Origin of the sequence: Lentzea sp. NPDC042327 (assembly GCF_040647275.1) — a bacterium.
In the GTDB taxonomy this organism is placed as follows: Bacteria; Actinomycetota; Actinomycetes; order Mycobacteriales; family Pseudonocardiaceae; genus Lentzea.
Genome location: NZ_JBEZBX010000001.1, coordinates 857,061 through 940,507, shown reverse-complemented (window position 1 = coordinate 940,507; position 83,447 = coordinate 857,061). Strand labels below are relative to the sequence as shown.

The following is an 83,447-nucleotide window of genomic DNA, read 5'->3' as shown; positions in this document are numbered from 1 at the left end:
AAGATCGACGCCGCGACGATCGAGAAGCTCAAGACCGACGACGCCCTGCTGACCAAGATCCTGACCTACCACGTGGTGCCCGGCCAGATCGCGCCGGACAAGATCGCCGGCGACCAGAAGACGGTCGAGGGTGGCGTGGTGAAGGTGTCCGGTTCCGGTAACGCGATCAAGGCCAACGACGCCAACGTGATCTGCGGCGGCGTGAAGACCGCGAACGCGACCGTGTACCTCATCGACACGGTCCTGCTGCCTGCCTGACATCTCCAGAGCAGCAGTACCGCGACTCCGGGAACCGCGCTGTCACAGGCGGTTCCCGGAGTTCCCCCATGTCCGCTCGTCGAACGGTCCGATGTGGACCGTCGTCGCGTCGGAGAGCCGGAACAGCGGCCGGTTCGCCGGTTCGCCGGTTCGCGCAGGTGCACCACGATCACGGCGCCGTGGTTCAGCAGCCGCACCGACCTCGTGATGACGCAGGCGTCGAGGTCGTCGAAGACGGCGAGGACGCGATCGGTCACGCCCCGGGATTCGGTGCGCCGTGCGCACCGGATTGGCGGGTCAGGCCAGGTTGACGGTGAGAACGGCGGCGCTGGTCGGGCTCGGTGACCCGCCGGCCGGCTCGACGGTGAGCAGGGCCTCGCGGGCTCCCGCGATCCCGGTGACGAGCATCGACGCCGACCGAGCCGGTGCGCGCAGCACGCCCGCCGATCGGGGCCCGTGGCGGTCGACCAGCCACAGCTGGTACGCCCGATCGCGGGGCAGGGTGCGCAGGTCATCGGCCATGAACAGCATCGCGTCACGGCTCTGCGAGATCGCCGCGGTGCACGCCGGTGCGGTGACGAGCCGCAGGTCCGGTGCCGCCAGCAGGTCGCCCGTCGCGGAGTGCGGCGACACGGCGACGGCGGTGGTGGTCTCCGGGGTCAGCGCACCGTGCACACCGCCCACGACGGCGGCGGCCGCGCACGCGACCGAGATGATCGCCGCGGCCCGCCGCAGGCCTTGGCGCCGGGAGAGCTCGGACCTGACCTCGGAGAACGGCGGCACCTGCCGGACCTGGCCGACCGCGTCCAGCACCCGTGGCCGCAGGGCGACGGGGACGGTCTGGCTTGCGGCGAGGCCGAGTCGTGCGGCAGTGCCCCGCAGGCCGGTCACCTCGTCCGTGCAGGCCGGGCACCGGTCCAGGTGCGCCTCGAACGAGGCCCGCTCGGCGTCGGGCAGCGCGCCGAGTGCGTGAGCACCGGTCAGCAGGTGCGGGTTGATCGCACGTGGTCGTCCCGGTTTCACGACCGTTCTTCGAAGCCGTCCGGTGATCGGATTGCTGCCGCCGCACCGGAGTCCGAAGTGGAGTGAGCACGAAGGCGGTGCACCCCGGGAGGTGCACCGCCCTGTGGTCAGCCCTGGAGAACGTGGACGGTCACGGCCTGCGGTTCCTTCAGGCCGGACCAGACCTCGAATTTCACGGGCTGGTCAGCGCGGACGCCTCCGAGGAGACGCCCGGGAACGCCTGGACGCGGTCCTGGCGAGCGGAACGGGAGCCGGCGGCGGCCGCCAGGCCCAGCATCAGCAGCAGGTCGCGGCAGTCGTCCACGTCACGGGAGTGCTCCGCCACCCGGCGCGCGGCCTGGCGCTGCTGAGCGGCCTCCGCGTGTTCCGCGGCGACGCGGGCCTCGGCGAAGCAGACGGCTGCTCCCTTGGTGCTGTCGGGTCGGGTCATGAGCGCACCTGCCCGACCGACGAGGTACCCGGGAGGAGCGGTGCGAGCAGGTCGTGCGGGCGATCCGGCGACAAGCCGGTGCTCCAATCTCCGGCCGGAGGTACAGCGCCGGACCGGGCAGGAGGGGTCCGCGGCGGCTGGATGCCGGCAACTGGAACCCCAACGATCCCGACCCTACCCCACGCGCCGCGGACTTCCGCGCAACCGCGTGCGATCGGCCGGACGACCGTACGGGGGCTAGGGTGGGGTCGTCTGGCTTTGCCGCTGGTCGCAGGTAGCGCGACGGAGTCCTCCGGTGGTTCCGAGCGTGGTCATCTGGAGGCTTCCGTGGCGCCCGCCGACGAAGATCCGCTGTTGCTCGTCCTGGACCTGCCCGTCACGCCCGAGACCGCCACCCCGGAGCTGCGGGAGAGCGTCGCCGAGGTCTTGGCCGACCTCGGCGAACGGCACCGCTTCGACGTCCTGCTGGTCGTGACGGAGCTGGTCTGCAACGTCCTGGACCACACGTCCGGCACCGGCCGGCTGCGGGTCTTCCTCGACAAGACGTCCGGCGAGGTCGTCGTCGAGGTCGACGACGACTCCGCGCTGCCGCCCGTGCACGGGTCCTCACGACTGGGCGGCGACCGGGGCCGGGGCATCGTGATGATCGACGGGCTCGCCGGCGAGTGGGGCACCAGGCCGCTGGCCGCCGGGGGCAAGACGGTGTTCGCCACCGTTCCCGCCGGCCGGGACACCGCCCAGGACCCCCGGCCCGGCCAGGCGCCGTAGTCGCCGCGCACCCGGTCGGCGAGCGGGCTCCGCACGCCGTTGGTGCCGACCGCGAACGTCGGCGCGAAACCTTTGTCGTTGTGCGCCTCGACTTCCGCCCAGCGAGCCGCAAGCCCGCTCCCAGCGCGAGGGCGCACACGCCCTTTCGAGTCGACATGCGCAAGACCGCGACACCGGACGGGGAGCGCGCAAGCGTCGAAATATTCCCGATCACGCGATCCTTCTCACCTGGTGGCCGTCACAGCGCGGCCCCCTCCCGCGCGGCCAGACTGCGAGGACCCGACGAGAGGGGGACCGGTGGTCGCACCACTGCACCTGGCCGTCGCACTGCCCGTGACCGGCGAGCTCACCGCGCGGTACTGGGCGGGGCTCGTGCGCGAGGCGGAGGACGCCAAGCTGGACTTCGTGACGTTCGACGACGCGCTCGGTGGCGCACCGGGGCTCGACGCGGTGCTGATCGCCGCTCGGGTCGCACCGCTGACCAGCCGGATCGGGCTGCTGCCCACCGCGGTCGTCACGCACACCGAGCCGTTCCACGTGTCGAAGGCGGTTGCGACGCTGGACCACGTGAGCGGCGGACGCGGCGGCGTGTTGCTCGACGTCGCGCCCGATCCGGTGCACGCCGGGCACTTCGGGCGGCGAGACGTCGGCACGGCTGACGAGCTGTGGGAGGAGGCCGCCGACTACGCAGAGGTGCTGCGGCGGTTGTGGGACAGCTGGGAGGACGACGCGGAGATCCGCGACGTCGCCACCGGGCGGTTCATCGACCGGGAGAAGCTGCACCACATCGACTTCGAGGGCAGGTGGTTCAGCGTCCGCGGCCCGTCGATCACGCCGCGGCCGCCGCAGGGCCACCCGCCGGTGGCCGCGACCGAGCCGGGGTTCGCGGACATCGTGTTCTCCGACAACGCCTCCGCGTCCGACCGGCTCGTGTACCGGGACGTCGACGCCACGGTGACGCCCGACGAGCTGCTGCACTGGCAGGAGGAGGGCTTCGCCGGGTTCCGGCTGCACGGCGACCTGCACACGGTCACCCGCGAGCTGGTCCCGCGGCTGCGGGAGCGCGGGGTGTTCCGCACCGAGTACGAGCACACGACACTGCGCGGGCACCTCGGCCTGGCCCGTCCGGAGAACCGCTACGCCGCAGGGAGCGCGCAATGACCAAGCAGATCCACCTCGCCGCGCACTTTCCCGGCGTGAACAACACCACGGTCTGGAGCGACCCGCAGGCCGGCAGCCACATCGAGTTCTCGTCGTTCGTCCACCTGGCGCAGACGGCGGAACGGGCGAAGTTCGACTTCTTCTTCCTGGCGGAGGGACTGCGGCTGCGCGAGCAGGGCGGGCAGATCTACGACCTGGACGTGGTCGGCCGGCCGGACACGTTCACCGTGCTGGCGGCGCTCGCGGCCGTCACCGACCGGCTCGGGCTCGCCGGCACGATCAACTCGACGTTCAACGAACCCTACGAGGTGGCGCGGCAGTTCGCCTCGCTCGACCACCTGTCGAACGGGCGGGCGGCGTGGAACGTCGTCACGTCGTGGGACGCGTTCACCGGCGAGAACTTCCGCCGCGGCGGTTTCCTGGCCCAGGAGGACCGCTACAGCAGGGCCGAGTCGTTCCTGCGCACGGCCTGGAAGCTCTTCGACACCGGTGTCGGCACGTTCGAGCACCGGGACCGGCACTTCGACATCAGCGGCACGTTCGGCGTGCCCCGCTCGCCCCAGGGCCGTCCGGTGATCCTGCAGGCCGGTGACTCGGAGGAGGGCCGCGAGTTCGCCGCCGCCACCGCGGACGCCATCTTCTCCCGCTACGCCACCCTGGAGGAGGGGCAGCGGTTCTACCGCGACGTCAAGGGGCGGCTCGCGCGGTACGGGCGGTCACCGGAGCAGCTGAAGATCCTGCCCGCGGCCACGTTCGTGCTCGGCGACACCGACGCCGACGCGCAGGAGAAGGCAGCCGTGGTGCGGCGTCAGCAGGTCAGCGGCGCGACCGCGATCCGGTTCCTCGAACAGGTCTGGAACCGCGACCTGAGCTCCTACGACCCGGACGGGCCGCTGCCCGAGGTCGAGCCGCTCGTCGGCGAGAACACCATCGCGCGCGGCCGGGCCAGCGTGCGGATGTTCAAGGACCCCGCCGCCACCGTGCGCGAGTGGCGGGAGAAGGCCGCGGCGAAGAACCTGTCGATCCGCGACCTGGTGATCGACGTGAGCGCGCGGCAGACGTTCACCGGGTCGGCGGCGAGCGTCGCCGCGCAGATCGACGACCTGGTGCAGCAGGACGCGGCGGACGGCTTCATCCTGGTGCCGCACGTGACCCCCGGCGGGCTCGACGAGTTCGCCGACACGGTGGTGCCGCTGCTGCAGGAGCGCGGTGTCTTCCGCACCGACTACACCGGCCCGACACTGCGCGATCACCTCGGTGTCCGATAGTTGTTCACCACGTGGACGCCCTTGCTCCCCTGATCGGCCGGTACCTACGGTGAGTTCCGCGCCACGCGCCCCGTTCTGACCCGCCCGGCCGACAAGGACCCGCCATGTCCTCTGCTCTCGCTCCACCGTCCACAAAGGACAGATCGGACGATCTGGCTGCCCTGTCGGTCGTGCCGGCCCGCCACCCGTGGCGGTGGGTGGGCGTCGCGGTCGTGCTGGTCCTCGTCGCCCAGTTCGTGCACGGCCTGGTCACCAACCCGGGCTGGGACTGGCCGACGTTCGCCCGCTACTTCACCGCCGAGTCCGTCCTGCGCGCGGTGGGCACCACGATCGTGCTCACCGTGCTCGGGACGGTGCTCGGCTTCGCGCTGGGCATCGCGGTGGCGCTGCTGCGGTTGTCCCGCAGCCCGTTCCTGCAGGGCGTCGGCTGGACGTACGTGTGGGCGTTCCGGTCGATCCCGCTGATCGTGCAGTTGTTGTTCTGGTTCAACATCTCCTACCTCTACCAGCGGTTGTCGGTCGGCATCCCGTTCGGCCCGGAGCTGTACTCCTTCGAGACCGTGCAGCTGATCAGCCCGATGGGCGCCGCCGTCCTCGGGCTCGCGCTGCACCAGGCCGCCTACGCCGCCGAGATCGTGCGCTCCGGCGTGATCTCGGTCGAGCCGGGCCAGCTGGAGGCCGCGGCCGCACTGGGCATCCCCAGGTCCCGGCAGCTGCGCAGGATCGTTCTGCCGCAGGCGATGCGCGCCATCCTGCCCAACGCGGCCAACGAGGTGATCAGCCTGTTCAAGGGCACCTCGGTCGTCTCGGTGATGGCGATCGGCGAGCTGTTCTACCAGGTGCAGGTGATCTACGGCCGCAACGCGCGGGTCGTGGCCCTGCTGATGGTCGCGACCGTCTGGTACATCGTCCTGACCACGCTGCTCTCGATCGGTCAGCACCACGTCGAGCGGTACTTCGCGCGAGGAGCCCGCCGGTGATCGAGGTGCTGGGCGTGCACAAGAGCTTCGGCGCCACCGAGGTGCTGCGCGGGGTGTCGCTGGAGGTCGCGGCCGGCGAGGTCGTGGTGGTGCTGGGCCCGTCGGGTTCCGGCAAGTCGACGCTGCTGCGGACGATCAACCACCTGGAGAAGGTCGACCGCGGGTTCATCAGCATTGATGGCGCGCTGGTCGGCTACCGGCGCTCCGGGCGCAGGCTGTACGAGCTCAAGGAGCGCGAGGTGCTCCGGCAACGCGCGCAGATCGGGTTCGTGTTCCAGAACTTCAACCTCTTCCCGCACCTGACCGCGCTGCAGAACGTCGTCGAGGCGCCGCTCGCCCACGGCCGGGCGCGCGACGAGATCCACGCGGAGGGACGCGCCCTGCTCGCGCGGGTCGGCCTGGCGGACAAGGAGGACGCGTACCCGCGGCAGCTCTCGGGCGGCCAGCAGCAACGGGTCGCGATCGCCCGCGCGCTGGCCACCCGGCCGAAGGTCGTGCTGTTCGACGAACCCACCTCCGCGCTCGACCCCGAGCTGGTCGGCGAGGTCCTCGACGTGCTGCGCGACCTGGCCCGCTCCGGCACCACGATGGTCGTCGTCACCCACGAGGTCGGTTTCGCCCGCGAGGTGGCCGACCGCGTCGTCTTCCTCGACGGGGGAGTGGTCGTCGAGGAGGGCCCGCCGGCGCAGGTGCTCGACCACCCGGTCCACGAGCGCACCCGCGCTTTCCTGTCCAAGGTGCTGTGAAGGGAGTCTGTTGTGCGCAAGTCACTTCTCGCCGGTCTGGTGCTGGTGCTGGCGGCCTGTGGAACGGCGGAGAGCGAGCCCGCCACCGTGTCGGGCCTGAGCGTCAGCCTGGGTCCCGACCAGAACCGGGTCACGGCGGCGAAGGACGACAAGATCGCCGCCAAGGTGCCGGAGGAGTTCCGCTCCCGGGGTGAGCTGGTGGTCGGCGGATCGACGGGCACAGCGCCGCCACTGCGGTTCTACGCCACCGACGACCGGACGGTGATCGGGGTGGAGACCGACATCGCCCACCTCGTCGCGGACGTGCTGGGGCTCAGACCGCGGCTGGAGACCTCGTCGTGGGAGAACCTGTTCGTCGGCATCGACAGCGGTGCCGTGGACGTGGGCCTGTCGAACATCACGGTGACCGAGGCTCGCAAGGAGAAGTACGACTTCGCCACCTACCGGCTCGACACGCTCGCGTTCGAGGCGAAGAAGGGCGGCACCTGGAAGGTGCGGGAGCCGAAGGACGTCGCGGGCAAGGTGATCGCGGTGACCTCCGGCACGAACCAGGAGAAGATCCTCGTCGACTGGAGCACCAGGAACGTGGCGGACGGCCTGAAGGCCACCGACGTCAAGTACTTCCAGAACTCCTCCGACTACTACCTGGCGCTGCAGTCCGGCCGCATCGACGCCTACCTCGGCCCGAACCCCACCGCCGCCTACCACGCGGCGGTGTCCGGGCAGACCGAGGTGATCGGCACCTTCTCCGGCGGCGCCGCGGTGCAGGGCAAGATCGCGGTGACCACGCTGAAGGGCAACGGGTTGGTCGTCCCCGTGCAGGAGGCGCTCAACCAGCTGATCGCGAACGGCAAGTACGCGGAGGTGCTGAAGCGCTGGGGACTGGCCGACGAGGCGGTGCCGACCTCGGAGGTCAACCCTCCCGGCCTGCCGAAGACGTCGTGAGAGGGCTGTCGTGCGACTTGTGCTGACCATCGAGACCGACGACGACCAGGCCGCGGCGCGGCTGCTCGGGGCGTTGAAGGACGTGGGCCTGGTGACCGCGGAACCCGACCCCGACGTGCGGATCCTGCCGCACGCCCGGCAGGTCGTCTTCCAGGGCAGGACGATCGAGCTGACCCGGCTGGAGTTCGACCTGCTGCTGCACCTGTGCGAGCACCCCGACCGGGTGCACCGCCGCCGCGAGCTGATGTCCGCGGTGTGGGGCGTCGACGACGACCACAGCGGTGGCCGCACGGTCGACGTCCACGTGCGCCGCGTGCGGCAGAAGCTCGGTGCCGCCGGTGAGGTGGTCCAGACCGTGCGCGGCGTCGGCTACCTGGTGGCCGCGGGGCGGGTGCGGGTCGAACGCGCCGCGGACGTCGTGCGGCTGGCCGACCGCCGCGCGGGATGAGACCCGGTGGCCTCCCGGTGCCGCTGCGGGAGGCCACCGCTTCGCCGTTCACCCGGCCACCACGAATCGCCGGTTCCAGAGGGGGCGCGCTCTGGTTCCGGTGCTAAATCGGTTGCTCTCCCCGGCGGCCCCGGTGTTGCATCGGCACACCGGGTCGCTGGGGGAGTTGGTCGATGCTCGACGGCGTGATCGCCACGGACGTGTCCCTCGTGGACGAACTGGTCCGCGCGCAGTTCCCGCACTGGCACGGGTTGCCGATCCGCGCGGTCGGGGACGGCGGCACCGGCAACGCGATGTACCGGCTCGGCGACGAGCTGGCCGTGCGGCTGCCGCGGCGCGAGTGGTCCAGGGACGACGCGGACAAGGAGGCCGCCACCGTTCCCGTGGTCGCACCGCACCTCCCGGTCGCCGTGCCGGAACCGCTCGCACTCGGGGAACCCACCGAGCGCTACCCGGCGCAGTGGTCGGTGGTGCGCTGGCTCGGCGGCACCACCGCACCGGTCGAGGCCGTCGCCCGCGACACCCCGTTCCGCCTGGCCGAACTGGTCCACGCGCTGCACGACGTCGAAGCCACCGGGCGGCCGTGGACCGACTACCGCGGACGAACGGACGCCGCGCGTGACGACGAACCGGTGCGCCGGTGCATCGCGGAGCTGGGCGGTGACCCGCGGCTGGTCGCCCTGTGGGAGGAGGCGCTCGCCGCGCCGCGCTGGGACCGGCCGGCCCGCTGGCTGCACGCCGACCTGCACGAGGGCAACCTGCTGTTCACCGGCGGGGTGCTGACCGGCGTGATCGACTGGGGCGCCGCCGGTGTCGGTGACCCCGCGGCGGACCTCATGACGGCCTGGCTCTACCTCGACGACCGCGGCCGCAGGGCGTTCCGGCGCGAGCTGGCCGAGTTCGACGACGCCACCTGGGCCCGCGCACGCGGCTGGGCGCTGCACCTGGCCGTGCTCGCGCTGCCGTACTACCGCGACACCAACCCGTTCCTCGCCGGGATCGCGAGCAGGACGATCGAGCAGCTACTGGCGGAACGCGCCGGGTGACACGCCCGCCTCGCGGGTGAAGAACTTCGCGAAGTTCGTGGCCTCGCTGAACCCCAGCCGGTGCCCGATCGCCGCCGCCGACAGGTCGGTGTGCACCAGCAGGCGCTTGGCCTCCAACGCCACCCGCGCGTCGATCAGCGCCTTGGCCGAACGGCCGGTCGCCGCGACGCAGATCCGGTTCAGGCCGCGCAGCGAGTAGCCGACCCGCGCCGCGTAGTCGGCGGCGTTGCGGCTGCGGGCGAACGACCGCTCCAGCTCCTGCTGGAACCGCTCGAACCGCGGGTCGCCGGGTCCGCCGGTGTCCGCGGGCAGCCAGGCGACCCGCAGCAGGAGCACGCCCGCGAGCTGGCGCAGCAGGTCGACCGGCTCACCGGACCCGACCACCCGCCGGTACTCGGCACGCAGGTCGCGGGCCGACCGGTCCAGCGCGGCCCGGTCACCGGCCGGCACCTGCCACCGCACCGGGCCGAACGGGCTGAGCAACGGCCGGGCGCCGTCCAGCGGCGGCGGGAACGCGGGCGTGAACAGCACGGCGTGCGCCTTCAACGCCCCGGCGGGCAGCCGCAGCACCCGCCCGGGGCTGACGTGCAGCACGGTGCCCGGCGCGCACGGGTGGTCCACGAAATCGACCATGCACGAACCCCGCCCGGCGGTGATCGCGAAGAGCTGGTGGAAGTCGGTCCTGTGCACCTGGAGCAGGGTGTTCTCGCTGAGCCTGCCGCGAAGCTGCGCGAGGTCCAGCACCTCCAACCCCAGCCTCGGCCGGTCGGGGTTGCTGAAGCCGAACTCGGCAAGCTGTCCACTTCTGACCATGGTGAAGCCGGATCCTACCTCGTCCGGCGGCTGCCGGAGCGGCAGAGTTCTCCGCATGGACACTAAGGAACTCGTGCTCAAGGCCACCGGCGAGCTGTTCGGCGACAGGGATCCGTCCGCTGTGGACCGCTGGGTCGCACCGGACTACCGCCAGCACAGCGCGCTCATCGGCGACGGACCCGAGGCGTTGCGCGGGCTCGTCGCGAGCCTGCCGGACGGCTTCCGCTACGAACCGGCCCGTGTGGTCGCCGACGGCGATCTCGTTGCGCTGCACGGCGTCTACCACGGCTTCGGGCCGCAGCCGCTGGTCGCGTTCGACCTGTTCCGGGTCGAGGACGGCAAGCTCGCCGAGCACTGGGACGCGCTCACGCCGGTCGTCGATCCGACGGTGAGCGGACGGTCCCAGACGGACGGTCCGGCGGGGCCCGCCGGCACCGGCACCGAGCACAACCGCGCGTTGGTCGCCGAGTTCGCGCAGCGCGTGCTGCAGGACGCCGACTACTCCGTGCTCACCGACTACATCTCCACCGAGACCTACCTGCAGCACAACCCCGAGGCCGCCGACGGGCTCGACGGGTTCGGCGCCGCCGCCGCGCGGTGGGCCGAGCAGGGCCGCCACCTCGTCTACAAGACCGTGCACCGGGTCGTGGCCGAGGGCGACCTGGTGCTGCTGCAGTCCGAGGGCGAGTTCGGCGAGCCGGTCGCGTACTGGGACCTGTTCCGGGTCGCGGACGGCCGGATCGTCGAGCACTGGGACGTGATCACCCCGGTGCCCGCGGAGCTCCCGCACGGCAACGGCCTGTTCTGAGCCGTGATCACCGCACTGCCGTTGCGCGACTACCGGGACGCGGTCGCGCTCGACGAACCGTTCCACCCGCTCCGCCCGCCCGCACCGGCCCGTCACCTCGACGGGCTGACCGGGCTCGCGCTGCGGCTGCTCGGCGAGGACCCGCGGGTGGGTCGCCCCACCCTCCCGCGCGGTCCCGCCGAACGCCGCCTGCTGCTGCGGTCGCTGCTGACCGTGCGCGAACCCGCCCCGGTCGCTCCCGACCTGCAGGCGGTGCTCGACGCGGTCCTCGGCGGTGAACGCGAGCAGAGCGCGTCGTCCGACGTGGGCGGGCTGGCCGCACCGATCGCCGTGTGGCGCGGCGACATCACGTTGCTCAGGGCCGACGCGATCGTCAACGCCGCGAACGACGCCCTGCTGGGCTGCTTCCAGCCGATGCACCAGTGCGTCGACAACGCGATCCACGCCGCAGCCGGCCCGCGGCTGCGCGAGGACTGCCACCGCATCATGGCCGCGCAGGCCGCACCGGAACCCACGGGCGTCGCGAAGATCACCCGCGGTTACCACCTGCCGGCGCGGTTCGTGCTGCACACCGTCGGGCCGATCGTGCGCGGCACCGTCAAGCCCGCGCACGAACAGGCCCTGGCCGACGCGTACCGGTCGTGCCTCGACCTGGCCGCCGAGGTCGGCACGATCCGCACGCTCGCGTTCTGCGCGATCAGCACCGGGATCTTCGGCTTCCCCAAGCAGCCGGCGGCGCACATCGCCGTCGAGGTCGTCCGCGACTGGCTCGCCGCCCACCCCGGGCGACTCGACCGCGTCGTCTTCACGACCTTCAGCGGCGACGACGACACGGCCTACCGGAAGGCGTTGCGATGACCTGGGAACGCTGGCTCGACGACGCGGACCGGGTGCTGGTCGCGGCGGGTGCGGGGCTGTCGGCGGCGGCCGGGTACGACTACTCCGACACCGAGCGGTTCGCCGAGCTGTTCCCCGTGCTGCACCGCACTGGGCTGCGGGCCCGCTACCAGCTCATCGGGCTGCCGCTGCCGCCACGGCTGCTGTGGGGCTACTGGGCGGTGCACGTCGACGACATCCGCTTCGCCCCGGCACCGAACCCGGTCTACACCCGGCTGCGCGAGGTCGTCGGCGGGAAGGACAACTTCGTCCTCACCTCCAACGTGGACGGTTTGTTCGCGCGCAACGGTTTCGCCGACGTCTGGTCACCGCAGGGCGACTACGGGCGCTACCAGTGCGAAACGCCGTGCACCCGTGAAACCTGGGAGAGCCGGCCGGTCGTGGAGGCGGCACTGGCGGCGTACGACCCGGACACCGGGGAGACCTCGGCGGTCCCGGCGTGCCCGCGATGTGGCGGTGCGGTGTTCCTCAACGTGCACAAGGGACCCGAGTACGTGCCCGACCACTACGAGCCGGACGGCATCCGTCTGCGCGAGTGGCTGGCGGCGGCGGGGAAGCTGGTCGTCGTCGAGATCGGGGCCGGGTTCAGCACGCCCACCGTGATCCGCCGGCCGGTGGAGTCGCTGGTGCGCGGTCTTCCGCACGCACGGCTGGTGCGGATCAACCGCGACCACGCGGAGGTGCCCGGCGACCTGGCCGGGCGGTCGGCGTCGATCCGGGCCGACGTCGCGGAGGTGCTGGCCTGAGGAGCTCGGCTCCCGTTCGACGAACTGGCGGCATCGACCGGGATCACGCGGGTGTTTCGCGCGGACGAGCGGTCGGACCGGTACCCCGGAGGCCATAGCACGTCGCACCATCACCGATCCGGAGTACCAGACCCGGCCGTTCGGCTTCATTCGCCAGGTTACGTACGTGAGAAAGTTTCAGCACCCCCCTCGACGGCACCTGTGGTTTGTGCGTACGGTGATCACGAAGTAACCGTACCGGCCAGTAGGAACGCAAGCTGAATTCCTTTCTCCCCACCCTGCAGGGTGAGGAAGTGAGCGCAGTGGACATGCTGTCGGATCCTGAACGGGTGCTGTGCCTGAGTCCGTTCGGCACCCCCAACCCGGCCCTCGTGGTCGCCGCCGAGCGGGCGGGTGGCCTCGGCGTGCTCGACCTCGGGCCGCACGCGGTCAGAGACCTCTCCCGGGTCCGCGCACGGCACTCCGGCACGTTCGGGGTGCGAGTGCGCGGGCCGCTGACCGCCGCGTTGCCCGAGGCCGCCGACACGGTCGTGGTGGACCTGGCCGACCCCGTTCCCGACCGCTCTGAACTGGGCGAACGCCGTGTCCTGGTGGTCGTCACCTCGGTGGCGGAGGCGGTTGCGGCGATCGGGTGGGGTGCGACCGGCCTGGTCGCGAAGGGTGCCGAGGCGGGCGGCCGAGTGGGTGGTTCGCCCGCGTTCGTGCTGCTCCAGCAGGTGATCGCGCTGACCGATCTGCCGGTCTGGCTGTGGGGGAGCATCGGTGCGGACACGGCTGCCGCGGCCGTCGCCGGCGGTGCGCGCGGGGTGGTGCTGGAAGGCCAGCTGGCACTCGTGCGCGAAGCGCGAAAACATATTTCCGGCGAATTTGTCAACGCGATCAGCGTGATGGACGGCGCCGACACCGTTGTCCGTGAAGGCGTGCGTGTTCATGTTCGGCAGAACGCTCTCGAAATAGGCCAGGAAGGTGCGTTCGCGGAATTCAACCGCACCTCGTTCGGCACCGTCGGAGGCGTCGTCGGGGCCATTGACCGGGCGATCGGCGACAATCTCGCACACGCGGGCGAACACCGCTCGATCCGCGTCGGCGGGCCGTTCTGCGACCGCGTTCCCGGCCTGCGCTACCCGATCGCCCAGGGGCCGATGACCCGCGTCAGCGACCAGCCCGCGTTCGCCGCGGCGGTGGCGGAAGGCGGTGCGCTGCCGTTCCTCGCGCTCGCCCTGATGGAGGGCGAGCAGGTCCACGAGCTGCTCGTGGCGACCGCCGGGAAGCTCGGCGACCGGCCGTGGGGCGTGGGTCTGCTCGGCTTCGCGCCTGCGGAGCTGCGGGCCCGGCAGCTGGCGGCGGTGCTGAGGACCAGGCCGAGGTACGCGATCGTCGCCGGCGGCACCCCGGCCCAGGCGCGGGAGCTGGAGGACGCCGGGATCGAGGCGTTCCTGCACGTCCCGTCACCCGCTCTGCTGCGCCGGTTCCTCGACGAGGGTGCGCGCAAGTTCGTCTTCGAGGGCTCCGAGTGCGGAGGGCACACCGGGCCGCGGACCAGCTTCACGTTGTGGCAGCAGCAGATCGACGTGCTGCGCGGGCGGGAGGAGGGCGTCGTCGCGCTGTTCGCGGGCGGTGTCCACGACGCCCGGTCGGCCGCGATGGTCGACGCGCTGACGGCCCCGCTCGCCGCTCGCGGTGCCGCGATCGGCGTGCTCGTCGGCACGGCCTACCTGTTCACCGAGGAGGCCGTCGAGCACGGCGCGATCCAGCCGGTGTTCCAGCAGGTCGCGCTGGAGTGCGCGGACACGGCGCTGCTGGAGACCTCGCCCGGCCACGCCGTCCGGTGCGCGCAGACGTCCTATGTGGACACGTTCGAGCAGGCGCGGGCCGAGCTGGCGGACCTGCCCCGGCAGGAGAGCTGGGAACGGCTCGAACAGCTCAACCTGGGCCGGTTGCGGCTGGCCAGCCGAGGGCTCGTGCGCTCCGGCGACGGGCTCGTCGAGGTCGGCGAGGACGAGCAGCGCCGCGAGGGCATGTTCATGATCGGCCAGGTCGCGACCCTGCGATCCGAGCGGACCACGATCGCCGCGCTGCACGAGGAGATCGTCTCCGGCGTCCTGCCGGAGCACACCCGCGCCGACGGGACGGCTCAGCCGCTGGACGTCGCCATCGTCGGCATGGCCGCGATCATGCCGGGTGCGCGGGACGTGGCCGAGTTCTGGGCCAACGTGCTCGCGGGCACCGACTCCATCACCGAGGTCCCGCCGGACCGGTGGTCGCCGGAGCGGTACGGCAGCCCGTTCCGCTGGGGCGGGTTCCTCCCGCGCACGGCGTTCGACCCGCTGGCCTACGGCATCCCGCCCGCGTCGCTGACCTCGATCGAACCCGCTCAGCTGCTGGCACTGGAGGTCAGCGCGCGGGCGTTGGAGGACGCCGGGTACGCCACGCGGGTGTTCGACCGCGAACGCACCTCGGTGATCTTCGGCGCCGAGGCCGGTGCGGACCTCGCGAACGCCTACACGGTCCGCACGGCGTTGCCCGCGCTGGGCGTCAAGGGCCTGGACGACCACCTGCCCGCGCTGACCGAGGACTCGTTCCCCGGCGTGCTCGGCAACGTGATCGCCGGCCGGGTCGCGAACCGGCTCGACCTGGGCGGCGCCAACTACACGGTCGACGCGGCCTGCGCGTCCAGCCTCGCCGCGCTCGACGTGGCGTGCAAGGAGCTCGTCGGCGGCACCAGCGACATGGTCCTGTGCGGTGCCGTCGACCTGCACAACAGCGCCCACGACTACCAGATGTTCGCCTCGGTCAAGGCGTTGTCGGCCCAGGGCCGCTGCGCCACGTTCGACTCGGCGGCGGACGGCATCGCGCTCGGCGAGGGCGTGGCGTGCGTGGTGCTCAAGCGGCTTGAGGACGCCGAACGCGACGGCGACCGGATCTACGCGGTCGTCAAGGGCATCGGCGCGTCCAGCGACGGCCGCTCGCTCGGGCTCACCGCGCCACGACCGGAAGGCCAGCAACGGGCACTGCGCCGGGCGTACGCGTCGGCGGGTGTGTCCGTGCGGGACGTGGGCCTGGTCGAAGCGCACGGCACCGGGACCGTCGTCGGCGACCGGACCGAGCTCGCCGCGCTCACCGAGATGTTCGCCGGCGTCGAACCGGGCAGCTGCACGATCGGCTCGGTGAAGTCGCAGATCGGGCACACCAAGTGCGCGGCAGGGCTCGCCGGGGTGATCAAGGCGGCACTGGCCGTCCACACCGGAATCCGGCCGGGGACGTTGCACGTCAAGCGGCCCAACGCTTTCTGGGATGCGCGGACCAGCCCGTTCGCGTTCGGCCACCGCACCTGGGCCGCGCGGGACCGGGTCGCGGGCGTCAGCGCGTTCGGCTTCGGCGGCACCAACTTCCACACCGTGCTCACCGGGTACACCGGCGCGGACGAGCCGCGGCACGGGCTGACCGCGTGGCCGGCCGAGCTGTTCCTCGTGCGCGGCGAGAACCCCGAGGCAGCACAACGGGAAGCCGCACGGCTCAAGGCACTGGTCGACGACCGCACGCCGCTGCGGAACCTGGCGGCCGCCTGCGGCAGCGGCACGGTGCAGGCGGCGTTCGTGGTGAGCGACCACGACGGCCTGAGCCGGGCGTTGGCGGACGTCGAGGCGTGGCGCGCGTCCGACGTCGTGCTGCTGCGGGACGGGGAACGGCCGAAGGTCGCGTTCCTCTACCCCGGCCAGGGCAGCCAACGACCGGGCATGCTGCTGGACCTGGTCACGGCGTTCCCGTGGCTGCAGGAGCTGGTGGACCCGCGCTACGAACGCGTGATGTTCCCGCCGGCCGCACTGACCGCAGACGACGTGGCACGCCAGCGCGCGGAGCTCACCGACACCCGCAACGCCCAACCGGCGCTCGGGATCGCCGGGCTGGCCGTGACCGCGTTGCTCGACTCCGTCGGCGTGCGGCCGGACCTGGCCGGCGGTCACAGCTACGGCGAGCTGGTCGCGCTGACCGCCGCCGGGGCGGTCGAGGACGCCGACCTGCTCGACCTCAGCGCGGCCAGGGCGCGGGCGATGCTCGACGCGGCCGGCGACGACCCCGGCACCATGGCTGCGGTGACCGCCCCGGTGGCCGAGGTCGAGGCACTGCTCCCGCCGGACGTGGTGGTGGCCAACCACAACGCGCCCGACCAGGTCGTGGTTTCCGGGCCGACGGCCGCGGTGGAGAACGCCGTCGCCCTGCTGCGGGACGCCGGCCTGACCGTCAAACCCATCCCGGTCGCTGCCGCGTTCCACAGCCCGCTGGTGGCAGGGGCGCGGGACCGGTTCGCCGAGGAGCTCGCGGCCGTGCCGGTCGGCGAGCCGCGGTTCCCGGTGTGGTCGAACGTGACCGCCGCACCGCACACCGACGTCCGCACCGGGCTGGCCGACCAGCTCGCCGGCCGGGTCAGGTTCGCCGAGCAGGTCGAGTCGATGTACGCGGCGGGCGCGCGGATCTTCGTCGAGGCCGGGCCGGGCGGGGTGCTGACCGCGCTGGTCGGCCGGACGCTCGGCGACCGGCCGCACCGGGCGCTGCGCTGCGACGACCACGTGACGTTCCTGCGCACGCTCGCCGCACTCGCGGTCGCCGGTGTCGAGGTGGACGCCGCGCCGTTGTTCGAGGACAGGGCCGAACCCGCCACGGCCGTGCCGCCGCGGCCGAAGTGGTACGTGGACGGAGGTCTCGTGCGGGACGCGAACGGAGACGCACTGCCCGGTGGGTTGCGGCCCGCGACCGAGCTCCCCACCCTGCGGCTCGGGCCGGGCCTGGGCCGGGACGAGATCGTGGAGAAGTTCCTCGACGGCATGCGCGACGCCGTCAGCGCGCAGCGCGACGTGCTGCTGAGCTACCTCGGCACCGCGCCCGCGGCCGTCCCGCCGCCGATGCCGGTGGTCGACGCCGTGGTCAAGGCACCGGAACCCGTGGTGCCGCAGCAGGAAGACGTGGCCGCGGTGGTGCTGCGGACGATCAGCACCCGCACCGGCTACCCCGTCGAGATGCTGCAACCGGGACTGGACCTGGAAGCGGACCTGTCGATCGACTCGATCAAGCGCACCGAGATCGTCGGTGAGCTGGTGCAGGCACTGGGCGCGTCCGGTTCGGTGGACGAGCTGGCGCAGCTCAAGACGGTCGACGGGATCGTCGGCTGGTTCGGTGCCGTCGCCCCGGTGGCCGTGCCGGGCAAGGACGTGCGGGCCGTGGTGCTGCGGACGATCAGCACGCGGACCGGCTACCCCGTCGAGATGCTGCAACCGGGCCTCGACCTGGAGGCGGACCTGTCGATCGACTCGATCAAACGGGCCGAGATCGTCGGTGAGCTGGTGCAGGCACTGGGCGCATCGGGTTCGGTGGACGAGCTGGCGCAGCTCAAGACGATCGACGGGATCGTCGGCTGGTTCGGCGAGGCCACCCCGCAGCCCGTGCCGGGCCGGCCCGCGCGCACGGTGACCGGCGGGAAGCTCGTCCGGCGCGTCCCGCAGGTCGTCCCCGCCGGACCGGCCGAACCGGTCGACCTCACCGGCAGGACCGTCCTGGTCGTCGACGACAACGGCATCGGCCTGGAGCTCGCCGACCTGCTGGAGAAGCACACCGCCCGCCCGCGCGTCGAGCCGTCGTTCCCCGCCGACCTGACCGGCGTCGACGTCGTCGTGCGGCTGGGCGCCCGGCTGCCGGAGGCGTTCAGCGAGGTCAAGGCCTGCGTCACCACCGGTGTGCACCTGGTCGTGGTCACCACCGGCGGCGGCACGTTCGGCTTCGACCACACCGCCGACGAGCTGCCCGCGGACATCGGCCTGCACGGGCTCGTCCGCACCGCCGCGCTGGAGCACCCGGAGCTGGTGGTGCGCGCGGTCGACGTGAACCCCAAGGAGAGCCACCGCGACATCGCCACCGCGCTGCTCGCCGAGCTCGGTCCCGGCCCGGCGGTCGTCGGCCACCAGGCCGGTCGCCGGCAGGTGCTCGACGCCGTGGCGACCGAGCTGCCCAGCGGGACCCTGTCGCTGGACGCCGACAGCGTGGTGCTGTTCACCGGTGGCGCCCGCGGCATCACCGCACTGGCCGCGGTCGCGCTCGCCGAACGCACCGGCTGCCACGTCGAGCTGATCGGCCGCACCCCGATCGCACCCGAGGACCACCGGCTCGCGCACGCCACGACCGAACCCGAGGTCGTCAAGGCGCTGTTCGAGCTCGGCGTCACCGACGACGTGCCCGCCAAGGCGCGCGGGGTGCTCGCCGAACGCGAGGTGCGCGCGACGCTGGAACGGTTGCGCGCCACGGCGTCGAGCGTGCGCTACCACGAATGCGACGTCACCGACGTCGAGGCGGTGGGCCGGGTGCTCGACGACGTCCGCGCCCGGTTCGGCCGGCTCGACGGCGTGGTCCACGGCGCCGGTGTGCTCGACGACAGGCTGATCGCGGACAAGACCCAGGAGTCGTTCGACCGGGTCTGGGCGACGAAGGTCAACGGTGTCAAGGCGTTCGACGAGGGCTTCCTCGTGCTGTTCGGCAGCGTCAGCGGCGTGTTCGGCAACCGCGGCCAAGCCGACTACAGCGCCGCGAACGACGCGCTCGACCGGATGGCCCGGTTCTGGGGCACCCAGCGCAGGGTGGTCGCCGTCGACTGGGGGCCCTGGGCCGGCGCGGGCATGGCGGTCGGGCTCACCGCGGAGTACGAGCGCCGCGGCATCCCGCTGATCCAGCCCGACGAAGGCGTTGCCGCTCTGCTGAACGAGATCGCCGCCGGGAACGACGTGCAGGTGGTCTACCGATGGGAGGCGTAGCGATCGTCGGCATCGGCGCGGTCTTCCCGGGAGCGCCCGACGCCACGACGTTCTGGCGCAACATCGCGTCCGGGGTGGACGCCGTCGGCCAGGTCCCGCCCGGCCGGTGGGACCCGGCGACCTACTACGACCAGAACAGCACCAGCGGCGACCGGTTCTACTGCCGCAGGGGCGGGTTCGTCGACGACCTGGCCGAGTTCGACCCGACCAGGTTCGGCATCATGCCGTCCACGGTGGACGGTGCGGAACCCGATCAGCTGCTGGCGCTCGCCACGGCCGCGGAGGCGATCGCGGACGCCGGCGGCGAGACCGCCCTGCCGGACCGGGAGCGGATCGGTGTCGTCGTCGGTCGCGGCGGGTACCTCACGCCCGGTTGCGCCCGGCTCGACCAGCGCGTGCGGCTCGCCGACGAGGTGCTGTCGGTGGTCCGCGACCTGTTCCCCGGACTGGGCGGCGCGGACCTCGGCACGGTGCGGCAGGCGGTCCGCGACCGGTTCGGCCCCGAGCAGCCAGAGGCGTCGATCGGCCTGGTGCCGAACCTCGCCGCCTCCCGCATCGCCAACCGGTTCGACCTGCGCGGCACCGCGTACACGGTGGACGCGGCCTGCGCGTCCGGTCTGGTCGCCGTCGAGCACGCCGTCCGCGAGCTCCAGGAGGGCCGCGCGGACGCCATGCTGGCCGGGGCGGTGCACGTCTGCCACCACCCGACGCTGTGGAGCGTGTTCACGCAGCTCCGCGCGTTGAGCCCGAGCGAGCGCATCCGGCCGTTCGACGCGGACGCCGACGGCACGCTGCTGTCCGAGGGTGTCGGCATGGTGCTGCTGAAGCGCCTGGAGGACGTCGGCGACGAACGCGTCTACGCCGTGATCCGCGGCATCGGCACCGCGAGCGACGGCCGCGCGACGAGCATGATGACGCCCAACCCCGAGGGCCAGCTCCTGGCCGTGCACCGGGCCTGGGCCAACGCCGGGCTCGACCCGCGCACCGACGCACCCGGCCTGGTGGAGGCGCACGGCACCGCGACGCCCGCCGGTGACGCCGCCGAGCTCGCCACGATGATCAACGCCTTCGGTGCCGAGGGCGACGAGATCGGCATCGGCACGGTGAAGTCGATGATCGGCCACGCCATGCCGGCCGCCGGGATGGCCGGGCTGATCAAGGCCGCTCTCGCGCTGCACCACCGCACGCTGCCGCCGACCCTGCACGTCGAGCGGCCGCACCCGGCGCTGACCGGCACCCGCTTCGCGCCGGTGACCGAGGCCCGCGACTGGGAGGGCCCGCACCGCGCGGTCGTGAACGCCTTCGGGTTCGGCGGGATCAACGCCCACGCCGTGCTCGACGGCCACACGGTCGCCCGGCCGCGCAAGCCCGTCATGACCTTCGCCGCCGACACCGCTGCGGAGCTGGCCGAGGCCGTGCGGGAACGCAGGCCCTCCACCGCAGACCGCGCGTTCCGGCTCGCCGTCGGCAACCCCGACGACCGCAGGCTCAAGCTCGCCGAACGCGTCATCGCCCAGGGCAAGGCCTGGCCGGGCAGGCACGACATCTGGTTCTCCCCGCAGCCGCTGCTGAGCAGCACCGACCAGGTCGCGTTCGTGTTCCCCGGCTTCGAACGCGAGTTCACCGGCGAGGTCGTCGACCACGCCGTGCAGCTGCTGCAGGACGGCCGCCGTGCGGCGCGCGAGCTGATGGCGCAGGGCATCACGCCCGGAGCGCTCGCCGGGCACAGCATGGGCGAGTGGACCGCGATGGTCGTCGGCGGCATCTACCCGACGATCGACCGGTTCGTCGACGCGCTCGGTCCCGGCGCCGTCGCGGTGGTCGACATCGCCTACGCCGCACTGGGCTGCTCCGCGGACACCGCGGAGCAGTACCTGGTCGAGGGTGTGACGATCAGCCACGACAACTGCCCGCACCAGTCGGTGGTCTGCGGTCCGATCGAGCTGCTCGAACCCGTGTTGGAGACGTTGAAGGCCAACGGCGTGATGGCGCAGCTGATGCCGTTCCGCACCGGCTTCCACACGCCCGCGCTCGCGCCCTACCTGGGCCGGGCGAAGGAGATGCTCGACCAGCTGCCGGTCCGCACCTCGGACGTTCCGGTGTGGTCGGCCAACTCACTGGAACCGATGCGCGCGGAGGACGTCCGCGACCTGGTGCTGCGGCACCTGGTCGAACCGGTCCGGTTCCGGCCGCTGCTGCACCGCCTGCACTCCGCCGGGTTCCGCGCGTTCGTCCAGGTCGGCCGGGGCAGCCTGCCGGGGTTCGTCGCCGACACCCTGTCCGACCGGCCGCACCTCGCCGTGAACGCCGACATCGCCCCGGAAGCGCTGTGGGCGTTCGGGCTCAAGCGCGGCACCTCCCACCGGGTGCGGTTGCGGCTGGGCACCCCGAAGATCACCGTCGACCCGCTCGGCACCGATCCGGTCGTGGTCGCCGGCGACAGCCCGGTGTCGGCCGCGGTCACCAAGCTCCTGGCCCACACCAACGCCGTCGCCCGCGAGGTGGCCGGTGCGCTGCGGCCCAGCGAGGCTGGGTTCACCCGCGAGTTCTCGCTGCGCACCATGCCGGAGCTGGTGGACCACTCGGTGTTCCCGCAGGCACCGGGGTGGCCCGACCTCGCGGACGGGTTCCCGATCGTGCCGGCGACCGGCCTGCTGGAGGTCTTCGCCGACGCCGCCCGCAGGCTCACCGGCGGGACCGTGCACGGGTTCGCCGACGTGAAGGCCAAGCGCTGGCTCACGGCGCTGCCCGCGACGACCGTGAAGATCAGCGCACGCTCCGAAGGGCCCGACCGGGTCGCGGTGAAGGTCGGCGACTACGCCGAGGGCGTGGTGCTGATGGCACCCGTGGCACCGCAGCCGGTGGAGATCGCGTTGCACGGCACCCGCGTGCCACCGGTCAGCGCCGAGGAGCTGTACCGGGACAACTGGATGTTCCACGGTCCGGCGTACGCGGGTGTCACGCGGATCGACTCGCTGGCGGACAACGGGATCGCGGGCGTGCTGACGCCGTTGCCCGCACCGGGGGCGTTGCTCGACAGCGCCGGGCAGCTGATCGGCCACTGGATGCAGGTGGTGCACACCGTCGACCAGACCGTGCTGCCCACCGGGATCGAGCGGGTGTCGTTCCACGGCCCGGCGCCGACCGGCGACGTCCGCTGCACGGCCCGCATCCGCGAGGTGACCGCGCAGACGATGGTCGCCGACGCCGAGCTGACCGCGGCCGGGGCGCTGTGGTGCCGCATCACCGGCTGGACCACCCGCCGGTTCACCACCGACGACCGGATCTGGCGGGTCAAGCTGCGCCCCGGCACCGAGATCCTGTCCACTCCGGACGGTGAGTGGCTGCGCGTCACCGAGAACTGGTCCGACAGCGCCACCCGCGACCTGATCATGCGCCGCTACCTGAACTCCGCGGAACGGGCGCACTACGCCGGGCTCGACGTGCCCGCGCAACGCGACTGGCTGCTGCGGGTGATCGCGGTGAAGGACGCCGTGCGCTCGTGGCTGTGGAGCCGCGGTGCCGGACCGGTCCACCCCGCGGAGCTGACCGTGTCCGCCGACGCGCGGGTGCGCGGGGCGTTCGCGGTGCCGCAGCTCGAAGTCGTTGCCGAACAGGGAAAAGCCGCCGCACGCGTGAAGACGGAGAAGTGATGGACGAGGTGCTGCAGCAGGTAGCGGAACTCATCACCGAGGTGGTCGGCCCGGACTTCCTGCTGGGCGTGGAGATCACCAGGGACACCACGTTCAGCGACGACCTCGGCCTGGAGTCGATCGAGTTCGTGGCGCTGGCCGACAAGCTCAACGCCCACTACGGCGTCGACCTCGTGGCGTTCCTCGCGGACATGGACATCGACGAGATCATGGCGATGTCCGTGGGCCGGCTCGTCGACCACATCACGGCCCGTGTCTGAGGTCCACGCCCGCGGGCTGCGGTTCCACGTGCAGCGGCTCGGGCCCACGGGGAACGTGCCGACCATCGTGTTCGTGCACGGCCTGGTCATGGACAACCTGTCCAGCTTCTACTACACGCTGGCGGCTCCGCTGGCGGCCAGGGGTTTCGGCACCGTGCTGTTCGACCTGCGCGGCCACGGCCTGTCCGAACGCCCGCCGTCGGGGTACACGCCCGAGGAGAGCGCGCTGGACCTCGTGGCCGTGCTGGACGAGATCGGCGTGACCGAGCCGGTGTTCCTGCTGGGCAACAGCTACGGCGGTGTGGTCGCCATGCACGCCGCGGTCCGGTCGCCGGACCGCGTGGCCGGTGTGGTGCTGGTCGAGTCGGCGGTCGGGGGAGTGGTCGGCGACGCGTGGTTCGAGGACATCACGAACACGCTGACCGTGGCCGCGCTGGGCCTGGAGTTCGACCGCACCCAGGACCAGCTCATGGCCCTCGGGCAGCGCAAGATCGCCAAGCTCGCCGTCAACGCCAACGCGTTGCTCAACGGCACCACGCTGATCGATGACCTCGGTTCCGGTGCCAAGCTCGACCTCACCGAGGTGCGCTGCCCGGTGCTCGGCGTGTTCGGCGCGGAGTCCGAGCTGGTCGGCGCCGCGGCCGAGCTGGCGGAGCGGATTCCGTCCTGCCGGTTGCACGTCGTGACCGGCCTCGGCCACACCGTGCTGCGTGAGGCCACGGCCGAACTGCTCGACGTCCTCTGCGACTGGTTGCCGTCATGAGCCGGTTCCTGTTCGTCGTGCCGCCGCTGACCGGTCACGTCAACCCGACCGCGTCCGTGGGCGGTGAGCTGCTCGCCCGCGGCCACGCCGTCGCGTGGGTCGGGCACCCCGGCACGCTGGCACCGCTGCTGCCCGACGGCGCGGTGGTGTACCCGGCGATCGACGACGTGCTGGAGACCGGCATCCGGGCCAAGCGGGAGCGGTGGCTCGCGTTGCGCGGCATGGCGGTGCTGAAGTTCTTCTGGGAGGAGTTCCTCATCCCGCTCGGCCACGCGATGGTGCCCGGCGTCGCCGCGGCGGTGCGGGACTTCGCGCCGGACGTGGTGGTCGCGGACCAGCAGGCGCTGGCCGGGCCGTGCGTGGCGAAGAACGCCGGGGTGCCGTGGGCGACGTCCGCGGCGACCTCGGCCGAGCTGGTCAACCCGCTGCGGACGATGCCGAAGGTCGACGCCTGGGTGCGGGGTCTGCTGCACGACTTCGCGGGCGGCGACGTCCGGTTCTCCGACCGGCTGGTGCTGGTCTACAGCTCGAAGGCGCTGGTGCGCGGTGACTTCGGTGACGAGGTGGCGTTCGTCGGGCCGGCGCTCGCCCACCGCGTGGAACGGGCGCGGTTCCCGTGGGACCGGCTCGGCGACCGCGCCGTGCTGATCTCGCTGGGCACGCTGAACGGCCCCGCGGGGGAGCGGTTCTTCACCCAAGCCGTGGAGGCGGTGGCCGACCTCGACGTCCAGGTCGTCATGGTGGCGCCCGAACGACCGGCGCCGGCCAACGTCCTGGTGCAGCCCTCGGTGCCGCAGCTCGCGCTGATGCCGCACCTGAGCGCGGTGGTCACGCACGGCGGCCACAACACGGTCTGCGAGGCGCTGGCACACGGGTTGCCGCTGGTCGTGGCGCCGATCCGGGACGACCAGCCGACCGTCGCCGCCCAGGTCGTCGCGGCCGGAGCGGGCGTCCGGCTGACCTACTCGCGGGCCCGCGCGACGGATATTCGCAGCGCACTGGAATCCGTGCTGGGCGAGCCGGAGTACGCGGCCGCCGCGGAGCTCGTGCGGAAGTCGTTCACAGCGGCTGGCGGCGCCGCAGCCGCCGCCGATCGACTGGAGAAGGTGGTGGCGGGGTGATCCTCACCGTGCTCGTGGTGCTGGTCGTCTTGGTCGACGTCGTGCGCCTGCGTTCCCGTGCGGCGAAACTGCGCGTGCTGGCGCCGGGCGTGAGCGGGCACGCCCTGGTCACTGCCACCGGTGTCCACCCGGAGGGCTCCTGGGACGCCGGTGACGCCGACCTGGTCGACCTGGTGCCACGCGACCTGCCGACCGCGGCGGCGCTGGACCTGCTCGGCGCGGTCGACCCCGCGCGGTACCGGGCCGACCGGTGGGTGCGCGGGGCGAGCGCGGCACAGGCCGTGCTGGTGCGCGAGAGGTACGCCGAGGAGGTCGACCCGGACGACCCGACCGAGCTCGTCGCGTTCGTGCGCCGCGTCAAGGACCACGTGCCCGCCGAGGTCGACCTCGCGGTCGCGCCGGGGCTGAAGGCCGGGCCTTACGACCTCGGGTACCGCGCGGCGACGTTGCGGCAGATCGGCAAGCGGCCGTCGCTGTGGATCGCGGGTTCGATGATCGGCTACGCGGTGGTGGCCGCCGCCGTGGTCGTCGACTGGCCGTGGGGCCTGGCCGCGCTGGCCGCCTACTGGGCGCACCCGCTCCTCGTGTTCGCGGGAACCCCGTTGCGGCCCAGGGACCTGTGGGTGCCGCGGTTCCTGCGCACGCCCTACCTGTGGCTCAAGACGGCCGGTGGCAAGAAGTCCACCGCCGAGCTCCGGCAGGCCGAGACGCTGGAGCAGGCCGCGCCCTGGTACACCGAGCGACTCGGGCGCGACTTCCACGAGACCCGGCGCGACACCTGCCCGTCCTGCGGCAGCAGCGACCTGCGGCGGTGGGTGACCGCGCACGACCTGGTGCAGCGCAAGCCCGGCACGTTCACCATGGACCGCTGCGTCCGGTGCGCGCACGTCTGGCAGAACCCGCGGCTGACCGAGGAAGGCCTCGGCTTCTACTACCGCGACTTCTACGACGGCCTGGGCGAGTCGTCGGCCGACGCGGTGTTCTCCGGCAAGACCTCGCCGTACTACGGCCGGGCGCGCATGGTGGAGCCGTTCGTGAAACCCGAGCGGTGGCTGGACGTCGGCTCCGGGCACGCGCACTTCTGCCTGGGCGCCAAGGAGGTCCTGCCGGACACCGCGTTCGACGGGCTCGACCAGGGTGCCGCGATCGAGGACGCCGCCCGGCTCGGCCGGATCGAGCACGCCTACCGGGGCAGCTTCAAGGACTTCGCGGGCGAGCTCAAGGGCCGCTACGACGTGATCAGCATGCACCACTACCTGGAGCACGTGCGGGACCCGTGGGAGGAGCTGGACATCGCGGCGGACGTGCTGCCGCAGGGCGGTTACCTGCTGATCGAGCTGCCGGACCCGGAGTGGCGGCTCGGGCGGTTGTTCGGGCAGTACTGGATGCCGTGGTTCCAGCCGCAGCACCAGCACATGATGCCGATCGGCAACCTGGAGCACGCACTGGCCGACCGCGGTCTCGTGACCGTGGCGCGGGAACGGTCGAAAGCCCACCTGTGCAACGACTTCACGCTGGCGCTGCTGTTGTGGCTGGGCGCCAAGGCCCCGCGGACGCCCGCGCCGTGGCGGCCGGAACGGGTGCGGCTGCGCCGGTTGCGCAGCTTCGGCGTGTGGGCGCTGGGCATCCCGGCGTTCTTCGTGGCGATGGCGCTGGACCAGACCGTGAACCGGTTCCTGGCCGCGCGCAGCGACGGCGGCAACGCCTACCGGCTGCTGGCGCTCAAGGCATGAATGCCCCGGTCGACCTCGCGGACCGGCCGGACGTCGCACCGGAGCTGAGGCTCGTGCCGCACGCGTTCCGGCGCACCTTCGGCCGGTCCGCGGCCGGTGTCTGGTACGCGCCCGGCGTGCTGCGGCTGCTGGGTGGCCTGGTGCGGGTGCCGGGCAGGTGGGGTGCGATCGTCGCGGGTGACCGGCGCGACGACGGACTGCTGGAGCTGGTGTCGGTGAACCGACCGGCCGAACGGGCGCTGCTGCCGTCGGACGAGGTGCCCGCGTGGGCTTCGCCGGTGCAGGGCGTCGGTGGTGGGGCGACGCTGATGTGCAGCGTGGACCTGCCGCAGGGGAGCGGGCTGTCGGCGGGGCCGGCGTTGCGGACGGCCGTGGGGCTGGCGTTGCGCGAGCTGGCCGGCGTGGCGTTCGAGGACGAGCCCGTCGTGCCGCTCGACCTGCCGGGGCAGCGGTTGCTGGTCGTCGACACGCGGGTGCGCCGGGTCGAACCGCAGCGCGAACGGCCCTTCGTGCGCGACACCGACGACCTCGGGGCCGCGTTGACCGCCTACCACCACGCCCAGGACCCCGATCCGGAGCAGGACGTGGTGGTGCGTGCGGCGGTGCGGGCGGGTGCCCGTGGAGCGAGCCTGCTGGTGGACCCGCCCGGCCGGCCCGCGGTCGCGCTGGTGGACGCGGACCTCGTGCCGGCCGTGAAGCGGGCCGTCACCGCTGCGGCGGCGCTCCCGCCCCGCTACCTGACGATCAGCACGGCGCCTTGACGGTGAACTCGGCCCTGCGCAGGGCCGAGTCCTTCGACGACGGACCGACGAGCAGCACGAAGTCGCCGGGCTCGACGACCCGGTTGCCCAGCGCGTCGACGATCGAGCACGCCGACACCGGTACCTCCAGCCGCACCGTCACGCTCTCGCCCGGCGCCACGTCGACCTGCCGGAACGCCTTGAGCTCCTTGTCGGCCCAGCTGACCGACGTCACGGCGTCGCTCACGTAGACCTGCACGGTCTCGCGCGCGGGCCGCGACCCGGTGTTGCGCAGCGTGATCGAGGCCTGGACCGTCTCGTCCGGGCCCAGCACCGACGTGTCGACGTGCAGGTCGGTGTACTCGACGGTGGTGAAGGACAGGCCCTCGCCGAACGCGAACGCCGGCTCCTGGGTCAGGTCGGCGTAGCGGGTGCCGTGCTGGCCGCGGATCTGGTTGTAGTAGGTCGGCTGCTGGCCCGCGTGCGCCGCGAACGAGATCGGCAGCCGGCCGCTCGGCTCGATCAGGCCGTGCACCAGCTCGGCGATCGCCCGGCCGCCCTGCATGCCGGGGTTCGCCGCCCAGATCACCGCGGCGGCGTTGCGGGCGCTGTCGGGCAGCACCAGCGGCTTCGAGGCCAGCAGCACCACGATCAGCGGCTTGCCGGTCGCGGCGAGCGCGTCGAGCAGCGCGATCTGACCGCCGATCAGGTCGAGCGTGGCGGTGGACCGGCCCTCGCCGACCAGCTCGATGCGGTCACCGACGACGGCCACGACGTGGTCCGCGTCCTGGGCGGTGGCGACGGCTTCGGCGATGAGCTCCGGGTTCGGCGGGCACGGCGCGACGACCTGCGGGCGCGGCTGGCCGTCCGGGAACGTGTCGCCCTCGGGGTCGGCTTCGAGCGTGAGGATGTCCGCCCCGCGCGCGTAGGTGACCTCGGAGAACTCCCTGAGGCCGTCCAGCACCGTGGTGATCATGTCGCGCGGCTGGCCGTCGGGCAGCCAGTCGGCCTGACCGGACGAGCCGGCCCAGTCGCCGAGCTGGGTCTGGGCGTCGTCGGCGAGCGGGCCGACGAGCGCGATCCTGCCCTTGCGGACGGGCAGCACGCCGTCGTTGCGCAGCAGCACGAGAGACCGGCGGGCCACGTCGAGGTTCAGGGCGGCGTGGTCGGCGTGGTTGATCATCGTGCGCTGGCGCTCGGTGTCGGGCCGGCGCGGGTTCTCGAACAGGCCGAGCTCGAACTTGAGCGTGAGGATGCGGGTGACCGCGCTGTCGAGGTCGGACTCGGCCAGCAACCCGGACTCGACGGCCTGCAGCGCGCCCTCGAAGAACTGCGGGGTGGTCATGATCATGTCGTTGCCGGCCTTCACGGCGGCAGCGGCGGCGTGCGCGTGGTCGGGCTGGACCTTCTGCTCCCAGACCATCCGGCCGACGTTGTCCCAGTCGGTGATGAGCGTGCCCCGGTAGCCCCACTCGCCGCGCAGGACCTCGTCGAGCAGCCACGAGTTGACGGTGATCGGCACGCCGTCGGTGGTCTGGTAGCCGAGCATGAACGTCGCACAACCCTCGCGCGCGACCTTCTCGAACGGCGGCAGGAACCACGACCGCAGCTTGCGCCTGCTGAGGTCGGCCTCGCTCGCGTCCCGGCCGCCCTGGGTCTCCGAGTACCCGGCGAAGTGCTTGGCGGTCGCGAGGATCGCGGTCTCGTCGGTCAGCCCGTCGCCCTGGTAGCCGCGGACCATCGCCGCCGCGAGCTCGCCGATCAGCACCGGGTCCTCGCCGAACGTCTCGTCGACCCGGCCCCAGCGCAGGTCGCGGGCGATGCACAGCACCGGCGAGAACGTCCAGTGCACACCGGTCGCCGCGGCCTCGACCGCGGTGACCCGCGCGACCCGTTCGACCAGCTCGGGGTCCCAGCTCGCGGCCATGCCGAGCTGGGTCGGGAAGATCGTGGCGCCCTCGTGGAACGAGTGGCCGTGGATGCAGTCCTCGGCGATGAGCAGCGGGATGCGCAGCCTGGTCTGCGAGGTGAGGTCGTGCGCGCGCAGCACCCGTTCGGGAGAGGTGTGCAGGATCGAGCCCACGTGCTTGCGCAGCACGTGGTCGTCCAGGTCCTCCCTCGAGTCCAGCTGCATCATCTGCCCGACCTTCTCGGGCAGTGTCATGCGCTGGAGCAGATCGGCGACGCGCGCGGCGATCGGCAGGGTGGCGTCGAGGTAGGACTCGTCCTGATCCATGTGGTCTCCGGAAGGGCTCGTGCTGCAGCGGCGTGGGAGCGCTCTCATACAAGTATATGGAACCGGTTCCGCGTGGAAGCGGTTTTCGGGATTCCGGTACAAACGGATCGGTCCAGGAGCAGCCGAACTGGACAAACCGACCGCTCAGGCGCCCGTTTGGTCCTGACCAAAGTGGCGCCTTCGGCGTGTCGCGCTCCCGCGGGCCGGCGAGCGGCCCTCGTGCCGCCGGTCGGCGACCACGGAGGCAGCTCACCAGAGGAAGACCATGCGCAGGAAGCTCACTATCAGCACCAGTCCCGGCACCAGCAGCAGGACCTTGCCGTAGATCTTGAGCAGGTGCGCGTTGGTCCGCATGTGCAGTCCGTGCCGGTACGACCCGATCGCCTTCAGCGCCTCCTGCAACGCGCGGGCGACGAAGAACGCCGGCTGGTTGGTGCGCCGCTTCTCCCCGGCGAACGGCCCCACCCGCTGCACGTGCGGCTCCCAGTCCGGCCCGAACGCGACGACGGCCGAGGTCCACCGGTTCTCGTCCACCGGCACACCCAGCGGTGTCGGCAGGTGCGTCTCCAGCCGCTGCGCCAGGTCGGGCCGCCCACCGGGGACGAGCAGCACGAGCTTGCCCGGCGGCTGCGTGCGGCACGCCTGGTCGACCTCCCACCACACCCCGTCGCCATCACCCAGTCGCAGCACGATGAGCTGCGCCTGGTCCATCAGCCGCAGCACGCCGCTCTGCCAGTCGTCACCGGGCAGGTAGAACCGTGCCGCGCCCAGCCGTGGCACGTCCTCGCCGGGAATCCCGACGGCCACCACCGGCCCGTACGCCCCCAACGCCCCGATGAGCTGCTCCTCGCGCGAGAGGATGCTGACCATCCCCGTCCACGCCATCTCCTCCTGCCCGTCAACCACGGACGCGGCCTGGTCGTCCCCGAAGTCGCGCAGGTACAGCACCGGCCGCCGCCAGTCGGCCCGCAACGCCTGCGCCGCACCCCGCACCGCCCGCGGCCGTGAGTACCGCAGCACGAAGTAGGCGATCGGCAACCCGATGACACCGCCGGCGAGGAAGATCCCCCGCACCCCCCACGGCAGCTCGTTGGCCCTGGTCGCGGCCACCACGGCGATGAACCCGGCCGTCAGCAGGACGTACCCGGCACCGGTGACGACGAGGAACACCGGCCGCCGCCACACCGGCCGCTTCGGCATGAACCGGGTGACCACCTCGACGACATCGGCGTTGGCCTTGTGCCGCTGATACCGGAACGCCAACGCCCCCACGGCCGCTATCGCCGCCACGACCAGCCACGGCACGGCGCGCGCACTCGTCCGGTCGAACTCCGCGTCGAGCTTGGCCCGGTCCTCCGGGATCTCCTCGGGCAGGTCGTTGGCGTAGCTCCTGGCCCGCTCGAACCGGCCCTCCGCGGCGACGTCGGCCCCGAGTTCGGCTGAGATGTAGGAGTGGCCGCCGCTGGGGTGGTGGACGTCGAACCAGCTCGCGATCGACCGCGCCTCGACGACGTCCTTGCGGTCGATCGCGGCCCGGAACGCCGCCGCCTTGGCGGGCGCGTCCTCGAACGCGACGCTCTTGCGCAGGTCGATGCCCGCGCTGATCGCGAGCATCAGGGCGACGTAGCCGAGGACGACGGCCACGGCGGTGACGATCTTGTTCCAGGTGCGCACGGCCCGATCCGATCACGTGGGCGGGCCTGGTCGTTCGGGAATGAACGCGGATAGCCCGAACCGCCCAGCGCCGGGGTGGGGCGCTGTTCAGGAGCGACGCCGACGACGGCGTAGGTGCGAGCCGTGCGGTGCTCTGATCCGGTAACGGGCGTTGTCGGATTGCGGTGACGCAACCTCACGCGCGCACCAGGCGTCTAGACCTTTACCGGGGAGTCAGCTGCCCGTCGCGCTCGGAACCAGAGCGGGGCAGCCGCCGGTGGGGTAGGCGGCGTTGTACTCGAAATGCCACTGCTCGTTTTCGTAACGGCGGCACCAGCCGAAGGTGCTGCCGTTCTTCTCGATCCATTTTGCGGATTCGATCGGCTGGATGTCGATCGCGTATCCGAGCACGTGCATCGACTTGTCCGGCGGCAGCACGTACCGGCCGGCGAGCTCCGCGTTGCCGAACTTCCCGACCGCGTCGTCGAACTCCTTCTGCTGCTGGCTTCGGCTGCGCTTGCCGTCGTTCAGGCAGAGCGTCACGCCCTGCTCGGTTGCCTTGGTGCGCAACGACTTCCACGCCTGCAGCACGTCACCGCGCAGGCCGTCGGGTGCTTCGTCGAGGTAGCGGGCGTCGATCGGGCACGGCGGCCCGGAAGGCGGGCCCGGCACCTCCTCGTAAATCGCCAGCGGCTTTCCGGCGTGCCGGTCGAAGACGAGCGTCAATCTGCCCAGGTGACCCAGCGCGCCGCCGGCGGAAACCACGAGTGTGACGATCAGCAACACGCCGAACACGACGCGTCTGGAGGTCTTGGACATGATTTCGATAATACGGTGTGCCCGTCATCGTCCGGTGACAACCGGTCGACAGGCGCGTCCCGGACGGCGTGGCGCAGAACACAGCCGTTCGGCCCAACCACGCTTTCGGCGCAACGTCGAAATGTGATCGGTGAACGCATCCTGGCCCCTTTCACCACGCTGATTCCGGGTGGCAACATCTGCGGCGGCCGAGAACCGGCCCGGTTTTTGCAGAAGGTCTCAGGAGGACCCGTTTCGATGTCCGCGCGCATTCTCGCGTTCGCCGCACTGCTCGTCTCGCTCTTCATCACCGCCGGTACCGCACAGGCGGCACCGCAGGTCGGTGGCACCGCTCTCGTGCTTGAGGTCCAGCACTCCGACGTGGCGGACAACGCCCACCGGGCGACCGTCCTGACCTGCGGGAGGACCGATGAGCACCCGCGCGGTGCGCAGGCCTGCGCAGCACTGGCCGCCGCTCGTGCCGACCTCGGTGCGATGGCGGCGGACGACCGGGCGTGCACGTTCGAGCACGCACCCGTCGAGGTGTCGATGTTCGGATTCTGGCGCGGTGCGCCCGTTCACCAGGTCCGCACGTTCCCGAACTCGTGCGTCATGCTGGCGCACACCGGTGCCTTGTTCGATTTCTAGGCACCACTGAGAATGTGGGGTGGGACGCGGCAGGGGCGTCCCACCTCACATTTTCGGCCATCGGAATGGGGGTCGCTTCGGATGGCGTGGGGTCGCGCCCGTGTGCGAGGGTGTGATCATGGCCGCCACCACCTCGCGCTTCCCCCTGCTCTCCTGGACGACCATCGCCCCCGCTCTCGGCGTGCTGCTCCTCGCTGTGACGTGGGGGCGCGACCTCGGGCCCGTGTTCGTGGTCCTGATCGCCGTCGTGCTCGCCGTGACCGTCCTCGCGGCCGTGCACCACGCCGAGGTCGTGGCGCTGAGAGTGGGGGAGCCGTTCGGATCTCTGGTTCTCGCGGTCGCGGTGACGGTCATCGAGGTGGCCCTGATCGTCACGCTGATGGTGTCCGGCGGCCCGGAGGCGGCATCACTCGCCCGTGACACGGTGTTCGCGGCGGTCATGATCACCACGAACGGCATCGTCGGCATCGCGTTGCTGCTCGGTGCGCTCAAGCACGGCACCACCCTCTTCAACGCCGAGGGCAGCGGCGGCGCGCTCGCCACCGTGATCGCCCTCGCCGCGCTCACGCTCGTGCTGCCGACGTTCACCACCACCACGCCCGGCCCCGAGTTCTCCAGCCCGCAGCTCGCGTTCGCCGCACTCGCCTCGCTCGCGCTGTGGGGGATGTTCGTCTTCACCCAGACCGTCCGGCACCGCGACTTCTTCCTGCCCGTCGACGCCGACGGCGTGATCGAGGCCGACGAGCACGCCGAGGCGCCGTCCGGCAAAGCCGCCCTGATGTCGCTGTTCCTGCTGCTCGTCGCGCTGGTCGCCGTCGTCGGCCTCGCGAAGATCGAGTCACCCGCGATCGAGGCCGGCGTGCGCGCGGTCGGCTTCCCGCAGTCGTTCGTCGGTGTCGTCATCGCACTGCTGGTGCTGCTGCCCGAGACCATCGCCGCCGCACGCGCCGCATTGCGCGACCGCATCCAGACCAGCCTCAACCTCGGCTACGGCTCGGCCATCGCGAGCATCGGCCTCACCATCCCGACCATCGCGCTCGCGACCGTGTGGCTCGACGGCCCGCTGCTGCTCGGTCTCGGCTCGACGCAGATGATCCTGCTGCTGCTCACCGTCCTGGTCAGCGTCCTGACCGTGGTGCCAGGACGCGCGACCCGGCTGCAGGGCGGCGTGCACCTGGTGCTGCTGGCGGCGTTCCTGTTCCTCGCCGTGAACCCGTAGTCAGGACCGGGAGCGGTTCGAACGCCTGCTTTCGTCTTCCACCAACGACTGCAGGTCAGCGACGAACGTCTCGAGTGGCGGCAGGGCCAGCATGTCGCGCTGGATCCGCCTGGCGTTGCCCCGGTACCGCGGGTCCTCCAGAACTGCCCGGCAGGCGGCCAAGATGTCGTCGGCACTCATGGCGTCCGTGCGCAGTTGCTCGCCGACGCCGGCCTCCGCGCACCTGCCTGCGTTGTACGGCTGCTCCGAGAACATGGGCATGCAGACGAGCGGGACGCCACATCGCATCGCTTCACGGACGCTGTTGTGACCGGCGTGCGTGACGAAGAGATCGCAGCACTCCAGCAGGAGCGGCTGGGGAACTGACTCCACGAGGACCACAGTGGACGGCAGGGAGCCGAACGCCTCGGGCGCGACGCCGCGTCCTGTGCTGACCACCGCGACGCAGTCCAGCTGCGCCAGGGCCGTGACGACGGATTTGAGCAGCGAGAGGCCGTCGGACGCGAACGCGGACAGCGTGCCCAGGCTCGCGAACACCCACGGCTTGTCGGTGGGCAGACCCGTCAGAACAGGCGGCAACGCCTCGCCCCGCCTTCCGGGGTGCTCGTGCCGGTAGGACTTGGAGCGGGGCACGGCGGCCTCTGCCGGGTCGTAGGTCTCGGGCATCAGGCAGGCGTGCAGGTGCCGGAAGCCGGCCTCCCCGGTGGGATCGGGCGGCAGGCCGAACGAGGCCCGGAGCGGGGCCATCAGCGGCGCGAGCGTGGAGGGCGGCGAGATCACGTTGATCGCGCCACCGATCGCGACGGAGGCGTGCGGCACGCCCAGCACCTCCGCGGCGAGCACACCGCCGAACTCGAGCGTGCTGCGGACGATGACGTCGGGGTTCCACCCCGAGGCGATGACGTCCTTCGCCATCGCCTCGGCCGGAGGGCCGATGAAGAAGTCGACCGTCCTCTCCATCGCCGAGAGCTCCGCGAACGTTCCACCGGACTCCGCCAGCGTCCGCTCGACGAGGTCCAGGATGTCGACCCCCGCCGGCAGGTGGTCGAACCCGTAGGCGGTGATGTCCTGGGCGGAGGTCGCGGCGGTGGCGATCCCGACCGTGTGCCCTGAAGCCTGAGCGGCTCTCATGACCGGTACCAGCGCCCGGATGTGGGACGGTGAGTTCGCGACGGTGAAGAGGATCCGCAAGGTCGTGCTCCGATCGTGGTGACCGCCCGCAGTGGCGGAACCCGGTGGCTGATGAGGGGTCACTGGTGGCAGTGGTCACGTCAACACAAGGCTGTGGGTGGACTGCCGGTGGAGGCAGCGCCGTCGCTCGGTGGAAGCGTGCTCATACTACGTTCCAGAGCACTCTCCTCAAGAGCCGAGTGAGCCGAAGGACTCGTGCCAGCACGAGATCCGGTCGAACGGGTAGGCGGACAGCGGAACTCGGCGCGGGCGCTGCTCTTCCGGCCACAGGACGTCCCACTCGACGCGCTCGCCGGTGAGCCAGCGAGCGGCGACCCGCAGCTCCGGCTCCGGCACGTCGTGGTCAGCGGTCGTCAGCTCCGCGGGGTCGACTGTGTCGTGCAGCACCAACGGATGCGGCTCGCCGCTTACGAATGCACGAGCCGCGACCGCGAACTCACCCGCGTCCTCGGCGAGGATGACGACCCGCTGGGCCAACTGGGCACGTCCCGTTTGGAGGGTCCACACGGCGGCGGTGAAGTCCGGTGGCGCGAGCCCCGGTCCGCCCGACGGGTCCTGCCTGCCGTGGGGGAGCAGGTCGGCCAGCTCGGTGAGCAACCGGTGCAGGCTGCGCTCGGTGCGTGCGCTCACCGGCACGGGCAGGCGGCCGGACCGGTGCCGGCCGCAGCTGTCGAGCTCCGGCGCTTCTTCCAGCACGATGTGGGCATTGGCCCCACCGACTCCCAGTGCGGTGATGCCGACCCTGCGGGGTGGGCCGTCAGGCCAGGGAACCGCTCGTGCCGCGATGTCCACCGGATCGCGGTTCGCGGGGATGTCGGGGTGCGGCGTGGTGAAACCGGCGGTGAGCGGGATCGTGCGATAACGCAGGACCTGCACCGCCTTGGCCAGGCTCGCCGCCCCCGCCGCGCCTTCGAGGTGACCGATGTTGCCCTTCACCGACCCCATCCACAGCTTGCCGCCGGGTCCGGCTGCGGTCGTCCGTCCCTCTTCCGACCGCAGCAGATCGACCACGGCCTGCACTTCGACGGGGTCGCCCTTGCCGGTGCCTGCCGCGTGCGACTCCATGTACCCCAGTGCGGAAGGAGGCAGACCTGCCTGCGCCAGCGCGCGGCTCATCAGCTCCACCTGGGACTCGGCGTCGGAACGCGTCAGCGTGCCACGCCGGCCGTCGTGGTTCAGCGCACTCCCCCTGATGACCGCGAGCACCGGGTCACCGTCGGCCACCGCGTCCTCCAGGCGTTTGAGGACGAAGCAGAACACCCCTTCACCGCGGACGTAGCCGTCGGCGTCCGCGCTGAAGCACCGGGCTTGCCCTGTCGGCGACAGAGCGCCGAACCGGTGCATCACGGCCTGCATGTGGCCGTGCAGGTAGATGTTCGGGCTCCCGGCGACCGCCAGGTCGAACTCACCCGCACGAAGCCCCGACACCGCTTGGGCCACCGCCGTCAGACCGCCCGCGCAGGCGGTGTCCAGCGTGATGCTGGGGCCCCGCAGGTCGAACTGGTGCGAAATCCGTGCCGAGGCGAAGGTCAGCAGAAGCCCGATCGCGCTGTACCGGTCGACGAGGTGCAGGTCCGCGGCGCGGTCGCGCATGTCGGAGCTCGTGGTGGAGACGAACACCCCGGCGTCGCGGCCGGCGAGCGAGTCGGGTGCCAGGCCGGCGCTCTCCAAGGCGTGCCAGGTGGCTTCGAGCATCAGGCGCTGCTGGGGGTCCATCCAGACGGCCATCCGCGGCGTGATCTGGAACAGTCCCGGCTCGAAGTCACCCACGTCCGGCAGCAGGGACACCACCGGGTCCGGTGTGCCGCCCAGGTCGGCGCGGTAGTCGTGCAACCGGCCGGGAGTCGCGGGGGCCGAGGTGCACCTGCCCTCGGCGAGCAGGCGCCAGAACGCGTCGGCGTCCTCCGCACCGGGCACCCGCGCGGCCATGCCGATGATGGCGACCGGCGCTGCTCCGCCGGCGCTCACCGCGCACCTCCCGTGGTGATGGAGAGCAGGTTCGCCGCGGCGGGGATCTGCCGCAACATCCTCACCAGCACCTGGCTGACGCCCGGTTGGTGGAAGGACACGTCCTGGAAGTTCTCGGCCACCCACGTCACGGACTGGTGCCAGCGCACCGGGCTGTGCACGTGCCGGACCAGGGAATCGGCGACGTCCGCCGCGCTGTGCGGACGCGCGGTCACGTTGGACACGACCGGAATGGCGGGCTCCTCGAAGGAGAACCGCTCCAGCTGCGCCCCGAAGTCAGCCGCGGCGTCCCGCATGTGACCGCTGTGGAACGCCCCGGTGATCGCCAGTCGCCGCACGTCCGCGGCACCGAGGTCGCGCATCACCTGTTCCGCCGAGGCGAGAGCGCTCTCGGGACCTGCCAGGACCGTCTGCGTCGGCGAGTTGAAGTTGACGGCCTCGACGCCCCGCAACCGCGGCTCGCCCAGTGCTCCGCAGACGGTCTCCTCCGCCAGCCCCTGCACGGCCGTCATCGCGCCGGCAGCCGCCTTGGAAGTGATCTCGGCGCGCAGCCGGACCAGCTCGAGCCCTTCGAGGAAGCCGAACACCCCCGCTGCCTCCAGGGCGTTGTACTCACCGAGGCTGTGCCCCAGCACGACATCGGGGCTCAGCCCGTCCTCGCGGGCGGCGCGCAGTGCCAGGGCGCTGACCACGTAGGTTGCGGGCTGGGTGTAGCGGGTCTGGGCGAGCCGCTCCTCATCGGCGCAGAGCTCACGCAGGTCGTAGCCGAGCGTCGCCGAGGCGGCTCCGGTCAGGGCGGGGAACCGCGCGAAGAGCTCGACCCCCATGTTCTGACGCTGCACGCCCTGTCCTGGGAACAGGAAAACGACGGTCATCGGGTTTCCCCCGTCTGGATGGTCTCGGTGGTGAGTGCGATGGAGGTGTTGATGCCGCTGAAACCGAAGCTGTTGGTGAGCGCCACCCGCCGGTCGAGCTGGCTGGAGGTGCGCCCCGCCAGACGTCCGCCCACACCGGGCATGGGACTGCTGGTGTTCGGGTTGCCGTGCACCCGGCCGCTCCGCAGCTGCACCACGGTGGCGATGAGCTCGACCAAGCCCGCCGCGGTGAGTGCGTGGCCGAGGAAAGCCTTGGTGGAGTTGACGAGCGGCCCCGCACCGACGCCGAAGACCTGGGCGATGGCGCTGGCCTCGCACTCGTCTCCGACCCGTGAACCGGTGGCGTGCGCGCTGAGATAACCGACATCGGCGGGTTCGATCCCGGCGGCGAGCATCGCGGCGCGCATGGCCTCGACCTGCCCGGCCGGGTCGGGTGCAGCGCCACGCCGGGCGTCAAGCCGTTGCCCGGCGCCCAGCAGAACCGCCAGCGGTTCCCGTGCCGTCCGGCCGGCTGGTTCCAGGACGACCGCCGCCGCGGCCGTTCCCGGCACGAAACCCTCCCGGTGCTCGTCGAACGGCCGGCACACCGGTTCCGGGCCGGGGTGGAGTGCGCCGCTGGTGCTCAGCGCGCGTGTTTCGGTCGGCGACAGCTCGCCTGCGGGAGCGACCACCAGGCACCGCTGCGCGTCGCCGGCGCGCAGCAGGCGCATCGCCTGGATGACCGCGACCGCTCCGCTGGCCGACGCGGCGCCCACGGTCCACCCCTCGGCACGCAGGCCGAGCAGCTCGCTCACCACACCCACGGTGTCGGTGTCCTGGTAGGCCACGGCATGGGTGGGACGCACCCGACGGACACCGCGCACCTCGTCCAGCACCGTGCGCGCCTGGTAGTCCATGGCCAGGTTGTTGCCTGCCACGATCAGCGCGCACCCGGCGAGCTCGGACGCCGTCAGCCCGGCCTCGCGGGCACACCGCACAGCGGCCACCGCCGCCGTCCTGGCCGGATCGGCGCTGCACCTCGTGGCGCGGCGCACCCGCGCGGCGTCCCCTGCATCCAGGTGGTGGACCTCCGGATCGTCGAGAAGACCCACCCAACCCCGGTGCACCGGAGGTGGTTCGCCGTCGGACAGCAGCACGTCCGCGAGCTGGTCGAGGCCGCTGAGCGAAGGGGTGAGCACGGTGGCGGCCCGCACCGCGACCGCGGCCCGGGCCGCCGGCGCGGTCATGACGTCGTGGTCATGACGTCGTGGTCCGCAGCAAGCCGTAACCCTCTTCGGTCAGCGAGACGACATCGGGCAGTTCGCGGGAGGTCATGTGCGGCTCCAGCTCCCTGTCCATCGCCGCGTCCGATCCCGCGAGGCACTTGCCCATCAGCTCGCGTTTGAGCAGTTCGAGACTGGCACGCGGCGAACGGGCGATCATCAGGGCCAGTTTCCGGGCCGTGGCCGGCACCTCGTCGTGCGCGACCACCTGCACACCGCAGCCGCGTTGCCTGAGCTCGATGCCGCGGTAACCGCGTGCGGTCAGCAACATCTCGGTGCCCAGCGCCTCCCCGATCTTGGCGGGGACGACGTAGGTCGCTCCGACGTACGGTGCGACGCCGTATTGCATGAAGTTGGCCGCGTAGTAGGACCGTTCGCTCAGCACGGCGACATCGGCGTAGAGCCCGAGCACGAGTCCGCCGCCCAGCGCGTGGCCCTGCATCTCGGCGACCACCGGCAGCGGACACGTCGCGAAGACCCTGGCGAAACGCCGGTACTCCGGCAGCGGCAGACCGTCGGCGATCCCGACCAGCGTTTCCCTGGTCGCTCCCGCGCAGAACACGGAAGACATGCCGGCCGCGATGACCACACGGGTGTCCGGGTGGCCGGTCGCCGCTTCCACCGCCTGGAAGAGGTGGTCCAGCCACTCCCTGCGGAACGTGTTGCCGTTCTCGGCATCGGCGAAGCGCACCGTGGCGATCGGCGCTTCGAACTCCACGGAGATCGGTCCGAACACCTGCTCGGGAACCGCGCTGTCGTCGCTCACAACAACCCCTCCGCCACCAGCGCCGTGATCCGCTGGGAGACCTTCGGATCGTTCAGACGCGCGCCGAACATCCGTTCGGCCATCAACCCGTACCGGTTGTCGGCCGGGAACAGGACCTGGTGCGCCTGCTTGAGGTCCGCGAGGGTGTCGCGGTCCGAGCGGCGCAACGAGAGCAGCACCTTGCGCATCGCCGCCCGCGGGTCGTCGCTCACGACGTCGACGAGCCCGATCCGCTCGGACTCGGCGGCGGTGAGCTGATCCGCGAGCATCGCCAGCCGGAGCGACCTGTGCTGTCCCACGCGGCGGGCGATCCACGGCATGATGATGGTGGGCAGCATGCCGAAGAACACCTCCGTGAGCTGAAAGGTCACCTCGGGCGAGGCGATCACGACGTCGCAGGCCGCGGCCAGACCGACCCCACCGCCACTGGCCCAGCCCTGCACGACGGCGATGGTGGGCACCGGTCCCGAGCTCATCCGGGTGAGCAGGTGCCACAGACCGGTGGTCAACCCCGTGAACTCGGCCTCGCCGAGCTCGGTGATGTGCGCGCCGGCGCAGAAGACCGGGCCGTCGGAGAGGAGTACGACGGCGCGGCAGCCCGGGTCGGCCTCTGCCTGGTCGAACGCGGCGTGCAGCCGGGCGATCAACGCCGGCGTGAGCGCGTTGCGGGACTCGGCGTCGTTGAGCTCCAGCACGAGGTGACCCGGTTTGGGGACCACTCGAAGACCGTCGGATGTCATGTCATGTCCTTGTCGCACCACAGGTACTCCCGGTGGTGATCCTTGATCGAACCGAGCATCAGCAACGGCCCTGTGGTGCGTGCGGCCGCGGTGACGAGGTCGCTGACGCCGCGGAGGCAGTCATCGGCGTCCGGTGTGCCCGGCAGGGTGCGGCGAGCAACGTCGAGCACGGCGTCATAGCGTTCGACGCTGATCTTCGTTCGCGCGGACAGCGCGGTGTCGAGCTGTGCTGCCGCCGGAGTGCCGTCGGTGTCCGCGGAAGCGGTGAGACCGATGAACTCGGACGAACACCCGCCTCCGTAGGAGTAGACGCCGAGCTCGTGACCGGTCGTCGTCGAATGGTGGCGCAACGAGCTCGCCAGGGCCATCAGGGTGCAGCCGGAGTAGATGTTGCCGACCTCGGCCGGGACCTCCAGCGAGGCGCTGACCCGCTTCTTGAAGTCCAGGTCGATCTCGGCGGCGTCCATCCCGGACAGTCGCCGTGCTGCGGTGCGGTGCGCTCCGCGCACCATTCCCGGGAACGGGGTGTGCATCGCCAGCGCGTCGAACGACGTGCCGAAATCGGACTCGGTGTGCTCGGAGTAGTTCTTGTACGAGCCGATGAGGCAGTCGATGTACGACATGATGGACAGGTCGACGTTGATCACGTCGACGTCGACCGCCGGCCGGCGGAAGTCGGTGTTGTCGAAGCTCCACAGGCCATAGCGGTCCGCGTGCCACCGCGCGAGGCGTGGCTCGCCGAGCAGGACCGCGATCGCTCCGGCGCCCTGGCTGGGTTCCGCGTAACTGCCCTGGACGGGAATCGGCGCGTCACCGGCGATGACCAGCGCCCTGCCGCGCCTCGACGAGGCGGCGAGCGAAGCGGCCGCCATCTGGAGAGCGGCGGCTCCGCCGTGACAGGCCTGCTTGACCTCGAACACCCGGCACGTCTTCGGCAGGTCGAGAAAGGCGTGAGCGAACGCCGCGGCGGACTTCGCGAGGTCGACACCGCTCTCGGTCGCCACGACCACCGTCTCGATGGTCGCCCTGCCCTCCGCGCCGAGGCGGTCGAGCACCGGTCGAGCGGCGTTGACCGCCATCGTGACTATGTCCTCGCACGGCAGCGCAACGCTCTTGCGCCGCATCAACAGGTTCGCGAGCCTCGCCGGTTCCAGGCCGCGGGCCTGGAACAGCTCGTCGACCTCGACCCGGGCCGTGCCGAAGTAGGCGCCGATGTCCTCGACGCCGACCGCGGTCATGACGGCACCTCTTCGAGGAGCAGCTCGGTCAGCTCGCCGAGGTTCGCGGCGTCACCGAACCGGTGCAACGCCGCGTCGATGCCCAGTGCCTCGACGGTACCGACCACGACGTCCATCCGGTCCATCGAATCGGCACCGAGCGAGCTCATGCTGGCGCTGGGCACGACCGCGGCGGGGTCGAGGTCCGGCAGCACCTCGAGCAGCTGCTCCTTCAGCACGGCGAAGACCTCCTCGCGACCGGTTCGGCTTCCCACCCCGTCACCCCGTGACGACGGGCTTGAGAGCAGCCGCCAGCAGGCGCACGCTGTCGTTGTCGTAGACGGTGTCGACCGTGATGACACCGTCGAACCTGGTGCGCAGCATGCTGACGAACTCGACGGCGAGGATCGAGTCCACGCCGACGTCGGCGAACGACCGGTCCAGCGGGACGTCCTCGGGCGCGAGCATCAGCAGCTCGGCGAGCACGTCGATGATCACGTTCTCCGCTTCGGTGTTCGTTCCGGCGAGGCGGTCGCTCATGTCGATCTCCGTTGTTCGGTGGTGGTGGCGGTCAGCGGGAGACCGGGTTCGGTCCGTCCTGCAGCAGCCGCACAGGTGCGGTCCGGTAGCCGGTGAAGGTGTTGGACCTGGTCGTGGTCGGTGGTCCGGTCAGGACGACGCGAAGCCGGTTCTCCACGAAGAACTCCAGCAGCGCGGTCAGCTGCGACCGGGCGATGACGGCGCCCAGGCAGTGGTGCGGCCCGAAACCGAAGGCCATGCCCGTGCCTTGCCCGCGCAGCGGGTCGAACACGTCCGGACTCCGGTAGCAGCGCGGATCCCGCAGAACCGCGCCGAGCACCACCCGCACGGTGTCGCCGCGGCGGATGTGCCGTCCGCCCAGCTCCACGTCACGACCCGCCGTCCTGCCGATCGTGGTGGTCGGTGCGGTCCAGCGCAGCGCCTCGTCGACGAAACCGGGCACCAGCTCCGGCGCGGCGGCGAGGCGGGGGTGCCAGTGCGGCTCCCTGGCGAGCAGCACGGCCAGCCCCGTGAAGGCCAGACGAGGTGCGACGGTGCCTCCGACGACGACACCGATCAGGTTGGAGAGCACGTCCTTGCGCGAGATCCGGCCGGCGCGTTCTGCCTCGTGCAGGTGGCCGATCAGGTTGTTCTGCCCGGCGTTGCGGTGTCCCACCAGCAGATCGCTGAAGATGCCCGCCGCCTTGGCGAGGGCCTGGCGCGCCGTCTCCCGGTCGGTACCGGTGAAGGCCTCCGGGCCCGTGTCACCGAGGATGCCCGCGACCTGGTCGCCGACCTCGGACATCCGCATCTCGTCCAGCCCCAGGAGATCGGCCATGGACGCCAGCGCGAGCGGCCATGCGATGTCGGCGTTGAAGTCGAACGCCGCGGTGTCGATGCGGGGCCGCACCAGGCGTTCGAGCGCTTCGGTCAAAGCCGCGGTACGCGTCTCGACGCGCCGTTTGGTGAACAGGTCCTTCATGGCGGAGCGCACGACGGCTCGATGTTCGCCATCCGTGGCGATCAGGATGCTGCCGCGCAACGGGTCCGGGTTGGCGGGCCCGTTCCACGGGAAGACACCCTGACCGGAGAGGAAGACGTCGTCGTCTCCCAGGACGACCTTCGACTCCTCGGCGCGGAAGACGCCCCAGAACTCGTCGCCGACAGCGGCGGACGCGAGCCTGTGCACAGCCGCGGCTTCGCGGAACCGGCTCAGCACGGCGTGCGGCTGTCCGTGGGAGAAGAGCTCGGCGGAACCGAAGTCAGGTGCTCCGGCAGCACATTCGGTGCAGCATGAAATCGCTTTCGCGGAAAGGGCAGCATCCTGCTGCGAAAGCACGTTGCCTCCAGATGGGCTCGTGGTCGCCGAGGCTTCGGGTGTCGTCACTGCGGCATGTTGTCGTGACTGTGACCAGGTTTCCGGGCGCGCATCAGCGGACGGATGACCTTGATGATCGCGTCGCGGGTCTCCGCAGGAGTGATCATGGCGTCGACCGCCTGGCGGGAAGTCGCCAGAGCCGGTGAGAGTGCCTCCGCGCGGTAGTTGTCGAGCAGCTCCTGGCGCCTGTCCGGATTCGCCGCGAGCTCGCGGCGGAACACGATCTCCACCGCACCTTCCGCGCCCATCACTCCGATTTCCGCCGTCGGCCAAGCGAAAACGCGGTCGGCACCGAGCTGTTTGGAGTTCATCACGATGTACGCCCCGCCGTACGCCTTGCGCAGGATCACGGTGACCCGCGGCACCGTGGCTTCCGCGAAGGCGTACAACAACTTGGCTCCGCGGCGGATGACGCCGTCGGTTTCTTGCGCCTTCCCCGGCATGAACCCCGGTGTGTCGACCAGGGTGACCAGGGGGAGGCCGAACGCGTCGCACATCCGCACGAACCGCGCGCCCTTCTCGGCCGCACGGGTGTTGAGCGTGCCGGCCAACGTGTTCGGCTGGTTGGCCACCACGCCCACCGGCATCCCGTCGAGGCGCGCGAAGCCGATGACGATGTTCGGGGCGTAGTGCGGTTGGAGCTCGAGGAAGCTGTCCGCGTCGACCAGCCCGCGGACGACCTGCCGCACGTCGTAGGTCTTGCGCTGCTCCGCGGGGACCTCGGGAACCAGTTCCGGGTCTCGTGCCAGGTGCAGCGGCAGTTCGTCCCAGCAGGAGCTGGGCAGGTAGGACAGCACCCTGCGGACCAACGGGAACGCGTCCTCTGGACGTTCGGTCACGAGGTGCGCGAGACCTGACATCGCCGAGTGGACGTGGGCGCCGCCGAGGTCCTCGGCGGTGACCTCTTCGCTCGTCACGCTGCGCACCACCTTCGGGCCGGTGAGGAACATGTGGGCCCGGCGGTCCATCACGATCAGGTCGGTCAGCGCGGGGGAGTAGGCCGCACCACCGGCACATGCGCCGAGGATCACGCTGATCTGCGGGACGCGGCCGGACAGGGCCACGTTGCGGCGGAAGATCGACGCGTATCCGTCCAGGGCGGAGACGCCCTCCTGGATGCGCGCGCCGCCGGAGTCCAGCACGCCCACCACGGGGCACCGGGCCCGGTGCGCCTGGTCGAGCACTTGGACGATCTTCTGCGCGTGAGTGGCGCCCAGGGTGCCGCCGAGCACGGAGACGTCCTGCGCGAACACCGCCGCCGGCCGCGCGTCGATCTCGGCGGTGCCGGTGACCACGGCGTCACCGGCGGGTCGCTTCTCCTGCATGCCGAAAGCGGTGCACTGGTGCGTCGCCTCGGCACCGAACTCCAGCAGACTGCCAGGATCCACGAGTGCGCCCAGTGCGTTGCGGGCACCGAGCTTGACCGGCGTCAGCGCGGCGGTCGTGTGCGTCGTTGTCACGGAATTCCTGTTCCTGTCGACTTCGGGGAGAGCGACGTTCCTCGATCTTGTGACAAGGCAGGCGAGCCTTGTGCAGCACCGCCACGGGTGCGCTGAGCGGCCGGAGCAAGGACGACAGTGCGGCGGGGCGGGAGATCTCGCACTGCGGAGTACCGCAGTGCTCTGCCCCGCAGGTCCGAGCGGCAGGGTTTTCGTCCAAATGCAAGGTTGCGGCATTGTTTTCATCCTTTCGGTCCAAGGTGAGCGGCTCGCGCTGAGGTCCATTCGGGACTTGCCCACGTCATTTGATTTCCAATGAGCTCCGATTCAGCAGGTGAGGGCGTCGAGGATTGGATTCGCGAACGAGGTTGCGGATTTCCGCAGGCCGGGTCGGCTCGGCTCCGACCTAGCCTCACCCCGTGGACCAACGGGAGAACGCATGACAGCGGATCACCGCCGTGCCGCAGTTCTGTGCGGGATCGGGACGTGGTTGCCGCCGAGGGTGGTGACGAACGACGACCTCGCTCGGCAACTCGACACGTCGGACGCGTGGATCCGGTCCCGGACGGGAATCCGCGAGCGCCGTGTGATCGAGCCGGGCACGTCGACCTCGGACCTCGCGGTCGAGGCGGGGGCTCGCGCGCTGAAGTCCGCGGGTGGTGCGAACGCGGATCTGGTGGTCGTGGCCACCACGACACCGGACCACCCGTGCCCGTCGACCGCCCCAGAAGTTGCAAGCCGTCTCGGGATGGCCGGGGTGCCCGCCTTCGACCTGAACGCGGTGTGCGCGGGGTTCGTGTACTCACTCGCAACGGCCGCCGGGCACATCGCCGCGGGGACCGCCGAGCGCGTGCTGGTGATCGGCGCGGACACCTTCACCACCGTGCTGGACCCGCACGACCGCACGACCGCCGCCATCTTCGGAGACGGCGCGGGCGCGGTGGTCCTCCGTGCGGGGACGGCTGACGAGCCGGGCGCGCTCGGCCCGTTCGACCTCGGCTCGGACGGGACGAACGCGGACCTGCTCATCGTGCCTGCCGGTGGATCCAGGCAGCGCGGTTCCGGGCGGCCTCCCGACCCCGCGGACGCCTACTTCCGGATGGACGGTCCGCCGGTGTTCCGCAACGCCGTCACGAGGATGAGCGAGTCCGCCACCAAGGTGCTCGCCCACGCCGGCTGGCGGATCGAGGAAGTGGACCGGTTCGCCTGCCACCAGGCGAACGCGCGGATCCTCTCGGCGGTGGCACGCAACCTCGAGGTGCCGGAAGACCGTGTCGTCAGGAACGTCGACCGGGTCGGCAACACCGTCGCCGCCTCCATCCCGCTCGTCCTCGCCGACGCGGCCGCGGCAGGTGACGTCGTCCCCGGCCACCGCGTCCTCATCACCTCCTTCGGCGCGGGCCTCAGCTGGGGCTCCACCGTGATCACCTGGCCCGACGTCGACCTCGGCTGACCCGGACGCCACCCCACCACCGAGTTCCACTCACATCCTGGAGAACCGCATCATGAGCAACAACGACACGCTGGACCGGCTGACCAAGCTGCTCGTCCTGCACTTCGGCGCGTCCGAACAGCGGGTCAACGGCGAGATCACCTTCGAGGAGCTGGACTTCGACTCGCTCGCACTGGTGGAGCTGGCGATGGTCGCCCAGAAGGAGTTCGGCGTCGAGGTGGACGAGCAGGAGATCACCCCCGACCAGTCCGTCCAGAGCGTCGCGGAGCTGATCGACGCGAGGGCGGTCACCGCCTGATGTCGTGGCCGGGTGCGGGTTTCCCAGCGGCTGTGACAGGGCTCGGTCTGGTGACGCCGGCGGGCATCGGTGTCGAGCCCTCCTGGCGACGCGTTCTCGCGGCGGAGGCGGCAGGAAGCCACGACCCGCTTCTCGCGGGCCTGCCCGTCGACTTCTCGTGCCGGGTGCCGGGATTCGACCCGGATGCCGTGCTGGGCAGGAGCGCGGCCTGGAGGCTGGACCGGTCGGCACAGCTCGCGGTCGTGGCCTTGCGGGAGGCGTTGCACGACTCAGGTCTCGACCAGTCCACCTGGGACGGAGCACGGGTCGCCGTGGTGCTCGGCAACGCACTGGGCGGTGTGCACACCTACGAACTGCAGCAGCGCCAGCTCGACTCCGCCGGCCCGAGTGCGGTCTCCCCGCTGCTCGTGCCGATGTGCGCACCCAACATGGTGGCGGGCCACCTCGCCATGGAGTGCGGTGCCGGCGGTCCGAACCTCGTCACGGCAACGGCCTGCGCGTCAGGTGCCACGGCGATCGGGACAGCACGCGACCTGTTGCGCAGCGGACGCTGCGACGTGGTGATCACCGGAGGCGCAGAGGCCGCGCTCGGTCGAACGATGATCACCGGGTTCACCAGGATGGGCGCGTTGTCCCGCCGCACCTCGGACCCGAACGCCGCGTCGCGGCCCTTCGACGCCGATCGCGACGGTTTCGTGGCGGCGGAGGGGGCTGCGATCCTCGTGCTGGAGCGCATCGCCGACGCAAGGGCCAGAGGTGCTCGCGTGCACGGGGTGATCAGGGGATACGGCGCGTCGGCGGATGCCCATCACGCGACGACTCCCGACCCGTCCGGTGCCGCGGTGGAGCGGGCGGTTCGCTCAGCACTGGACGACGCGGGTCTGGTGGCGGCGGATGTCGGCCACGTCAACGCGCACGGCACCTCGACGAAGATCAACGATGCCACGGAGGCCGGGCTGATCCAGCGCGTGTTCGGCGACCGCGTGGCGGTGACCTCCACCAAGGGCGTCATGGGACACGCTTTGGGCGCTGCGGGGGCGATCGAGGCCGTGTGCACGATTCTGGCGCTTCGCGACGGCGTCGTCCCGCCGACGGCGAACCTCGACACGCTCGACCCGAAGATCGAGCTCGACGTCGTGGCGAAGGCACCTCGGCTTGTGCCGCACGGGGTGGCGGTCAGCAACTCGTTCGGGTTCGGCGGCCAGAACGCCGTTCTCGTCGTGACCGCACCATGACGAGGCGGATCTTCACCGGGCCCGCGGCGCTGCACCGAGGCCGTGCTGTCAGTCAGGTGCCCATCTGGCGGAAGCGCGGCCTACAGGCCGGTCACGAGCGAGATCAACAGCAGGCAGCCCAGTGCGACGAACGAGAGCCCCGCTGAGACCGCGAGGCCGAGCCGGCGGTTGCGCGAGATCAGCAACGGCAACACCACCGCGAGCGCGCAGGCGGTGATCCCGGTGTCGCGGTAACCCAGCACGAACAGGTGCCACAGGCCCTCCATCCCGAACACCGCGCCCAGGGCTCCCGCGCCTGTCCAGTGCCGCCAACTCCGGCCGTGCCGCCACCAACCGCCGGCTGTCCCGAAGAGCGGGCCCGCGACGAGAGCCAGTGCCAGCCACACCGACGGCGCGTAGAGGTCGCCCATGCCGTCGCGGAAGAGTTCGGCGTACCCGTAGTAGCCGACGACCGCGCCGACCTGCGTCAGCGTGCCGGCGAGGATCGGGCGCCGGGACAGAGCGCCGGCGATGAACGCCGCGACGACCCAGATGGCGCCGGAGTTGGCCAGCGAGTTGACACTGCCGGGAAGAACGCCTTGTCCGAGGTTGGTCAGCACGCCGAGCAGCAGCCCGGCGGGAAAGCTGTAGATCATGCGGCTCAGAGTGCCGGTGGCCGTCCACTGGCGACATCGGCATTTCGGCCGATGCCCGGAGTTCGCCGCGCCAGGGGAAGCCGTTGTCGATGTCGTGGACGACCGCACCGCTTTGTTCGCCGATCTGCGATCTGTGTCACGCTCCGGCGGCTGAAGCGAGGTCTTCCGTTCGGCTTCCGGTGACGATTTCCCGACGTCACCACCGCTTGTGGGTGAACATGTCGTCACGGTCGTGGTCCGCGGCGTCCAGGTTCGCCGCCAGTACTGCGGAGTTCCGCAGTAGGGCGGATGCGCCGCTGGTTAGCCTGGGTGCGCATCAGCCGAAGGGCGGCACCCGCACAGATGAGGGTCGGCGGATCTTCTCGCCGTTGCGGCTTTCCGTGATGTGCGGGCGGTCGGACCGCTTCAGGATCGAGGCGTCGGCGCCGCGACGATTCACCGCATTCGGGTGAGGAGTTCTTTCTGCGCGAAATACCTCCCGAGCAGAGTCGGCTTCACCGGGAGAACACCGCGCAACGGCGGCGTGCGGGCGTCCGAGTTGACGAGAAGAGATTGGCAACGGTGCGCAATGACAGCTGAGCCGGATGTGGTGCGGGAATCGGCGTTGGCGGGCAAGGTCGTGCTCTGGGAGGAGTCGGCGCGGGACGGGGCGCAGGGCAAGACGCTGATGAGCCCTGACTTCCGGGTGTGGCTGGCGCGCGAGCAGGGGGCGGTGTTCGGTGAGGACGGTCCTCGGCACGTCGTGTTCGCCGCCGGTTTCCCCGCGGTGTGCAAGGAGGAGTTCGAGGCCGTGCGCCGGGTCGCGGTGGAGGCCGAGGGAACGGTGAGTCCCGCGGCGGTGTGCCGGGGCACGGCTGCGGACGTGCGGCAAGCGATCTCTTCCGTGCACGGCGTCGCGCACGCACGGGTGATGCTCGTGGTCCCGGCATCGGAGGCCATGTCGGAAGTGATGACGCACCGGCGGGCCGCTGAGGCCGTGCGCGCGGGTGCCGCCCTCGTGAGCGACTCGCTGGGTGCCGGGGTCGCGGTGGACGTGTGCCTGGCCGACGCGTCCCGTGCCGATCACGGTCTGCTCGCGGACGCCGCGCGTGAGCTGACGGCAGCGGGAGCGGGTGTGGTGTTCCTCGCGGACACCGTGGGAGACCAGTTGCCCGCCGAGGCGGGGGCCATGTTCGCGGCTGCGCGCTCCGAAGGTGTGGTGCTCGCTTCGCACGCGCACAACGACCTCGGCTTGGGCCTGGCCAACACGCTGGAAGCCCTGGGCAGTGGCGCGCGGGTGGTGTCCTCCTCCTGGTTGGGCGTTGCCGAGCGCTCCGGTCTGGTGGCGACCGAGCAGGTGCTGTTCCTGCTGGCCTACCGCGCCGACCGGGCGAAGGTGCTGCTCGGCGAGGACGCGGACCCGTGGTGCACGCCTCCGGACCTGACCCGGCTGCCCGGCCTGGCCCAGGCCGTCGCCGAGGAGATCGGTGTTCCGCTGGGGGTGACGACCCCGGTGGTGGGCACCGGTGTCGGCACGATCTCCACCGGCACTCCGTTCGTGCACCCCGAGCTGTTCCAGCCCTTCGCCCCGGAACAGCTGGGCATCACCCCGAGCGTCGTGCTCACCCACCTGGCCAGCGCCCGTGTCGTCACCGCCGTCGCCGGCCGCCTCGGGCACGAGCTCGACGTCACCGGCGCTCGCGCGGCGATGGCCTGGGTCAAGTCGCGCGCCTACCAGCAGGGCCACGCGGTCGTGGACGACCAGGCCTTCGCCCACTACCTCGACGGCGTGCGCGCGGGAGCGTTGCAGCGGTGATCGCCGACATCGAAGGTGTGCGAGCCGCACTGGCCAGGAACGCGGCGGTGGTCCTGCCGAACCCGGTCCCGCTGACGCACGTCGTCACCGCCACGACCCCGGCCGCGGTCAACGCCGCCAAGGGCCGACCGGCCGACCAGGCCGTCGCGGTGTGGGCGCACAGCCCCGACGTCCTCACCGAGATCATCTCGGCGACGACGCTCGCGCCCGCCGCTGTCGCCCTGGCGCACCGGCTGCTCGGCGACGAGCACGTCACCCTGCTCGTACCGACGTCGCCCGGTGTTCCCGCCTGGCTGGCGCCCGCCACCAGGGACGCCTGGACGTTGCTGTTCGGCGCTCGCTGGGCGCCGGTGCGCCCGGTGCTGGACTCGTTCCCCCTGCTGTACGTGAGCAGCGCGAACCGCACCGGCCACCCGCCGGTGGCCTCGACCGCCGACGCCCTCGCGATGTTCCCGCCCGGCACACCCGTGCTGGACCTCGCGGACAGCAGACCGGCGGAGCCGGTCCGGCGAGCCACCACGACGCTGCGCCTGCACCCCGACGGAGGCCTCGACCTGCACCGCCGCGGTGCCCAGGACCACCCGCACCGCGACACCACCGCCTACCTGGAGCACCTGCGTTCCCGTTACCCCGAGTCCTGATCCGATCCATGTGGCGTTCAACGGTGAACCCCTTGGTACCGCGAGAAAGCACCACCTCCGCGCGCCGTCGTCACCAATCGAAGGAACTCAGTCGCACATGACCACGCCCGACCACGCTGCTGCCACCGCGCGGGATGGAATCGCCGTCATCGGCCTGTCCTGCCGCCTTCCCGGGGCGGCGAACCCGGACGCCTTCTGGGAACTGCTCGTCACGGGTTCGAGCGCCGTCACCGAGACGCCGGCCACGCGGTGGGACGCGAACGCCCTGTACGACGCCGACCTGTCGAAGCCCGGCAGGGCGAACTCGCGCTGGGGCGGCTACCTCGACGAGGTCGACCGCTTCGACGCGGCGTTCTTCGGCATCTCCCCGCGTGAAGCCACGGACATGGACCCGCAGCAACGGCTCGCGCTGGAGCTGGCCTGGGAAGCGCTGGAGAACTCCGGCGTGGTCCCGGCTGCCCTGCGCGAGCACGCCGTCGGCGTGTTCATGGGTGCGTTCGGATCCGACTACGCCACGCTCGCGCAGCGCGAGGGGATCGAAGGGGTCGGGCACCACACGGTCACCGGTCTCAGCCGTGGTCTCATCGCCAACCGCATCTCCTACACCCTCGGGGTGCGGGGCCCCAGCTTCACCGTCGACTCCGCCCAGTCGTCCGCGCTCGTCGCGGTGCACCTCGCCGCGCAGAGCATCCGCACCGGTGAGTGCGAGGTCGCGCTGGCCGGTGGCGTGCACCTCAACCTCGCACCGGAGAGCACCGTCGGTGCGGCCAAGTTCGGTGGTCTTTCCCCGGACGGGCGCTGCCACACCTTCGACGCCAGGGCGAACGGGTACGTGCGCGGCGAGGGCGGCGGCGTGGTCGTCCTCAAGCCGCTCGCGAAGGCGTTGGCCGACCAGGACGACGTCCTCTGCGTGATCCGCGGCAGCGCGGTCAACAACGACGGCGCGAGCGACGGCCTCACCACCCCGGACGCCACCGCGCAGGCGGAGGTCCTCCGCGCGGCCTACCGCGCGGCGGACGTCGACCCGCACCGGGTGCAGTACGTGGAGCTGCACGGCACCGGCACCAGGGTGGGCGACCCGGTCGAGGCGTCGGCGCTGGGCCGGGTGCTCGGTGCCGGACGCGCTCCGGCCGACGCGCTGCGCGTGGGCTCGGTCAAGACCAACATCGGCCACCTCGAAGGAGCGGCCGGCATCGCGGGGCTGCTCAAGACGGTGCTCTCGATCAGCAGGGGACAGGTTCCGCCCAGCCTCAACTTCACCGAGCCGAACCCGGACATCGCGTTCGGCGAGCTGGGCATCAGGGTGCAGACCGAGACCGCGGACTGGAGCGCCGAGCCCCGGCTGGCCGGCGTCAGCTCCTTCGGCATGGGCGGGGCGAACTGCCACGTCGTCCTTTCCGGACCGCCTGAGTCCGAAGAGGACGAGGGCACCCCGGAGCACGTCGAGGCGACCCTGCCGTTCGTGCTCAGCGCGAAGACGCCCGAGGCGCTGCGCGCTCAGGCCCGGAACCTGCGGGGCCGCGACCTCGACCGCGCCGGCCTCGCCCGTGCGCTGCTCACCCAGCGCACGCTCTTCGACCACCGTGCCGTCGTGCTCGCCGCCACCGCCGATGAGCTCGACTCCGGTCTCGCCGGGATCGAGCAGGGCGTCCCCGGCGCGGGCGTCGTCCTGGGCCACAGCGAGAAGGCGGACGCCGGTCCCGTCCTCGTCTTCCCGGGACAGGGCGCGCAGTGGGTGGGGATGGGACGTGACCTCCTCGACGTCTCCGCGGTGTTCGCGGACTCCGTCGCCGCCTGCGAGGAGGCGCTGGCACCGCACGTGAGCTGGTCCCTGACCGAGGTCCTGCGCACCGGCGACGGCCTCGACCGCGTCGACGTGGTGCAGCCCGCGTCCTGGGCCGTGATGGTGTCGCTGGCCCGGTTGTGGGCATCGGTCGGCGTCCGGCCCGCCGCCGTGCTGGGGCACTCCCAGGGCGAGATCGCCGCCGCGGTGGTCTCCGGGAAGCTCGGCCTCGACGACGCCGCGACCGTCGTCGCCCTGCGCAGCAAGATCATCGCCGCCGAGCTGGCCGGGCACGGCGCGATGGCGTCGGTCGACCTGCCCGCAGACGAGGTCCGCTCGCGCCTGGCCGGCCATCCCGGCGTCGAGGTCGCGGTGGTCAACAGCGTGCGCTCGACCGTCGTCTCCGGAGACCAAGACACGGTCGACGCCCTGGTGGCGCAGTGGAAGGAGGAGGGCCTGCGGGCGCGGCGGGTCGCCGTGGACTACGCCTCGCACAGCCCGCACGTCGACTCCGTGCGCCGGCAGATCGTCGAGGCCCTCGCCGAGATCCGGCCGCAGCAGGGCAGCACGCCGTTCTTCTCCACCGCGGACTGCGCCTGGGCTGACCGGCTGGACGCCGCGTACTGGGCGCACAACCTGCGAGCGCCCGTCCGCTTCGGTGAGGCCACCGAAGCGCTGCTGGCACAGGGCTTCCGCCACTTCGTCGAAGTCAGCTCGCACCCCGTTCTCGTCGCCGCCGTCGAGGACACGGTGACCGCCGCGGACATCGACGACGCGGTCGTCGTCGGCTCGCTCCGCCGCGACGAGGGCGACCTGCGCCGCTTCCTCACCTCGGTCGCGGAAGCCTTCACCGGCGGGATCGACGTCGACTGGTCCGCCGTGGTGCCGCCGGTGCGCACGCGCGTCCGTGCCGCCGACCTGCCGACCTACCCCTTCCAGCGGCAGCGGTTCTGGATCGGTGACAAGAACGAGGTAACCGTCGAGACGGGACCGGTGCTGCACGGGATCGACCTCGTCCGAGCCCACGCCGCCGCCGTGCTGCGCACGACCCCGAACGCGGTCAGCGTGCGGGAACCGTTCAAGCGGCTGGGTTTCGACTCCATCATGGCCGTCGAGCTGCGCAACCGGATCAACGCGGCCGCGTCGCTGCGGCTGCCCGCCGGCGTCGCGTTCGACTTCCCGACGCCCGCGGCGCTCGCGGCCGAGGTCGACCGGCTCCTCCCCGGCGGCACCCGGCAGGCTCCCGCCGCGCTGGAACGGGTCACCGCGGCCGAGGAGAAGCCGGAGGACGACCCGATCGTCATCGTGGGCATGGGCTGCCGGTTCCCCGGTGACATCCGCTCACCGGAGGACCTCTGGCGGTTCGTCACCGCGGAGGCCGACGCCATCGGGCCGTACCCGTCCGACCGCGGCTGGGACGTCCGCGACCTGTTCGCGGGAAGCGCCGAAGTCGCCCGCACGGGTGGGTTCCTGCACGACGCCCCGGACTTCGACGCCGAGTTCTTCGGTGTGTCGCCCCGTGAAGCGCTCGCCATGGACCCGCAGCAACGGCTCCTGCTCGAAGTCTCCTGGGAGGCGCTCGAACAGGCCGCGATCGACCCCGAACTGCTGCGCGGCACCGACACCGGCGTCTTCGTCGGGGCCATGGCCGGTGACTACGGCACCAGGCTGCACGAAAGCCCGGACGCCGTGGCCGGGCACCTCCTCACCGGTCTCGCCGGAAGCGTCGTCTCCGGCCGGATCGCCTACGTGCTCGGCCTCGAAGGCCCCGCGCTGTCGGTCGACACGGCCTGCTCCTCGTCCCTGGTCGCGCTGGACCTCGCCGTCGAGGCGCTGCGGCGCGGGGAGTGCTCGCTCGCCCTCGCCGGTGGCGTGACGGTGATGAGCACGCCCGGCATGTTCGCCGAGTTCAGCCGCCAGCGCGGTCTCGCACGGGACGGCCGGTGCAAGGCGTTCTCCGCGGCCGCCGACGGCACCGGCTGGTCGGAGGGCGTCGGCGTGCTGGTGGTGGAGCGGCTGTCCGACGCGCTGCGCCACGGCCACACCGTCCACGCCGTCGTCCGGGGCACCGCGGTGAACCAGGACGGTGCGTCCAACGGCCTGACCGCGCCGAACGGGCCCTCGCAACAGCGGGTGATCCGCAAGGCGCTGGCCGACGCCGGGCTCTCGGCGTCCGATGTGGACGTCGTGGAGGCGCACGGCACGGGCACGTCGCTGGGCGACCCGATCGAGGCCCAGGCGATCATCGCCACCTACGGCCAGGACCGCGACCGCCCGCTGTGGCTCGGCTCGCTCAAGTCCAACCTCGGCCACACCCAGGCCGCGGCCGGCGTCGCGGGCGTGATCAAGATGGTCATGGCCATGCGGCACGGCGTCCTGCCGAAGACCCTGCACGTCGACGAGCCCTCGCCGCACGTCGACTGGGCGTCCGGGGCGGTCGAGCTGCTGACCGAAGCACGGCCGTGGCCGGAAGGCACCCGGCGGGCGGCGGTGTCGTCGTTCGGCATCAGCGGCACCAACGCGCACGTCGTCCTCGAACACCGGCCGCAGCCGCAGCAGCGGGCGCGGGAGGAGCGGCAGGTCCCGTTCCTGCTGAGCGCCAAGACGCCGCAGGCGTTGAGCGCACAGGCGCGAAGGCTGCGCGACCACCTCGCCGAGCACCCCGGGCTCGACCCGGCCGACATCGCGTTCACCCTGGCCACCGGTCGCAGCGACTTCGACCACCGTGCCGCGGTGCTCGCCACGGACACGGCGGGGCTGCGCGAGCTGTGCGAGGGCCGCGGAGCCCGCGACCACGCCCGGCTCGACGAGCCCGTCGCCTTCCTGTTCACCGGCCAGGGTGCCCAACGCCTGGGCATGGGCCGGGAGCTGTACACCACCTACCCGGTCTTCGCCGCGGCACTGGACGAGGTCGCCGACGAGCTCGACCGGCACCTGACCAAGCCGGTGCGCGAAGTCATGTGGGGCGACGACGCCGCCGTGCTGGACCGGACCGAGTACACCCAGCCCGCGCTGTTCGCCGTCGAGGTCGCGCTGTACCGCCTCGTGCGCTCGTGGGGTGTCGAGCCGGACTTCGTGACCGGCCACTCGATCGGTGAGATCGCGGCGGCGCACGTCTCCGGTGTGCTGACCCTGGCGGGAGCGGCGGAACTGGTCGCCGCGCGCGGCCGGTTGATGCAGGCGCTGCCCCCTGGCGGCGCGATGGTCTCCGTGCAGGCCACCGCGGACGAGGTGCGCCCGCAGCTGACCTCCCGCGTGGGCCTGGCCGCGGTCAACGGACCCGACGCGGTCGTGGTGTCCGGTGCGGAGGACGACGTCCTCGCGCTGGCCGCGCGGTGGGCGGAACGCGGACGCAAGACCAAGCGGCTCACCGTGAGCCACGCGTTCCACTCGCCGCTGGTGGAACCGGTGCTGGAGGAGTTCCGCCGCGTCGCCGCGCGGATCACCTACGCGGCGCCGGTGATCCCGCTGGTGTCGAACCTGACCGGCACCCTCGCGACGGCCGAGCAGCTCCGCTCGCCCGAGCACTGGGTGCGGCACGTCCGCGACGCGGTGCTCTTCCACGACGGCGTCCGCCACCTGCGCGAGCAGGGCGTGACGCGGCTGGTCGAGATCGGCCCGGACGGCGTGCTCGCGGCGATGGCGCAGAACTGCCTGTCCGACACCGACCAGCTCGTCCTGCCCGCCCTGCGCAAGGGCAGGCCGGAAGCCGGCACGCTGGTGTCCGCACTGGCACGGCTGCACACCGCCGGTGTCACCGTCGACTGGACGGCGTTCTTCGCCGGCACCGGCGCCCGCCGCACGGAGCTGCCGACCTACGCGTTCCAGCACGAGCGCTTCTGGCTCGACCCGGTCGCCAAGGCCGCGGACCTCGCCTCCGCCGGGCTCGACGCCGTCGCACACCCGGTGCTCAGGGCGGCGCTGTCCGTCGACGGCACCACGGTGCTGACCGGCAGGCTCGACCCGGCCGAGCTGCCGTGGCTCGCCGAGCACCGGGTCGGCGGAGCGGTGGTCGTTCCCGGAACGGCGCTGCTCGAACTCGCCGCCCGCGCCGGTGCGCACGTCGGCCGGCCCGCCGTCACCGAACTGCTGCTGATCGCGCCGATGGTCGTTCCCGCCGGTGACGCGCTGGACGTCCAGGTCCGCGTGTCGGCGGACGGTGCCCTGCGGACGGTGTCACGCCTCGCGGGGCAGGGGGAGTGGACCCTCCACGTCACCGGCCAGGTCGACGCCGCCACCGGCACCGGGCCCGCCCCGGTGCAGTGGCCGCCGGTCGGCTGCGAGCCGGTCGACCTGGCCGGGTTCTACGCCGCACTGGCCGAGCGGAACCTGCACTACGGGCCCGTCTTCCAGGGCGTGCGGCACCTGTGGCGCGGCGACGGCGAGCTCTTCGCCGAGGTCCGGCTGCCCGAGACGAAGAACGACCACCTGCTGCACCCGGCACTGCTGGACGCCGTCCTGCAACCACTGGCGGCCGGTGAGCTGTTGCCCGACGGGGGAACGGCGCGACTGCCGTTCTCCTGGACGGGCACCCGCCTCCACGCGGCCGGGGCGTCGCTGCTGAGGACCCGGCTGACCGGGCTCGGTCCCGACACCGTCCGGCTGGCCGCCTGGGACGGTGAGGGCAACCCCGTCCTCGACGCCGACTCGGTCGTGCTGCGGCCGGTGTCCGACGCCCAGCTGCGCGACGCCGTGGCAGCCGATTCGCTGTACCGCGTGGAATGGCGGCCCACCACCGTCGTGGCTCCCACCCCGGGCACCACGCGGCGGCTGCCGGTCGGGTCCGGAGGCCCGCTGCCGCACCGGGTGCGTGCGGGACTGGCCTGGGCGCTGACCACCGTGCAGGACTGGTTGTCCGGCGAGCAGGGCGGATGCCTCAGCATCGTCACCGGTTCCGACCCGGTCGGCGCTGCCGTGCAAGGGCTCGTGCGTTCGGCGCAGACCGAGCACCCCGGCCGCTTCCAGCTGATCGAGGTCGACGGCAGTGCCGCCTCCGACGCGCTGGTGCCGTCACTGGCCGGTGCGCCCGACCCGCAGGTCTCCGTGAGGGAAGGCACCGCGCTGGTGCCGCGCCTCGTGCGCCACACCGCCGCGCCCGCCGCCCCGGACATCAGGTGGGACAGGGGAACGCTGCTCGTCACCGGTGCGGGCGGAGTCGTCGGTTCGGCACTGACGCTGCACGCCGTGACCACCCGCGGGATCAGCGACGTCGTCCTGGTCAGCCGGCGCGGCGAACGGGCCGCCGGTGTCGCGCGGCTGGCCGGGGAGCTGCGGTCCATGGGCGTCTCGGTCACGGTCGAGGCCTGTGACGTGGCGAAGCGCTCGCAGGTGGAAGGCCTGCTGGCGCGCGTCCCGGACCTGCGCGGCATCGTCCACGCGGCCGGAACGGTGGCCGACACCGTCATCGAGGCGCTCACCACCGACGGCGTCGACGCCGTCCTCGCGTCCAAGGTGGACGCCGTCAGCCACCTGGACGAGCTGACCAGGGGACTGGACCTCGACTGGTTCGTCGTCTGCTCCTCGGTCGCCGGCTGGTGGGGCACCGCCGGCCAGGCCAACTACGCCGCCGCGAACGCCTGCCTCGACGCGATCGTCCGCGACCGCGCCGCCGCCGGGTTCCCGGCACTGGCACTGGCCTGGGGGCTGTGGGAGGAGCGCAGTGAGCTCTCCGGGCACCTCGGTGACGCCGACCTCCAGCGCATGGCCAGGGCCGGCATCGCACCACTGTCCACAAAGGATGCCGTCGCCGCGTTCGACGGCGCACTGCGCTCGACGGAGCCGGTGCTGGCGCCCGTCCGCCTGGACGTCCGCTCCGTCACCGGGCAGCCCGTGCCCCTGCTGGCCGACCTCGTCCGCACACCGGTCGTGGCCGAACCGGCCGTGACCGCGCAGGAGACCTCCGGCGGCGCGTTCGACCAGCTGACCGCGGACGAGCTGCGGGCGGAGCTGACCCGGCTGGTCCGCACCAGCGCCGCCTCCGTGCTGGGGTACGCCCAGCTGCGGGACGACCAGGTGGAGCAGCCGTTCTCCGCGCTGGGGATGGACTCGCTGGCCGCACTGGAACTGCGCTACGAGCTCAGCGACGCCACGGGCCTGAGCCTGCCGACCACCCTGCTGTTCGACCGGCCCAGCCCGCTGGACGTGATCGAACACCTGGTGGAAGAACTCTCGACCGAGAAGGACACCACTGTGACCCAGGCGGTCCAGCGAGCAGAACCCGAACCCGGAGCGGGCGAGGACGACCCGATCGTGATCGTCGGCATGGCCGCCCGCTACCCCGGCGGGGTCAGCTCGCCGCAGGAGCTGTGGGACCTGGTCGCCACCGGCACGGACGGGATCACGGCGTTCCCCGACAACCGCGGCTGGGACCTCGACACCCTCTTCCACGACGACCCCACCCACCGCGGCACGAGCTACACCCGTGAAGGCGGTTTCCTGCACGACGCCGCCGACTTCGACGCCTCGTTCTTCGGCATCGCGCCGCGCGAGGCGCTCGCGATGGACCCGCAGCAGCGGCTGCTGCTGGAGACCTCGTGGGAGGCGCTGGAGAACGCGGGCATCGACCCGTTGTCGGTCAAGGGTTCCCGCACCGGTGTCTACGCCGGCGTGATGTTCCACGACTACTCCACCCGCGTCCACGACGTGCAGGACCTCCCGGACGGCATGGAGGGGATGATGACCCTCGGCAGCCACGGCAGCGTCGCGTCCGGCCGCATCTCCTACGTCTTCGGCCTGCAGGGGCCCACGATGTCGGTCGACACCGCGTGCTCGTCCTCCCTGGTGGCACTGCACCTGGCCGCGCAGGCGCTGCGCAACGGCGAATGTTCGATGGCGCTGGCCGGCGGTGTGTCGGTGATGTCCACCCCCGTCACGTTCGTCGAGTTCAGCCGCCAGCGCGCACTCGCCGCCGACGGGCGGTGCCGGGCGTTCTCCTCGGACGCGAGCGGCACCAGCTGGGCCGAGGGCGCGGGCATGCTCCTGCTGGAACGGCTCTCCGACGCGAAGCGCAACGGGCACCGGGTGCTCGCGGTGGTCCGCGGCAGCGGGATCAACTCCGACGGCGCCTCCAACGGCCTCACCGCACCGAGCGGCCCGGCTCAGCGCCGGCTCATCGAGCAGACGCTGGCCCAGGCACGACTGACGGCCGCCGACGTGGACGTGGTGGAAGCGCACGGCACCGGCACGCCGCTGGGCGACCCGATCGAGGCGCAGGCCTTGCTGGACACCTACGGACAGGACCGCGACCGCCCGCTGTGGCTCGGTTCGCTGAAGTCCAACACCGGCCACACCCAGGCCGCGGCGGGCGCAGGCGGGATCATCAAGATGATCATGGCGATGCGGCACGGCGTCCTGCCGAAGACCCTGCACGTCAGCGAGCCGTCCCCGCACGTGGACTGGACCTCGGGGTCGGTCGAGCTGCTGAGGGAGGCACGCCCGTGGCCGGGGGGAACCCGCCGCGCCGCGGTGTCGTCGTTCGGCATCGGCGGCACGAACGCCCACGTGATCCTCGAAAGCCCCGCCGAGGAGAACCCCGCCGAGGCCACCGCCCCGGTGCCGGAGCCGCGAGCAGCGGCGGTCACGCCGTGGGTCCTCAGCGCCAGGACACCGGCGGCGCTGCGGGCACAGGCGGCCAAGCTGGCGGACTTCCTCGACCGGGAGCCCGGCCACGACGACGCCGCCGTCGCGGCGGCACTCACGAACCGGTCGCGGTTCGACCAGCGCGCCGTCGTACTGGGCGGTGACCGGGACTCGTTGCTGGCGGGCCTCACCGCCGCCGCACACGGCGACGACGCGCCGAACCTGGTCGTCACGGCCGAGAGGCACGCGGGCGAGACCGCCTTCCTGTTCGCCGGTCAGGGCAGCCAGCGCGCCGGCATGGGACGGGAGCTGTACGAGGCGTACCCGCCGTTCGCGGTCGCGTTCGACGACGCGGCCGAGGTGCTCGACCCGCTGCTCGGTGTCAGCCTGCGCGACCTGGTCTTCACCGGTGACGGTCTGGACCGGACCGAGCACGCGCAGCCCGCGCTGTTCGCGCTCGAGGTGGCGCTGTTCCGGCTGCTGGAGGCGTGGGGAGTGCGGCCGGGCCGCGTGGCAGGGCACTCCATCGGCGAGATCGCCGCGGCCCACGTGGCCGGCGTCATGTCGTTGCGCGACGCCGCGACGCTGGTCGCCGCTCGGGGCAGGCTGATGGGCGCACTTCCGGAAGGCGGCGTCATGGTGGCCGTGGAGGCGGCCGCCGCCGAGGTGACCGCGTTGCTCGCCGGCCGTGAGCACGAGGTGGGGATCGCCGCGGTCAACGGGCCCAGGGCCACCGTCCTGTCCGGTGCCGCCGCCGCGGTGCAGGCGATCACCGAGCAGCTGCGCTCGCGCGGCCACCGCACGAAGGCCCTGCGGGTCAGCCACGCGTTCCACTCGCCGTTGATGGGGCCGGTGCTGGCGGAGTTCCGGGACGTCGTGTCCCGCATCGAGTTCTCGGCGCCGAGCATCCCGATGGTGTCGACGCTGACCGGTCAGGCCGCCGCTGCGGGCGACTTCACCACCGCGGACTACTGGGTCCGCCACGTGCGCGAGCCGGTCCTGTTCCAGGACGCCGTGCGCGCCCTGGAAGCCGGTGGCGTCAGCACCTTCGTGGAGCTGGGCCCCGACAGCGTGCTCTCGGCGATGGCGTCGGCGAGCGTGTCCGCACCGGCCGTGCCGCTGCCGCTGCTGCGCAAGGACCGCCCGGAACCACGAGCACTGCTGGACACCGTCGCGAAGCTGTTCGTCCGCGGCACCTCCGTCGACTGGTCCGCTGTGCTGGGCGGCGGCGCACGACCGCACGTGGAGCTGCCGACCTACGCCTTCCAGCGGCAGCGCTTCTGGCTCGACACCCCGCGTGCCACCGGGAGCGTCGCGGGCACCGGCCTCGGTGCGGTCGGGCACCCGTTGCTGACCGCGTCGATGTCCCTGGCCGGCAGCGGAGCCACCGTCCTCACCGGACGGTTGTCCACCGCGCGCCCGGCCTGGACCGGTGGCCACCGCGTCGGCGGTGCCGCCGTGGTGCCGGGCACGGCCCTGCTGGAGATGGCCGCCAGGGCCGGTGAGCAGGTCGGCTGCCCGAGGGTGGCGGAGCTCGTCTTCCGCACCGCGGTGGTGCTTCCCGCCGAGGGCACCCTGGACGTGCAGGTGGAGGTGTCCGCGCCCGAGGACGACGGCAGCCGCGCCCTCGCCCTGCACTCGCGGGCCTCGGCCGACGCGCCGTGGACCGCGCACGCCACCGGCCGCCTCGTTCCCGGCGTGCCCGGTTCGGGGGAGAACCTGACCGAATGGCCGCCCGCGAACGCGCAGCCGGTCGACCTCGACGGGCTCTACCCCCGCCTCGCCGACGCCGGCCTGGGCTACGGACCCGACTTCCAGGGCGTCCGCAGGGCCTGGCGTCGTGGCGGCGACGTCTTCGCCGAGGTTGCCCTGCCCGCGACCGTGCACGGCGAAGCCGGTGACTACCTGGTGCACCCCGCGCTGCTGGACTCGGCGTTGCACCCGCTGCTGGTGGACGCGTTGCGCCTGCCGTTCTCGTGGGCGGGCGTCGAGGTGCACGGGCCCGGCGCCGCGTCGCTGCGGGTTCGCCTGCGCGACAAGGGACAGGACTCGTTCAGCGTCACCGCGTGGGACAACGTGGGCATGCCGGTCTTCTCCGCCGAAGAGCTCGTCGCGCGGCCGGTGGTGCGTGAGCAGCTGCAGGTCATCGGCGCCGCCCAGGCGGCGGAGACGCTGTTCCGGATCGACTGGAAGGCACCGGAGGGGCTGTCCCCGGCAGGGGGAACCGGGCACCTGACGCTGACCGTCGACAACGGTGACCCCGCGTCGCCGCTGCCGCAGCGGGTCCGGACCGCGCTGGACGCGGCACTGGCCTCGGTCCGCGGCTGGGTGGCGCGCGACCACGAGCCCGGTGCCCGGCTGGTCGTGCTCACCCGAGGTGCGGTGGACGGCGACCCGGTCGCCGCCGCGGTGTGGGGTCTGGTGCGCTCCGCGCAGACCGAACACCCCGGCGTGCTGCAGCTGATCGACCTCGACGGCACGGCCGCGTCGGACAAGGCGTGGCGGAAGCTGGTCGGCACCGACGAGCCGCAGCTCGCCGTGCGCGCCGGGCAGGTCCGCGTGCCGAGGCTGGCCGGTGCGGCAGCCGCCGGGCCGTCCGCTCCCACCGAGTGGCGTGGCGGTTCGCTGCTGGTCACCGGTGCGGGCGGGGTCGTCGGTTCCGCGCTGACCCGGCACGCGGTGCGCGAGCACGGGGTTCGGGACGTGGTCCTGCTGAGCCGGCGCGGTGCCGACGCACCCGGCATGGCCCGGCTGTCCGCCGAACTGCGTGAGCTGGGTGCCTCCGTCACCGTGGAGGCCTGTGACGCGGCAGATCGCGAGCAGCTGGCCGGGGTCCTCGCGCGGATACCGTCGGACCGGCCGCTGGCCGGTGTGATCCACGCTGCCGGAACCTCGCGGGACGCGACGATCCGGTCGCTGACCGCGGAGGCCCTGGAGGCCGTTCTGCCGGCCAAGGTGGACGCCGTGACGCACCTCGACGAGCTCACGAGGGACGCGGACCTCACCTGGTTCGTCGTGTGCTCCTCCGCTGCCGCCTGGTGGGGCACGGCCGGTCAGGCCAACTACGCCGCCGCCAACGCCTGCATCGACGCCATCGCACGGCGCAGGCACGACGCCGGGCAGCACGCGCTGTCGCTGGCGTGGGGGCTGTGGGCCGAACGCAGCGAGCTGTCCGGTCACCTCGACGAGGCGGACCTGCGCCGGCTGGTCCGCCTCGGCGTCACTCCGCTGTCGACCGAGGACGCACTGACCGCGTTCGACACCGCTTTGCGCACCGGGGAACCCATGCTCGCCCCGATCGCGCTGGACACCCGTCAGCTCGTCGACAGCGAGTCGGCGCCGCTGACCCCGCTGCTGCGCGGGCACGTGAAGCGGCGTCCGGTGGCGGAAGCGGCGCCGGTGCCGGTGCCGTCCATCGCGGGCGAACTGGCCGGCAAGGACGAAGGCGCTCAGGAGGCCTTCCTGGGTGACCTCGTCCGGAGCCTGGTGGCCGGTGTGCTCGGGTTCGCGAGCGCCGACGAGGTGGAGGCCGACCGCGGGTTCTTCGAGATCGGGTTCGACTCGCTCACGGTGCTGGAGCTGCGCAACCGCGTCGAGAAGGCGACCGGGCGGTCGGTGCCGCCCACGGCGATCTTCGACCACTCCACGCCGAGCGCCCTCGCGAAGTACCTGCGCATCCAGCTCGGCGAGCAGGAAGCGGAACGGCCGCTCGACGTGGAGCGTCCGTCGCTGGCCGGGACGACGGTGCTGCTGACCGGTGCGACCGGCGGTCTCGGGCGGCTCTTCGCCAGGGAGCTCGCCGAAGCCGGGGCGAACCTGGTCCTGACCGGACGCGACCAGGCCGCGCTCGACGAGCTGGCGGACTCCATCGGCGGAACGCCCCTGGCGCTGGTCGCCGACGTCACCGACGGCACGGCGCTGACCCGGGCCGTCGAGCGGGCGGAGCAGGAGTTCGGCGCGGTCGACGTGCTGATCAACAACGCCGGTGTCGGCGGTCCGGCCGGCCCCCTGTGGGAGGTCGACGAGGACCACTGGTGGCAGACGGTGGAGGTGAACCTGCGCGGGACCGTGCGGGCCTGCCGGGCGGCGTTGCCGGGCATGGTGGAGCGCGGGCACGGGCGGGTCATCAACATCGTGAGCTCGGCGGGCAAGCACCGCTGGCCCAACGTCTCCGGTTACTCGGTGTCCAAGGCCGCCGCCATCAAGCTCGGTGAGAACCTCGCGCCGGAGCTGGCGGGAACCGGGGTGTCGGTGCTCAGCTACCACCCCGGACTGGTCGACCTCGGCCTGACCCGCAAGCAGCTGGAAGCCGGCGAGACCGGTGACCGCCACCTCGACGGCGTCGGTGCGTGGATGGCCGACCAGCGCGACAGCGGCCGGTTCACCACGCCCGAGGAGTCATCGGAGATGCTGGTGCGACTGGTGTCCGGTGAGGCGGACGCGTTGTCCGGCGGCTACCTGACCCCGGAGGACGACCTGAGCCGCCTGCTGGGCGGCTGAACGAGCAGCGCCGACGACGATGTCGACCCCACAGCAAGACCCGAAGAGGGAGATCATGGCGAACGTTGCTCAGGGCGGCCGCTGGGTGCGGAAGTTCCGCGCCACGTCCGAGGAAGCCCCGCAGCTCGTGTGCTTTCCGTACGCGGGCGGATCGGCCGGGTGGTTCACCCGGCTCCGCATGGAGCTCGACGGCGAGGTCCAGCTGTCGGCGGTCCAGTACCCCGGCCGCCTCGACCGGCTCCGCGACGAGCCGATCGACGACCTGCACGTGCTGGCGGACGAGGTGTTCGCGGTGCTGGACAAGAGCCGGCCGCTGGCCCTGTTCGGGCACAGCATGGGCGCCGTGGTGGCGTTCGAGGTGGCGCGACGGCTGGAGGCCGCCTCGGTGCCCGTCTCGCACCTCTTCGCGTCCGGTCGAGCGGCGCCGCACCTGCACCGCAACGCGGGTGTGCACCTCATGTCCGACGACGACGTGGTCGCCGTGATCGAGGCGCTGGGTGGCGTCCAACCGGGCGTGCTGAGCAACGCCGATCTCCGCGCGATGGTGCTGCCCGTGGTGCGCAACGATTACCGGGCGATCGAGTCCTACCGGTGCGGGCCTTCCGCGGTGATCACCGCGCCGATCACCGCTCTGGCCGGCACCGAGGACCCGATCGTGCCACTGCCGGACGCGAGCGCGTGGATGCGTCACACCACCGGGTCCTTCGTGCTGGAGAAGTTCCCAGGGGGCCACTTCTTCCCGGTGGACCACTGGGGGAGCGTTGCGGACCTCGTGCGGCGCGAACTCCGCGTCGGCAGCGGGCTCGGCCGCGGCGGCCGAGCCGAAGCCGCAGGCGCCTGAACGGTGCGCCCACGTGCAGACCGGGCACCGCACAGCGGTGCCCGGTGACCCTGCTTTCAGGTCATGCGCGTGGGACGAGGCCCGCCAGTGCGGAGGACAGCTGGATGCGCCGGCGCACGCCGAGCTTGCGGTAGATGTTGGTCAGGTGGAACTCGACGGTGCGCCGCGAGACGTTGAGCTCGCGGGCGATCTCTTCGTTGGAGTTGCCTTCGAGGGCCAGTGTGGCGATGCGGTACTCGTGCGGCGTCAGCGTGAGCGCGCTGAGCCGGGGAGCGGGTGGCGCGGCGTTGGTCGGTTCGGGGTGGTGCGGCACCGGTGTGTGCGAGGTGGCGGCGGAGCTCAGTCCGGCGAGCCGTTGTCCCGGTTGCACGGCGACGCCGCACTGCCGGCCGAGTGCCTGCGCTTCCGCGAGGTGCTGCCGGGCGGCGTCGTGCTGTCCCTTCTCCCACCTGGTCGCGGCGAGTTCGAGCAGCACCTGTGCGTGCAGCATCCGCGCGGTCGACCGGCGCAGCACCGAGTCGGCTTCGGCCAGCCACGGGGCGGCGGCGGAACCGCCGGTCACGATGCCCACCGTCAGCAGCGCGCGACCGATCACGGTCGGTGCGCCCCACTCCCGTGCCAGGGTCAGCTCCTGCAACGCGAGGTCGAGGGCCGGCTGCGGCTGTCCGAGCCGCAGGTGTGCCAGCGCCGCGAAGGACCGCCAGGGGCGCACCGCCGGGTTGCGCCGGTCCCAGGCCAGGAACCGCTCACCGCATTCGAGCTGGTCGGCGAGCGCTGCCTCGTGGTCGCCGAGCTCCATGCGCACAGCGCCTCTGACGTGCAGCAGGGCGGTGTGGTGCCAGGTCTGCGGCAGTTGTCTGGAGCGCCCATAGGGCGCCAGCGCGTTCTTCGCCGCGTCGAGGTCGCCCAGGGCCAGCTGAGCGCGAACCCAGGCGTCGGTGGCGTAGACGTGTCCCAGGTGGTCCGGGGCGAGCTTCGCGGTCCGTGCCGCGGACAACGCGAGCTCCGCGTCCGCGGCGGCCTCGGCGAAGGACCCGTGGTGGTGGTGCGCCCGCGACCGGAGCGAGTGACCGAGCATGGTGATCAACGACAGCCCCTGTCGCTGGGCTTCGAGCAGGACCTCGTCGCAGTGGCGCATCGCGAGCTCCGCCTCGTCGGCGCGCAGCAGGGCGTTGATCACTCCGAACAGGCGTTGCGGGTGTTGCATCGCGGAGGTCGCGCCGCCGGACAGCGCCGCGAGCGCGGCCTTGCGGCACAGGGCCAGCTCCACGCCCCGGTTGCTGGTGTCCTCGGCGATCAGCCCGGCCAGCCTGCGGCCGTGCTCGTCACCGCGGCGCCACTGCTGCTCGTCGAACTCGCGGAAGTCCACCTGCCGGGCCTCCGGGTCACCTGAGGGCACGGTGATCCGTTCCAGCAGGCGCATCGACTCGACGGCCGCGGGGATCTTGGACCCGATCTCTTCCATGGCCCGGCGCAGCACCTCGCTGGCACTGTCGTAGGCACCGTCGAAGTAGAGGATCTCCGCTAGCCGGCAGGCGGCCGCGAGGATCTCCTGCGGATCGTCCAGGCCGACCATTCCCTCCTCGATGTGCGCCACGGCCATCCGCGGGTCGAAGTACGTCTCGGCCAGACCGAGCCGCAGCAGCAGGTCCTGCCTCTGCGCGGTGGAGAGGTCCTCGTCGAGAGCCCTGGCGAGCAGTTGGGCACCGAAGCGGGCATCGCCGTCGGCGATCGCGGTGTCGGCGGCGGCACGCAGGACCTCGACCGCCCAGGCGCCGGACTGGGCGGGCGTGTGCAGGACGTGGCGTGCCACGACGACCGCGGGTGCCCGCGTGTAGTGCAGGAACCGCGCGGCCTTGGCGTGCAGCTGCTCGCGTTCCCGGTACCCGACCGCGCTCGTGATCGTGTTCTTGAGCACCGCGTGCGTGAACTTCAGCCCGCCGTCCGGGGTGAGCACGCCCATGCCTTCCAGCTGCCGCACCCGATCGGCGGCCTCGCTGGTGTCGAGGTCCACGACGGCGGTCAGCAGGGCCAGGTCCGCCGGCTCCACGGCCGCGATCGCCTTCGCGAGCTCGACGAGCTCGGGTGACTGGCGGTTGAGCCGCGCGAGCAGCACCTGACCGAGTTTCTCGCATTCGGGGCGCAGCAGGTCGTTCGCGGCGCTCTCCTCCGGCGGCACCGATCTTTCCCGCATCACACCCAGGATGTGCCGCGTCACCGTGGGACAGCCGCCGGTGGCCTCGACGAAGGCCTGCGCGAACTTCTCGTCCGGCGTCTGCCCGAGCATCCGCTCGGTGAGCTGCGCGATGTTGCGCGCGGTGAAGTACGCGAGCCTCATGCGCTCGGAGTAGATGTCCAGTTCCGCTATCAGCAGGGGATCGGTCGGCTGGATCCCCGGTGTGCGGGTCATCAGCAGGACGACCGGGAGCTTGACGACGCGGTGCACGAGGTAGTTCAGCCAGCGCAACGACGAGACGTCCGCCCACTGCACGTCGTCGATCACCAGGCACAGCGGTGCGCGCTGGGCGAAGTCGGCCGTGAAGCGGTAGAGGTCCCGGATGGCCCGCTGGAGTTCGAGCTCACCGACGTCATCCCGCTCGGCGGTGAGGTGCCCGGCGATGAGGTCGTACCCGGGAGGTGTGCTTTCACCGTTCCGGCCAGGCGGCAGCTCCTCGCGCAGGTGCTCGAAGAGCTGCTGGGCCACGGCGAAGGGCACGTCCCGCTCCATCAGCGAGCCCTTCGCACGCCAGACGACGAATCCGCGCTCGCGGGCGAGCTCGCACGCCACGTCCAGCAACGCGGTCTTGCCGACGCCGGGCGTGCCCTCGACCAGGAGTGTGAAGGGTGTCGCACGCTTCGCCGATTCGAGACCATCGACGATGCGTGCCAACTCCGCGCCGCGACCGACGAGCGTGTCGGCACTGCCTGAATGCTGGTGTGCGTCGGCGACCATTTATGCGCTCCGTAGTTGTCAACTGGCCCAATCGGGTGGTCTTTCGCTTCAAATCAGTTCATATCGCCCTGCTATCGATTCCACTTTATGAGTACCCATCGGGTCAAGTTCTCGATCCCTTGAGTCGAAAAGACTTCTTGGCGCCGAAGTCGCAGGTGAGAACGGTCGGACGCCCGTTCGGGCAGTCGTCGGCTGCGCATCCGGGCGCGAGTGGCGCCGAGATTTGTCACACACCGCGAGACGGACTGATCGGGCAGGAAGCGGGTAGGGTCTCGAACGGGTCCGTACGAATTGCGCTGCCGATGAGTATTTGTGGTGAAACGATCGCCTCGTCCGCTGCCCGCTCGTCGATGTGGTGTGACACCGGAAGGCGCGTCAGTGGTCCGGTCGGACGGCCTTCATCGGATGATCGGCGGGTGCGACCACCAATCCAGCGGGTCTGTGCTGTGGACATCCGTAGTCTTCTTGAGGGCGGTCGGCGATGTGCGTCACTCTCTGTTTGTGCGCGCACGCCTCGGTCGCCTTCGGGGTGGAGCGCCTCGACCCCGTTACCGCTGGTGAGCGCCTGTGGTCTTTCGGTGATCGCTGCTCCTGCGGCATACCTGTGGACTTCCGCAGGTATGCCGTCGTGAAGCTGTTTAGCCTCATTCGCGTGCCGTTCGAAGGGTGATACCCCTTCCGAGAAATCGCCGCCGAACGACCCGTGGGGTGTCGTCCGGAGGATGCGGCAGAAGACTGCAAGTCACTCGATGTTCACCATTTTGTGGTGCACGGTGAATGTGGTCCGCAGGGATGCCGCAACACAGACGCGGCGGCGACACCGCCGTCGTGAAGAATTCGGAGATGTGCGGGTGCCCGATCCCGCCCCAGCACCTCCCTGGCCCGTGGAAGGATTCATCGCGCCGGTCCGAGGAGTTCCTGCTGCGCGACGATGGGCAGTGCGCACCGATTTCCGGCAGGTGCGCACCGGCCGCCGGGACTCCCGCCGATGTGCTCGGCTGGAACGACGGCAGCCGACGGTGAGAGTACCCGGCGTCAACGGCGCGAAGGGCTCCGGTCCCGCCTGCCGGAACGAGCGCTCGTGGCGGTACGCGCACCACTGACATCCTGTCGAGCAAGCGACCTCCTGGCTTCGTCCGGAGCCTGCCCCGGTCCCCCGCCGGGTGCTTTGAAACCCGTTTTCCCGCTCCACGCTAAGGATCTCATCGTGTCTTGTTCGTCGTCTTCCTCGCCGGTCTTCCTGTTCCCGGGACAGGGCGGGTACCTGCCCGGTGGTCTTTCACGCGTGTGCGCCGACCGCTCACTGCCGGCCGTTGTCGGTCAGGTGGACGCGATCTCCCTCCGGCACGGCGGCCCCACGATCTCCACCCTGCTGGAGAGCGCGGACGCGCCGACCCTGGACGTGCTGCTGGCCAGTGACGTCCCTGCTCTGAGCCTGGCCATCTTCGCCACCGAGCTGGCGGTCCTGGACCTGGCCCGTGAGCTCGCCGGCGTCACACCGGCTCTCGTGATCGGTCACAGCTTCGGCGAGTTCGCCGCGCTGACCGCCGCGGGAGCGCTCGACCTGGCGGACGGGGTCCGGCTCGTGATCGCGCGTGACCGTGCGCTGCGCGCCTCGCGCGACACCGAGGGAGGAATGGTCGCGCTGCGCGTCGGACGACAGCGGGCGAGCGCTGTCGTCGGCTCTCTCGCTGACCGCGGCCTGGCGGTCGCTGCCCACAACGGGTACGACCAGGTCGTGGTCTCCGGCCCGCACGAGTCGCTGGACCGGCTGACGGCGCTGGCCGGCCTGCTCGGGATCGAAGCGACGCGCCTGCGCGTCCCGTACCCGTTCCACAACCGGCTGCTGGCGGAGGCGAACCGGTTGTTCGAGGCGGAGGTGGCCGAGGTCCGGGTGCGCGCACCGCGAGTGCCGATGTACTCGCCGGTGCTGGGCCGTTACGTCGAGACCGAGCAGGACGGCCGCGAGATCCTGACCAGCCACCTCGAACGGGAGGTCGGCTTCCTGCAGGCCCTGGTGTCGGTGCGGGGTGACGGGTACGCGCACTTCCTCGAGTGCGGAGCGCGCGCCGCACTGACCGACCTCGTGGGTGCGTGCCTGCCCGGCGTGCAGACCGCGGCACCGCTGCGACAGCGCCGGACCCTCGACGAGCTGCGTGGCGCGTTCGCCACGTCCTCCAGCTCTGAGGCCGCGTCGAACGGGGCGCCGGTCGCGCAGGCCGGGTCGAACGGATCGTCGGTCATGCAGGCCGGTTCGAACGGGTCGTCCATTGCGAGCGCTGGTTCGAACGGGTCGCCGGTTGCGGGCGCTGGTTCGAACGGGTCGTCGATCACGAGCGCCCGAGCGGACGCGGCACCGGTCGAGCCCGCCCGAACGGGCACGCACCAGGTGCAGCACACCGCGGTTCCCGCCGCTGCCGTCCCCACGACGGCACCCGAGCCCGCAGAACCCGCGCCGTCCGGAGGCGCGGACGTTCCGGGCTTGGTGGACGAGCTGCGCACCCTCTACGCCTCCGCCGTCGGCTATCCGGAGGAAGTGTTCGAAGCCGACATCGAGCTCGAGGCGGACCTGGGGATCGACTCCATCCGGCAGACCGAGCTGCTCCAGCGCGCCCGCCAGAAGTACGACCTCCCCGAGGCCGACATCCGGATCACCGACTACACCACCCTGGAGTCGATCGCCGAGCTGCTCACCCAGCTCGGTGCCGGGCGGGTGAAGGCGTGAACAGTCCACGCAGCGGTGCTTTCGCCGACCGGATCTGCCTGGTGACGGGAGGCTCGAAGGGGCAGGGCCGGGCCATCGCGCGCGAGCTGGCCCGCGGTGGCGGCCATGTGATCGTGAACTGGTTCCACGACATCGACGCCGCGCGGCAGACCGTGGCGGACATCCTCGCGGAGGGCGGTTCCGCGGAGCACCTGCGGGCCAGCGTGGCCAAGCAGGACGCGGTCGAGGAGATGTTCGCCGACGTCGCACGCCGGCACGGGCGGCTCGACGTGCTGGTCAACAACGCCGCCCGCGGAGTGTTCGAGCCCGGTCACGTGCTCACCGACCGCGACTGGGAAAGGGCGATCGACACCAACGTGCACGGCCCGCGCCGTTGCTGCCGTGCCGCCTTCCCGCTCATGAAGGACCGCGGCGGCGCGATCGTGAACCTGGGTTCGATCGGCACCAGCGTCGTCATCGACAACTACAGCTGCGTGGCGGTGTGCAAGGGGGCCCTCGAACAGCTGACGAAGTACCTGGCCGTGGAGTTCGGGCCGCACGGCATCCGGGTGAACATGGCATCCGCGGGAATGCTCGTCAGCGAGACGGTGAAGTTGTTCCCCCGCAGCGAAGAGGTCCTGGAGGCGACGGTCGCGGGAACCCCGCTCGGCCGCCTGGGCACGGTCGAGGAACACGCGAAGCTCGTGGCCTTCCTCGCCTCCCCGGAAGCGTCGTGGATCACGGGGGAGAACGTCGTCAACGACGGCGGGATCCGGCTGGGCGGTGCGCTGATCCGCGCCGGGGGCACGTGGGGCGACGCCCCGCGACCGGCGGCGGACGTCGTCGAGCCCAGCGCGTCGGGGGGGCCGGTTCGCGATGTGCCGGTTCGCGCCGCCGACAGTGCGCCTGCCCGTGCCTCGGACGGTGAGCCCGCCCGCGCTTCGGACACCACGCCCACCCGCACGTCGGACGATGTGCCTGCCCGCGCTTCGGACGGTGCGCCCGTCCGCGCCTCGGACAGTGCGCCTATCCGCGCCTCCGACAATGCGCCTGCCCGCACCTCCGGCCGAGCTGCAGAACCCACGCCCGGCCGTGAGGGTGACGACGATGCCATTGCCGTCGTCGGGATGGGACTGGTCGTCCCCGGTGCGGAGTCACCCGAGCAGTTCTGGGAACTGCTGCGCGCCGGCGAGCCCGCGTTCAGCGAACCGGGGGACCGCTATCCGCTCGACACCTTCTGGGCCGCCGATCCCGGCGACCGCGACCGCACGTACGCGCGCACCGCGGGCTTCGTGCGGATGGGGCGGCACGAGGACGTCGCTCCCGACGCCAGCCTGTCGTCGTCCTGGCTGCGCCACGCCCTGGGGCAGGCGTTGCCGGACGGTCCGTCGTCCCGTTCCTCGCTGTTCATCGGTGCCTGCTCCGACGGCGACCAGCACTTCGAGCAGGCCATGGTGGTCGAGGGGTACGCCCGCATGCTCGCCGAGGCTTGGCCGACGCCCGCGGGCCCGGACGCGGAACGGCTGCGCTCCCTGCTGCGCGAGCGCTACCGGCTGGCCGCGGGCAACCCGGAAAGCCACCTGCCGGACGGGGTCGTCCGCAACGCCGTGCGCGGCCTGCTGCCGGACACCACGCCCGTGACGATCGTGGACACCGCGTGCTCCTCGTCGCTCTACGCCATCGACCTGGGTGTGGCCGCCCTGCTGGAAGGCAGCACCGACCTGGCGCTGTGCGGGGGCTACTTCATGGTCACCCCGCGGTTCAACGTGCTGTTCAGCAAGCTCGGCGGCCTCAGCCACCGGGGAGCGGTCAACGCGTTCGACGGCTCCGCGGACGGCACGCTCTTCTCCGACGGCGCGGCGGTGGTGGCGCTGCGCCGGCTGGGTGACGCCCGCCGCGACGGCCAGCAGGTGCTCGGCGTGCTGGCGGGGTTCGGTGCCGCGGCCGACGGCCGGGGCAAGGCCATCGCCGCCCCCAACCACCGCGGGCAGGAACTGGCGATCGCACGCGCCGGGCACGGGCAGGAGCACGCCCCGGTCTGGGTGGTCGGGCACGGTACCGGCACCAGGGCGGGCGACGAGGTCGAGCTGGCCGCGCTGAACCAGTCGGCCGGCCGGGAAGTGTTGTGCACCAGCAACAAGTCCCTGATCGGGCACACGGGGTGGGCCGCGGGCGCGGTGTCGGTGATCCACGCTCTGCTCGCCCTGCGCCACGGTGTGGTCCCCGCTCAACGGCCACGACCCGGCGCGGCGGCGACCGCGGAACACGTCACCGTCCCCGCGCAGGACACGCCGCTGCCCGCCGGACCGCGCCTGGTCGGCGTCTCCGGGTTCGGGTTCGGCGGGACCAACGGGCACCTGCTGTTGCGTGACGAGCCCGGCCCCGGCGAGCCCGTGCCCACCTCCCGGCCGCCGGCGAAGGACGACCGCGTCGTCCTGGTCGCGTGGAGCGCCCACCTGCCGGGGGCGCCGACCTCGGCCGAAGTCGCGACGCGCCTGGGCGAGGGGCGTGCGCCCGCTGACGACGCGGCCTTCCCGATGCCCTACCCGGCGCCGGAGTGGAAGGTGAGCAGGCTGCCCGCCGCGGTGTCGGACGCCATCGACCGCACCCAGCTGATGGCGCTGGACGTGGCCGAACGCTTCCTGGCCGAACACGGGCAGCTGTGGGAAGGCCGCGAGGAGACCACCGGTGTCATCGCGGCTCACTACGGACCGACCCTGTCCTGGTACCAGTCGGCGCTGCGCTGCTACGCCGACGACCTGCTCGCCGTCACGCCGGGTGAGCTCGACGCGGACGAGTTCGCGGAGGCCGCGCGAGCCGTGGGCCGCGCGGTGCGGGCAGGAACCCCCGAGTCCACCCCGGACACCCAGCCCGGTCTGATGGGCAACGTCATCGCGTCGCGCATCGCCAACCGCCACAACCTCAACGGTGCGGTGCAGCTCGCCGACGCCGGGCCGGACGCCACCGCGCACGCGGTCCAGACGGCGGTGCGGCACCTCCTCGGCGGAGCGCTGGACCTGGCGCTCGTGCTCAGCCTCAACGGCAACAGCACCGACGAGCTGCGCACCCTGCTCGGTCGCGGCCCCCTCGGCGAAGGCGCCTTCCTGTTCGCCTTGGCGCGGGAGAGCACCGCGGCCGCCGCCGGATGGCCCGTGCTCTGCCAGGTCTCGGTCGCCACCGGCGGCGCCGGGACCCGAGCCCCACGGCCGCTGGACTACCTCGGCGCCAACGGCGCGTGCGACCTCGTCGGCGAGCTCACCCGACTGGGGAAGACCCCCCACGTGATCGCCGCCGGCCCTTCGGCGCCCGGGATCGTGCTGACACCACACCGGGCCACCCGGCCGGCGCCGCGCAACGAGCGCTACGTCTGCACCTACGTCGAAGAGCCGGCTTCCGGCGCCGAGTGGACCACCGCTCCCGGGCCGGACTGGCTCGTCGTCGTGCAGCCGGGGTGCGAGGAGTCGGTGCCCGCACACGTGCGCGCGTCCGGTGCTCACATCCACGTGCTGGACGAGACCGCACCGGTCGAGGCCCAGTTCCCCGACGCCGCGACGGGCGCGGGCCGGTTCAGCCACGTCCGCCTCTTCGCCTCCACCGGTGGGCCGGCGCCCGGCGACACCGTTGCGGAAGGGACTCTCCGCGCGCACGAAGCGCTGTTCCTCGCGGCGAAGTCCTGCCGCGACCGGATCGACGCCGGTGGCTCGCTCGGCGTGCACCTCGTCGACGGGCTGCGCAGCGGAGTCCCGCACTCCTCCGCCGGCCTGTTCACCGGCATCGTCAGCAGCCTCGCCTGGGACCTCCGCGGGGCGCGGCTGGCCGTGGTGATCAGCTCGGAGACCGGCGCCTGGGACACCCTGAACCGGGAACTGGCCGGCTACCGCGGCTATCCGGCGGTGCTCCACCACGACGGTGTGCGGCTGCGCACCAAGCTGGTGCCCGCACCGCTCGACCTGAGCTCGAACGTGTCGCCGCTGCGGCCGGGGTCGGTGGTCGTGGTCACCGGCGGCGCGCGGGGCATCACGGCGGCCTGCGCGAAGGAGCTCGCCTCCCGGACGCCGTTGCGGTTGTGGCTGCTGGGCTCGTCGCGGCTGCAGGACGTGCCCGAGGACCTGCTGCACGCGGGCGACGAGCAACTTCCCGGCCTGCGGGCGAACTTCCTCAAGACCGAACGCGCCCGCACCCCCGGTGCCACGGTGCGGGAGGTCATGGCCCGGTTCGACCGCCTGCTCAACGCCCGCGAGTCGCAGCGGAACCTGCGGGAACTGCGCGCGCTCTGCGGTGAGGACGCGGTCGACTACCTGACCTGCGACCTCACCGACGCCGAGGCCGTCCGCTCGGTGGTCGAGATGATCCGGCAGGTCACCCCGGACGTCGACCTGCTCGTGCACGGCGCCGGCCTGCACAACGGCGGCGACATCTCCCGGCTGACGGTCGACGGGCTGCGGCACGTCCGCGGGGTCAAGGTCGACGGGTACCGCAACCTCAAGGCCGCGTTCGGCACCGCCCAGCCCGCCCAGTGGTGCAACTTCGGCTCGGTGGCCGGCCTCGTGGGGCTGCCCGGCGAGACCGACTACGCGCCCGGCAACGACTTCCTCCACGGCGCGGCCCGCCAGGCGGCACTGGTCCGCGGCGCGGACGAGCGCACGCTGATCTGGCCGATCTGGGCGGAGATCGGCATGGGCGGATCGGAACTGATGCAGGGCAACAACGAACGAGCGGGGATCATGGCTCCGCTCGCCCCGGCCGAGGGCGTGCGGCACCTGGCCGCCGAGCTGTGCACGCCGTCGGTCGCCCAACCGCTGGTGGCGTTCCTCAACGCGAAGGAACGCGCGACCTTCGGCGAGCAGTTCCCCGGCTTCGTGCACCCGGTACCGGAACGCACCCGGTGGATGCTCGGCACCCCGCACCGCACCACCCGCGGCACCACCCAGTGGCTGCTGGACCTCGGCGAGCGCACCGCGGGGTTCCTGGTCGACCACACGGTGAACGGCAAACCGACCATGCACGGCACCGGCCTGGCCACCATCGCGGCCGAAGCGGCGACCGCGGTGGTACCCGGCATGCCCGTCCGCACCCTGGAGAACCTGCGGTTCTCGGCGTTCGTCGCGCCGAAGGCCGGGCCGGGCAACCCCTACCGGGTGACGGCGCGGCTGGACGGCCCTGACCGCGTGCACGTCCGGATCACCAGCGACGTGGTGGACCGGCGTGGCCGGGTGCTGCGCGCGGACCGCCAGCACTTCGCGTGCGACGTGGTGCTGGGCACCCTTCCGGTCCCGCCGCTCGCCAGGAACGTCGTCACCGACCGGCCGTCGGAGGACCCCTACTACCGCGATGACAGCGCCGTGGTCCTGCGCGGGGTCTACCGCGCGAGCACCGACGGCAGGGAGGGCCCGGACGGCACCAGCTCCCGCTGGGTGCTGGTCCCGCCCGCCACCGAAGCCGACCGCGCACTCCTGGAGAACCCGCCGGTTCCCACGGTGATGCTGGACGCACTGGCCCGGACCCGGTTGCTGCGCACCGACGGCAACGGCGTCCACCTGGTGGCGGTACCCCGCTTCATCGACCGCATCGAGTTCTTCGCGACGGGCAGCGACGCGGCGGTGAGCAAGTCCAACCCGGACGGAATCCTGCTCATCCACGTCGACGACGCGAACGTCGAGGAGGCGGTGAACGTGGACGGCCGGGTCCTCATCCGCATCTCCGGTTGCGAGACGTTCGACGTCGGCGACACCAGCTGAGCGTGGCGCCCCGACCACCTCGGTCGGGGCCGTCACGGCATCCGGCCCGACCCGGATGCCCGGCCCCACCGGCCCGGCGGCTGAGGTCGTCGCGCCGGTGGGCTCCGCGCTCGTCATCATCGCCCGGCCGCACCCGCCCTGCGGCCGGCTCCCGGAGCTGGCTGGGAGACCCCGTGAGATCGAGGCGGCTTGACCGAAATCTGTGAGGTAGCAAAATGACGCGTTTGAGTTCTGGTAGCCCGGACAACGACGTCGCCGTCGTGGGTCTGGGCATGAGGTTGGCCGGTGGCATCTGCGAACCGGCGGACTTCTGGGCCGGCTTGATCGCGGCACGCAGTGAGGTCGGGGACCTCCCCCGCGACCGGTGGTCGTCGTACCCGGCACACGGTCCGGCGGCCGCCGCCGCGGTGGACCGGGCGGTCAGCCGTGCCGCCTACCTGGAGGACGCCGCGAGCTTCGACGCCGAGTTCTTCGGCGTCACACCCAGAGAAGCGGTCCTGATGGACCCGCAACAGCGCCTGGTGCTGGAAGTGGTGTGGGAAGCACTCGAACACGCCGGAATCCCGCCTCTGTCGCTCGCCGGCAGCAACTCCGCCGTGCTGATCGGCGTGGGTGGCGGTGAGTACGGGCAGATGCTGCTGAACGATCCCGAGCGGATCGGTCCGTGGAGCAGCATCGGCGGCGCCTACTGCGCCGTCGCGAACCGGGTTTCGTACTTCCTCGACCTGCGCGGTCCGAGCCTGGCGCTGGACTCCGCGTGCTCGTCCTCGCTCGCGGCGATCCACTTCGGACGGCAGGCGCTGCTCTCCGGGGAGTGCGACGTCGTGATCGCGGGCGGGGTGAACCTGATCGCCGCACCCGCGCAGACCCTGTCGCTGGGCGCGTCGGGAGCGTTGGCGGCCGACGGCAGGAGCAAGCCGTTCGCCGCCTCCGCCAACGGGTACGGGCGCGGCGAGGGTGCCGGTGTCGTGGTGCTCAAGCGGCTGGACCACGCCCGGCGTGACGGCAACAACGTCCTGGCCGTCGTCCGTGCGAGCGCGGTGCGGCAGGACGGCCGCACCAACGGGATCATGGCGCCCAACGGCGTCGCACAGCAGGAGATGCTCCGATCCGTCTACGCCGGCGCCGGCATCGATCCGTCCGCTGTGGACTACCTGGAAGCGCACGGCACCGGCACGCCTCTCGGTGATCCGACGGAGGCGGCCGCGGCCGCTGCCGTCCTCGGAGCCGGCCGGGCACCGGACTCGCCTCTGCTCATCGGATCGGTGAAGGGCAACGTGGGGCACCTGGAGGCGGGTGCGGGGGTGGTCGGCATCATCAAGACTGTGCTGGCCATGCGTGCCGGTGTCCTGCCGCCCACGGTGGGAGCGCGGGACGGTGTCAACCCCGCGGTCGAGGCGGAGCGGTCGGTCAAGGTGGTGACCGAGCCGACCGCCTGGCCGGAGGTCGCCGGAAAGCCGAAGCTGGCCGGTGTGTCCAGCTTCGGCTACGGGGGCACCATCGCGCACGTCTGCCTGGCAGAAGGCGACCCGCTGGAACCACACGGGGAGCCGGACGTCACCGGCGCCCCGTCCCTGCTCGTCCTGTCCGCCGCCACCCAGGAGGCGCTCGCACCGACGGTGTCCAGGCTCGCGGACGCGCTGGAGACGGGGGAGCAGGACGTCGACGCGGTGGCGGCCACGCTGGCGCTGCACAGGTCGCACCTGCCGTGGCGGACCGCTGTGGTCGCCACCGATCGCGGCGAGGCGGTCGACCGCCTCCGGGCGTGGTCCGCGACCGAGAAGGTGCCGGGGGTGGTGCACGGCAGGGCGACCGAGCAGGCCGCCGGACCGGTGTTCGTCTTCTCCGGCCACGGTTCCCAGTGGGCGGGCATGGGACATGAGCTGCTCCGGTCGAGCACACCGTTCGCGGCCCTGTGCGAGCGACTCGACCCGGTGTTCCGCGAGGAGGCCGGGTACTCGCTGATCACCGAGATCGACGAGGGGGACTGCACGCGGACGGACCGCATCCAGGCGACGTTGTTCGCCATGCACCTGGGCCTGGCCGAGGTGTGGCGGTCCTGGGGTGTCGAACCGGTGGCGGCACTCGGCCACTCGATGGGCGAGATCGCCGCGGCGGTGACCGCGGGCGTGTGGAGTGCGGAAGACGCCGCCCGGTTCGCCTGCCGCCGCGCGGCACTGCTCGGGACCGTGGCGGGACGCGGTGCCATGGTCCTGCTCGACGTGCCGTTCGACGAGCTGGAGGAACGGCTCGCGGGCAAGTCCGGCCTGACGGCGGCGATCGAACCGGCCCGCGGGTGGTCCGTGCTGGCGGGCGACGTGGCCGCGGTGGAGGAGTGCGCGACCGTGCTGGCCGAAGAGGGCCGCGTGGTTCGCCGGGTGGCTTCCGACGTCGCTTTCCACAGCTCGCACATGGACGGGCTCGTCGACGACCTCGGCGCCGCTGTGCACGGCCTGTCGATCGGCCCGCCGTCGTTGCGGCTGTACGGCACGATCTTGGACGACCCGCGTTCCGGCGCACCACGGGACGCCGGTTACTGGCAGCAGAACCTCAGGCGCCCCGTGCGGTTCGCGGCGGCCGTGGAAGCAGCGGTCCACGATGGACACCGCCACTTCCTGGAGATCTCACCGCATCCCGTCGTCGTCCACAACATCGCTCAGATCGCGGAGTCGCTGGCCGTTCCGGCGGTCACCGCGGCGCACTCGCTGCGTCGCGCGCAGCCGGCGCTCCCGGAGCTCACGGCACAGCTGGGCAGGCTGCACTGCGCCGGAGTCGACGTCGACTGGCGAGCCCGCTGGCCCCGCTCGGCAGCGGTCGCGTTGCCGCGCACGGCGTGGCAGCACAGCCGGTACTGGCTTCCCGAGGCGCCCCTGGACCGGGGGACAGGAGGCCACGACCCGGAGTCCTTCACCCTGCTCGGTTCCCGGCTGACCGCTGCCACCGTGCCGCCTTCTGCCGTGTGGCAGACGACCCTGTCGCCTGAGAACAGGCCGTACGACGCTCCGCACACCGTGCACGGCGTGGACATCGTTCCCGCCGCCGTGCTGTTGTGCACGCTCGCCGACGCGATCACGGGTGCTGCCGACAAGCCGCGCCACCTCCGCGACGTCGTCCTGCGCACCCCTCTGCCGGCCGAGCAGGACCGCGCCGTCCAGGTCGTCCGCCAGGACGGCAGGGCGGTGCTCTCCTCCCGTCTGCAGGAGGCGTCAGAAGAGACGTCCTGGACCACGCACACCTCCGCTCGCGACGGCGGTGCCGGCACCGTGCGCGCCGACGCGGCCGAGGTCGTCGGAGACCCGGTGCTGCCGATGCTCCCCGTCGGCACCGACGAGGTGCTCGACCTGCTCCGGCCGCTGGGGGTGTCAGGTCTGGCCTTCGACTGGCAGGTGGACCACCTCCGGCACGACGACGACGTGGTGCACGCGACCGTGTCGACGCCCGGCCGCGCGTCCCACTGGGCCGTGGTCCTCGACGCCGCCACCACGCTGTCCTCGCTTCCGCTGGCCCGGCAGGGCATCTACCGCATGCCCGCCTCCATCGAGTCGGTCGAGTGGACCGGTCCCGCTCCGTCGTCGGTCCACCTGGTCGCACGCCTGCGCAGCGGTACCACCGACACCATCGACCTGGACCTCCAGGGGACCGGCGGACAGTCGTCCGCCAGGGTCACCGGGCTCCGGTTCGGCGTTCTCGACGCGGACCAGACGCTGATCGCCGACCCGAGGACCTTCCTGCACGGGCTTTCCTGGCAGCCGCTGGAGGTCCCGGCCGTCGAGACGCCCGCGGCCACGGTCACGCTGGTCTCGACCGAACCCTCGGCGACCGCGGAACAGCTCGCGGAGCACCTCGTGCGGGCCGGTCTGCCGTGCACGCTCGTCAAAGCCGCACAGGACATCTACCCGCCCGCGGGCGACGGGTCGCACCACGTGGTGTACCTGGCCCCGTACTCCGGACCGGGACAGGAGTACGACGCCACCGTCCGCCACCTGACCGATCTCGCCGACGTGACCCGGTCCGCGGCCGAGGCCGACCGGCCGGGAACCAGGTTGTGGGTCCTCACCAGGGAAGCCCTGGCCTGCACCACGTCCTCCGGTCTCGCGCATCGGCCCCTGTGGGGAGCCGCACGGGTGATCGCCTCCGAACACCCGGAGCTGCGCGGTGGCGTGCTCGACCTGGAGGGAGGTGACGACGACGCCGCGTTCGAGCTGGTGGCGCGAGTCCTCAACGAACCCCCCGCGGAGGACTGGCTGGTCGTCAGGAACGGTGAACTGCTCGCCGGTCGCGTCGTTCCCCGCCCGGACCGCGGCCAGACCCCTCCGGTGCCCCTGCGACCCGACGCCACCTACGTGGTCACCGGCGGTCTCGGGGCACTCGGGCTGGAGGCGGCACGGCACCTCGCCTCACGGGGCGCCCGCCGGCTGGTCCTGACCAGCCGGCGTGGACTGCCGCCGCGTTCCACCTGGGAGGAGCAGCACGACGACGCGACCCGGCGCGCCATCGGCGTCGTCGAGGAGCTTGAGGGCCAAGGGGTGAACGTCCTCCCGCTCGCCTTGGACGTGACCGACGCCGACGCCGCACGAGCGGTGCTGACACCCGACTTCCTGCGCATGCCGCCCATCCGAGGCGTGGTCCACACGGCCGGAGCCGTGCACGGCCGCCTGGTGGACGACCTGGACGAGGAGTCGATCCGGGAGACGCTGCACGCCAAGGTGCTGGGTGCGGTGGTGCTGCACGAGCTGTTCCCGCCGGGGAGCATCGACGAGATGGTGCTGTTCTCCTCCACCGCACCGCTGGTCGTGCTGCCCGGTTGCACCGCTTACGCCGCGGCCAACTCGTTCCTGGACGGCCTGGCCGCACACCGCCGGCACCGAGGCGGGAACACCACCTCGATCGCCTGGACGGTCTGGCGTGACACCGGCATGGGCAAGCTCAGTGCCGACGGACTGCAGAGCATGGAGGCCCAGGGCTTCGGTGACATCACCCCGTCCGAGGCGCTGCGCGTGTGGAACTGCCTGCACACCACGGATGACGGCTACGCGCTGGTGGTCAGGCCGACCGCACCGCCGCCGGGGGGACGTCGCGCGCTGTTCGAACACGTCCGCGACCCGCGGAACGGCGAGTCGCGCGGAGGCTCGGCGGCGGAACCGGTCACCCTGCTGCGGGACCTGCCCGCGGACGAGGTGTCCGACGCGGCGATGGCCGTGATCCGCAGCGTGGTGGCGGCCGAGACCGGTGTGCCGGAACACCGGATCGAACCCGAACGGCCGTTCTCGGACATCGGCCTGGACTCGGTCATGGGCATCGCGATCCGGGGCAAGCTGCAGCAGGGCACCGGAGTCGAGCTGCCCGCGGGCATCCTCTGGACCCATCCCACACCGGCGGCCCTGACCCGCTACCTCGTCACGACGGCGGCGCGGTGAACTCAGAAAGCCGATCACCCCTGCCTCGCGCCGTGGCGTGCGTGTCGTGCGTTCATGATCCCAGACCAATTGTTGAGTCGAGGCCGATCAGTCCATTCGGCTCGTCGATATATGGCACCGCGTGTTGATCCGACTGGAATAATCCGGTTAGGGTCGGCGCGTTCATGAATATTTTCAGAATCCCGGTCATCGGAGGTTCGGATGACGTCTGCGCGCGGTTCCTCGGTGAGCACGGCGTGGGTGGACGAGACGTGTTCCGCGGAAAAGTCCCAGGGGGCGGTTGAAAAGGCGGTGTTGATCATCCGCTACCTGGGGAGGAAGGGCGGGGTCTGCTCCCTGGCCGACATCGCACGGGACCTGCAGCTCGCCAAGACGACCGCTCACCGGCTGCTGCGCACGCTGGAGGCGGAGCAGGCCGTCCGGCGGATCGCCAACGGGTACGAACTGGGCGACCTGCGACTGACAGCGGGGTTGACGAGCGACGACCACGCCCTCTTGCGGCGGCACGCGCTCAAGGGCATGTTGCGCCTGTACGAGCTGACGCACCTGCTGGTGCAGCTCAT

General features: G+C 71.9%; 51 protein-coding genes (1 of these 51 only partly in view). 32 read left to right on the top strand and 19 right to left on the bottom strand.

What is annotated here, in order from left to right:
- Window positions 1-258, top strand: a 258-nt coding sequence (locus tag AB0A63_RS03740; protein ID WP_360384938.1) for a fasciclin domain-containing protein, incomplete at its 5' end; no start/stop codon positions are given.
- Window positions 259-555: 297 nt separating this feature from the next.
- Here AB0A63_RS03740 and AB0A63_RS03735 read toward each other — a convergent pair.
- Both AB0A63_RS03735 and AB0A63_RS03730 read right to left on the bottom strand, forming a co-directional pair.
- Window positions 556-1,281: an anti-sigma factor gene (locus tag AB0A63_RS03735; protein ID WP_360384936.1), complete on the bottom strand. Its 726-nt coding sequence runs from the start codon at window positions 1,279-1,281 to the stop codon at window positions 556-558.
- Between the two features lie 172 nt (window positions 1,282-1,453).
- A complete protein-coding gene (locus AB0A63_RS03730) occupies window positions 1,454-1,711 on the bottom strand; it encodes a hypothetical protein (RefSeq protein ID WP_360384934.1) in 258 nt (85 codons plus the stop codon).
- 327 nt (window positions 1,712-2,038) lie between these two features.
- Between AB0A63_RS03730 and AB0A63_RS03725 the strand changes: the two genes are divergently transcribed.
- From AB0A63_RS03725 to AB0A63_RS03690, 8 genes are all read left to right on the top strand, one after another.
- Window positions 2,039-2,479, top strand: coding sequence for an ATP-binding protein (locus AB0A63_RS03725; protein WP_360384932.1), 441 nt, complete (start codon window positions 2,039-2,041; stop codon window positions 2,477-2,479).
- A 297-nt stretch (window positions 2,480-2,776) separates the two neighbouring features.
- Entirely contained in the window at window positions 2,777-3,640 is an 864-nt protein-coding gene (locus AB0A63_RS03720) for an LLM class flavin-dependent oxidoreductase (RefSeq protein ID WP_360384930.1), read from the top strand.
- On the top strand, window positions 3,637-4,908 hold the full coding sequence (locus AB0A63_RS03715) for an LLM class flavin-dependent oxidoreductase (RefSeq protein ID WP_360384928.1): 1,272 nt from the start codon (window positions 3,637-3,639) through the stop codon (window positions 4,906-4,908). The genes AB0A63_RS03720 and AB0A63_RS03715 overlap by 4 nt, the downstream gene beginning before the upstream one ends.
- A 104-nt stretch (window positions 4,909-5,012) precedes the next feature.
- Window positions 5,013-5,888 (top strand): amino acid ABC transporter permease, encoded by an 876-nt coding sequence (locus AB0A63_RS03710; RefSeq protein ID WP_360384926.1) that lies wholly within the window; start codon window positions 5,013-5,015, stop codon window positions 5,886-5,888.
- Entirely contained in the window at window positions 5,885-6,634 is a 750-nt protein-coding gene (locus tag AB0A63_RS03705; protein ID WP_360384924.1) for an amino acid ABC transporter ATP-binding protein, read from the top strand. The genes AB0A63_RS03710 and AB0A63_RS03705 overlap by 4 nt, the downstream gene beginning before the upstream one ends.
- A 12-nt stretch (window positions 6,635-6,646) precedes the next feature.
- Window positions 6,647-7,579 carry an ABC transporter substrate-binding protein gene (locus AB0A63_RS03700; RefSeq protein ID WP_360384922.1) on the top strand — a complete coding sequence of 311 codons (933 nt, stop codon included), beginning with the start codon at window positions 6,647-6,649 and terminating at the stop codon, window positions 7,577-7,579.
- 10 nt (window positions 7,580-7,589) lie between these two features.
- Complete coding sequence (locus tag AB0A63_RS03695) at window positions 7,590-8,027, top strand: winged helix-turn-helix domain-containing protein (protein ID WP_360384920.1); 438 nt, start codon at window positions 7,590-7,592, stop codon at window positions 8,025-8,027.
- A 173-nt stretch (window positions 8,028-8,200) separates the two neighbouring features.
- Window positions 8,201-9,073 (top strand): aminoglycoside phosphotransferase family protein, encoded by an 873-nt coding sequence (locus AB0A63_RS03690; protein ID WP_360384918.1) that lies wholly within the window; start codon window positions 8,201-8,203, stop codon window positions 9,071-9,073.
- Here the strand turns inward: AB0A63_RS03690 and AB0A63_RS03685 are convergent.
- Window positions 9,050-9,886, bottom strand: a complete 837-nt coding sequence (locus AB0A63_RS03685; protein WP_360384916.1) for a helix-turn-helix domain-containing protein — start codon at window positions 9,884-9,886, stop codon at window positions 9,050-9,052. The genes AB0A63_RS03690 and AB0A63_RS03685 overlap by 24 nt on opposite strands.
- Before the next feature lie 55 nt (window positions 9,887-9,941).
- Between AB0A63_RS03685 and AB0A63_RS03680 the strand changes: the two genes are divergently transcribed.
- The 10 genes from AB0A63_RS03680 to AB0A63_RS03635 all read left to right on the top strand — a co-directional run bounded on the left by AB0A63_RS03680 (window position 9,942) and on the right by AB0A63_RS03635 (window position 27,425).
- On the top strand, window positions 9,942-10,694 hold the full coding sequence (locus AB0A63_RS03680; protein ID WP_360384914.1) for a nuclear transport factor 2 family protein: 753 nt from the start codon (window positions 9,942-9,944) through the stop codon (window positions 10,692-10,694).
- Between the two features lie 3 nt (window positions 10,695-10,697).
- Window positions 10,698-11,552 (top strand): protein-ADP-ribose hydrolase, encoded by an 855-nt coding sequence (locus tag AB0A63_RS03675; protein WP_360384912.1) that lies wholly within the window; start codon window positions 10,698-10,700, stop codon window positions 11,550-11,552.
- Window positions 11,549-12,337 (top strand): hypothetical protein, encoded by a 789-nt coding sequence (locus AB0A63_RS03670; protein WP_360384910.1) that lies wholly within the window; start codon window positions 11,549-11,551, stop codon window positions 12,335-12,337. The genes AB0A63_RS03675 and AB0A63_RS03670 overlap by 4 nt, the downstream gene beginning before the upstream one ends.
- A 293-nt stretch (window positions 12,338-12,630) precedes the next feature.
- Window positions 12,631-19,134, top strand: a complete 6,504-nt coding sequence (locus tag AB0A63_RS03665; protein WP_360384908.1) for an SDR family NAD(P)-dependent oxidoreductase — start codon at window positions 12,631-12,633, stop codon at window positions 19,132-19,134.
- A complete protein-coding gene (locus AB0A63_RS03660; RefSeq protein WP_360384906.1) occupies window positions 19,122-22,787 on the top strand; it encodes a beta-ketoacyl synthase N-terminal-like domain-containing protein in 3,666 nt (1,221 codons plus the stop codon). The genes AB0A63_RS03665 and AB0A63_RS03660 overlap by 13 nt, the downstream gene beginning before the upstream one ends.
- Window positions 22,787-23,047, top strand: coding sequence for a phosphopantetheine-binding protein (locus AB0A63_RS03655; protein WP_065918274.1), 261 nt, complete (start codon window positions 22,787-22,789; stop codon window positions 23,045-23,047). Before AB0A63_RS03660 ends, AB0A63_RS03655 begins: the two co-directional genes overlap by 1 nt.
- Window positions 23,040-23,810, top strand: a complete 771-nt coding sequence (locus AB0A63_RS03650) for an alpha/beta hydrolase (RefSeq protein ID WP_360384903.1) — start codon at window positions 23,040-23,042, stop codon at window positions 23,808-23,810. Before AB0A63_RS03655 ends, AB0A63_RS03650 begins: the two co-directional genes overlap by 8 nt.
- The gene (locus tag AB0A63_RS03645) at window positions 23,807-24,931 is read left to right on the top strand and encodes a nucleotide disphospho-sugar-binding domain-containing protein (protein ID WP_360384901.1); all 1,125 of its coding nucleotides are present in this window, start codon (window positions 23,807-23,809) and stop codon (window positions 24,929-24,931) included. Before AB0A63_RS03650 ends, AB0A63_RS03645 begins: the two co-directional genes overlap by 4 nt.
- On the top strand, window positions 24,928-26,664 hold the full coding sequence (locus tag AB0A63_RS03640; RefSeq protein WP_360384899.1) for a class I SAM-dependent methyltransferase: 1,737 nt from the start codon (window positions 24,928-24,930) through the stop codon (window positions 26,662-26,664). The genes AB0A63_RS03645 and AB0A63_RS03640 overlap by 4 nt, the downstream gene beginning before the upstream one ends.
- Window positions 26,661-27,425: a hypothetical protein gene (locus tag AB0A63_RS03635; protein ID WP_360384897.1), complete on the top strand. Its 765-nt coding sequence runs from the start codon at window positions 26,661-26,663 to the stop codon at window positions 27,423-27,425. Before AB0A63_RS03640 ends, AB0A63_RS03635 begins: the two co-directional genes overlap by 4 nt.
- Here AB0A63_RS03635 and AB0A63_RS03630 read toward each other — a convergent pair.
- The 3 genes from AB0A63_RS03630 to AB0A63_RS03620 form a co-directional block, all read right to left on the bottom strand.
- Complete coding sequence (locus AB0A63_RS03630; RefSeq protein ID WP_360384895.1) at window positions 27,409-29,640, bottom strand: glycoside hydrolase family 3 N-terminal domain-containing protein; 2,232 nt, start codon at window positions 29,638-29,640, stop codon at window positions 27,409-27,411. The two genes, AB0A63_RS03635 and AB0A63_RS03630, sit on opposite strands and share 17 nt — an antisense overlap.
- A 249-nt stretch (window positions 29,641-29,889) precedes the next feature.
- A complete protein-coding gene (locus AB0A63_RS03625) occupies window positions 29,890-31,314 on the bottom strand; it encodes a hypothetical protein (RefSeq protein ID WP_360384893.1) in 1,425 nt (474 codons plus the stop codon).
- Between the two features lie 213 nt (window positions 31,315-31,527).
- Window positions 31,528-32,079 carry a D-alanyl-D-alanine carboxypeptidase family protein gene (locus AB0A63_RS03620; RefSeq protein WP_360384891.1) on the bottom strand — a complete coding sequence of 184 codons (552 nt, stop codon included), beginning with the start codon at window positions 32,077-32,079 and terminating at the stop codon, window positions 31,528-31,530.
- Between the two features lie 270 nt (window positions 32,080-32,349).
- Between AB0A63_RS03620 and AB0A63_RS03615 the strand changes: the two genes are divergently transcribed.
- Both AB0A63_RS03615 and AB0A63_RS03610 read left to right on the top strand, forming a co-directional pair.
- Window positions 32,350-32,739, top strand: coding sequence for an SSI family serine proteinase inhibitor (locus AB0A63_RS03615; protein ID WP_360384889.1), 390 nt, complete (start codon window positions 32,350-32,352; stop codon window positions 32,737-32,739).
- A 118-nt stretch (window positions 32,740-32,857) separates the two neighbouring features.
- Entirely contained in the window at window positions 32,858-33,958 is a 1,101-nt protein-coding gene (locus tag AB0A63_RS03610; protein ID WP_360384887.1) for an ionic transporter y4hA, read from the top strand.
- Here AB0A63_RS03610 and AB0A63_RS03605 read toward each other — a convergent pair whose 3' ends face one another.
- The 11 genes from AB0A63_RS03605 to AB0A63_RS03555 all read right to left on the bottom strand — a co-directional run bounded on the left by AB0A63_RS03605 (window position 33,959) and on the right by AB0A63_RS03555 (window position 45,334).
- Entirely contained in the window at window positions 33,959-35,089 is a 1,131-nt protein-coding gene (locus tag AB0A63_RS03605; RefSeq protein ID WP_360384885.1) for a glycosyltransferase, read from the bottom strand.
- A gap of 228 nt (window positions 35,090-35,317) precedes the next feature.
- Window positions 35,318-37,117, bottom strand: a complete 1,800-nt coding sequence (locus tag AB0A63_RS03600) for a polyketide synthase (protein ID WP_360384883.1) — start codon at window positions 37,115-37,117, stop codon at window positions 35,318-35,320.
- Entirely contained in the window at window positions 37,114-37,992 is an 879-nt protein-coding gene (locus AB0A63_RS03595) for an acyltransferase domain-containing protein (protein ID WP_360384881.1), read from the bottom strand. Before AB0A63_RS03595 ends, AB0A63_RS03600 begins: the two co-directional genes overlap by 4 nt.
- A complete protein-coding gene (locus AB0A63_RS03590) occupies window positions 37,989-39,218 on the bottom strand; it encodes a beta-ketoacyl synthase N-terminal-like domain-containing protein (protein WP_360384879.1) in 1,230 nt (409 codons plus the stop codon). Before AB0A63_RS03590 ends, AB0A63_RS03595 begins: the two co-directional genes overlap by 4 nt.
- Window positions 39,219-39,228: 10 nt before the next feature.
- Complete coding sequence (locus tag AB0A63_RS03585) at window positions 39,229-40,020, bottom strand: polyketide synthase (RefSeq protein WP_360384877.1); 792 nt, start codon at window positions 40,018-40,020, stop codon at window positions 39,229-39,231.
- Window positions 40,017-40,760, bottom strand: a complete 744-nt coding sequence (locus AB0A63_RS03580; RefSeq protein WP_360384875.1) for an enoyl-CoA hydratase/isomerase family protein — start codon at window positions 40,758-40,760, stop codon at window positions 40,017-40,019. The genes AB0A63_RS03585 and AB0A63_RS03580 overlap by 4 nt, the downstream gene beginning before the upstream one ends.
- Window positions 40,757-41,998, bottom strand: coding sequence for a hydroxymethylglutaryl-CoA synthase (locus AB0A63_RS03575; protein WP_360384873.1), 1,242 nt, complete (start codon window positions 41,996-41,998; stop codon window positions 40,757-40,759). The genes AB0A63_RS03580 and AB0A63_RS03575 overlap by 4 nt, the downstream gene beginning before the upstream one ends.
- Window positions 41,995-42,252, bottom strand: coding sequence for a phosphopantetheine-binding protein (locus tag AB0A63_RS03570; protein WP_360384871.1), 258 nt, complete (start codon window positions 42,250-42,252; stop codon window positions 41,995-41,997). The genes AB0A63_RS03575 and AB0A63_RS03570 overlap by 4 nt, the downstream gene beginning before the upstream one ends.
- Window positions 42,253-42,256: 4 nt before the next feature.
- Window positions 42,257-42,517 carry an acyl carrier protein gene (locus tag AB0A63_RS03565; protein ID WP_360384869.1) on the bottom strand — a complete coding sequence of 87 codons (261 nt, stop codon included), beginning with the start codon at window positions 42,515-42,517 and terminating at the stop codon, window positions 42,257-42,259.
- Between the two features lie 31 nt (window positions 42,518-42,548).
- Window positions 42,549-43,685, bottom strand: a complete 1,137-nt coding sequence (locus AB0A63_RS03560) for a cytochrome P450 (RefSeq protein WP_360384867.1) — start codon at window positions 43,683-43,685, stop codon at window positions 42,549-42,551.
- Between the two features lie 194 nt (window positions 43,686-43,879).
- Window positions 43,880-45,334: an acyl-CoA carboxylase subunit beta gene (locus AB0A63_RS03555; RefSeq protein WP_360384865.1), complete on the bottom strand. Its 1,455-nt coding sequence runs from the start codon at window positions 45,332-45,334 to the stop codon at window positions 43,880-43,882.
- Between the two features lie 418 nt (window positions 45,335-45,752).
- Here AB0A63_RS03555 and AB0A63_RS03550 point away from each other — a divergent pair, with 418 nt between their 5' ends.
- Genes AB0A63_RS03550 through AB0A63_RS03540 form a run of 3 tightly spaced genes read left to right on the top strand, consistent with a single transcriptional unit; the run spans window position 45,753 to window position 48,299 of the window.
- Complete coding sequence (locus AB0A63_RS03550; RefSeq protein WP_360384863.1) at window positions 45,753-46,766, top strand: beta-ketoacyl-ACP synthase III; 1,014 nt, start codon at window positions 45,753-45,755, stop codon at window positions 46,764-46,766.
- A 52-nt stretch (window positions 46,767-46,818) separates the two neighbouring features.
- The gene (locus AB0A63_RS03545; protein WP_360384861.1) at window positions 46,819-47,064 is read left to right on the top strand and encodes a phosphopantetheine-binding protein; all 246 of its coding nucleotides are present in this window, start codon (window positions 46,819-46,821) and stop codon (window positions 47,062-47,064) included.
- A 32-nt stretch (window positions 47,065-47,096) separates the two neighbouring features.
- Entirely contained in the window at window positions 47,097-48,299 is a 1,203-nt protein-coding gene (locus AB0A63_RS03540; RefSeq protein ID WP_360384859.1) for a beta-ketoacyl-[acyl-carrier-protein] synthase family protein, read from the top strand.
- An 80-nt stretch (window positions 48,300-48,379) separates the two neighbouring features.
- Here AB0A63_RS03540 and AB0A63_RS03535 read toward each other — a convergent pair whose 3' ends face one another.
- Entirely contained in the window at window positions 48,380-49,042 is a 663-nt protein-coding gene (locus AB0A63_RS03535; protein WP_360384857.1) for a DUF6518 family protein, read from the bottom strand.
- Between the two features lie 460 nt (window positions 49,043-49,502).
- Between AB0A63_RS03535 and AB0A63_RS03530 the strand changes: the two genes are divergently transcribed.
- From AB0A63_RS03530 to AB0A63_RS03515, 4 genes are all read left to right on the top strand, one after another.
- The gene (locus AB0A63_RS03530; protein WP_360384855.1) at window positions 49,503-50,729 is read left to right on the top strand and encodes a 2-isopropylmalate synthase; all 1,227 of its coding nucleotides are present in this window, start codon (window positions 49,503-49,505) and stop codon (window positions 50,727-50,729) included.
- Window positions 50,726-51,370, top strand: a complete 645-nt coding sequence (locus tag AB0A63_RS03525) for a hypothetical protein (protein ID WP_360384853.1) — start codon at window positions 50,726-50,728, stop codon at window positions 51,368-51,370. Before AB0A63_RS03530 ends, AB0A63_RS03525 begins: the two co-directional genes overlap by 4 nt.
- A 97-nt stretch (window positions 51,371-51,467) precedes the next feature.
- Window positions 51,468-65,231: an SDR family NAD(P)-dependent oxidoreductase gene (locus AB0A63_RS03520; protein WP_360384851.1), complete on the top strand. Its 13,764-nt coding sequence runs from the start codon at window positions 51,468-51,470 to the stop codon at window positions 65,229-65,231.
- Between the two features lie 55 nt (window positions 65,232-65,286).
- Window positions 65,287-66,072 carry an alpha/beta fold hydrolase gene (locus AB0A63_RS03515; RefSeq protein WP_360384850.1) on the top strand — a complete coding sequence of 262 codons (786 nt, stop codon included), beginning with the start codon at window positions 65,287-65,289 and terminating at the stop codon, window positions 66,070-66,072.
- A gap of 61 nt (window positions 66,073-66,133) precedes the next feature.
- On the opposite strand, the gene AB0A63_RS03510 is transcribed toward AB0A63_RS03515, so the two are convergent.
- Complete coding sequence (locus tag AB0A63_RS03510) at window positions 66,134-69,025, bottom strand: AAA family ATPase (RefSeq protein ID WP_360384847.1); 2,892 nt, start codon at window positions 69,023-69,025, stop codon at window positions 66,134-66,136.
- A 1,207-nt stretch (window positions 69,026-70,232) separates the two neighbouring features.
- Here AB0A63_RS03510 and AB0A63_RS03505 point away from each other — a divergent pair.
- The 4 genes from AB0A63_RS03505 to AB0A63_RS03490 all read left to right on the top strand — a co-directional run.
- A complete protein-coding gene (locus AB0A63_RS03505; protein ID WP_360384845.1) occupies window positions 70,233-71,750 on the top strand; it encodes an acyltransferase domain-containing protein in 1,518 nt (505 codons plus the stop codon).
- The gene (locus tag AB0A63_RS03500; protein WP_360384843.1) at window positions 71,747-77,467 is read left to right on the top strand and encodes an SDR family oxidoreductase; all 5,721 of its coding nucleotides are present in this window, start codon (window positions 71,747-71,749) and stop codon (window positions 77,465-77,467) included. Before AB0A63_RS03505 ends, AB0A63_RS03500 begins: the two co-directional genes overlap by 4 nt.
- A 215-nt stretch (window positions 77,468-77,682) precedes the next feature.
- Complete coding sequence (locus AB0A63_RS03495) at window positions 77,683-82,884, top strand: type I polyketide synthase (protein WP_360384841.1); 5,202 nt, start codon at window positions 77,683-77,685, stop codon at window positions 82,882-82,884.
- 201 nt (window positions 82,885-83,085) lie between these two features.
- On the top strand, window positions 83,086-83,447 hold the 5' end (the start) of the coding sequence (locus tag AB0A63_RS03490) for a helix-turn-helix domain-containing protein (protein WP_360384839.1). 367 nt of this gene lie beyond the right edge of the window; only the first 362 of its 729 coding nucleotides appear in the window; it begins with the start codon at window positions 83,086-83,088; the stop codon falls past the right edge of the window.

Excerpts from the sequence above, each read along its gene's own strand:
- AB0A63_RS03615 (WP_360384889.1), top strand. The coding sequence starts at position 32,350 with ATGTCCGCGCGCATTCTCGCGTTCGCCGCACTGCTCGTCTCGCTCTTC.
- AB0A63_RS03520 (WP_360384851.1), top strand. The coding sequence starts at position 51,468 with ATGACCACGCCCGACCACGCTGCTGCCACCGCGCGGGATGGAATCGCC.
- AB0A63_RS03630 (WP_360384895.1), bottom strand. The coding sequence starts at position 29,640 with ATGGATCAGGACGAGTCCTACCTCGACGCCACCCTGCCGATCGCCGCG.
- AB0A63_RS03635 (WP_360384897.1), top strand. The coding sequence starts at position 26,661 with ATGAATGCCCCGGTCGACCTCGCGGACCGGCCGGACGTCGCACCGGAG.
- AB0A63_RS03550 (WP_360384863.1), top strand. The coding sequence starts at position 45,753 with ATGACAGCGGATCACCGCCGTGCCGCAGTTCTGTGCGGGATCGGGACG.
- AB0A63_RS03565 (WP_360384869.1), bottom strand. The coding sequence starts at position 42,517 with ATGAGCGACCGCCTCGCCGGAACGAACACCGAAGCGGAGAACGTGATC.
- AB0A63_RS03660 (WP_360384906.1), top strand. The coding sequence starts at position 19,122 with ATGGGAGGCGTAGCGATCGTCGGCATCGGCGCGGTCTTCCCGGGAGCG.
- AB0A63_RS03530 (WP_360384855.1), top strand. The coding sequence starts at position 49,503 with ATGACAGCTGAGCCGGATGTGGTGCGGGAATCGGCGTTGGCGGGCAAG.
- AB0A63_RS03690 (WP_360384918.1), top strand. The coding sequence starts at position 8,201 with ATGCTCGACGGCGTGATCGCCACGGACGTGTCCCTCGTGGACGAACTG.
- AB0A63_RS03685 (WP_360384916.1), bottom strand. The coding sequence starts at position 9,886 with ATGGTCAGAAGTGGACAGCTTGCCGAGTTCGGCTTCAGCAACCCCGAC.
- AB0A63_RS03595 (WP_360384881.1), bottom strand. The coding sequence starts at position 37,992 with ATGACCGTCGTTTTCCTGTTCCCAGGACAGGGCGTGCAGCGTCAGAAC.
- AB0A63_RS03710 (WP_360384926.1), top strand. The coding sequence starts at position 5,013 with ATGTCCTCTGCTCTCGCTCCACCGTCCACAAAGGACAGATCGGACGAT.
- AB0A63_RS03655 (WP_065918274.1), top strand. The coding sequence starts at position 22,787 with ATGGACGAGGTGCTGCAGCAGGTAGCGGAACTCATCACCGAGGTGGTC.
- AB0A63_RS03645 (WP_360384901.1), top strand. The coding sequence starts at position 23,807 with ATGAGCCGGTTCCTGTTCGTCGTGCCGCCGCTGACCGGTCACGTCAAC.
- AB0A63_RS03495 (WP_360384841.1), top strand. The coding sequence starts at position 77,683 with ATGACGCGTTTGAGTTCTGGTAGCCCGGACAACGACGTCGCCGTCGTG.
- AB0A63_RS03515 (WP_360384850.1), top strand. The coding sequence starts at position 65,287 with ATGGCGAACGTTGCTCAGGGCGGCCGCTGGGTGCGGAAGTTCCGCGCC.
- AB0A63_RS03510 (WP_360384847.1), bottom strand. The coding sequence starts at position 69,025 with ATGGTCGCCGACGCACACCAGCATTCAGGCAGTGCCGACACGCTCGTC.
- AB0A63_RS03715 (WP_360384928.1), top strand. The coding sequence starts at position 3,637 with ATGACCAAGCAGATCCACCTCGCCGCGCACTTTCCCGGCGTGAACAAC.
- AB0A63_RS03575 (WP_360384873.1), bottom strand. The coding sequence starts at position 41,998 with ATGACCGCGGTCGGCGTCGAGGACATCGGCGCCTACTTCGGCACGGCC.
- AB0A63_RS03670 (WP_360384910.1), top strand. The coding sequence starts at position 11,549 with ATGACCTGGGAACGCTGGCTCGACGACGCGGACCGGGTGCTGGTCGCG.
- AB0A63_RS03545 (WP_360384861.1), top strand. The coding sequence starts at position 46,819 with ATGAGCAACAACGACACGCTGGACCGGCTGACCAAGCTGCTCGTCCTG.
- AB0A63_RS03605 (WP_360384885.1), bottom strand. The coding sequence starts at position 35,089 with ATGAGAGCCGCTCAGGCTTCAGGGCACACGGTCGGGATCGCCACCGCC.
- AB0A63_RS03730 (WP_360384934.1), bottom strand. The coding sequence starts at position 1,711 with ATGACCCGACCCGACAGCACCAAGGGAGCAGCCGTCTGCTTCGCCGAG.
- AB0A63_RS03610 (WP_360384887.1), top strand. The coding sequence starts at position 32,858 with ATGGCCGCCACCACCTCGCGCTTCCCCCTGCTCTCCTGGACGACCATC.
- AB0A63_RS03680 (WP_360384914.1), top strand. The coding sequence starts at position 9,942 with ATGGACACTAAGGAACTCGTGCTCAAGGCCACCGGCGAGCTGTTCGGC.
- AB0A63_RS03590 (WP_360384879.1), bottom strand. The coding sequence starts at position 39,218 with ATGACCGCGCCGGCGGCCCGGGCCGCGGTCGCGGTGCGGGCCGCCACC.
- AB0A63_RS03580 (WP_360384875.1), bottom strand. The coding sequence starts at position 40,760 with ATGACATCCGACGGTCTTCGAGTGGTCCCCAAACCGGGTCACCTCGTG.